The organism is Sinorhizobium meliloti (assembly GCF_017876815.1).
Classification (GTDB): Bacteria; Pseudomonadota; Alphaproteobacteria; order Rhizobiales; family Rhizobiaceae; genus Sinorhizobium; species Sinorhizobium meliloti.
Window position 1 is genome coordinate 168,102 of sequence record NZ_JAGIOS010000003.1, and the last position, 115,343, is coordinate 283,444.

Consider the following 115,343-nt stretch of genomic DNA (forward strand, 5'->3'; position numbering starts at 1 on the left):
AAGGCTTTTGTGACGTCGCCCGCGAATGGATCGGGACCGGGGAGGCCAGCACGGCGCAGCGTGCTCACCATGCGCCTCCGCTCCCGGATGTTGTCCTTGATCTCCTTGTGGGCCTTCACCCGCTCCGTGATCGCCTCGTCGGAGTGTGGCCCGACATAGCTTCGCTTGTCCTTGCCTTGAGGGGTAGGGAGATCGAAATACCAATAGTCACGATCTTTGACGGTCACGGTCACGAACTATCCCTCTAAGGGGAAGTCCGCCGCGAATTGCGCGTCGAGCGTCCGCTGCGTTAGCTCCGCGAACATCGCTCGGTAGCTGATGTCGATCTCTTTCATCATTAGCGTCTCCTTCGCGAGTGCGGCGGCCTCTCGGCGGCAAGTTCGGCCATCACCAGATCGAAGCGACGCTCCCTTCTACTGAACAAATCGTCTCAATCATTTCGCGCCCCTGTTATAAGTCTCTGCCAAAACCTTATAACGGTTTGGCTGTTGAGAAAAAACCTCGGGAGCCGAGATGCTGGGCGCTGTCCTCTGATCAGGATGGCGCAGGAGGGATCAAACCACCGTTCTTGCCGAATCACAGACTCCACCGGCCGCAGCAATCACAACGGAGAATGACTGGCTGTGCCGAAACCTCCGAGGCAGGAGAGTGTTCAGAACAGAAACGCCGACGGTCGACTCCAGACCTCCGTAGGATTGTTTCGAAGTGCTGAAAGCGCTTATCACCAGGCCTGCTGGACATCCGATACCCGCCAGAAAGGCCGTTTGATTTCGACGATTTGGCGGCGGGGATCGCCAGCCTTTGCTCTAGCGCGGATAAGCGCAATGAAGTCAGCTTTAACGGCGGGATTGGACAAGAAGTAGCTATGGCCAATGAAGCCGCCGCCTGGAAACTCGATGAAATCGACTAACTCACCCATCTGAGACCCTGCCCATCTGGACGCCGCCTCGCTCCTGTTTTCGGGAAGCCTCTCGACAGCGAGCTGCCCCAGCCGCAAGGCGCTACCGAAGAGCAGCGTTGATGCCCCCAGCGCTTTGTCCCTTGGAGACGAATAAACCGTGAGATGCAGAGAGCCTTGAGGCGGGACCGTGCTCGGCCTTGGTTTGTTGCCGAAGGCAAGGTCTGGATCCGATACCCACGCGAACATCTTGGAAGAAGCCACGTCGAGATCAATATCAGGCGCGAAAAACACCACGTTCGCGATCTTGTAGCGCTGCCACATTGAGGATTGGCTAACATATGCTTCAATGCTGAGTTGTTGGACCACACTCGCGAGCACATCGGTCCCGCGGCTATGCGCCAAGAGGTGAAGCCGCTCGAGCCCCTGAGTTTCGGCGATGATGCGAATGGCTTTCTTAAGATCCGCGACTGAAAACTCGCTCGACTCGCGGTCGATATTGTAGCCGAAGAAAAAGCCGCCGGAGCCTCCAGCAGGCCATGTCAGGACAATGCAGACAAACTGGTTCTGCAGCGACCTGCAAATCTCGCCTGTGGTGAGCGCGGCGGCGTCGAAGCTGTTGCCATAACCGTGAATGAAGACCACGACTTCTTTACGATCACTTGTTGAGAGCCGACGAGCGACTTCGGCCTGCAGCGATGCGGCGGCCTGGTCGTGGGCCGTGACCGCCTCCAGCGAGCGGCTTAGCCCGTTTGCGGTCGCCTCAACGCCGTAAGGTGTCGCCGGAAACCGGCCAGTCTCTGAAACCGCGCTGACACGTAACTCATTTTTGCTGGTGAGAGGTTTGCGTGTCGACGCGATCGACACCGACCCGAAGCTCAAGAATATGGCTCTTTCAGCACCATAGGACAACGCGGTGTCCGAAGCGGTTATGGGTGCGCGGTCGGTAATATAGAGGAGGTCGAATGTTCCGGAACTTGGGTGTGACCGAACGGTCTGAGTCCTGTGCGACGCTGCGGACTCAGTGTTGGGCAGCGTTGGAGGCTCCACGTGCTGCGTAGCACAACCAGCTAGGCAAAAAAGCAAGAGGAAGCCTACCGCCGCCCAAAAAAAGTTTAACAATCCGACCTGTTTAATATAGCTGGTGGACGTGCGGCCAAGACCAAGTAAAGCGACGGGATGGCTATTCACCAAATGGTTTCCCCCTCTGAGTTAGTCTTCCGTGATTAGCAGCATGCGTAAATCGCTCCGGCGGAGCACCGATGCTCGCAACGAATTTGACATAGCCTATGGGAGCCTACTTGGCATCCAAATTTGGATTAGGCGATCGCATCAGTGCACACCAAAGTCGATCTTAGAAGTGCGGTGCACATCCTGCTCGTGGCCGTTGCCAGGCAGGGCTGGCCGGCCCGTGGCCGGGGCGTCAGGGCTGGGCTAGTGGCCTGCCGCCGTGTGAATAGCGGTAGCGCGGGTAGTGCTCGTCGCCACTCCCGAGATGGTCCGGCGGATGATCGCGGGCATCATCGCCGGCTCGCGGGAGCCGGAGGCGATCGTGTGAGCGAGCGCCTTCTGCTCATCGCCCTCCTGGCCCTCGGTCCGTTCCGAGCCAGCCAGCGGCATACCGGTCGTCCTGCTCTGCTACGGCGTGGCCCCCAATCGGCCGCCGGCGCGGTCGAGGAGCACTTCATCCAACTCCGCTGTGCCGACGGTCTCTACGAAACGATCGACTGGGACAAAATGGGCGGCAAGGGTAAGTTCCTCGAATCTGCGGTCAATGACTGTGGTGTCGGCGCAATCGTCTGGTCCACGGCGATCGCCTATGACGGCGACAAGCTGAAGGAAGGGCCGGTCTCCTGGGCGGACTTCTGGAACGTCGAAAAATTTCCCGGCAAGCGCTCGCTGCGCAAGGGTCCGAAATATACGCTCGAGTTCGCGCTGCTTGCCGATGGCGTCTCTAAGGACGAACTCTACGACGTGCTCGGGACCGACGAAGGGGTCGAGCGCGCGTTCAAGAAGCTCGGCGAGCTGAAACCGCACATCGTTTGGTGGGAATCGGGCGCCCAACCGCTGCAGTTCCTCGCTTCCGGCGAAGTGGCGATGACGTCGGCCTACAACGGTCGCATCACCGGCATCAACCGCACGGAAGGCAAGAACTTCAAGGTGGTCTGGCCGGGCAGCATTTACGCCGTTGATAGCTGGGTGGTGCTCAAGGATGCGGAAAACAAGGACGCTGCACAGGACTTCATCGCCTTCGCGAGCCTGCCCGAGCATCAGGCGAAGCTGCCGGAATTCGTAGCTTACGGGCTGCCGAACAAGGAAGCCGCAGCGAGGGTTCCGCCAGAATTCGCCAAGGACCTGCCGACCGATCCGGTGAATATGAAAGAGGCGATCTCGCTCAACGTCGACTTCTGGATCGATAATGCCGAAACGCTGACTCAGCGCTTCAATGCCTGGCTGGCCCAGTAAGAACATCCGCGGTGAAGGGCGTACCCGATGGGACGCCCTTCTTGCTCGGGCGGATGCGTTCCATGCTCTTCCAGATGACGCATCCTTCGCCTCTAGCGATGGAGTCTTCCGTGGCCGAATTCATTCAATTTGACCGCATCACTAAGTTTTACGGCCCCCTATGTGTGGTTGAAAACCTCGTTCTCGGTATCGGGAAGGGCGAGTTCGTCAGCCTGCTCGGCCCCTCCGGCTCTGGCAAGACGACGCTCCTGATGATGCTGGCGGGTTTCGAGCAGCCGACCTCCGGCAAGATCCTGCTGGACGGGACGGCGATCAACGACGTTCCGACCCACAAGCGGGACATGGGCGTCGTCTTTCAGAGTTATGCCCTGTTCCCGCATATGTCGGTCGGCGAGAACGTCGCCTTCCCGTTGCAGATGCGCGGTTTGGGCAAAGCGGAGATTGCCGAGCGCGTGGCGCGGGCGCTGGACATGGTGCAACTGTCGGCCTTCGCGGACCGTCGGCCCTCACAACTCTCCGGTGGGCAGCAACAGCGGGTGGCGCTTTCCCGCGCCCTGGTCTTCGAGCCGCGCGTCGTGCTGATGGACGAGCCGCTCGGCGCGCTCGACAAGCAGTTGCGCGAGCAGATGCAGTTCGACATCCGCGACCTGCACCGCCGCCTTGGCCTGACAATCGTCTTCGTCACACATGACCAGTCGGAGGCGCTGACCATGTCGGACCGCGTCGCCGTCTTCAACAGGGGCAAGATCGAGCAGATCGGTACGCCGCGGCAGGTCTATGACGAACCGGCGACGCGCTTCGTCGCGGAATTCATCGGCGAGACCAATCTGGTCGAAGGTGTCGTCGAGACCGTGCAGGGGCAGGAGGCAATCGTGCGCCTCCCGTCCGGTGCGCACATCGTTTCAGCCGGTTCCGGCAGCTTGGCCTCGGGCCAGTCCGTTTTTCTCTCCATCCGGCCGGAGCGGGTCGACCTCAGCGAGACGCGCGGCGACGCTCGCAATTGCCTGGAAACGGAAGTGACCGATTCCGTTTACCAAGGTGACCACCTGCGCGTGCAGTTGCAAAACGCCGCCCATCCGCTGATCGCCAAGCTCGGTCGCCGGTCGCGCGAATTTCCGCCTGGCACCAAGGTCTATGCGGCCTTTTCTGCCAACGATTGCCGGGTCATCGCACCATGAGTGCAGTTTCGTCCCGGGCCGGGCGGTCGGTCGCCCTTCTTGCGCCGCTGCTTCTCTTCCTTATAGGTTTCTTCGTCTGGCCGCTGCTCAGTATGATGTCGCAGGCCGTGTCGGATCAGGCCGTGCTGCGCCTGCTTCCGCGCAGCGCCGTCGTGCTGACGGATTGGGACCGAAAGTCGCCGCCAACGGTGCCCATGCAGATGGCGCTGATGGAAGACTTGAAGGCCGTCGATGACGATCAGGCGCTCGGCGATATGGTCCGCCGCCTCAACAGCGCCCGTTCCGGCTTCCGCACGCTGATGTCAAAGACGACGCGAGCGCTCGACGACACGGCGAATCCGCCCTCCAACCTGGTCTCAATCGACAAACGTTGGGAGAAGCCGGAGTTCTGGCTGGCGATCGCCGACGCGCTCTCGCCGCTCACCGACCGGAACCTGCTCGCCGCCGTCGATCTTAGCCGCAATTCCACCGGCGATATCGAGCATTTGCCGGCCGACCAGTCGGTCAACCGCGTTATTCTCGTGCGCACCTTCTGGATTGCCGCGCTCGTCACCTTCGCCTGCGCCGGAATCGGCTTCCCCTATGCAATGATCGCGGCTTCGCTTACCGGCTGGAAGCGCGACCTGATGCTGGCCGCCGTGTTGCTGCCACTCTGGACCTCGCTTCTGGTGCGCACCGCCGCGTGGTTCATCCTGCTGCAAGAAAAAGGGCTGATCAACGACCTTCTGCAAACACTCGGGCTGATCAACGCGCCGCTGCCGCTGATCTTCAACCGTACAGGGGTCGTTATCGCTATGACGCATGTGCTGCTGCCTTTCATGGTGCTGCCGATCTATTCAGTCCTTATCACGATCCCGAAGAACTTGATGCCGGCGGCCGCCTCGCTCGGGGCTCCGCCATGGCGCGCGTTCCTGCGCGTGCTGCTGCCGTTGAGCCTGCGCGGCCTCGCCTCCGGCAGCCTGCTCGTCTTCATCTCGGCAGTAGGCTACTACATTACGCCAGCGCTGATCGGCGGGCCGGGCGATCAGATGATCAGCTCGATTATCGCCTTCTACGCCATGGGCTCTGCGAACTGGGGCATGGCCGGGGCGCTTGGCGTCGTGCTGCTTGTCGCGACGCTGCTGCTCTACAGTGTCTATGCGCGGCTCTCCACTGGCGAACCGGGGAGGCGCTAGGTCATGCCGATGAAACTTGCGAAGTTCGCTTTCGCCTCGCTGACGATCCTGTTTCTCGTTGCTCCGCTCATCGCCATCCTGCCGCTCGCCTTCACCTCGAGCGTCATCCTCACCTATCCGATCCCGTCCTGGTCACTGCGCTGGTTCGAGGAACTGTTCACGGCGGATGCCTGGCGACGGGCGATCTTCAACAGCCTGATCATCGGGACGGGCACGACGCTGCTCGCCACCGTTCTCGGCACCGCAGCCTCGCTAGGCCTGCGCAACCGCCTCATCTTCTTTCGAGGCTCGATGCGCACGCTCTTCCTACTGCCGATGGTGGTTCCTGCCGTCGTGCTCGGGGTCGGCATGCAGGTGCTCCTTGCAGGTTTCGGCCTGACGAACAGCTATGCCGGCGTGATCATCGCCCACACGGTGGTCGCCGTGCCCTTCGTCGTGGTGAGCGTAATCGGGGCGCTTGACGGCATCGACGAGCGCGTGGAACTCGCTGCACAAAGCCTGGGTGCTTCGCCCGCAACGGTCTTCCACCGCGTGACGCTGCCGCTCGCTCTGCCAGGCGTACTCTCCGGCGCGGTGTTGGCCTTCGCCACCTCGCTCGACGAAGTTGTGCTCACACTTTTCGTCGCCGGCCCCAACCAGCGCACTCTGGCCCGGCAGATGTTCTCTAGTATTCGCGAGAACATCAGCCCAGCGATTGCGGCAGCGGCCTTCCTCTTCATCGCCGCGACGATCTTCTTCGGCCTCGTTGTCGTGCTGTCGCGCTTCATGCTGGCGAAGCGGCGCTAGGATTGGCGCGGGCTTCGTGCGCAAGCGAACATAGGGGCGATCACACGGTTCCGTCGAGTTCCTGAGCGATTTCATCGAAGGATTGTCTCGGCATTCTTCTGGGCTGGACTCTTGACCGCTTGTCAGCCGCGATGGTTCGTGTCGCGATGGTCACGCGGCCGCCCACTTTACACCAACCTCTCGAGGACTTGTCGGTGCGATGTTCGTTGGCCTGGCTACACACAAGCTGTCGGAGGTGATGGTGGGCGGACGCCCCCGCCGATCGTGATGCAGGTGCCTGCGCCTGGTCGCCATTCGCCATAAACGCAGTCGTTAGAACCGCCGTCTTTGCCGCTGGATTTTGCGCGTGGTCTAGTGGAGCGAGTTAGATTGGGACGCTGTCAGGCCAACTCAAGCTGAGAGTCTTTCGCCGCTTGCGCGAGCAACGGTGCGGGAGCCTTCCTTTGCAGGTGGGAAGCGTTAAGTCGGCGCGCCACGATATCGTGGTTGAGCCACTGGATGGGGCCGGAGGGATCTGAGGACGCGCCAAAAATCAGCTGCCCGGTCGCCTCCACCACGAGAGCACTCAGGAGGTCGCTGATCATTGCCTTGCTGTCCCGATGCATCTGCGTGATCTCGCTGGACGTGCCGATGGTCAGATCGGCCTGCGCTTGGCTGTTCGCCATCGGCCACGCCGAAAAGTCGTAAAACGGGCGCATGACTTCGTTGGCCTGCATATCGGCGATTTTTTGGAACACATCCTTCATTGTGAAGCCGTCTGCCAAAAGCTCCTGACATGCCTGCCATTGGTCTTCTGCCCATTGGCCACCGTTCTCTTTCCGCAAGGCGAGTAGCAGCGGTATCAGCGGAAGTTCGATACCCGTGAATACGTCGGAGGAATTAGTCCGGATTTCGGGACAGTTATAGACGGTTGCCTTGACACCCGCGGCCCAGGCTTCTTGCGCGATGCATTCGAGGCGCATCTTGGCGTAACCCTGGGTGTAGTTGGTGTAGGTCTGCCAACGGTAGCTCCCGTCAATCAGGATTGCCGTTCCATGGTAACCGTAGGCGGTGTACCGGACCTGAGCACCAGATGCCTCTACGCGCTCACGGATCGCCGCGCTGAAGTCGATAAGATGTCGAAAGGTGATTGCGGTGACTTCGTCGAAATTCTGCAGGATGAGTTTGCCCATCTCGCTGTCGAGCAGCGCTTGCGAAGACATGTGGCGGGGACCACGTCCCTTGTAGATTCGATTGGCGACCGCCAGGAATACCTTCGCTTTCGGGATGCCGCCGGCCATTGTATGGGCGAAGAAGACATTGCGGCCCTCGGCAATCATGCCGTCGAGAACGGCCATGACCTGTGAAAGCGCATTGGTGAACCGTGAGGTGGCGATGTCCCGGCACTGCTCAATGTAGTCCCAGTCGAGTCTCTCAAGTTCCCAGCTCTCCAGCGTCATTGTTGCGAGGAGATCCGTCGGAGTGGGGCCTCCTGTCGGAGCGTCGAGATCGAACCCGGCCATAAGAGGTATGTTGATAATCCTGCCGCCCAGTCGTTCCTCGGCGGCAGAGAGTTCCTCGGCGTTCAAAGGCCGAAGTGCGTTGTTCTCGTCGCGCCGCCCGACCGTGATGCCCACGATCTCCATTCCAGCGCGCCGGGCTTCGTCGAGCAAGCCGGTCGCATATCCGCGACCGAATAGTTCACCGAAGAGGACGAAAACATCACCTTTACGAAAGACGCTGTTTTCGGCGATGCGGTTCAATGCGACCGGGTTTTCCATACAGTCAGCTCTTTGGTCCGTTGTAGTCGAGCGGTGGCTCAGACATCTATAATCACATGACCGCCCTGACGCGTTATGGGAAGTCATTTTAAGTGACGGTTCATTTCAAAGCGTGAAGTCCCCATAAGGACTTCTCGGCAGTGAGCAGAGAAATCACCCCGAGCTTGTCCCAATTTGAACCAAAGGAGATGCAGCCAGGAATGTTTCTGATCGGGCTGCGTCGACACCCCCCTGACCTTCCTCCGAAACTGCGGTTGGGCAGATCGAGCGTCCATTCCAGCGATAAGCTCAACGTCAAGACGGTGGAAAGCGTCGCAGGTCTGCTTTATCCGGTTCAGATCTTCAAGCGGGTACCGAGATCCGAACTGCCTTTCAGGTAACTTTTTGATTCCACTTTTGAGGTCCATAGAAGCCCAGCTTGCCAGTTTGCAAATAAAATGAGAATACGAGTCAACTTACTTGGCCTTGAGATGTGGATGGCGCCGAACGACAGTGCAATTTCCCTGCGAGCACCGACATCTGGCACCTTGAAGAGGAAGAACTGATCTACAAATGGGCTTCTGGCATTCCATGTCTTGGAAAACCGAAGGCATTCGGGTCACAGCGCCAGTCCAATGGCGCCAATACGATGGGATGGTCAGCGTCCTGTGGGAGGCGGAAAGTCAAGCCGGTGCCAGTGGCTATTATCTCGCCGACGATCCGCGCATCATGTTTTTCTTCAACGACGTCTCGTCGAGCGTTCGCATTTCGAACCAGGACAATGATCTAGCGAGGAATTCGCGCCCCATGGCGCGTGCCGTGTATGTTCCTGCTGGTGTCCCGTTGTGGACGGGCAGTCGGAAGACGCATAGCTTCAGCCACCTTAACCTGCACCTTCATAAGGATCGGGTGTTGCGGTTTCTGGCTCCATCGGTCGGGAACTCCGCAGCGCAAACGGCATTACGCTGTCCAGTGGAGCTCCAAAACGTGGCGGCAATCGATGCGTTGGCGAAGTTGTTGGCCGACGAAATAAAGAGCCCTACCAAGCATGCAGTCTATGCAGAGAGCCTTATAGGCAGCATCATCGCGGGGCTTCTGGATATTCCTACCGAGAGGGAGGAAAGGGCCGGCGGCAGGTTGACACAGGCACAGATAAACAAACTCGTCTCGCATATTGACGCGCTTGGTGATTATCGTATGTCTGTCGCCGATATGGCTGCCGTCGTTGGCCTGTCCGAAAGCTGGTTTGCAAGCGTTTTCAAGCAAACAATGGGCATCACACCCCTGCAATGGCAACTCGCGAAGCGAGTCGAGCTTACGAAAAAGCTGCTCGGCGAAAGCGACCTCCCAGTTGCCAGCATCGCCGCGCAGCTCGGCTTTGCCGATCAGGCACACCTGACGAAGGTCTTCCGCCGGATCGTTGGCGAAACTCCCGCGGCTTGGCGGCGGATGCGGCAATTCCGGCAATCGTAGAGATCCCACCGCGGCGAGTCGTGGGCGGGCTGACTTGCCTTACCAACTCTGGCGCAGGGTCGCGAGAATGCTGCGCCCGGGATTGTAGTAGACCGCCCCGGAGTCCTTGCTCGCGACGTGTTTCTCGTCGAACAAATTGTTGACGTTCAGCTGGAACGTCGTGTTTTCCTGAATCTTGTAGGTGAAGGCTGCGTCGAAGACGACTGCACTCTCCGACGATGTGGTGTTAGTGATGCTGGTGTAATAGGCGTCCGTGTAGCGAGCCCCGAGCCCGAACAACATGTCGCCCCGCGCGCCGTCGCCCTCCAACGTGTAAGTGCCCCACACCGAGGCCATATTCTTGGGAACACGCATCAGGCGGTTGCCATCATTTGCGCCGCCAGGTTCTTCGATCTTGGAATCGATGTAGCTGTAGGCGGCAATCACGCTGATATTGTTGGTTACTTCCGCCTTGGCTTCGAGTTCGAAACCACGATGTCTGACCTTTTCGACGGTTTGCGGCAGATAGGTGACCTGATCAAAAACGGTAATGTTGCCCTTCGTCAGGTCGTAGACGGACGCAGTGAACATGGCCGGAAAGGCATCCGGACGATATTTGATCCCGACTTCATACTGCTTACCCGTCGTAGGATCGCTACCTGCGGCAGGTGGCGCGGCCGACTCGGCGTAGCTGATGTAGGGCGCCAGTTCCTCGGTAACCTTGTAGCTCGCGCCGATCCGCGTCGTAAATTCCCTGTGGTTGCCAGCCCGCCTGGTGCCTGCAAGGAGATTTGTCTCGCTAAGATCAAGCCAATCATTGCGCAAGCCAAAGCTCACGGTGAGCTTATCGAAGAAGGTCAAGTCCTGCTGCAGATAAATGGCATTGGTCTGCTGGTCGTTGTTCGTGCTGGCATAAGGCGCCATCGCGCCCGGCCCGCCTGAATAGATCGGGTCTTCCCAATCGATTGAAGGCGCAGGCGCGTAAAAGTTGGCACTGTCCGACTCGTATTTGTTGTAGTCGGCACCGAAAAGTGTTCGACTTTCCACATTGTCGAGACTTGCTTCGTAAACCAGGTGCGCATCGATGACGAATTGTTCGGTCGATTTCTCGTTTCCGAAGAAATAGCGACCCGCCACGGTCGAGCCATCGGTTGGTGTGCTCCCGATATAGGCACTGCCGAACCCGTCGTTCAGGTTGCTGTAGCGGGCGTTGGAACTGAAACTCAAGCCGTTGCCGAAATCGTGGTCGAAAAGGACGCTGTAGCTATTGCGGTTCGTCTCGCTGAAGTAATAGTCCGGTTCCCCAAAAAACTGATCCCTGTCGAAATCAGTCCCGAGCGGGTGGCCACCGCTACCGGGAACTCCGTCCTTGTCGAGGTGGTCGAAGATAAATGTCAGACTCGTCGCGTCAGTGGGGCGCCACGTCACGCCGCCCATGACGAAGTTCTCGTCATCCTGAGAATAATTATATTCCGCATCCGAGCGCTGAAACTTGCCGGTCAAACGGTACGATAGGGTTTCGTCCGCTGTGAGGTTGTCACCGAAATCAAATCCCAGTTCCTTATGTGAAAACGAGCCGCCAGTGCCATAGACTTCACCGAAACGATCGCTCTTCGGTGTTTTCGTGACATAGTTTACCGATCCACCGGGTTCCGCCGCTCCAAAGCTTGAGGAGCTGGCGCCCTTCAACACCTCAATGCGCTCGAAAGCATAGGGCTCTTCCCTGACCCCTGCAAAGGTCCTGCCGATCGCCAAGCCGTCGCGATACGTATACGGAGTAAAGCCGCGAATATCGAAGTAGTCATAACGGTCGTCCGAACCATAAAAGTCGGTCACCACCCCTGCCGTGTATTGTACGACTTGCTCGATTGTGTCGGCGGCGCGTTCCTCGATTTCTTTGGAGGTGATGACGGAAACCGAGGCAGGGGCTATCAGGATATCGGTCGGCATCTTGCCGGCGCCGGTCGTTTCTGTGGCGATGATCGACTTTGAATCTTCATCCGTATTGAGAAAGCTTCCGCCGCCAGCGCCGTGCGCCACAATCGTCTCCAGCACCGTTGTGTCGCCTTCAGGGACTGCGTCCTGTGCAAACGAGAGAGCAGGCGTTAAAGCAAAAAATGCTGTGCAGCCCAACAGAAATGCATTTCGTGAACGAAGCGGCAATCTCGTTGGCCAGGGGCCGGTCTGATCGATGTCCATGTTCATGTTCCAATTGACGTAAGTGCTGAAAGCGGGCCTCAAACCCCTTTGAGGTCGCCGAACTGCATCGCGTCTGGCCGTCCGCTAAGCATGAAAGCTTCGCTCAACCGACCCCGGCTTGAAGTCGTTGTCCCACGAACCGCTATTAACTGGAGCCGTTTTGTCTAGTATTGTATGTTTCCCCGGTTTTGTACGATTCGCCGGAAATCTCCACGCACTTTCTGGATATCGGCTGCTTTGCCGTTGACGCCGTTTAATTAAGCTGAGAATGGGGGTCAACTTAAACGTTGAATGGAGTGTGGCGATGAGGCTGTTTCGTTTCGCCGTACTGGCAGTCATAGCCCTTCATTGGGCAGACCGGCACGGCACTGTGTTCGCTGCCGAGAGTACTTCGTATCCCATCACCATCAAGCATGCCTTCGGCAACACCATCATCGCAAAGAAGCCGGAGCGTGTTGCAACTGTCGCCTGGGCGAACCATGAAGTGCCGCTGGCTCTTGGCATCGTTCCGGTTGGAATGGCGCGCGCGAACTTCGGCGACGACGACGATGACGGCATTCTGCCATGGGTCGACGCACGGCTCGGTGAACTCAAGGCTGAAAAGCCGATGCTTTTCGACGAGGGCGATGGTATCGATTTCGAGGCGGTCGCCGCCACGCGACCGGACGTCATCCTTGCGGCCTATTCGGGCCTCAGCCAGGCCGACTATGACACGTTGAGTGATATTGCACCTGTCATCGCCTATCCGCAGGCTCCCTGGTCGACCGACTGGCGCGAGACGATCCGGTTGAACAGCGCCGGCCTCGGGATGGCCGCGGAAGGGGAAGGGCTTATAGCCAGCATCGAGGCTGAGATCGACCTTGCGCTTGATGGACATCCCGAACTCAAGGGCAAATCGGCGATGTTCATTACCCATCTCAGCTCATGGGACCTCAGCGTCGTCAATTTCTACACGACGAACGATACGCGCGTCAGGTTTTTCGGCGATCTCGGGCTTATGTCGCCGAAAAGCGTGGTGCAGGCGTCACAAGCCGGAAGGTTCTCAGGTTCCGTCAGCGCCGAGCAGATCGATGCTTTCGACGATGTCGATATTCTCGTTACTTACGGAGACGGGATGCTTTTCGACGCTTTGAAAGCCAACGCGCTGATGATGCATATGCCCGCCGTCGCTCGAGAATCAATTGTCATGCTAGGCAACAACGCGGTCGGTAATGCCGCAAATCCCACGCCACTGTCCATCAGATGGGTCCTGAAGGACTACGTGAAGCTGCTCAGCGAGGCAGCCAAGAAGTCGCAATGACCGCCGGGATTATCAAGACATCGGACGGGCGTTGGTCGCCCGTGTCCCGTTCCAACAGAATGCGAAGTCTTTGGCTTGCAGCGCTTTTCGCGCTCGTGATCGTCTTGCTTGCCGCCTCCGTTACGGTCGGCACGCGCAATGTCGGGTGGGACGATGTCGCCGCGGCAATGGGCGGTGCACAGAATAACATCGATCGCGCGTCGGTTGCTTTGCGCATTCCGCGGACCGTGTTGGCCCTGCTTGCCGGGGGCGCTCTCGGCTTGGCCGGAGCGATCATGCAAGGCGTGACACGCAATCCGCTTGCGGATCCCGGCATTCTCGGCGTCAACATGGGGGCATCTCTCGCGGTCGTCGTCGGCGTCGCCTGGTTCGGGATGTCGTCGTTATATGCGTACATCTGGGTGGCGATCCTGGGTGCCGGATGCGCCGCGATCTTCGTCTACGCCATAGGTTCGCTGGGCAGAGGCGGCGCGACCCCTCTGAAAATGGCGCTCGCAGGGGCGGCAACGTCGGTCGCATTTGCGTCCATGGTTATCGCCGTCGTGCTGCCGCGTGGCGATATTGCAGGCGGTATTCATTCCTGGCAGATCGGTGGTGTTGGCGGCGCGACTTACGAGCGGATCCTTCCCGTATTGCCGTTTCTGCTTGTAGGATTCGTGATCAGCCTGTTGTCGGCCAGAAAACTCAACTCTCTTGCACTCGGTGACGAGCTGGCGACCGGGCTCGGCGAAAGCGTCGCAACCGCGCGCGCCGTTGCTTCCCTCGGCGCCATCCTTCTCTGCGGTGCGACGACCGCCATATGCGGGCCGATCGGCTTTCTCGGGCTGGTCGTACCACATCTCTGCCGCCTCTTGGTTGGCGTGGACCATCGGTGGCTGCTGCCTTTTTCGACGCTCGCAGGCGCGTGTCTCCTGCTCGCGGCGGACGTTCTCGGGCGAATCGTCGCGCGCCCCGCAGAGATCGACGTAGGCATCGTCACCGCGATGATCGGTGCGCCATTCTTCATCTGGATCGTCCGGCGCCAGCGTGTGAGGGACCTGTGACAGCTCCCTCGTCCACTCTTGCTGTCGTGATCGCACACCGACGCAAAAGAGCGCGCAGGCACCATGCCATTATCGCAACGTTGCTGACCCTTGTCGCAGTGACCTTCGGCGTCACCTTGTCGATTGGGCAATCCATCACGCCGCCGAGCGATGTTCTGCGTGTACTCCTCGGTGAACCGGTTCCGGGCGCATCCTTCACGGTGGGGCAACTGAGATTGCCACGCGCCGTGCTGTCGATCCTGGCAGGCTTATGCTTTGGACTGGGCGGCGTGGCGTTTCAGGTCATGTTACGCAATCCGCTCGCCAGTCCCGATATCATCGGGATTACCTCCGGCGCTGGGGCGGCTGCCGTTTTCGCCATTGTAGTCCTGTCCATGACCGGTCCGATGGTTTCGGTTATCGCTGTTGTAGCGGGGCTTGGCGTGGCGCTGCTCGTCTATGCCCTTTCCTTCCGCAACGGGGTCGCCGGTACCAGGTTGATCCTTGTCGGTATCGGCGTTTCCGCGATGCTGCAGAGTGTTATCGCCTATATCCTTCAATCGGCGCCCGCCTGGAATTTGCAGGAAGCGATGCGTTGGCTTACTGGCAGCGTCAACGGCGCTCAGCTTGGCCAGGCGCTGCCGCTTCTGCTTGCCCTCATCTTCTTCGGGGGGCTACTGCTCGTTCGCGGTCGCGATCTCGAGACACTACGGCTGGGCGACGATACGGCGGCCGCTCTTGGAACGAGAGTCTCGAATACAAGGATGCTGGTGATTGTAGCGGCGGTCGGACTGATCGCATCGGCGACCGCGGCATCGGGACCGATCGCCTTCGTCGCTTTCCTGTCGGGACCTATCGCCGGCCGGATCGTACGAAACGATGGCTCGGTGCTGATCCCGTCTGCACTGACGGGCGCCGTTCTCGTGCTTGCCGCCGATTACGTCGGGCAGCACCTTCTGCCGAGCCGCTACCCTGTAGGCGTCGTAACCGGGGCGCTTGGCGCACCCTACCTGTTATACCTCATCGTTCGTATCAATCGGATCGGAGGGTCGTGATGACCGACCATCTGCTCGTCGCCAGCGGATTGACGGCCGGTTATGACAAAACCGAAATCCTGCATGCGCTCGACCTCACCATTCCCCCGCGCAAAATCACGGTGATCGTCGGCGCCAATGCCTGTGGCAAGTCCACGTTTCTCCGCACGCTCTCGCGGTTAATCGCGCCCAGCAAGGGGCAAGTTCTCCTCGACGGCAAATCCATCCACCGGACACCCTCGCGAGATCTCGCCCGGACGCTGGGTCTGTTGCCGCAATCGCCGATCGCGCCGGAAGGCATCACAGTGGTCGACCTCGTCAGCAGGGGACGGCATCCGCATCAAAGCCTGTTTTCCGGCTGGACGCGACGGGACGACGAGGCGGTCGACAGTGCGCTTAGGGCGACAAAGACATTCGACCTTGCCGATCGGCCGATCGACGAGCTCTCCGGCGGCCAGCGGCAGCGGGTCTGGATCGCCATGGCACTCGCCCAGCAAACCGACATCCTGCTGCTCGACGAGCCGACGAGCTTTCTCGACATCAACCATCAGATCGAGGTGCTCGATCTCCTGACCGATCTCAACAGCGCGCGTCGAACTACGGTCGTCATGGTGCTGCACGATCTCAACCTTGCTGCCCGCTACGCCGACCATCTCGTGGCGATTGCCGGTGGGCGCGTGCACATTTCGGGCACTCCGGAAGAGGTGCTCACCGAAGAGACCGTGCGGCATGTTTTCGGCCTTGATAGTCGCGTCATCAGCGATCCCACGTCGGGTCGGCCAATCATGCTACCGATCGGGCGACACCGGATGGCCGTCATCGACGACATGGGCGATGCACCACAAAAGGAGAGGAGCGCATGAACGCAGTTCATTCATTCAAGCTGTCCGGCGTAGCGGTCCCCGGTAGTGCCGCTGACATGCTCGACGAGATCTGCGAGCATTTTGTCGAACATGCCAAGGTCGAACGGAGAGACGACCTGGCGGTGCTGCAGAGCGAGCTAGGTGTCGCGCGCATCAGCATCGAAAACGGGCGCTTGTTGATCGAGCTCGACTGCCCGACGCGTGAAAAGCTGCACATGAGCCGCACGATCCTGGCGGAACATCTTTTCTATTTTGCCGAAGGCCAGCCTTTCGAATTGACCTGGTCGGAACCGACGTCCTTGTCGGTGCTCCCGAGCCTTCATGAGGTGACAGTCGTCTCGGCGCACGACGTCACTCCGCACATGCGTCGCGTGATCTTTTCCTGCGTCGACGTAACGCCCTTTGTGGGTAGCGACATGCATGTCCGACTGCTGGTGCCGCCGAAGGGCAAGCCGCCGGTCTGGCCCGGCTACCGGGAAGACGGCCGCATCGCCTGGCCGGAAGGCGAGAACGAGCTTCTGGTTCGTGTCTATACCATCCGCGCCGTCGATTTGGATCGGAGCGAGTTGTGCATCGATTTCTTGCAGCATCCCGCTCCTGGCGTACCGACTCCGGGTGCAGACTTTGCGCGCGATGCGCAGCCCGGAGACGTGGCCGCCCTGCTAGGGCCAGGCGCAGGCGGTCTGCCAGCGGAGCGATCCATTTTACTAATCGGCGACGAGAGCGCTCTACCAGCCATAGCACGTATCGCGGCCGAAGCTCCGGCTGAAACGCATATACGTGCCATCATCGAGGTTGAGGACAAGGCGGAAGAGCAACCACTTCTGACTGATGGCGTGCTCGACGTGCGTTGGTTGCACAGGGGGAGCTACCCGGGAGATGCTGCCGATATTCTCGTGTCCGAGGCGAAAGCAGCGATATCGGCCGTCGATGACGAGACGTTTGTTTGGGTTGCGTGCGAAAGAACAGACATACGAGCTATCAGGACCTTCCTCAAAGCTCGGCAACATGATCGCAGGAAGATGTATGTCGCTTGGTACTGGGAAAGAGACGTGAAAATCGCATGATGTATGACCAGAAAGGCGAACACCTGCGTCGTCGAGATTCCGAGCCACTTCGTCACTCATCTCGCTATCTCGACTTGTCCGATTGTATGATCGTCGACGGAACGATGGGCTCCAGCTTAGCCTTGCTTGGCTCAGTTCAAGCGGTTGAGTGAGCCAAATGAGATCACAGCATTTCAAAGAGCTATGGCGATCACTTTGTCGGTTTGGCGCAGATTTTGCTCATGATTCGTGGATAAGCTTCTGTTTGCGCCAAACTAAGAGAGTCTGTTGCGTGTATCACTAGCTCGTAGGAGTGTTTGAAATCAGTATGTCCTGCCGAACGGTGCCCTGAAGGCCTACCTTTAAGGCTTGGCTACCGAGAAGCGTGGCCGCGGAGACGTTTCCCGAATTGTTCTTTATACTTGGGTAGTCCGTACAGGGCCTCTCCAATGGGCGTTGCGCAGGGTGAAAGCCGCGGCTCAAATCGGCTATCCTCTGTACCAGAGAAGGCCGACCACGATGAAGGCCGCAAGAAATGCGGTTGCCAGCAATGCGAGCGTGACATGTGACGGTCTGATGCTAGCGAACTCCTTTACGGACGTTTTCAAGCCGGCGGCTCCCAGCGCAATTAGAAGTAACCAACGCGAAAGATCGTTGGCGACGTCGCCTGCTGCCGCCGGCAGAAATCCCATCGATTTGAGGGCCGCGAGGAATGCAAATCCCAGGACGAAACCGGGTATCACCTGGCCCAATTTTTGTGGCTTCTGACCGGCGCCTGCTCCCAACACTGTGACCATGATCAATACGGCAATTATCGTTGGCGCAAGCAGGCTTACGCGAACAATCTTGACGAGTGTCGCAATCTGACCAGTCTCCTCCGACATTGCGAAGCCGGCACCTACGACCTGAGCAACATCGTGGATCGTTCCACCGATGAACACGCCGGACTCTTTAGCGTCGAATTGCAGATGGGACGCGAGCACCGGATAGAGCACCATCGCTGATGTCGACAGGAGTGTTATTGCCACAATCGTCAAGGCGAGATCCCGGTCGCTGTTCTGTCGCGGAGGAAGAACGGCATTTAAAGCTACAGCCGCTGAAGCTCCGCAGATGGCGACGGCTCCTCCCGTTAGCAGTGACAGTCGCCAATCCATGCCGGCGAACTTACCGACAATAATGGCGAACAAGATTGTGCAAGCAAGCGCGGTAGTAACCAGGCAGAGCAGGCTAACGCCCAGGTCGCTCAATACCTCCAACGACACCCGTGCACCCAACAGTGCCACGCCGAAACGAAGCACAGCGCGGCTGGCAAAATGGATGCCTGGAACGGTCCTGGCACCGCTTTCCGACAAAAAGTTGAGAGACATGCCCAACAGAAGCGCCATCAAGGTCGCCGGAGCCCCATAGTGCTCGGAAAGAAATTGAGCCGAGATTGCGATCAACACTGCCACGGCAAGGCCGGGAAAATACGATACTACGCGTGTCCTTAAGTTCTGGGTTGGGCGAGGGATATCGCTCGTGGCGACTTGTTCAGTTCGATCGCTCACGGCTCAACCCTTAGCTCGGGCACTAACGGTGTCGTTCTCGCTGAAGGCCGGGAGTCTGAAATTGTGGCAGTCAGGCTCGACGCTGAACATTATTTTCTCCCGAGACGTGTGGGTCGGAACTCGAAGCGACCCCGAGATGACAACATTTCTTTGATGTGATAAACGCGCTCAAAAGCAGATATTAATCGCCATTTGCGATCGAAGATGAATCTGGACCTGATCGACACTTTCCTTGACCTACTCGAGACCGGCAATTTCAATCGAACTGCCGAGCGGCTGGAAACGACGCAGTCCACCATCAGCGGGCGCGTCAAGGCGCTCGAGCAAGCTGTCGGGGCGAAGCTTTTTCAGCGCGGGCGGGCCGGAGCGATCCCGACGCCGTCCGGGCTTCGATTTGAGCAGCATGCGCGGTCTCTGAAGGCTGGCTGGGCCCATGCCCGCCGGGATATTGGCGGGCTGGAGCGCTACGAAGGCTCGCTACGGGTCTCCGGACAGTTCAGCTTGTTGCGCACGCTCTTCCTGGACTGGATCGGCGAGCTGCACGCAACCAACAAGCGCGTCGCGCTGCACCTCGAGGCGGACTATTCGACGCAAATCATCTCTGATCTGGCCAATGGCGCAATCGACATTGGAGTCGTGTTCGCTCCGAAATTCCTTCCTGACCTCAGCATCGAGGAGATTGGTGCCCAGAGGCTGGTGATGGTATCCACCGAATTCGCGAACGTGGGCAATGTCACCGCCGACCGGTATATTCGCGCATCCTACACGGCTTACATTGAGCGTGCTCACGCCGAGCTCCTGCCCCATCTCGCCCATCCGGCTCTGACCGTGGGCTATGAGGAATTGGCCGTTGGCATTATGAAACGTTTCGGAGGCACAACCTACCTTCCGGAGCATGCCCTCGATTATCTCGCAAGTTCCGGTGTTTCGGCCAAAGTCGTTGAGGACGCTCCCGACATTCACCAGCCAGTTTATGTGGCGACGCAGAGGCGTCGCAAACACGATCCGTTAGTGCACCGTGCAATTCTTGCGCTGAAAAGCGTTGCAGATCGCCATTTTAAGATTTCGAAGGTGAAGGATGCCTGAGGGCCGGCCTCGGATCTTCAATCGATCCCACAGGCGTCCGTTCTCATGCGTCGATGGATACGGAGCCCATTGGGCGGCTGCAGCAGGCGAGGACAAATCCCTCTGACCTCTCGCACGCCGACAGTCCGCCAAGATCCTGCATGTCCACCATTCCCTGTGTCAATTTCACCTTGCAGCTTCCACAAACTCCCTGGTGACAGGAACTCTCAATCCAGATGCCAGAGTTCAGTGCTGCTTCCAAGATTGTTTCCCCTGGCGCGCAGGTTCCGTGTTTGCCAGAGAGTGAAAAGTATACCTCGTCACCTAACTTGTCCGGTTCTTCGATCGGAATCCTCTCGCCGAAGCTCTCCTCGTATACTGCCCGGATCGGCACCTCTGCCGCCATGGCGCGAGCGGCTTTCATAAAGCCCTCCGGTCCGCACATGAAAATCTCGCGTTGCGGAAGGTCCGGAACAAGCGACTGCATTAAAGAGGCACTTATCGTTCCCATCCTCCCACGGAAGCAAGTTTCTTCGCCGGTTTCGCCCACCACCATATGAACCTTGATGTTGGAAAAACGCCTGGCGATGAATTCGAGCTGATCTCGAAAAATAATGTCCTTCGGGGTACGTGCGAAATGGACGAACTCGACGTCGACCTGATCGACGACGTCGGTGATGTATTGCAGCATCGACATTACCGGTGTCACGCCCGAGCCGCCGGAGAGTAAAAGCGGCTTCCGGGAGGGAATGTCAAAATAGTTGAAGCGGCCGGCTATGTCGGCAATTTCGACGGACATACGGGGGCGCATGTGGTCGTTCAGCCAGTTAGACACCAGCCCGCCAGGCACGCGCTTGACGGTAATCTGGACGTTGTGAGGACGGGTGGGCGTTGAACAGATGGAATAGGCGCGGGGGCAGAGCTTACCTTCGATCTCGAATTTGAAGCTGATATATTGCCCGGGTTTGAAATCGAAGCTCCTGCTCTGGCTGTCTTCAAACACGAACGTTTTGCTATCATGCGTCTCGTCGATCACGGCTTTGCATACCAATGTTGCCGGACCTCCGCGGTAGCATGGTTGCTGGTTGGCTGCGGAAAGGGAGAAGGGAAAGCTTGCTTCCATAAGCATAAAGGGCACCTCTGACTCTGTGCCACAGTTATATCAAGCTCCGCAAAGTGGATTGAGCGGGGCAAAACCCTCTTTTCAATCGTAAAATGCGATCATTAGGGGGTTAATTGCGCCACAGGCCGGGCAAACGTGCCCCAGGCACTGACCGCGTCGACATCATAATGAAATACGACTGCCCGGAAAGAAGCGCCAGGTCGTCGGAACGCTCCCCCCGTGAGCTGTCGTGAGGTCTCACGGGATTTTTTGCAGCGTCTTGCCCACGAAAAGGCCGACAGCGAGAGCCAATCACGCGTCCCAGGAACGCTCCCGTAGTTCGATCGCAGTTTACGATCAATAACCCAAGTTTGTCGCCGTTTATCGATTGAGCAATTTGTTGTCCTATGTCGCTGCGTCATTCACGCGCATCGAGTTTCGACCCACTTGGGGAGGGAGAATATCTTGTTCATCGTCGATAGCGATTGCCATAACTACTGGTGCAGCGCGACCGTCCTGGAGCCGTACATGGACGGCTTCTTCAAGGACATGTTCGTTCGCGGCGAAAAGACTGGGCCACGCGGCGCATTTCCGCACGGCCATCGTCCCTGGTTTCATCCAGAAGGATTTTCGCGGCATGACGTCAACCCGGTCGAGGAAGACGACAATTACGCGATCATGAAGGAAAAACACCTCGATAAGTACAATATCGATGTGGCGATTCTAACCGGCGACGAGCCGATCGAAGCGTCTACTTTGGCAAACGCCCATTATGCCAATGCGCTCTGTAGGGCGTACAACGACTACATGATCGATTACTGGCTACCGAAGGACAGTCGGTTCTGGGGGTCGATCATTGTTGCCCCGCAGGACCCAAAACTGGCGGCCGAGGAAATCCGACGTCTCGGCTCGCATCCGCGAATTGTCCAGGTTCTGGTAAGCCATGGCGCCCAGCGGCCCTACGGCGACCCATTCTACCATCCCATTTACGAGGCTTGCGCCGAAATGGGGCTGCCGTTCGCCATGCACCTTGGTGGTCAGGGTGGTGTGAACTCGACGCCTATCGGAGCAGGACCGTCGACGTTCTTCTGGGAAACCCATGCGATACTTCCACAGTCCGCAATGACGCATATGGCTTCCCTGATCGCCCAAGGCGTCTTTGAGAAATGGCCAAGCCTCAAAGTCGTGATCATCGAGTGCGGGGTGGCATGGGTGCCCTCGGTGCTATGGAGACTGGACGCCAACTATAAGGCACTGCGCAAGGAGACACCCTGGTTGAAGCGGTTGCCCTCGGAGTATTTCAAAACGAACATTCGCATGTCGACCCAACCACTCGAGCAGCCGGAAAATGTTCAGCATCTTTGGGCAACCCTGGAGGCGATGGACGGGGAAAACACACTGCTGTTCGCGTCCGACTATCCGCATTGGGATTATGACGACGTCACGAAGCTGCACATTCCCCCTGCCTGGCGCGAGAAGGTACTCGGCCTGAACGCGCTCGACGTTTACCGGCGCATTCCCCGGCCGGCCGCGATCGCAGCAGAGTGAGGGGGCGGGCAATGGCTTCAAAACAGTTTGCATGCAAGGCTTCGGAGGTTCCTGCCGATGCTGCCAAGATCATCAAACTCGGCAATTTGTCGCTTGGTATCTTCAGGGTTGGGGACGGATATCACGCGCTTCTGAACGTGTGCCCCCACAAGGGAGCAGCGCTTTGCCAAGGACCCGTTTGCGGGACCACGAAACAGACGGACAAGGCGGAGTTTGTTTATGAGCGGGCAGGTGAGTTGGTCCGTTGTGCTTGGCACGGATGGGAATTCGATATCCGGACGGGCGAGTTCCTGGTCGATCCCCGTGTGAAAGCCCGCACATTCCCGGTTTCCGTCGAAAGCGAAGACATCTTCGTTCACGTTTAGCGAAAAAGAGGCGTCGCCTATGCAAAGTTACCAAATTCGCGAAATGGCGACGCCGCTCTGTCAGCCGGCCGCTTCACATTTTATCGACGGCACCTTTATTGAGGATCGCACCGGTCCTGAGATCCTCTCCGTCAATCCGGTGGATGGTGAGATCATCGCCAAATTGCACGGGGCGACTTCCTGCATCATCGAGAAGGCAATTGCCTCGGCGAAACGGGCGCAGAAAGAATGGGCTCGGAAAGAGCCGGCGGAGCGGGGTCGCGTCCTCAGTCGCGCCGCTGACATCATGCGGGCGCGAAACAGGGAACTGTCGGTTCTCGAAACGCGCGATACAGGCAAGCCAATTTCTGAAACACTGGTGGCGGACGCCGCTAGCGGTGCCGATTGCCTCGAGTATTTTGGCGCAATCGCGGCGACACTTTCGGGAGACAGCATCCAGTTCGGAGAAGATTGGGTCTACACACGGCGGGAGCCGCTTGGGGTCTGTCTCGGAATAGGGGCCTGGAACTACCCCATCCAGATTGCGGCCTGGAAGGCAGCCCCCGCGCTTGCTTGCGGGAATGCCATGATATTCAAGCCGTCGGAAGTGACCCCATTGTCAGCGCTCAAGCTCGCGGAAATTCTGACTGAAGCGGGGCTTCCTCCTGGCGTTTTCAATATTGTGCAAGGTGCCGGTGATGTTGGGGCTGAGCTCGCCACCCATCCGGCGATCGCCAAAGTCTCCCTCACCGGCTCGGTCAAGACTGGCGCGAGGGTCGCCTCGGCCGCCATGGCCGGCATCCGGCCAGTAACGATGGAGCTTGGTGGAAAGTCTGCGCTGATCGTCTTCGACGATGCAGATGTTGAGGCAGCCGTCAGCGGCGCAATTCTCGGGAATTTTTATTCGGCCGGCCAGATCTGCTCAAACGGTACGCGCGTTTTCCTGCAGCGCGGAATAAGGGAAGCGTTCCTTGCGCGCTTGCTGGCCCGGGTCGCGGCTTTGAAGATTGGTGATCCGATGCACGAGGAGACCGACATCGGGCCGCTAGTCAGCGCCGCCCATCGCAACCGGGTTGCCACATACGTCGCCCGCGCCGAGGTTGAGGGAGCATACCAGATGACGCCTCCGCGCAAGCTTCCACCAGGGGATGCCTGGCACGAGCCCGTAGTCTTCACGAATGTTACGGATTGGATGACGCTTGCTCGGGAAGAAGTGTTCGGTCCGGTCATGGCCGTCCTGGACTTCGATGACGAGCAAGATGTCGTCGCAAGAGCCAATGCAACGGACTTCGGATTGGCAGCAGGCATATTCACGAGAGACCTCGTTCGTGCCCATAGGTTGGCGGCTGAGCTCGAAGCCGGAACCGTGTGGATCAACGCTTACAACTTGACGCCAGCTGGCATGGCGTTCGGCGGAATCAAGAGATCAGGCATCGGGCGCGAAAACGGGCGTGTCGCGATCGACCACTATACCCAGCTCAAGTCTGTGTTCGTCAGCATGCAGACATAACACGAGAATTGACACGGTCGACGGCCCAGAACCTCAGCCAATCGGCCGTTTTCTCATACGCGAATAGGGGCCCGGCGTTCGAGCAGTCTCCCGAGGGGGAGGAAGGGTTCGTCAGGGTCCTATTACGGCCACAGCGGCAGCGGTCACGCTGTGAGGCCGAACGAGGAGAGGCCGCAGTTCAAGGGGAACCAGAATGTTTGGTAAATTGCTCGCACCTGCCTGTTTTGCAGTTGGCCTTACCAGCCTGACACAGGGTGCTTTCGCGGAGGAATGTGGCGACGTCGTTATCGCCAATATGAATTGGCAGTCGATCGATGTCCTGGCGAATATCGACAAGATCATTCTTGAAAACGGATATGGGTGTTCGGCGGAAATCACCATCGGTGACACCGTTTCGATCATGACGTCGATGATTGAAAAGGGAGAGCCGGACATAGCACCGGAAGCGTGGCTCAATGCTTTGCCTGAGATTGTCTCGAGAGGCATCGCCGAAGGGAAGCTGATATCGGCTGGCAACGCCCTGAGCGATGGCGGAATCCAGGGCTGGTATATCCCAAAGTACATTGCCGACGCTCACCCGGAGATCAAGACGGTTTCCGACGCGCTGAAGCACCCGGAACTCTTCCCGGCTCTAGAGGACAGTTCCAAGGGCGCAGTCGTCAACGGTCCATCAGGTTGGGGCGCATCGACTACAACCAGCCAGCTTTACAAGGCTTACGACGGGGACGCCAAAGGCTTTGTGCTGGTTGACCCAGGCTCGGCGGCGGGTCTGGACGGTTCAATCGTCAAGAACTACGAACGGAAGATCGGCTGGTTCGGCTACTACTGGTCACCCACTTCGTTGCTCGGCAAATACCCAATGGTCAAGCTTGATTTTGACGCGCCACACAACGCAGCGGAATGGAAACGTTGCAACACGGTGGTCGATTGCGAAGATCCGAAGGTAAACGATTGGCCGACCGATAAGGTGGAGACACTCGTCACTCGCGAGTTCAAAGAGCGTGCCGGTGCGGCGATGGATTACCTGAAGACGCGGCGCTGGGATAACGCAACGCTGAACAGCCTCTTAGCCTGGATGACCGACAACCAGGCGACGGGCGAAGATGCTGCAAGATACTTCCTGGAGAAGAACCCCGAGATTTGGACAAAGTGGCTTTCTCCCGAGATCGCGGAGAAGGCGAGATCGTCGCTCTGACTTGTAAAACCACGATCCGCCGGCGGTTGTCGGCGGATTACCCTTTTTGTCAGTCTCTAAACCCGCCGACCGCCACGACACCAAGCTGCAGCTTTACGACGATGAGGCGAGCTTTTGGTGATCTCGGCGCTCCGCCGAGATCATTTCACTTCCGACTTTTCCCTTAACGGCGTAACCTCGTTCGAATGTCACTCCGACAGGAATGAATTGATTAGTTCGGCCGCCTTTTCGGGCCGCTCCCAAAACATATTGTGACCAGCGCCTGGGAAGGTTTCAAACCGAGCTTTAGGAAACGCCGCCTTTAGTTTCGCTTGCTGCGGCGCGTTCATCAACTGGTCTTGATCCCCCCAGAAAATCATGACCGGCGCTTTGATCAAAGACGATATCTTCCCGAGATCACCTGTCGTCGTACCCCACAGGACACCCTTCCAAACGTGGATGGGCACGGCAGCGCTCTCTTCACGCTCAGGCTTGATGAACCTCTCGTCAACCGGGTTCGGGTTCCAGTACCAGTCCGTCATAAACTTGCCGTTTGGATCGATAGGCGGCTGGAGCGGCTTGATATTATCCCAAAGCCAAGTGCCAGGTCCGCCGCCCGTGTTGAGTGTCGAAGAGATCAAAACGACCTTTCTGACCTTCTCAGGGTGCTGCGCCGCCAGCATCTGAACGGCCAGCGATCCCAGCGAATGCCCGACCACGTCGGCCTGCTCAATCTTCATCGCCTCCAAAAAAAGGAACGCGTCGTTTGCGAAATCGAGATACGTGTAGCAGCACTCCGGGGCGCTCGATTTCCCATGGCCGCGAAGGTCGATGGCGTAAATATGATGGTTCTTCAGATACGGGGCGACCAATGACCAGCTTCGCGAATTATCAGTATAGCCGTGAATGAGCAGTAGGGGCTTCCCTTCGACGTTGCCCATTTCGGAGTATGCCAGCTTGATGCCGTTTGGCAGGTCTACGGTCTTCTTGGCCGCCGCCCATTCCGTTTGCGTCGGAACGGGAATTTCCGTCGCGAATCCAGGCCCGGCCGCGAACAGCAAACCGACTGCCAATGCCAATTTTAGGATGGTGGTTGTCATCGTTCTCCCTCATATTCTTACCCACTGGTCTGCATACTGACCAACTGGTCAACACTTGAACTCGGCGCTCGATTTGTCAATAACGATTCAGGAGCATGTGATGGCACTTACAAAAATCAGCGATATCCGGAGGCGGGAACTGCGGCGGGCCGCCGTGGAAGTCATGAAGCGTGAGGGCGCCGCCGGGACGACGTTGGAAAAAGTGGCTCAAGAAGCCGGAGCCTCGAAAGGTATTGTCCTCCACTATTTCCGAAACAAGCAGGAGCTGTTCGAAGAGGCGATGCGCGAGGCCAATGCGGGCCTGAGGGATGACGTCGTGAGACGGCTAAAGAAGGCCCGCTCGCCTATCGAACGCATCTGGGCAATCGTCGAAGCAAACCTTGGTGAAGACGTTTTCAAACCACCCCACGGGCACGCTTGGCTGTCGCTATGCGCTGAGGCTCCGCGAGAGCCGCAGCTGGCAAGATTGCAGAGTATTTTCCATGCGCGGATGCATTCGAACCTCATGTCGGGGTTTCGTTCATTGGTTCCACACTCGCAAGCCGAGCGACTATCCCTGTCAATGTCTGCTCTCATCGATGGCCTCTGGGTCCGGCTGGGCATCGGCGATCGGACTATGACATCGTCAACAGCTACTTCACTCGCCCGCGACCTCTTGACCAACGCTCTCCCGACTATTGCTATTCCGGACGTGACCAAGTGCGAGCAATGAAAATACCCCCGCTGAGAGGTTTCAGCAATCCGAGCATAACCGCCGCTCCGATATGCTGCCAATGAGCATCATCGCGGCTGTTGCTCCGATCGACCGAGAAGCGGATTGTGCTGCTGTCGACGGCGTCGAGCGCGCTGACGTCATCAAGTTCCAGGTGACAATTGATGCGAAGTAAAACGCTGACGATACTCGGCAGGGGTCAGCCCAATGATACGGGTGAAGATTTTCCGAAAGGAGCTCGGATCACTGTAGTGTACTTTCCAGGCGATGGCATCGACAGGATCGCGCGTAAACTGGAGTAGGTCGCGTGCCTTATTGATACGCAAACGCTGGACATACTCGCCGGCCGTATGACCGGTTGCCTTTTGGAATCGCCGCATGAAGGTTCGCGGTTCCAACCCTGCATGCTCTGCCAGCACGGCAAGGCCCATGTCCTTCCCGCCGGTGGCCTGAAGCCAGTGTTGAACCTTCAAGATCGCGTCGTCACCGTGATTGAGACGGGGAGAGAAGGCGCTGTAGTAGCTTTGTTCCCTGCCGGGCGGGTCGACGAGGAAGGCTCTTGCTGTTTCGACCATGATCGTCGGGCCGAGAAAACGCTCGATCAGTATCAGGCTGAGGTCGATCCATGCCATCACGCCGCCGGCGGTCAGGATGTCGCCGTCATCGATGATCAGACGGTCCGTGTTTACATTGATGTCGGGAAAACGCGAGACAAGGTGCTCCTCATAGCTCCAGTGGGTGGTCACGGTGCGTCCCGCAAGGAGTCCTGTCTCTCCCAACAAAAAGGCGCCTTTGCAGATTGAGCACAGGCCCGCGCCCTTCGAATGTTCAGAGCGAAGCCAGTCTGCATAGTACCTCGCCTCCCTCTCCGGTAGCGGATCGCCGAGGCCCGGAGGAATGACAATAACAGTCGGACGGTCACCTAGCGATACGGGATCGGACGAGAAAACCCGTTCAGGCGTGCGTTTACCGGTTGCTCGCGTCCAATGACTTACGCGAAGAGGATGACTGACGCCGTGCCGCTGGCGAGCGATGCCTGCGGCGGCGGTCAGAAGATCAGTCATGCCCAATACAGCCGCGGCTTGAGCGCCGTCGTAACGGAGGATTCCGATCTCCAATGTATCTTCCATGCTGTCCATACCGCCCCTGTATTTGTCAATTATGCCACTCATATGGTCGATCGCGATCTGTTAAATCAAGACATAGTCCTGGAAAGGATATCCTATGAGCAAGCGTGCGATCATCGTCGTTGACCTGCAGAACGACTACCTGGCAACAGGCAAATTTCCCTTGGTGGGCATTGACACAGCACTTGAAAACGCAGCACGCCTCGTCGACGCGGCTCGTCGGTCCGGCGATCTCGTCGTCAATATCCGCCACGAGAGCCCAGCCGGTGCACCATTCTTCGTGTCGGGCACGGAGGGAGCGGAGATAATTCCCAACATCGCTCCGCAGCATGGTGAAGCGGTTGTCACCAAACGATACCCCAATTCATTTCGCGAAACCGAGTTGGCCTCCCTGCTGTCTTCTGCCGGTGTCGATGAAGTGACAGTCATTGGCGCGATGAGCCACATGTGCATCGATGCGACCGCCAGAGCAGCCTCCGATCTCGGCTACAAGACGACGGTTGTTGAAGACGCCTGCGCTACGCGCGACCTCGAGTTCCGAGGCGAGGTCGTGCCCGCCGCGAAAGTCCACGCTGCATATATGTCCGCTCTGGCCTTCGGGTACGGACAGGTGGTTTCGACCCGTGACTATCTGGCAAAGTGATCAATGGTCGACAGCGGTTGAGGTATCCGCTCTCAGCTGATGCCATGCAGCTTGGGCCGGGCAGTAGACCGCGAAGCCTCCTTTGGCGTCATTTCGCACTCTGCCGGAGCCGACCCTTTGTGCTCGCCAGGGGAAACATCCGATATCGACGAGAGACGTCGTCGGGTCTGGCTTGCCTATCGGGCGAGCCGGTCTCGTCTGGCTTCTCCAGGTGCTCGGGCGAGCGGACTGCGACGCCGAGAGCTCGCTATAGCGAATTGCTTGTGTCCGTCGTTGCCTTCCGCAAGTGGTGCCTACGGTGGGACGCCGCTCGGGCGCATCTCGGCTACGCAGGATTGACACAAGCTCCGGGTGTCCTGAGAGTCGACCCGCGGGCTTTCTCAGTCAGTGACCGGGATCTTTTCGCATGGGGCGTGCCGAGGCCGAGTCCCGTCGCCGATGCGAATACCGACATTGACACGCCAAGGCGACGTCGGAGGTCCTTTTTGCCGCTTGGAGACAATGGTGTGGGCGGCATCGGTCGCCTTGGGAGCGAGCAATGCTGATCCCGCCGCTCGACATTTAAAGCTATTCGCGCGCGATCTTCTCGACGAAATAGCGCGGGATCTGGTCCCGTTCGCGTCGGCGGTAGAACTCCATGCAAAACCTCACAAAGGCCTTGAATCGGCGAGAAACGTGCCGGCGCCGCGAATAGATAAGGTTGATTGCCGTTTCGCGCGACCGCCATTCCGAAAGGACGGGCACCAAAAGCCCGCTCTGGCACTCCGTTTCGACAAAGAAGCCCGGAAGATAGGCGATGCCTTGTCCGGCGACGGCAAAATATTTGAGGGTCCAGTAGTCGTTCGCTGTCAGCGCGGCAGTAAGCAGGATTTCCGTCTCCGACCCGCCCGGTCGCGAAAGGTACCACGGCTGCAACCTCGTCGTGCTGCGAAAGATGAGACCCCGGTGCAGCGCCAGTTCGTCTTCGTTTGCCGGTTGATCGTGTTGTGCCAAATAATCAGGGCTGGCATAGAGGCCGTAGGAAGCCGTTGCCAGCCGGCGGCTGACGTAATCAACGTCGGATGGCTCGCCCCAATGGAAGATACCATCCAGCGCCATGTCGGAAACGTCGGTAAACGGCTGGCGGGCGGAGAGGAACACGACGTCGAGGATGACCTGCGGATAGGTCTTCTGGAAGGCGTAAAGCAATTCGGAGGTGACGGTCGTGCCGAACTCGCCCGTTGAGCCGACGCGCAGCGTCCCCGCCACCGCCTTATGCATTTCGGCCATTGCGGTGACCGCATCGTCGCAGCTCGCTCGGATCTTCCGAGCATGGCGCAGGAGTTCCGAGCCGGCATCGGTCAGGTGCAGCTGGTGGCCCTCGCGTACGAACAGCTCGACACCGAATTGGTCTTCCAGTTGGCGGATGCGATGGCTAAGGGTCGACTTCGGCAATCGATGAAGGCGCGACGCTGCCGAAATAGACCTTGCATCCGCTACCTTCACGAAACAGTCGATTACTGAAAGGTCCATTGGTCGTTTCCATTTCGTACAACATGTTGGACGACACGTTCGATAATAGGCCTGGTTCGGCCAGTTGTTCAAACGTAAACCAGCTGGAATACTCCTTTCTGACGAGGGAGGTCTGAATGTCCGACGTTCGAGAATTCATCCGAGCCGCTTCGGGCGGGGAGTCCAAGGCGACCGTGGCTGTTTGCGGCGGCCGGCTGGTCAATGTTGTTTCGGAGGAGATCTATCAGGCTGACGTCGCCATCTACCGCGATCGCATCATTGCGGTCGGTGATATCAGTGAATATATCGGGCCGCAGACGGAGATTATCGACGCGGCGGACAGATATCTCACTCCCGGCATGATCGACGGCCATCTTCACGTCGAATGCTCGAAACTGTCGCTGACGAGCTTTGCCAAGGCAGTTCTGCCACTTGGCACGACCTCGATCGTCTCCGGCCTCGACCAGATCATCGTCGTTGGTGGTCCGGACGCCGCGCGTGAATTCCTCGACGAGGTCAGGCAGACGCCGCTCAAAGTGTTTTGGGGTGCGCCGTGCAAGACGCCCTACACCATGCCGCGCTCCACCGTAGGCCACTATTTCAGCCCGAAGGACCACCGAGATACGCATCATTGGCCGGAATGCGTCGGGATATGGGAGACCGTGCGCGAATTCATCCAGGAGGAGGACGAGGACGTCCTGCAGGCCATAGAGATCGGTCAGGCGAACCGCCTGCCTGTGCTCGGTTGCTGCCCGATGACCCGCGGCGCGCGCCTCAACGGATACATGCAGTCGGGCGTGCGTGCCGATCACGAGAGCTACACCCCCGAGGAAATGCTGGAGAAGCTGCGCGCAGGCATGCACGTCGTCGTGCGTGAATCCTCCATCTCTCACTTTTTGTCCGACAATCTGCGCATCGTCACGGAGATGGGGGTGAAGGCGCTGCGCCGCATCAGCTTCTGCACGGACGATGTGGTAGCCAGCGACATTCTTTCCCGCGGACATCTCGACAACATGGTCCGCATGGCGATGGCCATGGGCATTTCGCCGATGGCCGCCATCCAGATGGCGACGATCAATGGAGCGGAAGCACTGCGCATCGACCACAAGGTCGGTTCGATCTCTCCCGGGCGCACGGCCGACATCCTGATCGTTAACGACCTGCGTGACTTCCGCATCGAGGCGGTCGTGGCAAACGGTACCGTGGCGGCCCGCGACGGGCGTATGGTAGTGAAACTGGTCCCGCCGCAGCGCAGCGCCGGCCTGCTGCGGTCGGTCAAGACTACGCCAGTGACGGCCGCAGACATCGCCGTGCCCTTCACCGGCACGACGCCGTTCGCCGAGGTGCTCGCGATCGCGGTGACGCCGGAGAAGGTTTTCGTGCGCACCCGCCGGGACGTGAGGCTGCCGGTGGTCGACGGAAAGATCCTCGCCGACGCGAGCCAAAACGTACAATACGTGACGGTCGTCGAGCGCTATGGCAAGACGCTGAACCGCCCCGTCGCCTTCGTGTCGGGCTTCAATCTGAAATCCGGCGCCATCGCCAGTTCCACGGCCCCGGACGACAACAACATCATTTGCATCGGTGCCGATCCCCAGGACATGGCGATCGCTATCAACCATCTCGTCGCCAATAATGGCGGTCAGGTCGTTGTCGATAAGGGCGAGGTCGTCGAATTCCTGCACTTGCCGATCGGCGGCATCGTGTCTGACATCGATCCCGCGGAGATGGCGGCGTTCGAATTGCGCCTGGACGAGGCGGCGCGCAGGCTCGGTTGCGATCTGCCCTGGCCGTTCATGTACATGTTCGTGCTGCAGATCACCGCCATCCCCGATTATGCCATGACCGATCTCGGGGTCGTCGATTGCGTCAATCTGCGGATCATTTCGCCGCTGGCCCCGGATGGGCCTGCCAAGGCGAACACGCTTGCGGCGGAGTAGGAGATCCGTCAAGCGACTCGATGATGTTCAAAATGGGGAGGAACACTATGAACTATCAGTCGAAAGTCGCGGGAGATCCCGCCAGCCCGGAGAAACCCGGGCCCGGCGGCGCCATAGACCGCCTATTTGAGGTCACCCGCAGCGGATCGACGATCCGCACGGAAATCATCGCCGCCCTGACGACGTTCCTGGCGGCGTCCTATGTCATCGTGGTCAATCCCGCAATTCTCCAGAATGCGGGCATTCCGTTTTCCGGAGGGGTCACGGCCACGGTCCTGGTCAGCTTCATCGGCAGCTGCGCCATGGGGCTTTACGCGCGCAGTCCCATTCTCGTCGCGCCCGGCATGGGCATCAACGCCCTGTTTGCCTACACGATGGTGATGGGGGCGAAAGTGCCGCTGGAGATCGCTCTCGGCTGCGTGTTCTGGGCCGGCGTTCTCTTCACTATCCTCGCCATACTCAACCTGCGCACGGCTGTCATCGAGGCGGTCCCGAAGGACCTGCGCTACGGAATTGCTTGCGGCATCGGTCTGTTCATTGCACTGATTGGCCTGGAGAATGCCAAGTTCATCGTCGCCAGCCCAGATACGATCGTCGCCCTGACCCAGTTCACGCCGGTCACGCTCACCTTCATCGCCGGCTTCATCATCACGGCTGCCCTGGTAGTGCGCCGCATACCAGGCGCAATGATGACTGGCATGATCATCACCACCGTGCTTGCGATACCGATCGGTCGCCTGTGGGGAGACGGCAGCGCCTTTGCGGGTGGGACGCCGGATGTCCAGACGCTCGTCAACTGGAGCGGCCTGTTTGCCGCGCCCGATTTCAGTTTCGTCGGCAGGATCGATCTTCTTGGTGCCCTTCAGGTCGCCTATGCACCGTTCATCTTCGTCTTCCTCTTCACCAACTTCGTGGAGGCGCTGTCGACTTTCTTGGGGCTCGCGGAAGCGGCCAACCTGAAGGACGAGAGTGGGATGCCACGCAACATCAAGGAATCGATGCATGTCGACGCCGTCGCGGCGCTGATATCCGCCCCGCTCGGCACTAGCCCGGCAACGGTCTACCTGGAATCGGGCGCCGGCATCGCGCAGGGTGGGCGGACTGGCCTCGTCGCCTTTATTGCGGGGCTCCTATTCCTGCCGTTCCTGTTCCTCTCGCCGCTCCTTTCGCTGGTGCCGACGATTGCCACGGCGCCCGTCCTCATCCTCACGGGCCTCTTCATGTCGGCGCCGATGGGGCAGATCAACTGGGCGGACATGGAAGACGCCATCCCGGCCTTTCTCGCAATCGTGCTCATTCCGCTGACGTTTTCGATAACTCTCGGCCTGTCGCTTGCCATCATCGCCTTCGTTATGATGAAGCTTGCTCTCGGAAAGGTTTCCGAGGTCAAGCCCGTCATGTGGTTCGTCGCCGTGCTTGCCGCGATGCTGGTGATGCAGGTTCAATGATCTCATCCGGTGGTGTCGCGTAGCGGCGCCGCCGGTTCGTATCGGTGCTTGGATTAGGAAGGATCGGCAGAAATGCTGCAGCCATGGTCTGAAATCGCACCACGCCTCGTAGATGTCGCTATGGGGCGGAAGCCAGCGGATTTGGTCGTCCGCAACGGCAGGTGGGTGAACGTCTATTCCGGGGAAATCGTGCCGGGCGCCGATATCGCGATCGTCGGGGGCCGCTTCGCTTATGTCGGTCCCGACGCCGGCCACACAATCGGGGAGGGGACCAAGATCGTCGATGCGGCCGGCCGCTACCTCGTCCCCGGTCTCTGCGACGGGCACATGCATGTCGAAAGCGGGCTGGTAACGGTGACCGAGTTCGCCCGCGCCGTCATTCCGCACGGCACGACGACCATGTTCGTGGACCCTCACGAGATCGCCAACGTGCTCGGCATCGCCGGCGTGAAGCTGATGAACGACGAGGCGCAGACCCTGCCCGTCAACATCTTCGTGCAGGTTCCGAGCTGCGTCCCCAGCGCGCCGGGGCTAGAGAATGCCGGCGCGACGCTGAGCGCCGCGGACGTGCGCGAAGCCCTTGCCTGGCCCAACATTATCGGGCTCGGCGAGATGATGAACTTCCCCGGGGTTGCTGCGAACGATTCCAAGATGGTTGCCGAAATCGCCGCAACGCGGGCCGCAGGCCTGACGGTCGGCGGTCACTATGCCTCCCCGGACCTGGGCCGCGCCTTCCATGCCTATGCCGCCGGCGGCCCGGCAGACGACCACGAGGGAACCACCGTCGAAGACGCGATCGCGCGCGTTCGGCAGGGCATGCGGTCCATGCTTCGTCTCGGCTCGGCCTGGTTCGACGTGGCCGCACAGGTCAAGGCTATTACCGAACGGGGCATCGATCCACGCAATTTCGTGCTCTGCACGGATGACAGCCACTCCGGCACACTGGTCAGCGATGGCCACATGAACCGCGTGGTGCGCCACGCCATCTCCCAGGGCCTGAAGCCGATCACCGCGATCCAGATGGCGACACTCAACACCGCGCAGCACTTTGGCCTGGAGCGGGATCTGGGCTCGATTGCCCCGGGACGCCGCGCCGATCTCATCGTGACCTCCGATCTGACCGCCTTGCCGATAGAGATGGTGTTCGTCCGCGGTCGGCTTTTGGCGGAGAAGGGCGTGCTGGTTGCCGACATTCCCGCCTACGACTATCCAGCGAGCGCCAAAAACACGGTGAAACTCGGCAAGAGGCTTGCCCCAACCGACTTTGACATTTCTGCGGCCGGATCGTCGGAAGTCGAGGTGCGGGTGATCGGCGTCATCGAAAACCAGGCCCCCACCAAAGCCTTACAGCGCCGACTGCCGGTAGAATGCGGCGTAGTGCAGATGGATCGCGCCAGCGACGTGTGCCAGATCGCGCTGGTGGAGCGCCATCGGGCGACCGGCGGCGTGATCAACGCCTTCGTCTCCGGCTTCGGTTACGACACCCATTGCGCCATGGCCTCAACGGTCGCCCATGACAGCCACCATATGATCGTCGTTGGCACGAATAAGGCTGACATGGCGCAGGCCGCGAACCGACTGCAGGAGGTGGGCGGCGGTATTGTGCTCATTGCCGGCGGGCGTGAACTCGCTCTCGTCGAACTGCCAGTCGCCGGGCTCATGTCGGACCAGCGCGCGGAAATCGTGGCGGAAAAGGCAAGTCGTCTCGTGGAAGCCATGCGTGCCTGCGGCTGCAAACTTAATAATGCCTACATGCAGCATTCTCTGCTGGCGTTGGTGGTGATTCCGGAACTACGTATCTCCGACGTCGGCCTAATCGATGTCACCCGTTTCGAGACGACCGAGGTGATCGTTCGTTAGTGCGCTACCTCCCATTCGGCGTAGGGTGGTCATTCTCCAGGAACTCTTGTTCCAGAGACCGTTGTTATAAAGGTATGCGCGGAGGAGGGGCGTGAGCGCTGAATGACCGGCTAGTTCGCTGTACGGGCTAAGCAGGCGGTAGCAGCGAATGATCCCTTTGGGTCGAGGCACAGTCGTTGCTGCTCACGCTAGGAAGGCAGTGGTTGATGCGCAAAGGTAGCAGGCCAGGATCCCGGCCCCACGCGCGTGCGACATCCCGGATAAGATAGCGGTGGAAAGCCTCGGCCGATATTTGCTCCCGCTCTTGGAACAAAGCAGAGCACGAAAGTTGGCACTGGGGGAGGACCCCGCATGGCGGACCATCAATGAGCGTTCGGCCGTTGGGAGCCGACAGTAGCGCACCGATGCGGCCGATGGAGTTGTGTGCGTCGTGGGGAATGCCCTCCTTTGGGAGCGGATTGCTGCTGAATGCGATCAAGTCGGCTTCCGACCAGAAGAGCGCGTGTCTCATGCCCTGAGGTTGAGCCGCCTCCAGCGCATCAAATTAGACGGACTGAAAGGCGCAGCACTGCCACAGGCCCGGAGCGACGGCGAACATACTCTCGTGTACGTCGCGCCAGTAGGCCTCGCACACTTCCGGCGGGATATCGGCGCGCCACCAGCAAGACGCCGTCAACGCGAGTTCGGCAGCGTTCTCACGTTTGGCCTGTCCATCACAGCAAGCGATTGTCTGGTCTCGATCACAGCTCTGCACCCCCTTCGGCTCGATTTTTCGGAGCTGTGAGAAAACGAACAGGGGCGCAAAATGTTGCGCAGCGTCAAACGCCATCTGCTGCGCCGGAAAGCAGACGTTGCTCGCCGTGTTCAGGACGCTGCTGTTCCGAGGGCTGTGGCCAGTACGTCGGCCAGGTCGCGCCCGGCGCTGCCGGACTCATCAAGGCGCGGATTGTAGATGGTGATCTCGATGCCGACTGCCTTGCCACTCGCCAAGGCAACCCGAAGCGCGGTCCCTAGCTCGTCCCACGACAACCCGCCCGGCATGCGGAAATCGACAGCCGGCATGATGGCGTCGTCGAGGCAATCGGCGTCGAGATGGATGAAGAAGCCGTCCAGTTCCTCTCGCGTCAGGTGGTCAACCGCTTCGCGCGCGGCGGCCTCAATGCCCACTGCGCGCACGGCGGGAAGATCAATCGCCTTGAGCTCGTTAGGGAGCGGCTGGCTTCCGTACTCCTCCTGATCCTTATGATCGCGATATGCGAACGCGACAGCGTCTTCGGGACGGACCAGAGGACCGCGACCTTCAATGTCGGTCAGATGTGACGGGCCGTAGCCGGTAACGAGGGCAAGGTCCATGGAGGCGCCCTCACCATTAGGCTCCGCCTCGGGCTGGAAGAAATCGGCGTTGCCGTCGATGAAGAGCAGGCCGTAGCGGCCGCGTCGGCGAAACGCGAGCATCGAGCCCAGCACGATCGTGCAATCGCCGCCCAGTACCACCGGAAATTCGCCCGCGGTAAGCACCGCTTCCACCGCGTCGGCGAGCTTGGGCGACCAAGCCGCAATTGCCCTCGCATTCAGGATGCCGGTCTCGGGATCTGGCGTAGGCTCCTTCGGAGGCACCGCCAGCCGCTCGGCGTGGCGCGCATGGATGCGCTCCGCAAGACCGAGATGCAGGAGTTGGTCGGGCAGGCGCTCCACTCCGTGGGTCGCCAGTCCCAACGTGGAAGGGGCTTCGAGAATTGCATAAGGAAGGGTCGGCATGAGCGCCTCCGTGAGCGACTACTTTGCGGAGTAGATCGCTGCCTCGATTTTGTAACTATCTGTATCGCGGACGAACGCCCCATAATAGTTGGCATCGTAGTTCGGCCGCAGCCCCAGAGCGCCATCGTCGCTGCCACTATATCTTAATGCTTGCGTAAAATTGATTGACTATCGAACGGTCCTCGACGGCAAAGGCGACATGAGTGCCATTGCCCACGGTCGGTGGTTTTCTATCAATCGGAACCTGAACGCTGAAAGTGAAACGTGCCGCTTCCATAGCCTAGTCCACCTCGTCCTCTGCCATCGGCACAAGGCCGACGATGGGCAAAAACGGCATCGTAGAAGCGCTTCGAACGCCCAACATCATTCGTCCCTACCGAGACATGGTGGATCACAACTACCTGCGCTCCAGCTTTGTCCCTAACGGCAGCTTCTGGTCATTGTTTCCTCAAAGCCGACTGTCGTTTGTTCACCACAAGATACAGCCTTGCTTTCATGTTGAACGGTAATTTATGTTGTGTTCAACACACGGAGGCTAGCATGCGTGCCCAAATCCGTTCCGCTGCAGAAAACGAGGCAAAGGTTGCCTTGACCCGCAACAAACTGGTGCTTGATCAAGCGCGGGCCGTTGGCCTTCTCGGCACCGCGAAAAATACACGTTTGTCAGGGCGTGTACCATCGGAGTTGATCGAAGCCGCGAAGAAGCGAGCCCACGTCACTTCCGACACCGAACTGTTGGAACTGGCACTGGCGCGGCTGGCACTGGAGGATGACTTTGGCGCCCGCCTCGTCGGCCGGAAAGGCAGCATTCCAGCGGACGTCGACCTTGGGCTTTGATCTCCTCGAGACCCTCCATCACTGAAGCCTCAAAAACGCCTAGAGCGGGATGCATTTAGGCGGAATCGGAAAGGGGATTCCTTTTTCTGCGCAAATCAGATTCACCATTCAGGCCGGTGAAGGAGGCCGGCCTTTATGGCGAGACCTTTTTCGAATGATCTTCGGGAACGCGTTGTCGATGCGGTGACGGGCGAGGGCCTATCGTGCCGGGCAGCGGCCAAGCGCTTCGGCATCGGCATCAGCACCGCGATCGATTGGGTGCGGCGGTTTCGCGAGACGGGCAGCGCCGCACCCGGCCAGATGGGTGGGCACAAGCCCCGCAAGCTTTCCGGTCCGCACCGGGCTTGGCTGCTTTGCCGCTGCCGCGAGCGCGACTTCACGCTGCACGGACTTGTCGCCGAGTTGAGCGAGCGCGGCCTGAAGGTGGATTATCGCGCCGTCTGGACCTTCGTGCACGAAGAGGGGTTGAGTTATAAAAAAAGACGCTGGTCGCCAGCGAACGGGAGCGGCCCGACGTCGCCCGCCACCGGGCACGATGGCTGAAGCACTGCCCCGGAATTGATCCCGCCCGCCTCGTTTTCATCGATGAGACCTGGACGAAGACGAACATGGCGCCGCTGCGGGGCTGGGCGCCTCGCGGCGAACGACTGGTGGGCTACGCCCCCTTCGGCCATTGGAACACCATGACCTTTGTCGCCGCACTCAGGGCCGACCGCGTCAGCGCTCCCTTTATCCTCGATGGCCCGATCAATGGCGAACGCTTCCGCATCTATGTCCAGCAAGTTCTGGTGCCGGAACTCAAAGCCGGCGACATCGTCATCCTGGACAATCTCGGCTCCCATAAGGGTCAGGAGATCCGCGCCGCCATCCGTAAGGCCGGCGCCCGCCTGTTCTTTCTGCCGAAATATTCCCCCGATCTCAATCCGATCGAAAAGCTCTTCGCCAAAATCAAGCACTGGTTGCGTGAGGCACAGGCCAGATCACGCGACGCAATCCATGACGAACTGCGCCACATTCTCCAAGCCGTCACCCCACAGGAATGCGCAGCCTACTTCAAAGAGGCGGGATATGAACGGGCTTAAATACATACCGCTCTAGGAACGCTTGAACGCCGCGCCGATGATGATTTGCCCTGGGTAGAAGACGAGCCAACCATTGGTGGTCCAGGTTCCTGGACACCGTCGTCTATCTGGATGTGCAGCAGGGGCGATCGCCGGCAGAGATAGATGCACTTGTGACCTATCGGCTATGCCATCATTCGGCTGTGTGTCTCTCCGAGCTGACCCATGATTTGGCCGCCTGGATCCGAAACATGTTTCAACGAAGTCGGTCCTGGAAACAATTCAGGCGACGGTAGGCGACATACCGGAGCACAGACTTCATGCCCCGGACGCAGCTATCTGGGGGCAAGCCGGCGTCCTCGCTGGCTTGCTCTTTCGGTTGACCAACTTGCCAAGGGGTGAGGGTCACGAGCGTCGGTTTGTAAACGATGCTCTGATTTTCCTGCAGGCGCGGCAATTGGGTGCGAGTGTGCTTACCGGAAACATCCGGGATTTCGACTATTTTTCCCAGATCATTCCGACGGGGCGCGTCATTCTGTACCGATCTCCTGCAGCGCCACGATGATGAAGTAAGTAGTAGTTAGCGCACCTACTTCAACGCCCGGCTCTTTCCCAGCCCCATCGCGCGTGCGAGTTTCGAGCGCTGCAGGGCATAGTTGCGAGCTGTCATCGGGTATTCGGATGGAAGCTTCCATTTTTCGCGATACTGGTCCGGCGTCATACCGTATTTTGTCGTCAAATGCCGCTTGAGAGACTTGAATTTCTTGCCGTCCTCCAAGCAGACGATGAAGTCGTCGGTCACCGACTTCTTGATGGGGACCGCGGGGCGTTGTTCTTCGACTGCTGGCGGGGTCTCCCCTGGTCCAGAAGTTTCGTTCAGGGAGCCGTAGGTTTGCTGGATAAGATAAGGGAGTTCGTCGGGGGCAATGACATTGCGGCTCAAATAGGCCGATACGATGCGGCTGGTGAGCTCAAGTCTTCGTCCGTTTGAGCGCGTTTCCGTCAATGATCTTCTCCGCAGCCTGTTACCAATGAAATCGAGCGATGCAGAGTGCAGATATTTCGGTCGGAACGAAGGCACTATGAGCCGCGAGTCGCTATATATCTCTGCTTGTCATCCCTACGAGGGTTCCATGGCTGAAAACCACACGCACTGGCTTCGGAAAGAGAATACGGATCAGACGAAGGCGAGCTTTCCGGAACTCTTTTTCGATCTCGTTTTTGTATTTGCCCTGATTCAGCTTTCCGAGAGCCTTTCGGATGATTTCAGTCTTGGCATCGCCGCCGAAGCAGTGCTTTTCATCTTCGCGCTTTGGTGGGTATGGATTCATACGACGTGGGTCATGGATCTTCTGGATACCGAGATCGAACCGGTCCGCCTGCTGCTCTTCACTCTCATGTTCTTCGGCATCGTGATGGCGATTGCGCTGCCCGAGGCCTTCAAAGGCATGGGCCTTCTCTTTGCCGTCGCCTATTCAGCGATGCAGGTCAGTCGGTCGCTGTTCGCACTCTATGCATTCCGAAGAGGCGACCCGGCCTCGTTCATGACCTTTTTCCGGATCACCGCCTGGCTTACGATTTCAAGCACCTTCTGGATTACGGGAGGCCTGTCGGAACCGCATCTGCGCGTCGTCCTGTGGATCGTGGCGCTCGTTGTGGAATATACAGGTCCGACGGTCCGCTACTGGGTGCCACTTATCGGGGCTTCGCCGCGGGAAACCCTTGACATCGACGGGGAACATCTTGCGGAACGCAGCGCTCTTTTTGTCATCATCGCACTTGGCGAGACCATCCTGACAATTGGCAAACACACGTTCAGCAACCTCGAGACTGAGGGCACGCCCTGGGTCCTCTGTTTTTCCTTTCTCACCACGGTTCTCATGTGGTGGATCTATTTTCACGACGGCCAGCAACGGGCCGCTGACAAGGCAGAAGACACGTCCAAACCGCAAACCACCGCGCAGTATCTCTTCACCTATGGCCACCTTCCGATCGTTGGCGGCATCATCTTCACGGCGGTCGGAGAAGATTTCAGCCTGGCGCACCCTTACCAACTGGGAAAGTACAATTTCGCGCTGGCTCAGCTCGGCGGGCCGATCCTGTTCCTGGCTGGGACAATGTGGATGAAAAGGGTGTCATCGCGCGTCCTGCCCTATTCGCATGTCTTTGGCATCAGCCTGCTCACAGCTAGTTTCACGCTTGTGCCCTTCGTCGCCAACTTCGCTATCCAGGCGCTGACAGGTGTTATACTGCTCGTGGTCGCCGTCTGGGAGTATGTCGCGTTGAAGCATCTGCGGCGCAGCGCCGCTTGATTGCCACGGCTTCGTTTCTGCTGCGCCCTAGAAATATGCCACACCTTCCTCTTCATGCAGAAGGTGTAGCCGGACGCTTAGGGCATCCTCCACAGCTCCTCCGTTCTATCGCTACTGCTTGGGCAGTTGGTGCCGGTCCCACGCACCGTCCTCAAGGCCCCGGTCTTCAATGAGCTTCCCGACCGGCAGGAGGTCGCGCAGCGCCCAGTGCCTGCGCTATCCCGTCGTGCCGGCCCCAAAGCGGGTAAGCCCCTTCAACGACACCCCCGCCGGCGAGTTTTGGGGTCGCGGAAATCCCAGACGGCTTCCCCAAGGTTTCAGGGCGCCGCTGCAGGTAGGGCAGCTTTGTTGACTCCGTCTTCCGCTGGGCCGAAAACAGACTTCCGCTTCCAGAAGGAGATCATCTGATGGCTGAAGAGAATAGTATGTTCCTCAATGACAGGTTTGTCGTGGCGGACGCCACGGAAAGACACCGACGATGCAAAAGCATACTGCTGTCGAACTTTTCCGCCGGATTGCAAACTGAGTGAGTAGCAATACCTCAACCGGATCGCAGTCCGGCTTGCTCAAAGTGGGGACACTATGAAAACACCGTGGAAATTCCTTGCCCGATTGGCGTCGCGGCAACCATCGGGGAAAACGCAAGAGAGCTCGGCCGGGAATGACACCGGTTCCAAGACTCTCGAGCATACGTCCGCACTTCCACCCAGTCCGACGGTGGCTGCCAGCCCGCTTGCTCGAAATGAGGACGTCTCGGTTGATCAAGGGCCAATCGCATCGGATAAGCCGGCAGGCCATAACGGTGTCGCACAGGCGTTAGAACCGCCAATCCATGCGGATGAGGCTCAAACAACTGCGCGTGACGAAGCCGACCAATCGGGCGCCGAAGCGAATTCGCTGGCTCCGAAAAGCACGGCAAGCACAAAGTCGCAACGCAAACCGCGGATCAAGCGTCGAGAACGTGGGAAGAGAGCCAACGCCCGCGTGGATGCTCAAAGCGCTGTCGTCCAAAAGCATTATCAAAACCTGCAACAATCGTCTTCACGTGACTTGTTTTTCCATGAATTGGCGACACTCGACGAAGAAATCAAAATGCTGCGGACCCAACTCGCTCAAAAGCTTCATCTGCAGAACGTTCAGCTGAAGAAAATGCTGGAGCGATTCGAACTTTCGTGAACTCGGCGGCACTCCTATAAGCGCGCCTGCGTCATCTTCGCTTGGCGGGAAGCCCTCGCCGCCATTCAATTGAATGGGTGCGAAAGCCTGTTGAGCAGACACCCATCAAATAGGCTCATTGCGTATTCGTCGACGCGTGCTGCGCCTCAGGACAGCCCAGCGACAATACTCAAGCCCAGGTCGTCGCGAATCCCTGATTGATATGCATTGATCAGTTTTGCGGCGAGTGCTTCAGCTTCTTCTGACTTGCGTGGCAAAGCTCGCCTTTGCAGTTCGTCCAGGAAGGCCTTTCCGATTATCTCCAACTCGTCAGGCCCAATTGGATCGAAACTCGAGGTTTGAGCTGATTTCATCATTCCCCTCCCTCCGCCGCCGGCTGAGACGGAAGACCCTTCGGCCTCTGCGTTTCAGCCTGAACTGAACGGGTGCAGCTTCGCATTAGATCTATCGAAATTGAGCCGTCCTTACGGCCTGACGGTCCGTATCGATCCACTGCAGTGCCCCAAGGGCCGAGCCAAATAGCAGAGCAGGCACAGCCAGGGCTCCCATGAACCTCAGCATTTGGAGCCGGCGTGTTCGCTTTCCATCCCAATCGTAAGCCATTTGCACGCCCCGTCGTATAAAGCACGCCGAGATAGAACCAGAGAACGACTTTTTCGTCGAGTCTATTTTCAAGTATTACTTTTAGAGGAATTTCCTCTGCGGGTTTTATATTGCACATCCAAGGGCGTCGATAGAAAATGAGAAGTAAAGGTGTCCAAGAAGGCATGGTGATCGCGCTTGGCCGTGACGGAGGGCATCACACTGCGATAAGCCTTCGCGCTCGCGCCGACCCTGCGCCAACATGTAGAGGGCCCCGATCGTCGAATTAGGGATAGTGGTCAGCGCCGTCTATTTCCGGTGAGGGCCGGAAGCTTTCACCGGTAGATCGTCAGGCTCTAGGTGTGAGCCAGGCATCAGCGATCCGTAAAGCAGGACTCTGATGGTTGTGTTGACTCTGTGGAGCACTCAGCCGAAAACAGGCGATGATTAAAGGAGGAAATTGCTGATGGCTGACGAGAGTAATACAGGACCAGTTGCTGCGGCCGTAGCGGCGGACGCTGAAGTGAAAGTACCAACGGCTAAGAAGCTGAGGTCGCCACGGCCTCAGAAGGCGGCTGCCGAACCAGCTCAACCAAAGGCGCCGGCCGCTAAACCCAGGAGGTATAGCGAACAAGAGAGAAACGACAAGCTTAAGCTGATCGAGACGCAAGTCAGCGAAGGAAACACCCTCAAGAACGCTATCCAGAGTGCCGGCATATCAGAGCAAACCTACTATCATTGGAAAGGTGCCGCGAAGCCTGTCGGAAAAAAGGACGCGAAGAGCACCAAGCCCCTACCGGCCGGCGATGAGTTCGCAGATCTTGTCAAGTTGGAAGAGGAAAACCAGAAACTCCGCAAACGACTGGCGGAGAAGCTGCGCACGGAAAACGCCGAACTGCGCAAGAGGCTCGGTCTGGATTAACCAGGACCGGGGATGCGCGGGGCGACAGGTTCTTCGTCGTCCTCCGTGTTACGCCAGAGGCTCATATGCCTCCGCATTTCGCATTGTCGCGACAAGCGAGCCTGCTGTTCCCATCGTCGCCGGGTGAAAGACACGCGAGCTGCGGGGTTGGTTTAGCAGGGAGTTGAAGCGGGCGAGGAACGGCTGTATTGGTGCGCCAGCAGGAATGCAACGGCGCCAATCGGCGTTCATTTTTCACGTATGCTTGGGATCGAAAGTAGATGAAGACGCCACAACGGAGGTTTGTTGTCGAATTCAAGTCGGGGCGACGACAGCCAAAAGCCCAGACGAACTCAATCTGGGGAAACACAGATCTTAAGGCTTTGGCCCGCGAAGTGGAGGAGACCACGCCGCATCTGTTCAATTCAAGTGAAGCGGCTGGAACACTAAACTCGGATGAAACTGCGCCGGCTTATCCGATCGATGCAGAGCCTGCCAATCCACGCGCCGACGATGTCGACGTTGCATTAGCAGCGATGCCATTTGCCAACGGCGCAGAGGTCGAAATCTCGAAGCACCATGGGGCCGATCATCCGCCCGAAACGGTCGTGCAAGAAGAGGAGAGCCAACCGGCGTCGCAGGCACGAACGACATCAACCAGCACCTCTCGAAAGCGCGCCAAGCGCGCGTACGCCCAGACGATTGCGCACAATTCCGAGGTTGGGAAGGGGGATCCAAAGCCTGTCGACGAGCGGATCTCACTCGACGAGCTCGCCGTCCTGGAGGCAGACAACAAGCGCCTCAGGAGGTTGCTGGCTAAACAGCTTCATGCACAAAACTTGCAACTCAAGAAGATGCTTGCGCGGTTTGACGTCGAATAGTGAGGTCGCGCCACTGGCGTAAGAAAACCGGTCGGGCGCGAGTTCCGCGGCTAGCCCCGCGCGCCGGGTGCGCTACCTCGACGTCACCTGCCGGGTTTTCGCGCGTTTGCACTGCTGAAGGTGTCGGGTCTGACAACCCGAGATTGCCATGTCAGGCGGAACGTTGAAGTTGGCACTTGGAATGCAGCGGCGATGCGCCTGAGCCTGGCGGAGGGTCCCCGAGCGACGGGGATAATTAAGACGCCATTGATTGTGGGAGCCCGACCGGCTTCCGACGGTGCCTATCGCGCCAGAATAGATAACGGCATGACGATGTTCACCGACAGACCGACCGGTCGCCAGTCATAGCTTAAGGTGCCGCCGAACTGGTGGGTGACGGTGGCCTCCACCAATGTGCTGCCGAAGCCCTTGGAAGCCGGCGGGATAGATATTTGGGTACCCCGGTCCTCACTCCATGTGATGCTAAGATCGTCGCCGTCGATCTGCCAAAGAACGTCCACCCTTCCATTTTCGCTGCATAGTGCCCCGTATTTGGCGGCATTAGTCGCGAGTTCATGGAAGACCAGCGCGAGTCCGTTCACCGATTGCTCACCGCATAGAACCGACGGCCCGCGGAGTGAGAGCCTTCTCCTGCCGCCTGTTGCCGGAGGCTCGTGCGGTTCGGTGACGATGCTCAACAGCTCGGCAAGGTTGGAGGCCGCCCCCTGAACGTCGCTAAAAGATGGTCTCACCAAAGAATGGGCAGCGGCGAGCGCATGCAACCTGCCGGACAATAGTGCGACTAAATCATCCTTGTTGTCCGTGCTGCGGGCGCTGATGCGGATCATGCCGTCGACGATAGTGAAAAGGTTTTTGAGCCGATGGCTCATCTCCCTGGTAAGCAGTTCCTGCTGTTCAAGTGCCTGCTGGAGTTCCTGTTCGGATCGGACCATCTTCAGTGCTATGCCGATGAACCCCGCGAGCTCCTGCATCGTGGCCCCGTGGCCGCAGTGGAAATGTCCAATTCTGTCGGCGACAATCCACAGTGTCCCGAGTGGTTCCGTTCGTCCGATGTACAGGGGAACGAGCAGAACCTCCGGCAGCGACAAGCCCGGTGGTATCCAATCATAGACGCGTTCTGGATGAATGGTCAGTGTCGTTGCGCTTCGCTCTAGCGTGATACCACATGGCGAGAAATCGCGGGGCGTAGTAGCCCCGTTGAACGGCGACAGAATCCCCTTTAGATGATGCCAACGGAACACTGGAGACGGCTCTGTCTGTTCGAGCAGACTGATACCGGCCGAAATTCCGCCTGTCAGTTCCATGGCGAGTTCCACGAACCTTGGGAGCATTTCCCCAGGCGCGTCGTGCATGCGTCTGGCGAGCTGGAGAAGCGCGGCCTTCTCCCGCGCCGCATCGCCCTGTGGCACTGGCCTCTGACTCAGATCGACCGCGTAGACCGTCGAAACGTCGGGTTTGGACACCTTCGCAGCTTCCATCTTCTCGCTTCCCTCTCGGCGCGCTCTGAACGACTGCAGGCTTCATCTGTATCGTAACTCTAAGCCGGTGGCAAAACACGTGACACGGGTACAGACGAGCGAGCGTGATCTACCGTGAAGGTCGGTGAGTTGCCGCCGAATGGCCGCCGGGCGCGCTCGACGGCCTGTTTGACTGATTCATACACACACCCAAGCGGTGCGCAACCTTGCCCCGCGGCTGGAGCAGACCGCACTCCTTCAATCCTCAAAGAGAATGCGAATATCGCGTCGCACGCGTCGCCGATCGGCGTCCGAAAATGCCGCATGAATGAGTTTCGCAGCCTCAGCTTTGCCGAGCGGCTCAGCAAGCAACCTGGAAACAGCACCGGCTACCGGATACAAATGGAAGATCGCATCTCCGTTGGCCCGTGCGAGGAAGAGCTTACCGTCGAGGCCTTCAACCTTGATATCGCTCGCGGCTTCAGGCCAGCGCGCCGACCCGCCGGGAAATTGTTTCGGCCGTACCTGCTTGGTCCGATCAAAATGGCCGGCGGAGCCGAGGGGTCGCTTTTTGCCCAGCTTTCCCACATGAGTTCGGCAGAAAGAAAGACGATGCTTGTCGCTGGCGCCGCCGCCGCGATGACCGCCATCTTCGGTCGGAATCGGGTACGACCTAATTACCGATCTTCTCGCAAGCAACATGACATGGGTCGCGATAAAGACCGTCCTTATCGTCAAGGCAGGAATCTGGCTGGTTGCCTTGTCGTCCGGCACGTTCGGGGGCGTCCTGGCACCTCTCCTTATAGTCGGGGGAGCGTTCGGAGCGCTATTCGGCCGGGTTCTTCCGGGTGAGGGGACTTTGGGCGCTTCTCGGCATGGCGTCGATGATGGGCGGTACCATGCGGGCGCCGCTGACGGTCACCTTTTCGCGGTCGAGCTGACCGTCGATGTCTGCTTGCTCGTCCCCCTCTTTGCCGCTACGGTTGCCTCCTATGGGATCACTGTCCTGCTGCTGATGATCGATCCTAACCGAAAAGATCGCGCGCCGCGGACGGCGCGTCATCCGCGAATATGCCCGCATGCGGCAATACGCACTCTGGCGATAGGCGCGGAGACCGTCGGGTGGCCTCTGTCCCACTACGGTGAACGATCACTGCTTACTGCGCCGCGTCAGGGGCATTCTTCTGCGGAAGCTTATATTCGATCCCCCGAGGATAACTACAGCCTCGATACCCCTAGCTTTCCCGGCCGGGACCAAATGAACTTCACTGTTACTCCATAGAGGGGTGAACCGCTGCAGGTCGGTAGCCGAACAAGTTCCGCTTCAAGTACCGGTGGAATGGAAAACCCACGATGAAGCACGGCCGGCATAAGTCCTCGGTATCCGTGGCATGGTGTCAGACACTGCGCTTCGCATAAAGCGCGGCGAGCGCCGTCGTCATATAAAAGGCCGTACCAGCGGCCATGCGACCAATGCGTACGCGACGACGCTGAGGATGTTCCCCAATATTCGGCCAACGAGTTCGTATGGATCTCGCTGATGGGCGGTCATCTGGTCTCTCCAAAACAGTTGTCATTTGCCGTGGTAGCATACAGCCGTTTGCCGGTCACCAAGATCTCATAGTTTGTCACTGCTTCCAGAACACCGGTGTTAGGATGACAAGCACGGTCAGCACTTCAAGTCGCCCCATCATCATCATGAGCGAAAGCAGATAAAGTTCCGGGTCCTCGAGGGTCGAGAAATTGCCCGCGGGGCCGACAAGAGTGCCAAGGCCGGGGCCGACGTTCGAGAGGCAGGTAATGACTGCTGATACCGCGGTGAGGAAGTCGTAGCCCAACGCCGCCATCGTCAGGCTACCGAAGATCCAAAGGAGGATATAGGTAACGAAGAACAGGAGGATCGCCCGCAAAGTGTCGGCGTCCAACGAGTTCCGACCGTAGCGGACAGGGTAGACTGCCGCCGGATAGATGAGTTTGCGTAAGCCAGAGTGGATGGCGTTGAAGAGAACGATGAAGCGGTAGGCCTTTATGCCACCGGCGGTGGAGCCGGAACACCCACCCATGAAGGTCGCGATGAATGCAGCCATCACGACGAAAGGTCCCCAAAGCTGGTAGTCCTCGCTCATGTAACCCGCAGTCGACAGAATCGAGCTGAAGTTGAAGAATGCGTGAGCCAGCGCGATGTGAAATTCGACGCCATTCGTCAGGCGGTGATAGATCGCGACCGAGAAAGCGAAGACCGTCAGATAGGCAAGAAAAACGAAGATCTGAGGATCACGCAATGCGTCGAGCCGACCACGTGCAACGAAGACGATGAGGATCGAAAAGGGCAGACTGCACAATGTCATGAAAAACGTTGCGGTCCACAGGAGCGGAATGCTGCCGAAATACGCGAACGATGCATCGTGGGTTGAGAAGCCACCGGTGGCGACCGTCGACATGGCGTGATTGATCGCATCGAACCGGTTCATGCCGGTCAGGTTGTACCCGATGGCACAAAGGAGCGTGATGCCGACATAGACCGTGAAAAACGCCCGGCTGAACGTGGCGAGGCGGGCAAAGGGCTTCTCGTTTGTGTCGGAGGATTCCATCTTGAAGAAGGACATTCCCCCGACCCGCAGGTACGGGATGATGAACAGGCCCAGGACGACGATTCCAACGCCTCCGAGCCAGCAGATGAGGGACCGCCAAATCAGAATGCCGGGCGGGGCATCGTCCAGTCCGACGATCACCGTCGATCCGGTCGTGGTAATCGCCGACACAGACTCGAAAAGCGCCTGCGCGAAGTCGAGATCGAGGGATGACATCCACAGCGGCAAGGCGCCGATCAACGCGAAAGCCGACCAGAGAACGTTGACGAGTAGAAAACCGAACTTCTTGGAAAACGGAGGCGGCCCGCCACGGGTCGCCATGAAAGTCGTGGCGGAAAGGCCACTGGTGACGAAGGCGGCCGCCGCGAAGACCTGCCAATCGTAATGGCCATAATAGAGGTCCAGCATCGCAGGAATCAGCATCGCGGCCGACAGATAGAGGCCGAGAATTGCCGCAATGTGCATGGCGTGCCGGAAAAGTGAAGCATTCAATCTAGTGTCATCCCAAAGATGGTGATGGTGACCAGTTTTCCTAGCGAGAATTCGACCAGCGGATGACCAAAGTCAAATGGACTCCCGTTTCCATTCGCCATTACACAGAACTTATAGCGCCTAAGCCAGGATCTCAGAACTCAGGAGCCCGGTCGAGACCGGTAGCCCCGCGCTCGCTTCTGGCGAGTCAAGAATAGAAAGAGGCCAACAGCTTGACGGTCATCCTCAAACAAATCGGTGCGGCCTTTGCGGCCTGTGCGATGCGGCCCATCAAAAGCCGCTTTCGGCCACGGGAACCTCGAATCGTTGAAGCAATTCAGAGCTCAGGCTCGATATCCGGCAAAGACCAGTTGTTGTCGAAAAACCCTTCGGTTGGCCCGTACCGGCGGAAATATGCAAACCATCCTCGCCCAGGCAATGTCTTGACCCAGTTTAGGTGGCTCGCGGGCGGCTCAGGCCCAAAATGCGCGGCTTCGGCTACTCCACCCTTTGTGAGGTGAAATTCGACCGCTGCCAATTGTCTTTCGCGAAGTGGGCTCGCGTTCAGTTGCCCGGCGGACCCTCCAGCGCCCTGTTGACAGCGCCGATCAATAAGTCGGCCGGGAACGGCTTGTGAAGATACGCGACGCAGCCCGCCTTAAGCGCTTCCCGTTCGAGGGCCTCGTCCTCTACCGCGGTGATGAAGATGATCGAGAGGTTCGTGCCAGTGTCCCTCAGACGGTGCCACAGCGCGATGCCCGACATGCCGCCTAAGTGGATATCGAGCACAACACAGCCAATCTGGCTTACATCGGCACTGTTGAGAAAGGCTTCGGCCGACGAGTGTCCTTCAGCCACAAATCCATTTACCTTCAAAAGGCGCTCGACGCTCCTGCGCATGCTCGGATCGTCATCGACGACAGCCACTATGCGCGCTGGGCTTTCCAATTGACGCCTTTCTGGAGCCGATGGACAAAGCATGACCAGCCCCGTTCGTGACGATCGTATGACCAATATTGAGCCCTGGCTATTGCCCTTTGGTGAAGCGGGCTGCCCATGTAGCTACCGTTGCAGTTGATCCGCCGCTGAATCAACCAGACCAAGTCTCTCGGCGATCGACACAGTCTCCGCCAGCGACCGCGTACCAAGCTTCTCCATGAGGTTGTGACGGTGTGCCTTGACCGTTCGTTCGGATGTGCCGAGCGCTTGGGCGATCTGCTTATTGAGTTTACCGCGGACAATCAGGCCAAATACTTCGAACTCACGGGGCGTCAGGTTCGCCAGACGCCGCCGGAGTGCATGTTTACGATCCTGCTCTAAGCGCCGTAGCGCGTAGCGGCGCAACGCACGCCCGATGGTTTCCAACAGCACCTCCTTGGGGGTTGGCTTTTCCAAGAAATCTTCGGCACCAGCCTTCATCGCTTGGACGGTTGCCCTGATGTCGCCTCGTCCCGTCAGAAAGACGATCGGCAGCAGCGGCGCTTTCTCGGCGAGCCGGTCCTGCAGTTCCAGTCCGCTGAGACCGGGTAGACCAAGATCCAGCAGAACGCAGCCAGGCTCGCCGTCAGCGAATTGTGCGAGAAACTGATCGCCTGATTCATAGAGGGCCACGCGAAAACCGGAGGCCGCAAGCAACCGCCCGACCGCGGTGCGGAACGATTGGTCATCATCTACGATATGAACGATCGGCTCCAAATCATTCACCCATTTCGTGCGAGTGGCAGCACAACACGAAAGACCGCTCCGCCTCCAGGACGGTTGGCGGCCGAGATCTTGCGTAGGTCTCGACGATCGCACGCGCGATGGAAAGGCCGAGTCCTGTCCCGGTTGGCTTGGTGGTATAGAACGGCTCGAAAACACTGGCGAGTCGCTCGTCGGGGATGCCGCGGCCCGTATCGGAAATCGACAGCTCCACCTTGGATTCTGCCGTCAACCTCGTCTCGAGCAGGAGTCTCTTTTCGGTCGTTATCACCTCGAGCATTGCGTCCATGGCATTTGTCGCGAGATTGAGAATGACCTGCTGAACATGGACCCTGTCGGCCCGGACCGGCAGCTCGCGTGATGTCTGGCTGGAACTGACAACTACGCTCCTCCGCTCTGCCTCGCCACGCAGAATCCTGATCGCGCTCGTCGTCACGTCATTGAGATCGAACTCCTGCCAGTCGATCTCGCTTCGTTTCTTGAGCAGACCCCTGATGCGGGAGATGACGTCGTGGGCGCGCTGATCGTCGTCTTGAATATCCACCAGGATCTGTCCGATCAGTTCGAGGTCAGGCCTCTCCGACCGAAGAATGACCGCTGCCGCCTCGGCATTGCTGCGAATTGCACCAAGGGGCTGGTTGAGTTCATGCGCGATGGATGCCGAGAGCGCGCCCGCGGTCGCGGACTGGTTGAGATGAACGACTTCGAGGAGACGATGGCGGGATTCGGTCTCCGCCGCCTGACGGCGGCGGCGTTCGATGAGCAGTCCGGCAATAACGGTGCCCTGGAACGTGATGACGGCAAGGGCGAAAACTGCGGCGAGCCAGTATTGTTCCCAGAAAGTCGGTTCTTTGAACATCTGGATTGCGCCTGCAGGAAGATTTCTCTCCGACAGCCCCCAACGTTCGAGCTGTCTCGCATCGGCCACATAGGTTTGCGGAGACTCGAGATTGGAAATCGGTTTACCGGCAACGGCTTCAAGCGCGAGGTCAGCAACGGTCTTGCCCAGCGACTCGAACGTGACCACGCTGCCCCCGACAACACCGTAATCGATGTAAGTGAGGTACGGACCGTAGATCGGCGCGCCGGCAGTCTCCGCAATTTGTTTGACCGCTTCACGAGGCATGAAATTGCGGCCGTCGCGATCCTTTAAGATCGTCAGTGCCAGGATGATGCTGTCACGGGGAACCTCGGCGGCCACCTTGGTGAACTCTTCGATCGTCAGGTCCTCCAGGTAGGTCGTTTCGTAATCCTTGGAAAAAGCCGCAAGATCGGCCCGCGCTCTAGAGAGCCAAGAACGATCGAATTCGGATGATCCTCCGATTATGAAAAGATGGCGCGCCTCCGGCTGGAGTCCGCGGGCCATTTCCGCAGTCTTGACTATGTCAAACTCGCTGAAGGCTCCGACCACATCGTTGGGAAGGTCCATTTCTTCGGCGGTGGAGCTGCTGAAGCCGGCGACAATTATCTTTGCACTCGCGGCGAGCTCTCGGCGATTGGCCGAGATGAACCGCGCTGATACTTCGCCAAGTGCAATCACGACGTCGGGGCGGCGATCCGCATATTTGGCCGAAAGATATCTGGCCATGCGACCGATGTGCTCGGCTTCGGGAAACCTTGAAAGGTCGAGAAACTCGGAGAAGAGATCAATTCTAGCTTTGGTGGCCTGGAGCAGCCGTGTCCTAATGGCCTCGCCCGCGGCAGTTGTCGCGGCTAATCGTTCGTCATACGGGTAAAGGATTAACACCCGGGGGACATGGTCCCCGGTCTTCACGGCTGCAACTGGCGCGGCAGCAGAGGTTCCGAGAATAACACAGCAAGGAACCGCGTATCGCCCGAGCTGGCGCGATCGCGTCGTCCAATGGCGCTCCAAGCTCATTGCCTTGCCCCCGAGAAGGTCATCGACAAATAGCAAAGCCGCAGCGTCCTTACAACCGCCACTGCGTCGATCACAATCTGAAATAGTTGCCCCAAGGTACAATATCGCAGCAGCTCGCCGTGCGGTAGAGTGCTTTCCATGAGTGTCGTCCGCAACCCGCGGCGGACACTCTGGTCGGATGCCGTTCCCGATCGAAGGCGTCCGGATTTTCAAGTTACTCCAGTTGTTTCGATTGATTCCAATTTGAATACGCGACCGGCGACGCTCGTTTAAATTCCGCCGTGCGCCTGGGTGAATCACCGTTCGGCCGGAGATCTCAACGGAGGACTCGTAATGAATCGCAGGCTCATGCGCAGCGTTGGAGCATTCGTTGCTTCAACCGTTCTATGGTGTACCGCATCCAGCCCTCAGGCTCAGGAAGCGCGACCAAAGCCCAACATTCTCTTCATTGTGTCCGACGACACCGGTTATGGAGATCTCGGGCCTTACGGCGGCGGCGAAGGTCGTGGGATGCCGACCCCGAACATCGACAGGTTGGCGGACGAAGGCATGACCTTCTTTTCCTTCTACGCACAGCCGAGCTGCACGCCGGGCCGCGCCGCGATGCAGACCGGGCGCATTCCGAACCGCAGCGGCATGACGACGGTCGCCTTCCAGGGCCAAGGCGGTGGGTTGCCGGCAGCCGAATGGACGCTCGCTTCCGTCTTGAAGCGCGGTGGGTACCAGACTTATTTCACCGGCAAGTGGCACCTCGGCGAAGCAGATTACGCGTTGCCGAATGCCCAGGGCTATGACGAAATGAAATACGTCGGCCTCTATCATCTCAATGCCTACACCTATGCCGATCCGACCTGGTTTCCCGATATGGACGCGGAAACACGGGCCCTGTTCCAGAAAGTGACGAAAGGCTCACTTTCCGGCAAGGCTGGCGGCGAGGTGACGGAAGACTTCAAAATCAACGGGCAATACGTCGATACACCTGTGATCGACGGGAAGCCGGGCGTTGTCGGCATCCCGTTCTTCGATGGGTATGTCGAAAAAGCGGCGATAGAATTCCTGGATGCCGCCGCCAAGAAACCGGATCAGCCATTCTTCATCAACGTCAACTTCATGAAGGTGCATCAGCCCAATCTTCCGGCTCCCGAATTCCAGCACAAGTCCCTGTCTAAGTCCAAATATGCCGACTCCGTCGTGGAGCTCGATACACGCATCGGCAGGATCCTGGACAAGCTGCGTGAAACCGGCATGGACAAGAACACCCTGGTTTTCTACACGACCGACAACGGCGCCTGGCAGGACGTCTACCCGGACGCCGGATACACGCCATTCCGTGGCACCAAGGGCACCGTACGCGAAGGCGGCAACCGGGTCCCTGCGATTGCGTTCTGGCCTGGCAAAATCCAGCCGGGCTCGAGGAGTCATGATGTCGTCGGCGGTCTCGACCTGATGGCGACATTCGCTTCGGCCGCCGGCGTGCCCCTACCTGACAGGGATCGCGAGGACAAGCCGATCATTTTCGACAGCTACGACATGACGCCGGTTCTGCTCGGAACAGGCGAGTCGGCCCGGAAGAACTGGTTCTACTTCACAGAGAACGAGCTGACACCCGGAGCTGCGCGCGTCGGTCATTATAAGGCTGTTTTCAACCTGCGTGGTGACAATGGACAGGCGACCGGTGGCCTCGCCGTCGACACGAACCTGGGCTGGAAGGGTGCTCAATCCTACGTGGCAATTGTGCCGCAGGTGTTCGATCTGTGGCAGGATCCGCAGGAGCGCTACGACGTCTTCATGAACAATTATACCGAGCACACCTGGTCTCTGGTCTCCATCTCCGCGGCGATCAAAGACCTCATGAAAACATACGTCGAGTACCCGCCGCGCAAGCTGCAGAGCATGGGGTACGACGGTCCGATCGAACTGTCCAAATATCAGATGTTGCAGTCGGTTCGGGAGCAATTCGAGAAGGAGGGTGTCCGCCTCGCAATGCCGACCGGCAACTAAGCGTGCGGCGGCCCGGATCAGGCCCGGGCCGCCGTGTTCCGGGACGGACCTGACCTTCGCACAGACCTTTGGAGGACGCCCAATGTTCGCAGTTCATGATTTCCTGAAATCCGCCCAACGTGGCGCGGTGGCGGTTGCCGCTGCACTTCTCCTTGTCACTTCAGCAAAGGCGCAGAGCGATCCGTTGCCTTCGTGGAATGACACCGCCCCGAAAGCGGCCATCGTGGCCTTCGTCGAGAAGGTGACCACCGAGAACTCGCCCGACTTCGTTCCGGAGCCGGAGCGCATAGCCGTCTTCGACAATGACGGCACGTTGTGGGTCGAGCATCCAATGTACACCCAGCTCGCCTTCGCGCTCGACCGCGTGAAGGCTGAGGCTGCGGCCCATCCGGAATGGAAGAACAAACAGCCGTTCAAGGCGGTACTCGAGGGCGACATGAAGGCGCTCGCGGCAGCGGGCGAAAAGGGTCTCGTAGAACTCATCATGGAGACCCATGCGGATATGACCCACGATGAGTTCCAGAAGGTCGTCTCCGAATGGATCGCCACCGCGCGTGATCCGAAATTCAACAAACTCTATACCGAGCTCGTCTACCAGCCGATGCTTGAATTGCTTGCCTATCTTCGCGCCAATGGCTTCAAGACCTTCATCGTATCGGGTGGCGGCATCGAGTTTGTGCGGCCCTGGGCCGAACAGGTCTACGGCGTTCCGCCCGAACAGGTCGTAGGCTCCTCGATCAAGACGCAGTTCGAGATGCGTGACGGGCTGCCCACCCTGTTCCGCCTGCCACAGGTCAACTTCATCGACGACAAGGCAGGCAAACCTGTTGGGATCAACGCGCATATTGGCCGCCGACCGATCGCCGCTTTCGGCAATTCCGACGGCGATCTGGAAATGCTGCAATGGACGACCATGACCGGTGGGAGCGTCCGTTTCGGGATGATAATTCATCACACCGACGCAGACCGCGAATACGCGTACGACCGCAAGAGCGAATTCGGCCGCCTCGACAAGGCGCTTGATGCGGCGGCGATAAACAATTGGACAGTGGTCGACATGAAGGCGGACTGGAAAGAGATCTTTCTGGAGAAATAAGACTGCGCATCCGCCGGTTCCGCGCCTTCCACGAGAGGAGTCCTGGTGAAAGTAGTTTGGATGAAGCCGCCGCGGGTTTCGGGCAGGTCTCTGGCCCAAATCTTGGGTCGTGCGTTCTGGCTCAGCGCGCGCGATCTGCCAGGATGGTGGATGCGAGCCGTTCGATCGTGCGTGTGCAACAGCCGAGCGGCAGTTCTTTGGACAGTGGTATTCTGTTCCCTCGCTGCGCTGACAGGAAGTGTGGCTGCTTCCGAAAACTCCAAAACCTCCATGGCCGACCCGCTGATCGCAGTTCATGACGGTTTCGTGGACGAGAAAACCTGCTCATCGTGCCACGCCGATCAGGCTGCCGCCTTCGCCAAGTCGCATCACGCAAAGGCGATGACTGTCGCCGACGACAAGTCGGTGCTGGGCAACTTCAACAATATCCAGTTCGATCGCGATGGCGTTGCCGCATCGTTTTTCCGCCGGGACGATCGCTTCTTTGTCCGCACCGAAGGGCCAGACGGCAAGCAGGCGGACTACGAAGTTAAATATACGTTCGCCTATGAGCCTCTCCAGCAGTATCTAGTCGATCTCGGCGGCGGCAGGTTGCAGGCTCTAGACATTGCCTGGGACACACAAAAGCGGGAATGGTTCTGGCTTGGTGAAGGCAGTGCGGCAAAACCCGGCTCAACCTTTCACTGGACGGGTTCATTCTATCGTTGGAACCGCACCTGCATCGACTGTCATTCCACCGATCCGCGGACCAATTTCGAGCCGCAGTCGAACGAATATAATTCGTCTTATGTGGCCACCAGCATTGGCTGCCAGTCCTGCCATGGGGGCGGTGCGAAGCATGTCGAATGGGTGAGAGCCAAAGCGGCAAATGCTTCAACGGCGGCGGCAGATCCCGGCCTCGCAAAGGTCGACACGAACACCTGCTTCGCCTGTCATGCCCGCCGCACTAGGCTGGTCGATCGGTATCAACCGGGGGGACACTTTCTCGATCAGTTTTCCCCTGCATTGCTTCGCAGCGACCTCTATTTTCCGGACGGGCAGATCCTGGACGAGGTTTTCGAATACGGTTCCTTCCAGCAAAGCAAGATGGCAATGGCAGGCGTCACCTGTTTCGACTGCCACCGACCGCACGAGGGTACCGTCAAGGCCGAGGGCAATGGATTATGCACGCAGTGCCACGCCGAGACTGCCCCGGAACGTTTTGCAGGCAACGATCCGAGCGGCGCGTTCGACACCCATGCACACACGCATCATCCCCAAGGCTCACCTGGCGCTCTTTGCGCCAATTGTCACATGCCGGAACGGACCTACATGAAGGTCGATCCCCGACGCGATCATTCCTTTGTCACTCCTCGCCCTGACCTTTCCGCACTCTACGGAACGCCGAATGCCTGCATCTCGTGCCATACGGGCCAAACGAATGCCTGGGCGTCCGAGCACCTGGACAGGTGGTATGGCAAGGCCTGGCGTGAACGCCCGACGATTGCGCATGCATTCGCGCGAGCCGCGCAGAACGATGTTGCCGCGATTGAGAATCTGCGCAGATTTGTGACCGATCGGGAACAGCCGGGCATCGTCAGGGGCAGCGCGATCGGTGAAATGACAAGGCTCGATGGAGCAGCCACCGCCGCGGACGTCAGAGTGGCAGCGGGCGATCCCGATCCGATCGTCAGGTTGGGCGCGGCGGAGGCGGCTGCCAATTTGTCAGCTGACCGGCGATTGGACGCGATCGGCTTCCTGCTTGCGGACGAGACCCGAGCTGTCCGAGTGGCCGCCGCCAGGGTTCTTGGCGCCACGCCGTCACTGGACCTTCTCGGCGCTCAACGCGGCGCTTTCGACGCCGCACTCGACGATTTGGGTGCCTATGCAGAGGCTAACGCGGACGTCGCCGAGACGCAGAGCACCTACGGATCCATACTCTTCGGCCAAGGGCGCACGGACGAGGCGGAAAAGGCTCTCCGCCAAGCGATCGTTCTTGATCCCACGCTTTCTGGTGCGCACATCAATCTTGCCGAGTTCTATCGCGCCACCGGTGACAGTGAGAAATCCGAGCAGGCTTACGCCGAGGCGATAGCCGCGAATCCGGATCGGGCCGATCTTCGCTACGGACACGGCTTGTCGCTCGTTCGCCTAAAGGCCTTGCCGGACGCAATTGAGGAACTCACGGCGGCCATGCGATTGGATCCTGGCAACTCCCATTACAGGACGACGGCAGCGATCGCGCTTGATTCCATGGGCCGAACGGATGATGCCTTCGCTCTGTTCGGCCCGACCATCGCAGGGGGTGCAACTGAGGCCAACCTGCTCGGCACTGCCATTCAGCTCGGGCTTAAACTTGGCCGCTATGCCGAGACGCTTAAGTTTGCGGAGGCGCTCGCTCGTCTTCAGCCGAACGATCCACAGCTCGAAGAACTTGTCGGGCAATTACAGGATGCTGTTCAACATGGCAGATAAATACTTCCGTTTTGTGGCTCCTTTGGGTTGCTGGAACGAAGGTTTTATTATGATCGGCGTTTATGCACCCATTCTGCCGTTGCTGTTGCGCGTCATTACTGCCGCTACGCGAAGCGCGCTGGAAGAACATGAGTCGCGACTGGGTGATCGACAAAGTTCACTATCAACGTCGCCTACGATTCCGATGTCGCCAAAGTGAAGAAAGTGGTGAAGGGTGTTGGGGCCACGCTGCTTGAGCACTCGCACCGCTGATCATCGAAACGGTGAAGATGAGGGGCGTGGAGCAGTTCGGTGACTACGGCATCATGCTGGGCTTCGCCATGACCACTAGGCCCGGTCATCAGACCCAGGTTCGGCGCCGTGCGAAGGCTCTGATCAAGGACGCGTTCAAGAAACATGGCATTCACTTCGCTTCGCCGACAGCCCAGGTTGCGGGGAACGAGGCGCAATCGTCAATGGCGGCTGCAGCCACAACTCGCGGTACGATTGCCAAGAAGAACGCCGCCTTGGCTGCGCAAGAGGGAGGTGAGGCAGCGGCCGAGTAGTCTGCTATATACGGTAAGCGTGGCTTGACGGCCGCCTCCCGTCCCTGTCCTAGAGTGGGATATTGGTCTACCAAGGCTAAGTGGGCACTATCGCGGCATCTGGTGTCGGGGAATGAGCGAGACGGCGAGCGAGGTTGCCCCATCTTTCGGCGATCTGGCGTCCAAGATCCTTGCACTACGAAAGAGACCAGTCTGAAACGCTTCTTGACGTCTGCGCCGTATAAGCTACAACTTGTCCTTGCGGCGTGACCACCTCTCCTCCTGAAGCGGGATGATCGTCATGTGTCAAAAAACCCCTGGATCGCGGCAGTTGGCGCGTTGCAATGCTGTAGTGCATGCGGTCACTCGCGCCGAAGCGTTGTTCCTTCTTGCGCGCCCCGTTTTCACTTTGCTTCGCTCAGGCAGAGAAATGCTTGCGGCGGCTCTCGTTCTCGGACTTTGCGCCACGGCCAGCGCCGACGACGTGCTTTTCGAGAACGTCCGCATCTTTGACGGAAAAGGTGCGGTTCTTTCGGCGCCGTCGAATGTTCTGGTCAAGGGCAATGTGATTGCGGCGATTTCGACAAGCCCAATCGAGGGGGAAGGCGCTGAGCGAATTGCCGGCGACGGGCGAACCCTGATGCCGGGCCTGATCGATGCGCACTGGCATGCCATGTTGGCCGCGTCCAGCCCGGCGGAAGCAATGGGCGACGTCAGCTTCGCAAGCATCCTGGCCGGCGAGGAGGCGACGGATACCCTGATGCGCGGGTTCACTACTGTCCGCGACTTGGGGGGACCGGCGTTCGGCCTCAAGCGAGCGATCGACCAAGGCATCATCCCTGGACCGCGCATCTATGCATCCGGTGCCATGATCACAGTCACCAGCGGGCATGGCGATTTCCGCCAGCTCACCGACTTGCCGCGGAGAACCGGCGGTCTGCTCACCCCCATGGAGACGGTCGGGGGTGCGATGGTCGTCGACAGCCCGGACGAGGTGCGGTTGCGCGTCCGCGAACAGTTCATGCAGGGAGCCGTTCTGATCAAGCTAACGGCGGGCGGCGGGGTGTCCTCACCCTTCAGCCCGCTCGATGTCACCACCTTCACCGAGCCCGAACTGCGGGCCGCCGTTGAAATTGCCGAGAATTGGGGCACCTACGTTGCCGCGCATGCCTTCACCTCTGATGCGATACGGAAAGCCATCGCGGCTGGTGTGAAGTGCATCGAACACGGCTTCCTCATGGATGAGGCCACCGCCAGGCTGATCGCTGAAAATGACATTTGGCTGAGCTTGCAGCCGCTTCCCGAATTGATGAGGACAGGCCTCCGGGACGGTTCGGTCGAGCGCGCCAAGGCAGATGAGGTATGGCCGGGCATCGGCAGAACATACGAACTAGCAAAGAGGTACAAGATCAAGACCGCGTGGGGCACGGACGTCCTGTTCTCCCGCGCGCTGGCGAAGCAGCAGGGAGCAATACTGGCTTCGCTCGTGCGTTGGTACACGCCTGCCGAAGCGCTCGTCATGGCGACAGCGACCAATGCCGAACTGCTGGCGCTTTCGGGCCAACGCAACCCCTATCCGGGAAAGCTGGGCGTCATCGAAGAAGACGCTCTCGCGGACCTCCTCCTCGTCGAAGGCAATCCGCTGGAGAATATCGACCTGGTGGCCGATCCTGCCAACAGCTTCAAAATCATCATGAAGGACGGCGTGATCTACAAAAACACACTCACCCCGTGAGGAACGACTGCCTGATGCCCCACCGAAGATTGCTGTCGTCGCATGCTACTGATGAACTGCGGAGATCCTCTGAGAGGTAGGTGCATGCCCGCCGCAAGAATCAAGATAATTTACATTACCCAAATTCTGATCGCGACTCTGCTCCTCCTCGCGATGCTCTCGATGGCAAGTTCGATATTCGCCCCCGTAGCTTTTGCGCTGTTTATCATCGCGCTTGTGTGGCCGACGCAGTGCCGCTTGCAGGCTATGCTCCCTCGCTACTTGGCGCTCATCATCAGCTTCCTCTTGGTCGTTCTCGCCATCGTCGCATTCGGCGGGCTCATAGCGTGGGCATTCGGGCACGTCGGCCGGTGGATCATCGCGGATGCTGCGCGTTTTCAGCAGCTCTACGACCAGGTTCGCCTCTGGCTCGAGGAACACGGCGTAGCGGTTGGCGTGCTTTGGTCGGAGAACTTCGGCGTTGGCTGGGTCTTGCATACCGTGCAGGCCGTCAGCGGCCGGCTTAACAGCACCTTCAGTTTCTGGCTGATCGCGCTCGTCTATGTCCTGCTCGGGTTGATGGAGATGGATGATTTCGGGCGCAGGATCGAGGCATTGCGAAACCGGACGGCAAGTGCACTGCTTCTTCGTGGCAGCCAACAAACCGCCATGAAGATTCGGCGCTACATGATGATCAGGACGGTGATGAGTGTCGTCACAGGTCTTCTGGTTTGGATTTTCACCCGCGCTGTCGGGCTGTCTCTCGCCGAGGAGTGGGGCTTCATTGCGTTCGCTCTCAACTACATCCCCTTTCTTGGGCCACTTCTGGCCACCTTGTTCCCGACGCTCTTTGCTCTTATTCAGTTCGGGACTGTGGAGACCGTCTTGATTGTCTTTACGGGCTTGAACCTCATTCAGTTCGTTGTGAGCAGTTACATCGAGCCACGAGCCTCAGGCAGCGCGCTGTCAATGTCTCCTGTCATGGTCCTGTTTTCCGTTTTTTTATGGGGCTACCTCTGGGGGATATTCGGCGCCTTCATCGGCGTGCCGATAACGATCGCGTTGCTGACTTTCTGCAACCAGCATCCGTCCAGCAAGTGGCTTTCGGAATTGTTCGGTCTGGAGATGGCAGCCGATCAGGTCGCTTCGACGCCCAGCGGATAATGCGGTGGTCATCGTCGGCCATCGCGGCTATGTGGGTCAAGCGCTCACGACGGCGCCGACTCAGTCCCGGAAGTCAGGCGGGTGGCCATGCCGGATTGTTTCCACCTTTGTCCGGCCGGGAAAAAAAGCGAATCTCAGCCAAGCCAGGCCATGCGCCAGGAAATCGACCCCCAGCAAGAGCGCAAGGAGCCAAAGACCCATCTTCGGGAACTCGGCCAGTACGACAAGTCCCGCTGCGGCGCCGAAGGCTCCCGACAGCATCATGGGCCATCCTGCCTCACGCCAGTGGCTAACACTAAGCAAGATTCTCACGACCCCTGAGAGGATGAACAGCAGGCCGATCGTGTAGGTTTGCAAGAGCTCTTGTGTACGCACCGAGCGGGCCACAATGTTCGTGAGCACCTCCATCAAGCTCGAGCCGGCGACGTCGGTGAGCATCAAGCCCAGGGCGATATATAAAGATCCGAGCAGCGTTTGCCATGACAGGCCACCCCACCGTCTGGCCCAGAAGGCATATACGATTTCGAATACGCCCACCAAGATGGCAGCGGTTCCGACGAAGACGGGAGTAACGACTGATGCAAACGCCACATCCGTCAGGACGACCAGCCCCGCCAGAAGCATGACGCCGCCAAGCACCACCCGAACCGAAGGCGGGGGGGCGCTCGGGTCGCCACCTGCATTGACCGGCATGGTGTCGTAAGATGCCATGGCTTCCTCGTCACTCCGGCTGCTCGTTGCGCTACTATGCTCCGAGAAGCGGCGCGCTCGTCGGCAACAATCTCCAACGGTGCCGACGCATCGATCCGCGGGCGAACAGACCGTCTCTATGGGCCTTGCGCCTGCAGCCCGGCGGCAAATCGCACTATCGCCGCTCATTTCGGCGAAGGACGTGGCCCACGATGAAAGCTATGCCGATGAGCAGAAGGATTACTCCTGCCAATCCGATTCCAAACGAGCCATATCGGTAGCCGGACGCCGCGACGAGGAAACCAATAATGATACTCCCGAAGCCGATTAGCTTCATTTTCATCAGGTTGAAGTTTTCGCCGTATCCTGCCATGTGAACATCCAATTTCTGCGCGTCCGGTTCGGTTGTCACCAGCGCGAACGGCGTCTAAGCGACGCTCGCTTTCTGCAAGGCCTCCCGCAGTAGTTGCTCCTTGCTTTCATCCAGAGAGGTTCTCAGTATGGTGCCGCCAAACGGCGATATATCCTTCAGAACCTTGTCCTCAGTCATCTCCTTCACCAGCACAAACAGCGCCGCATTGCCGGGCTGAAGGCCCCTGGCCAGTTCCTTCATGAAGTCGTCGTTGATGCCCACATCGCTCAGCGCGCCGCCGATCGCTCCGGACGCCGCACCTACGGCCACCCCGATCAGCGGGTTGAGAAACAGCACACCGACGAGCAATCCCCAGAAGCTTCCTGAAGCGGCACCTGCCGCAGTTAGGTTCATCAGTTGATTCAACTTGATCTTGCCCGCGTCAGTCTTTGTCGCGATCACGGCGTCGCCCAACGTGAGCAAGTATTCTTTCTGCAGCTCAATCAGGCGCTTTCGGACTTCTTCGGCTTTGTCTTCACTGGGATAAATAATGGCAATCAGGCTGGACATGACTAACTCCCATTTACTTGAGTTGCGAAGTTCTCGATGCGTCACGGTGATGACGAGTTTCCGGTTGGCGCAACCTGGCGCGCACCCTGAAAGCCCAAATATGACGATCCCGCGCAGGCACTCACCGCCTTCCGGCATGAGGTTGCGGCGAGCGCCAGGCGGTCGGCTTTACCGGCACCTTGCGATGATGATTGTGCCGTCCGGCTGTCTGTATCTGCAGTTGCCACGGTTGTAAGACGGGGTTGTTGCAGTCCCGACCGCGGCCCCGACCAGAGCTCCGCCAGCCGCACCGGCGACGGTGCTCGTTGTGTTCCCTCCAATCAACTGGCCCGCCACCGCGCCTGTTCCGGCGCCTATCAGAGCTCCGCCCAGGCCGCGTTGGTTCTGTTCGGTGGCGCACCCACCGGCAATCGCGGCCACAGCGGCAAGCGTGAGAGGGAGTATTGTTCTTCGTGCCATGGCATTTCTCCTTTGTGAGAGCGGCCACTCTCTGCAAGATCGGGCTTAGAGATCAGGCGATTTAGGGCAGGGCTACAGTCGCTCTGGGCCAGAAACTGCCGATCTTGGTCAATAGTCCACAGCATCACGAATAATTGGGCAGGTCATGCAATGGCCACCGCCGCGTCCGCGACCGAGTTCGCCGCCCGTGATGGTGATCACTTCAACGCCCGCTTTGCGTAGAAGCGTATTGGTGTAGGTGTTTCGGTCGTAGGCCAGCACCACGCCGGGAGACAGGCAGACGAGATTTGCGCCGCTATCCCATTGCGTGCGTTCGCGCACATAGGCGTTCCCGCCGGTCTCGACCACGCGCATTTCCTTGAGGCCCAGGGCGTCCCGCACAGTTTCGACAAACGAGCCACGTTCCTTGTGGAGCTCGAGGGAGCCCGGCTTCTCACCGGGTCTGTAGGAGAATGCCTCGATTTCGTTGACAATGTCGGGGTAGATAAGCACGCAGTCGCGGTCGGCGAATGTGAACACCGTGTCTAGGTGCATGGCCGCACGTAATTTTGGCATCGCGGCGACGATCACGCGCTGCGCAGCGCCTTTTTCGAACAGGGTTGCGGCAAGCTGGCCGATCGCTTGCCGCGACGTTCGCTCACTCATGCCGATCAACACGTTGCCTTTGCCGATCGGCATGACGTCGCCGCCCTCAAGTGTGGCGAGCCCCCAGTCCATGGTCGGGTCGCCCCACCAGACATTGACCTTGCCGGCGAAATCCGGGTGGAACTTGTAGATGGCGGTGGCGAGGATGGTCTCCTCGTGGCGCGCCGGCCAATAAAGCGGGTTGAGCGTCACCCCGCCGTAAATCCAGCAGGTGGTATCACGCGTATAGAGCGTGTTGGGCAGCGGCGGCAGGAGATACTCTGCGGCCCCAGCAGCGTCCCGGATCAGTTCCAACATTTCGCCGCCGTGAGCCTCGGGAAATTCATGGGTCGATAGTCCGCCTATCAGGGTCTCCGCAAGCTCACGGTCGGGCAGCCCGTCGAGGTAGCTGCGGATCTCGTCTACGAGCTCAAGCCCGACCTGATTAGGCACGACCTGGTTATCGAGAATCCACTTCCTCGCATCAGGAATTGCCACGGTCTGGGCTAGCAGGTTGTGCATCTCGACAACCTCGACGCCGCGGTCGCGCATCTTGGTCATGAAGTCGAAATGATCGCGCCGGGCGTTGTCGACCCAGAGGACGTCGTCAAACAGGAGGGCGTCACAATTGCTCGGCGTGAGCCGTTGATGAGCACGCCCCGGCGCGCAGACCATGACCTTGCGTAACTGGCCAACCTCGGAATGTACACCCAAAGTGTGCTGGGTCGAGCTTTCAGAGGACATGGCACATCTCCTTTTTCAGATCGTCAGGTAGCCGGTGGACAAGCCGATGATCGCCGCGATGCAGCCGATGGCTGCAGTCGCGAAAATCAGCCAGTCGATGGATGTGTTGAAAACCCGCTTGCCCCGCTCGCGCCTGGCCCAGAAATAGAGGATCGTGCCAGGGGCATACAGAAGAGCCGACAGCAGGACGAACTTGATGCCGCCCGCGACAATCATGAAAAATGTGTAGGCGGCGGCGATGCTGGCAATGATCAGGTCGCGGGTGCGTTCACGCGGCCGGACCTCGTAAGTCTCGGCGCGTTGAGCCAGCATGAACCCGAAGGCAGCCACGAACATGTAGGGAATCAGCGACATTGCGCTCGTCAAGTTCAGCATCAGCGCGAACGCGTCCTGCGACCAGTAGGTGCTAATGACGAACAGTTGGACGACGATGTTTGTAAGCCATAGCGCGGCTGCGGGCACCTTGTTTTGATTCTCAGTGCCGAAAAGCCGGGGCATGTCGTCCGTGCGCGCGGCCACGTAGAGCACTTCCGCGCACACCAACGACCAGGCGAGATAGGCACCAAGCACCGAGACGATCACCCCGATGCTGATGAAAACCGCACCCCAGGGGCCGACGACGGCAGCAAGCACTCCGGCCATCGAAGGCTGGCTCATGGCGGCGATCTCGGGGCGCGTCAGGGCCGCATAGGGCAGCAGCGTGACCAGAACCATCAGCGCACTGACGCCTATGAAGCCCATGATCGTGGCCGTTCCGATATCGGAGCGCGCCTGCGCATAGCGCGAATAGTTGCTCGCGCCTTCGATGCCGATGAAGACGAAGACCGTCGCCAGCATTGTCGCCTGGATTTGTTGGAGGAGGGTTGCCTGCGGCATCCCCTCGCCACCCCAGAAGTTGAGCCGGAACAGGTCGAGCTTGAAGAAGAAGAACAGGATGATGATGAAGGCAATAATCGGGATGACCTTCGCGACGGTCACGACGGTGTTGACAAAGGCGGCCTGCTGAATGCCTCTCAAGATCATGAAGTGGAAGAGCCAGATGCCGACCGAAGCGACGAGAATAGCGACGACAGTATTGCCGTCGCCGAAGACTGGAAAAAAATTGCCAAGCGTCGACTTGATCAGCACCCAATATGACACGTTGCCGATGCAACTGCCGATCCAGTAGCCGAAGGCGGATAGGAAGCCTGGATAGTCGCCAAACCCTTCTTTGGCATAGGCGAAAACGCCGGCGTCAAGATCGGGTTTGCGCTCCGCCAGCGATTGGAAGACGCGCGCCAGCATGTACATGCCGCCCCCTGCAATGCACCAGGCGATGATTGCGCCAAACGGCCCTGTTGCGACGCCGAATGTCCGCGGGAGCGAGAAGATGCCTGCGCCGACCATGGAACCGACGACCATGCCAGTCAGAGCAAACAGGGAAAGCTTCTGCGCCATCGCTTTACTCCCGGATTCGCCAATGAAAGCGGCGTCTGCGGAGGTGCGGACGCGCGAACAACTCTGTAGATCGCTTGTTCAGCCAGGTGAAATTACGGATATCTCAAGCCGGCGTGGTATTTTGAAGCTGCTATCTGCTTCTGGCGCCACTTCTGTAGCATACTTGGATTAATCACAATGTTAACGTGTAATACTCAAATTGCAAGAGCGAATCGATTTGCTGACGAAAAGCCTGACGCAAACACGTGTCAGCTACAGCGCCGCGCGTGTCTTTCATAAGGGTAAGGGACACTTAACGTTTTGCATTACTGCATTTTTTCTCAAGTCGGCGCCGATTCAAGGAACATGCGGGAAGGCCAGCGGAGTGTCTATGAGCTGACGGATCGGCGAGGCCTAGATCGCCCCGATCTGTGAAATCTATATAGTGATGGAGCCGGTCACGAGACCGTAGATGCCGACTAGGCATCCGACCACTACAGCTATGAAGACGAGCCATTCCCGAGGGCTGAAGAGCGGCTTCTTCTGTTCGCGTCTTGCATAGAGGAACAGGGCCGTTCCAAGCGCGTAGAGAATGGCGGAAAGCAGGAGGAACTTCAGGCCGCCGGCATAAATCATAAAGGCCGTGTAGACCGTGCCGGCGCCTGCCAAGATCTGATCGCGGAACCGTTCCTTCGGTCTGATGTTGTAGGTCTCCCCGCGCTTGGCGACAAGAAATCCATAGGCTGCCACTAGCAGGTATGGAATCAGCACCATTGCACTCGTCAGGTTTACCATCAAGCGAAACGCATCTTCCGAGAACAGGGTGCTAATGAGGAAGAGCTGGATCACTCCATTGCTCAGCCAAAGAGCCGCAGCCGGAACGCTGTTGCTGTTCTCCCTGGCGAGTACGCTCGGCATGTCTCCGTTTTTGGCGGCGCAGAAGAGCACTTCGACGCAGATCAGCGACCATGCCAGATACGCTCCGAGCACGGAAACGATCAAACCGGCACTGACAAAGACGGAGCCCCACGGCCCGACGATGGATTCCAGAACGGAAGCCATCGAGGGTTGCCGCATGCCCGCGATTTCGGGTCGCTCTAGGGCCCCGTAGGGTAGCAGCGTTACCAACACCATCAGTCCCAGCACGACTACGAAGCCCAGTGTGGTGGCCACGCCCACATCGGAACGTTTGCGCGCGTAGCGCGAATAGACGCTCGCGCCCTCTACGCCGATGAACACAAAAACGGTGACCAGCATGGTGGCACGTATCTGCTCGAAAAGGCTCGCCTCGGGCGTGTCCGCGCCGCCCCAAAAATTGCTGCGAAAGAGATCGGTCTCGAACGCGCCGAGCAGGATGACTATGAAGATCAGGATGGGCACGATCTTTGCCACGGTGACGACGGTGTTGATGGCCGCTGCCTCTTTGATCCCTCGCAAGATCATGAAGTGGAAGCCCCACAGCGCGACCGAGGAGACAAGCACAGCGGCGATCGTGTTGCCGTCTCCGAAGATCGGGAAGAAGGCCCCGAGGGTGGCCTTGATCAACACCCAGTACGACACATCGGCAATACAGCCGACCAGCCAATAGCCGAGAACCGAAAGGAAGCCGGCATAGTCGCCGAAGCCGGCGCTCGCATACGCGTAGACGCCTGCATCGAGATCCGACTTGCGTTCCGCGAGCACCCTGAACACGTGAGCCAGAGTGAAGATGCCTGCCCCTGCGATGCACCAGGCCACGATAGCACCGAACGGACCAGTCGCATCGCCGAAGGTGCGGGGCAGCGAAAATATGCCCGCTCCCACCATGGAGCCGACGACGAGCGCGGCCAGCGACGTGAGCGAAAGTTTCTGAGCAGTGCTGGTCACGCGGCCTCCGATTGCGCACGGTTGCCTGATTGAACGAAAAGCACGTACCGATGAGCCGCCCCTAGGTGGGAGGGCCGAAAGGTTGTACCTTTTGCTTCAAAACTTCAAGCTGTAAAATCCCAGGGGACCAGACCAGAGCTAGTTGTGTTAATTTGCGTGTCGCCAGCGCCCCCAGAACTGTGGGGAACGGTTTCCACCGGCTTGAAGAGCCGTCGAGCTGCCGCTGTCGGGGAGAGCGTTTGAACGGGAAGCGCCCCTCCAAATGAGAGTGCCCCGGACCCGCTGCAGAAAGGCAGCAAGGCCAATGATCTCGTTTTTCTTGGGCATCCGCTACATCATGATCCTCGCGTCCATCGGGGTCCTGGGCGGTGCGCTGCTGATGTTTCTTGAAGGCGCGCTTCTTTTGCGCAACGCCTTCACCTTCGTCAGAACAGAGCCGGAGCTTTCGGTGACCGCTGCCGTCTTGCGTGCGACGGACAAGTTTCTTTTCGGCATCGTACTCACCATTTTCGGCTATGCGATCACGTTCGGTTTCGTCATCGACGTCTCGGACGAGGTCCGTAAGAGGGTGCCGCGATGGATGATCCTCAACACCGTCGCGGAAATGAAGATCCTCTTCATCGAGGTGATCATCCTTTATCTCGTCGTTCATTTCGCGACCGTCGTGGCAGAGACTGAGGGGATGCTGGACTGGAACGGTCTCGTGCTGCCGGGAGCGGCACTTCTCCTGGCTGCGGCGATGAAGCTTGTTGCCAGTTCGACGCATGATTTGGGTCCGAAATAGAAGCAACGCCCCCGAAAGCGGGTTCGTGCCAGTTGGCGCGCGGCTCATTTTTCTTGAATCACGCTGGCTTTGCGCGTAAAGCTTGCTATTCTTAAGGTCATACACTTCTAGCGTTGCAGCGTCCGCCGGGCATCCGTGAACGTGCCTACCTAACGTAAGGTGCTCCCAGGTAACCGATTGAGGCCAATACTAGATGAAGCGATCGTGCTTCCGGCGTGCCACAGGTCTCGACAGGCGCCCCCAGGGCTCTTCTTTTATCGCAAGGCACAACAGGCTGCCTGATAGCTTGCCTCTCCAAAGGAGGCTTGGATCGGAAACTCGAAGCGGGGTCTTCGATGTTCAAAACGGCATTTCGATCTGTGGATTTCGTTCTAGAGCGGTATGTATTTAAGCCCGTTCATATCCCGCCTCTTTGAAGTAGGCTGCGCATTCCTGTGGGGTGACGGCTTGGAGAATGTGGCGCAGTTCGTCATGGATTGCGTCGCGTGATCTGGCCTGTGCCTCACGCAACCAGTGCTTGATTTTGGCGAAGAGCTTTTCGATCGGATTGAGATCGGGGGAATATTTCGGCAGAAAGAACAGGCGGGCGCCGGCCTTACGGATGGCGGCGCGGATCTCCTGACCCTTATGGGAGCCGAGATTGTCCAGGATGACGATGTCGCCGGCTTTGAGTTCCGGCACCAGAACTTGCTGGACATAGATGCGGAAGCGTTCGCCATTGATCGGGCCATCGAGGATAAAGGGAGCGCTGACGCGGTCGGCCCTGAGTGCGGCGACAAAGGTCATGGTGTTCCAATGGCCGAAGGGGGCGTAGCCCACCAGTCGTTCGCCGCGAGGCGCCCAGCCCCGCAGCGGCGCCATGTTCGTCTTCGTCCAGGTCTCATCGATGAAAACGAGGCGGGCGGGATCAATTCCGGGGCAGTGCTTCAGCCATCGTGCCCGGTGGCGGGCGACGTCGGGCCGCTCCCGTTCGCTGGCGACCAGCGTCTTTTTTTATAACTCAACCCCTCTTCGTGCACGAAGGTCCAGACGGCGCGATAATCCACCTTCAGGCCGCGCTCGCTCAACTCGGCGACAAGTCCGTGCAGCGTGAAGTCGCGCTCGCGGCAGCGGCAAAGCAGCCAAGCCCGGTGCGGACCGGAAAGCTTGCGGGGCTTGTGCCCACCCATCTGGCCGGGTGCGGCGCTGCCCGTCTCGCGAAACCGCCGCACCCAATCGATCGCGGTGCTGATGCCGATGCCGAAGCGCTTGGCCGCTGCCCGGCACGATAGGCCCTCGCCCGTCACCGCATCGACAACGCGTTCCCGAAGATCATTCGAAAAAGGTCTCGCCATAAAGGCCGGCCTCCTTCACCGGCCTGAATGGTGAATCTGATTTGCGCAGAAAAAGGAATCCCCTTTCCGATTCCGCCTAAATGCATCCCGCTCTAGGGGTAAGCGGTCTCCTGCTCTGCTCGACCGGAGACGGTGTCGCCCAGACCGGGCCGGTCGTCGGCGTGATGACCGTTCAACTCGAGGATGTATCTCCGGCCCATGAATTCGTTGGCCGGGTCGAAGCACTCAACGCCGTGGATATCCGAGCCAGAGTAGAAGGTTTCCTGGAGAGGCGGCTTTTCGCCGAGGGCCAGAACGTCGAGAAAGGTCAAGATCTCTTCACCCTTGAGCAAACGACTTACGAGCTTGCGCTCAAGGATGCACAAGCGACGCTGCTCAGCGCCCAGACCAATTTCGACAATGCCGAACGCCAGTTCCAGCGAAACCAGACGCTAAGCCAGCGCACAGTCTCGCAGGCTGTGCTCGAGGAGAGCCAGGCGGCGCGCGACACTGCCCGGGCAAACGTCCTGTCGGCACAGACAAGGGTCAATCAGGCCGAGCTCAATCTCGGCTACACCCACATCAAGGCTCCGATCGGCGGTCGGATCGGCCGCGCTGCCTATTCTGTGGGGAGTCTTGTCAGCCCGTCGTCGGAGCCGCTGGCCCGAGTGGTTCAGACGGATCCCATCCGCGTGGTCTTCTCGGTCAGCGATCGCACCATCCTCGACCTTCGCACGATCGCCGGAGGGGCAGGCAAGGACGAACTGGCAAAAGGCTATCTCCTCAAGCTGCGCCTGTCGAATGGTGAGCCTTACCAGCAGTCAGGGAAGCTCGAATTCTTCGGAAACGAGATCGACGTGCAGACCGGCACGCTTCCGATCCGAGCTCTATTCGCCAATCCGCAATCGCTCCTCATGCCGGGGCAGTTCGTCACGGTGATTGTCGAGCCGGCGGAGCGGGAGGAACGTCCGGTGGTGCCGGTCGGGTCCGTGGAGCAGGACCGCGAGGGCCGCTTCGTGCTCGTCGTCGACGGCGAGAGCCGTGCCACCGTGCGACGCATTCGCGTTTCCGTGCAGGTCGGGCAGAATTGGGTGGTCGAGGAGGGCCTGCAGGGCGGTGAGAAACTGATCGTCGAGGGCCTCCAACGCGTCTCCCCTGGAGCAGTCGTCGAGGCGCAGAGCGTATCGGCCGGCGACGCCGCAACGGATACTACCGCACCGGCGCCAGGATCGTCGAGCCAATGAACCTGTCGGCGTACTTTATCGACCGCCCGCGACTTGCCACCGTTATCGCCGTCGTGATGGCGATCGCCGGTGCGCTCGCACTCTTCCAGATTCCGATTGCGCAGTTCCCGCAGATCACGCCGCCCGAGGTGCAGGTCACCGCCAGTTATCCAGGGGCCAATGCGAGCGTCTTGGAGGAGAGCGTCGGAGCCCCGATCGAGAACCAGGTTAACGGTGTCGAGGACATGCTTTACATGTCGTCCTCAAGCACCAACAACGGGACCTACTCGTTGACTGTGACCTTCGCCGTCGGTACCGATCCGGCACTGGCGCAAGTTAACGTGCAGAACCGTGTCGCGCTCGCGACGCCCCGGCTTCCCGCTTCCGTGACCCAGACGGGGGTCTCAGTGAGAGCGCGCTCGTCCAGCATGTTGATGGGCGTTGCGATCTATTCCCCCGAGGGAACGCGCGACGAGATTTTCATCAGCAACTATGCCGCCAACAATATCCGTGATGCGATCGCCCGCGTGTCAGGCGTCGGGGAGGCCGGTATCTTTGGTCCGTCCTACAGCATGCGTATCTGGATGAACCCGGACCGAATGCAGGCCTTAGGCCTGACTGCCGCGGATCTGACGAGCGCCATCCAGGCCCAGAATGCGCAGGCCTCGGCCGGCCAATTGGGGTCTCCGCCTGCAACATCGGGCCAACAGTTGCAGCTCACAATCATGGCCCAGGGGCGTCTCGCGACCGAGGAGGACTTTTCGAATATCATCGTTCGCACCAATACGGAAGGTGCCTTAGTCCGCCTCCGCGATGTCGCGCGCGTGGAACTCGGCGCGCAATCCTACGACACGGCGTCAACTTTCAACGGTCAACCGAGCGCGACGGTCGTCGTTTACCAGAGCGCCGACGCCAATGCGCTTGCCGTGTCGCGGGCAGTGCTCTCCGAACTCGATCGGCTTTCGCGGCAGTTTCCCGAGGACGTGGCCTATGCGATCGTCTTCGACACAACAGCCTTCATCACCGAAACGATCAAGGAGATCGCTATCACGCTTGCGATCACCTTTGCGCTGGTGGTCGCCGTCACTTACTTCTTCTTGCAAGACTGGCGGGCGACGGTCATACCGACACTGACGATCCCGGTGTCCCTGATTGGCGGGTTTGCCGTCCTTTATCTGCTAGACTACTCGGCCAATACCATTACGCTCTTCGCCGTCATCCTCGCCATCAGCCTAGTCGTCGACGACGCGATCATCGTCGTCGAGAACGTAAAGCGCTTGATGGCCGAAGAGCGACTGAATGTGCACGACGCGACCCGCCGTACGATGAGCCAAGTCACGGGTCCGATCGTGGCGACCACTCTGGTCCTTGCAGCCCTCTTCGTGCCGATCGCATTCGTGGCCGGGATTACCGGGCAGCTCTACCGTCAATTCGCCGTGACGATCCTGATCACGATTACCTTCTCGACCATCAATGCACTGACGCTCAGCCCGGCCCTGTGTGTCCTCATGCTCAGGCCACCGCGCGAGCAGCGGTCCCGAATTTTTGGGACATTCAACCGGGGCCTCGACTTCTCGCGCAACTGGTACCTCGCGATGCTCGACCGCATGTCCCGGCGGCTCTGGATTGCTTCTGTAATTCTTCTGGCGATCCTTGGCGGGGTCTATGGATTGTTCCGCGCGCTTCCGACCGGATTCGTGCCGAGCGAGGATCAGGGATACCTTTTTATCAATGTGCAATTGCCCAATGCCGCTTCGCTCGAGCGGACACAGCAGGCGCTGGATACCGTTTCCAGGATCTTGCAACGGACACCAGGGGTTGCGAATTCTGTCGGCATTGCCGGTAATAGCATGGTGGGCGGCGGCGGCTCGAACGCCGGAATGGTGATCACAGCGCTGAAACCCTGGGGCGAACGCAGGAGCGCTGAGGAAAGCATCGACGCGATCATGAATCGTCTCCGCGCCGAGTTTGGCCGGATACCCACCGCCTCCGTCGTGCCGTTCAACCCACCGGCCATACCGGGTCTTGGTACGACCGGCGGCTTCGACCTCAGGCTTCAGGCGCGCAGCGGCCAGAGCCAGCAGGAAATTGCCGAAGTCATGCGCGGCCTGATCGTCAAGGCTAACCAGACACCAGGACTTGCCAGCGTCTTCAGCACCTTCTCGGCCGACGTCCCACAGGTCTTTCTCAATGTCGACCGCCGCCGGGCCGAGCTCTTCGGGGTTTCAACCGCGACGATCTTCAACGCCATGCAATCCCACCTCGGCTCGTCCTATGTCGATGATTTCAACATCTTCTCGCGCGTGTACCAGGTGCGGATCCAGGATGAGCCACAGTTCCGCAGCCGCATCGAGGACATTCAGCGCCTGCGGGTGCGCAGCCGGAACGGAGAGCTCGTGCCGCTCCAATCACTGCTTTCCATCTCCACCAGTTACGGGCCGACTGCGATCAATCGCTACAACCTGTTCCCTTCGGCCTCGATCAACGGCCAGGCCGCGACGGGAACGAGTACCGGCCAGGCCCTCGCCACCATGGCGTCGCTCGCGGAGCAAAATCTCCCCGAAGGCTTCGGATTCGAGTGGACGGGACTGGCGCTGCAGGAAGAGCAGGCCGGAAACCAGACCGCCCTCATTCTCCTCATGGGCCTCATCTTCACCTATCTCTTTCTCGTCGGGCAATACGAAAGCTGGAGTGTTCCACTCGCTGTGATGCTGTCGGTCGCTGTCGCCGTGCTCGGCGCTCTCGTGGGTCTGATGCTCGCCTCGATCGACATCAACATATACGCCCAAATCGGTCTGGTTCTACTGATCGGACTCGCCGCGAAGAACGCGATCCTCATCGTCGAGTTCGCCAAGGAACGGCGCGATAAAGGGATGGCGACACCTGAAGCCGCAGCGGCGGGGACAGCCCAACGTTTTCGCCCCGTACTCATGACCGCAATGGCATCCATCCTCGGCGTCATCCCCCTCGTGATCGCCACCGGGGCAGGGGCCGGCAGCCGCCGCGCCATTGGCATGACCGTGTTCGGCGGACTGCTCGTCGGTACCGTCGTCGGGCTTCTCTTGATCCCCGTGTTCTATGTGCTGGTTCAGACCGTACGGGAGCAGGCCAAGGAACGATTTTTCCGCACCCGCGCAGGACGCAAGGCGTAACCCAGCAGGTGCAATCGACCCGACGCCCAGCGGGAGCATTGCCTACAGCTTGCTCCGCTGGATCGAGGAGGGCGATCGATCGCAGGGAAGTTCGTTCCGTGGTTTCCGTTCTGTGCTCAAGAAGTCGCATAATGTATCGAGCGGAACCTTCGCCGCTGACGAGATCGAAGAAGTCCTTGCCTTGTCGGCTACGGCCATTTGTTCTGACCTGTAATGGTACCACCACCTAAAGGCGTTCACTCCCAAGCGGGTCGACGCCAGCTGCATCTGAGGCAATATCTTTGAATGGATGTTTCCGAAGGCCAGAATGGGCCGAAGCGAATCCGGACAGCTGAGCCGGCAGCAACCGGTATCGCTCCCACGCCGTCCGGGTTAGGATGCGTAGCTGAGAACGGGCGCGGGCGCCTCGTCGGACCACCTACGTCAGGAGGTTAGTGTGAAATCGCCAACAGTGAAAGTTATGGCCGCCGCCGAGGAAGATCTGGCAGTCGAAACGGTCATGCTGGCGTTTGCAGCGGATCCTATGGCGCGATGGACCTGGCCGCATGCCCACCAGTACCTTGCGGCCATGCCGCGAATGATCCGGGCGTTCGGGAGCAGCGCATTCTCTAACGGAAGCGCCTTTTGCACTGACGACTACGCCGGGACGGCGCTGTGGCTATCGCCCGGAGTGCATTCCGACGAGGAAGGGCTTGGTGCGGTGCTCGAGAGCACGGTTGCGCGCTCTCTTGCCCCCGAAACCGCGGCCATATTCGAGCAGATGGCCGCGTACCACCCGACCGAACTACATTGGTACCTGCCCCTGATCGGCGTCGACCCGGCGCATCAAGGCAAAGGTCACGGCGACGCCTTGATGGCGTACGCACTCGCGCGGTGCGATCGCGATCACGCGCCAGCCTATTTGGAGTCCTCGAACCCGCGCAACATTCCGTTTTACCGACGCTACGGCTTCGAACCGCTCGGCGCGATCCAGTTCGGTTCGTCCCCGACGCTCGTGCCGATGCTACGTCGGACGCGTTGAGCTTCAGTTCGATCAGATTGATTGTGGCATACGGGCGCCGAGCGCGCGGCACAGCCGCGAAACGAAGATGGAGCGGACCGGCGAGAACGTTTGGCGGCGGGCGCCTAGTTCGGGGTATAGGGATGTCCGCTTCTAGAAGTCGGACGATTTAGCTATTACGACCGGCGGGGGGCGCAAAGCGGCCACCATGACTCTGCCCTTTAGACTCTGCATGGTAGAAGAAAGCCGTTCTTCACCAGTCCTGTGCACGGCTTATCGCGAGGATGTTGGCGTTCTGTGCTAGTACGATCGCACAACGTATCCTCGGGAACGAACAAGGGGCTTAGAGGGACAGGAACAGGAAACGTCATCTTCGTCGAGGCGAAGACGCGAACGCTTGTGAGTTTGCGTCTATCTCTACAGCGGGGAAATTGCGTGTTTGCCGATTTCTGGATCAGATTGGGTTCAGATCGAGGCTCCGGCTGATCATTGTGCTGCCGCAACAGGTGTCACGAGCGAGCGGTCGAGCGATAGCCTCGCCGCACCCCCCGGCAATCACGCCATCGCCGCCCAGGTCAGCTGGATCGAGGTTCCGGTTTCGCCGCTCCAGGTGACACGCTTATAGGACCATGGTCCGATAATGAAAAAGGCAAAGGTCCTACACCCATTGCGGGAGCTCACTGCCGAAGCACATACTCACTGCCCGAGGACACGGCGGCGATTCATCACTCAACAGATCTTTCGGAGCTTCCCACTATGTCAGCTAGCAAACGATGGAGAGATCGAGCAGCCACGTTCGTTTGGCGCATGGCAACAAGCCCCTTCTCGATCGGCGTCTACATCGCAATCGCAATATGGATCTCGTTTCTTGTGAACGCAGAAACAGGTATTCCGGCTTATCTGCTGATGGCTGCCCAGTTTTTGCTCGTAATATTTGTCGACCTCCCAAAAAGGGTCGCACAGTACAGAGACCGGCGATATGGCCGGCCAGCACGTTCGCCGAACTCTCGCACAGTGGCTCGCGTCAAGCAGCACCGGTAGCCGCCCCGGGGTCTTCACCGTGCGCGACGTCTCTTGCCTGCAGCCGTTCGGCTTCTATCCTTCCTTGATGTTGAGGGAGAAAAGCATGGCAGATGGTCAGAAGAAGAGAGTCAAGACAAAGATCCGATATCTACTGATGTGCAAACATTCAAAACCAGCGGAAATGCCGCGGCGCAGAAGCGAAAGGATGCCCAAGAAGCACTCCGACGAGCAAATCCTGCTCAGGCGAGGGCCCATCGCCACCGTTCCACCAATTCGAAAATGGTCTATTCCCCACGAGCCGGGGGTACGGTCAGGTTGGTTCCGCAAAACTCGCCGGCAACCTCGATCCGCAAAGCCATTATGCGATCTGGGCGATCCAGGAGCTCAGTTTCGAGCCCCTTGAGAAATCAAGTGCTGGCTCAGCTCGACCGGAGAATGTCTGCGAGCCCCTCCTGCTTGGTCGCTGCGAGGCCTCCGTCGAGCCCCGACAGGACATCCTCCAGGTGACTTTTCATCAGCTCGGCGGATTGAACGGCGTTGCCCTCTGCAATCGCCTCGACCAGAGCCGCATGAGCATGGCTTTCGCAGGTCGTTTCGCGCTTCTTCCAGTAAAGCGCGACCACGAGGGAAGAGCTGGAGACGAGTTCGCGAACGAAATTCGTTAGCACCGTATGATTGGCAATCTCGGCGATTTCTATATGGAATTGCGCGGATGCTGCAATAGCGTCGCTTGTGCCGCCGGAGGCGACGGCCTCGTGCTCTGCCTGCATGTGCGTGCGCAGCTTCGCGATGTCCGACTTCTTTGCGACCCCTGCGGCGATCGCCGCAATCTTGGGTTCAATCAATAGCCGTGCTTCAAAGACCTCTCGTGCCTCCTGTTTCGTCGGGCTCGAAATGAAGGTGCCACGATTTGGCTGGAGTTGCGCGAGCCGATCGTGTGTCAGCGCCTGTAGCGCCGATCGAATAACCGTCCGGCTGACATCATAGATCGACGCCAATTCGTCCTCAGGCAATTTCGTCCCGGGTGCCAGCCGATGACTGACGATCGCATCGCGCAGCGCGACATAGATCGGCCACCAACTGGTCTGCTTCTCCGTAAATCGGTCGTCTTTAAACATGGGGTGTCTCGAACACGCTAAACCCGCGATTTATTACCCTAGTCCTTTTTTGTCTAGCCGGTGTAGGCAACTCCAAGAAAAGTACAACCAACATTTGTTGCGAGTGCTCGGTCTGGCAGTCGAAGCGCCGCTTTCAAATGGGCGCTTCGGTACGCCGTAGCGTCAAGGCTGTTCGACCGTTTCATCAAGTTTCTGGCCATCAGCCGCCGAGGCGATACGGATTGTTGATCCACCCTTCGCCTCGTGTACCGGCCCGCCGTAGCCGGCAGCGTTGTCGTGGTGAGCGAACTCGTCCGGCTTGGTCAACACAAACTGATTGTCGGCTACGATGTAGTTGTTGGCATGTAGGCGGGCAATTGGCTGGTAGACGTCGGGAAGGACATAGCGTCCACTTGCGTCGAGGCATTCATCGCGGACATACATCTGTAAGACTTCGCCAATGACGATCGAGCGCCGTCCGTAATTGAGGATCTGCGACACGCGGCATTCCATGGCACAGGGTGATTCCTGGATACGCGGCGGTGCGACCTTGACGGAAGACACGCTCGTCAGCCCGGAAACCTGGATTTCATCGACGTCACTGGGGAAGTTGATGCCGGTGATGATCATCTCCTTGGCAATCGCCATATCCACCATGTGAACGACGAATTCGCCCGACCGACGGATATTCGCGACCGTGTCCTTCGAGTTGCCGTCGGGGCGGGTTTGCATGCCAAGGATCAACAGTGGCGGATCGTGCGAGAACACGTTGAAGAAACTCATAGGCGCTGCGTTTTTGCAGCCCTGTTCGTCAATGGTGGTGACAAGTGCGATCGGTCGCGGTCCGACAAAGGCGCAAAGCAGGCGGTAGCGGTCTTTTTCTGGCAGTTCGGCAAAATCGAATTCCATGATTAGCTACCTATCGCTGTTGCGAGCGCCGAGGGCTCATCATTGTTGCGCAGCTTGAGACTGGCCGGGGCGTATTCCGCCAGCTTACCGGCGTAGGCTTTCGGTAACGGATAGGCCAGGTCCCCGACCTTCGACGTGCGCAAGCCCATACCCACAATCCCCTCGGCGAACTTCACCGCGGCGGCAACGCCGTCGATGACGGGCACCCCCAGCCGGTGCTGTAAGCGCTCCACGAGGTTCGACATGCCGGCGCAACCGAATACGATCGCTTGTGCGCGATCCTCAATGAGTGCCTTCTCACATTCCGCCAATATCGCAGCATCCGCTGTTGAATTAGGCTTTTCAAGTTCGAGTACGGGTACATCTGTGGCTCGCACGCTCCGGCAGTGGTTCTGCATGCCATAGCTGCGGACGAGGCGCTCGGAGATGATCCGAGTACGCTCAAGAGTCGTGATGATCAAAAAACTGGTCGCCACGAATGTCGCCGCATGCATGGCGGATTCGGCGACGCCGAGGACAGGTGAGGCGGTGATTTCGCGTGCGGCGAGCAGGCCGGGATCGCCGAAGCAGCCGATGATGTAGGCGTCCGCTGGCTTGCCTCGAGCGATCTCATCGATCACGCCCAAGATGCTTAAAGCCTCATCGTAGTGGCCTTCGATCGAGGCGGCGCCGGAGCGGGACGTTGCCAGGACAATGTCGCTTCCAGCAGCAGCAACCGTCCGAGCGGTGTCACCCATGAGCTCCGTCATGGCTGAGGTAGTATTCGGATTTATCAGTTTGATCAGCATTCGGTCCCTCCCTCGTTGTAGATAAATTATGGATCTTGTTCAAAGCGAATGAGCATCAGGTCCCCAGGGTTCGCGCGTTCAGCGCTGCCCATCCTCCTCCCGATGTCCCGCGAGTCGATGGATTGTAAGCAGAAATGCCAACAATCTAAAATACGATGTTGACGAAGGATTGTATACATGAGAAAGTCCAGTTGTCTATACAAAACCGGTGTGGAGGCCGAATGTATCGACGGCGCGAGGAGCGCCAAACCGGAGGAGAAAACTCATGTCAGTGAAGAGACGTACGTTCCTGCAAGGAACGGCCGGCGCTATCGGCTTGGCCATGGCCCAGGGCGCTTTGTCGAAAATCGTCTACGCGCAAGGAGCCGCGGGAACCCTGCGTGTCGCCATCGCAAAACCTGCCGGCAACCTCGATCCCCAAAGCCATTATGCGATCTGGGCGATCCAGGATCTGATGTTCGAGCCGCTTGTGAAGTACGGCAAGGGCGGTCAGATCGAACCTTGCCTGGCGACCGACTGGAAGATCGAAGACGGTGGCAAGACGCTGCACCTGACGTTGCGCGAGGGCGTCAAGTTTCAGGATGGCACCAAGTTCGACGCTGCAGCCTGCAAGTGGAATCTCGAGCGCTGGATGGGCATCGACCAGTTCAGCTGGATGAACTGCTCCAAGCACTTCCAGTCGCTCGAAGTAGTCGACGACTATCATATCACCGTGCATTTCAAGGAGCCGGTCCTCGCGCTAATGCAGGAACTCTCCTACACGCGACCGACGCGCTTCCTGAGCCCCAAATCGGTTGACGCCGATGGCAAGTTCAAAGAGCCGGTTGGAACGGGACCCTGGGTTCAGATCAGCGCGGACGATACCCAGAGCGTCTTCGAGCACTACGACGGTTACTGGGGCGACAAGCCGACCTATGAACGCCTCGAGGCCAAGGTCATCCCCGATGCACGCTCGCGGGTCGCGGCGCTGCGCGCTGGCGAAATCGACTTGGTCGGCGGCTTCTGGATCGCGCCCCTGACCCCGGAAGAGGGCAAGCAACTCGAGGCGGCCGGTTTCAACGTCGTCGTCGATCCCGGCAACGTCACGCTGGTGATGGCGTTCAATCCGGACCGTGCCGAGCCTCTCAAGGATCCGCAGGTGCGCAAAGCCGTCAGCATCGGCATCGATCGCGCGGCTATCTCCAAGGTGCTCTACCATGGCTACGCGAAGCCCGCCGGCAACATGTTCTCGGCGGCATTGCCCTATGCCGGAAAGCAATTCGATGCACCCGTCCGTGATGCTGCGGCCGCCTCGGCGCTGCTCGAAAAAGCTGGTTGGACGGGTAGTCCCATCCGATCCAAGGACGGTAAGCCGCTGACGCTCGAATTGGTCGTCAGCCCCGACGCCGTGCCGGGATCGCGCGTGATTGCCGAAGTCATCCAGTCCGAGATGAAGGAGATCGGCATCGACCTGGTGATCCGCTCGGTCGACCATGCCTCCAAGCACACTGACATGCTCGAACAGAAGTACGACCTAGGCTTCTTCCTGACCTACGGCGCACCTTACGATCCGTTCGGCTCGCTCGTGGCACTGTGCCTATCGACCTTCAAAAACGACGTCGAGGGAAAGCTGGTGACCGATCCGGTCAATCTGGACCCACTGATCAATGCTGCGACGGCCGCGACCGGAGACCAGATTCAGCCGACGATTCAGAAAGTCTACGACTGGCTGCGGGACAACGACGCTATCGCGCCGCTGGTCTACGTCCCGAGCATCTGGGCGCATTCCAAACGGGTCCAAGGGTTCACGAGCCCCGTTACAGAATACGACATGCCCTACGAAAACATCGTTTTGGCAGAGTAGGGAGGAGAGAGTTGTGTTCCACTTCATCAGCAAGCGGCTGAAGCACTCCCTGGTCTTGCTTTTCCTGGCGTCGCTTGTGTGTTTCACCCTCGTCGTATCGGCTCCCGGAAACGTGGCCGTTCTGATCGCCGAACTTCGAGGAGCTGTCGCAACACCGGGGTATGTCGAGCAGGTTGCCGAAGAGATAGGACTGAACAAGCCGCTGCTGATGCGCTATGTGGATTGGCTCGGCGACGCGGTCCGCGGTAATTTCGGCATCTCCTACAGAACCGGCCAGGACGTAAGTGCGGATCTTGCCGCCCGCATGTCCGTCACGGGGATATTGATTGCGGGCGGGGCTGTAATTGCGACCCTGCTCAGCCTGGCGCTCGGATTCTTGGGTGCCCTGTGGCCATACAGAGTGCCAGACCGCGTATCGCGCGGTCTGGCACTGCTCGGCGCATCGACACCGACATTCTTCGTTGGCGCGTTGATGATCTATGGCTTCTCCGTCCATTTCCAACTGTTGCCATCGTTCGGATTCAATGGCCCGCAAAGCTGGATCCTGCCATGGCTCACGGTAAGCGTTCTGCCGGCTGCAGTCTTAAGCCGGGTCGTGAGAGTCGGGCTGGAAGAGACGATGGCGAGCCCCTTTGTGCTAACGGCAAAGAGCAAGGGGCTTGGCCGCACCGCGATACTGTTCCGCGATGCGCTGCCGAACATAACGCCCATCTTCATCAACGCGCTTGGCACGCAGGTGGGCCTGATGACTGCCACGGCGATTATCGTGGAACCGCTCTTCGCCTGGCAGGGCTTGGGCGATTACTTCCTCGCCGGCGTGCGCTTCCGCGACTTCATGGTTGTGCAGGCATGCCTGCTGATCTTTCTCACCTTCTTCATCCTCGTGAACCTGATTGTCGATCTCGCTGTGCTTTTAACCGATCCCCGCATCAGGCGCCAATGGAGCTGATCATGAAGATACTGAAGTCTTTCTCGGCCAGGTTGAACAAGATGCCCAGAGCGGCCTTGATCACCATCGGCCTGTTCGTCGCCCTCGGCACTTTTGCTCCATGGCTCGCTCCCCAGGACCCCAGCGCTCAAAACCTGCTGGAAGCCGGAGTTGGACCAAATGGAGCCCACTGGCTCGGCACGGACCATCTGGGGCGCGACACCTTCAGCCGGCTGATTATCGCGGCGAACACGTCCTTGGTGAGCGTCGGATCGGTCCTCGCAATTGCTATGACTATTGGCATCGCGATGGGCACGATAGCCGGCTACCACAGAGGCTGGGTCGACGACGTCCTGATGCGTGTCGTTGACGTGGGCCTGTCGATACCGAGTCTGATCATCGCGCTTGCGGTGATCGGCATTGTCGGCCCGGGATACTGGACGATGGTTATGGCGCTGGCACTCGCCTGGTGGCCGATGAGCGGTCGTATCAGCCGTGCCGTCGCCGTCAGTATCATGAGCAAGCCTCATATAGAGGCGCTACGCGTACTGGGCGCCAGCCCCTGGCGCATTTATTTCAATCATCTCCTTCCCGGCACGATCGGCGCCGTCATGGTCTATGCAACCGCAGACGCGGGCGTGGCAGCGCTTGCAGTCGCAACGCTGAGCTTCCTGGGGCTGGGGATCCAACCGCCCACGCCAGAGTGGGGCCAAATGCTGGTCGACGCGTTGCCCTATCTCGAATCCGATCCGCGGCAGGTTATCCTGCCGGGGCTGGCGCTCACCGCGGCGGTCATAGGCTTCAATACGCTGGGAGAATCGATCGCGCTCAATCGCATCCCAAAGCCACTCACGCGGCGCATGCTCGCTGCGCGGCGAATTGAGGTAGCCGGATGGGCAAAGGAGAGCATTGATGCAAAATGAACCATTGTTGTCCGTCAGCAATCTGACGGTCGATCTCCTGACCGCCAAATCGGCAGTGCGCCCGGTCGACGGGGTCAGCTACTCAGTCCGCCAAGGCGAGTGTCTCGCGATCGTGGGTGAAAGTGGCAGCGGCAAGACAGTGATGAACTTCGCTCCGCTTGGCCTGATGCCATCGGGTGTGGCGACGCAACTGTCCGGGTCCGTGCGTTTCCAAGGGCAGGAGTTGATTGATCTACCAGAACGCGAAATTCGCAAATACCGCGGAAAGTCCATCGGCTTCATCTTCCAGGATCCGATGAGTGCACTCAATCCCGTACGGCGCATCGGACGACAGATCGCGGAAATGGCGGAGCTGCACTTGAACATGAGTCCTCGGGCGGCGGAGGAAAGGGCGCTAGACCTCGTCAAGCTCGTCGGTATATCCGATCCTGCCGCACGGCTGAGCCAGTTCCCCCATGAGCTTTCGGGTGGCTTAAGGCAGCGCATCGTTATCGCCATTGCGCTTGCGGGAGAGCCGAAGCTCCTCGTCGCTGACGAACCGACGACTGCCCTCGACGTCACGGTTCAGGCACAGATCCTGCGTTTGCTGAAGGATCTCCAGCATCGTCTCAACATGGCCATGGTGCTGATCACCCACGACATGGGCGTGGTTGCAGGGGCAGCGGACAATGTCCTGGTCATGTACGCAGCACGCGGTGCAGAACGTGGCCCTGTCGACAAGGTGTTGGTCAATCCGCGCCACCCCTACACCAAGGGACTAATCAATGCGATTCCTCGGCGGGAAGACCCAGTCGGTTCCGAGTTTCGAGGTCTGCCCGGTGTACCACCAACGCTCGGGGCGCCAATCAATGGCTGCGCTTTCGCTCCGCGCTGCGAATTCGCGGTCGCTGAATGCACGCGCAGCCGGCCACCAATGACAGCAACCGCAGACAGCAGCGTTTTCGTGGCCTGCCCAATCGTCAACCAAGGAAAGGCCGCGGCATGACACACGCGCCTGTTTTAAAAGTCGAAAACTTGCAGACGCGCTTCAAGAGCGTCCAGCGGGGTAAATATGTCCATGCCGTTGACGATGTCTCCATCGAGCTCTATCCGGGCGAGATCGTCGGTTTGGTCGGCGAATCGGGTTGCGGAAAGTCGACGCTCGGGCGAACCATCGTTGGGCTCGAGAAGGCGACCAGCGGACGGGTGTTGCTAGACGGGGTAGACCTCAGCTCTCTCTCGGGTGCCGCACTGCGCCGCAGTCGCCGAGCCCTGCAATACGTGTTTCAGGATCCATACTCCTCCCTGAACGATCGCCAAACCGTCGGCGAGACTATCGACGAGGCACTGCTCATCGATGGAACATATTCGCTGGACGAGAGGAGTCGGCGGACGAAAGAGCTGCTGGATCAGGTGGGACTGGCGAATGCTGTCAAGGATCGGCACACCCGTGAGCTTTCCGGCGGCCAGCGGCAGCGTGTTGCCATTGCGAGATCGCTTGCGGTGAACCCTCGGGTGCTGATCTGCGACGAGCCGGTAAGCGCCCTCGATCTATCCATCCGAGCGCAGGTGATGAACCTCTTCCTGCGCTTGCAGAAAGATCTCGGTGTCGCCTGCCTGTTTATCGCCCATGACCTTGCGTTGGTGCGGCAAGCGGCTTCACGCGTCTACGTCATGTATCTCGGTAAGATTGTCGAGCACGGGCCGTCTCAGCAACTTTACGACCGTCCTAGTCATCCTTACACGCAGATGCTGCTGGCGTCCGTTCCTGAGGTCGACCCACGCGTCGAGAAGCTCCGCAGCGGACCTTTGTTGATGGGAGAAATACCAAGTCCAATCAATCCGCCGTCCGGCTGCAGGTTCAGGACCCGCTGTCCGCTTGCGGTGGACGAATGCGCCGGGAAGGCACCGCCTTCACATCGGCTCTCACCTGACCATAACGCTGCCTGCGTGTTTGCGCCCGAGCTTTATGGGGGCAAGCGTTCTGCCCTTGTTCAGCAGTCTGCATTGGCCGCATCAGTGTAGAGATAAGTCTTCGTTGGCCTGCTGGGGGCGACTTGCCTTCTATAGACGAGCTGAAAATTCATTTCTGGTGCAGTCAGTAATGGCGACGTGCCTACCAATTTCCCCTGCGGGAGTGAGCTTCTTCCCGCCAACTAGCCCGGTGTCCAGACACCGGGCATTTTCTTGAGCGAGATGGTTCATCACCGGCGAATGGCTATTGCTGCTGTTGAGCAGTTTCGAAGATCGGATAATGTATCCGTTGGCGAAAGCTTCGATAAGAACGGCTGGCGTTTCGAAGTCGTTGACCTCAATGGCAGGCGGATAGACAAGAGACTGGTCAGACCTGAACAATCAGATCGTACTGATAAAACCCAAGCTGCATAGCTAAGTTGTCGGGCCCCCGGTTGGTCCTTGAGGATTTGGAGGCCTTGCTGCCGACGTGTAGCCCCTCGTGCCTCCTTCAACGGATCGAGCCAGCCGGGTTAACCCTCGCAAGAAGTCGCATGCATACTGGTCAGGACTGCACCACTTCTGTTTGCCGAGTTCTCCGATCTCGACAGCGGCCCTGGTTCGTGGGGCCAGCACCATGTGAACCGGCGATTTACGAATGGATTCGATTACCTGCATTGCGTCCGCCAGATCCGAAACGACAGGCACACCATGTACCAGACTGCTGATATCCATCTCACTTTCGCTGTCTAGAGCGTCATAGAAGTCCTTCACGAACAGCACGCTGCGGCCAGTCCTGGCGGGCGCTCTCTTCGCCGCCTCGTTTCGAGCATGGCCGTTGCCATCGGCGGTGCGTTGAAGATCGTCTACGATCTGCTGTGGCTGATGCAGTTTCCGGCGGTTGAGGCCGCTGGAGGAATGCTGACGCGAGCCGCTGCTGCTAACCCTTTTTCAACGGATGAAAATCTCACGCATTGCGATGACTACTAAGATCAGACCTGTGAAGGCTTCGACAAACTTTGATATTTTGACCAGGAGGGCGTGCCGGGTCGCCAGCAGTTTCTCCATTCGCGTCCGGAAGAAGACGGTCACCAGTGCAACGCTCGAGAGGGTGATTGCCACACCCGTCATCATGACGAGCGCGAACATGATCCCGGCCCCGGGTACGCCGCGTGATATTGCGAAGGTCATGACGAACAGCGTCAAGGGACAGGGGATCAGACCGGCCATGAAGCCGACGGCAACACCTTCTCCTTCGCCGTGGACATGAGGCGGCCGGAAGCAGACGCTCCATAACATCCAGGCTCCGATGAGGCCGAGCAGACCCCGGCTCACGTCCTCGAGCAGCGGCGCCGACCCGGCGCTTCCAAGCATAAGCGATACGAGCGGCAGCGAGAACAGGGCTATGACCACGGCCATCGTCACATGCGTGGCGGACAGTGCCAAGGAGACCACCAGCCCGCGCCGCATGCCGGCCGACGCACCGGTCAGGTAGGTGGCAAGCACAGCCTTGCTGTGGCCGGGCGTCATCGCATGCACAGCGCCGAAGATGATCCCCATCGGCAGGAAGGTCAGGAAGTCCGTCCAGCCACCGCCATTCGCGATGGTTTTGATATGCTCGGCTAAGGCGAGATAGATGTCCCGCTGGATGTCTACGATCGCCTGTGGCAAACTTTTACGCCCAGTTCAGAGAAACGGCCGCCACGGCCAGGTAGCGTGTCACCTTGGCGACCGCCACCAACAAGACAAAATGCGTTAGTGGCTCTTTCATGACGCTGCCGCCACAGTCAATGGATCGCCGATGATCGCCATCCAGCTGAGGAGTAGCGACCATTTTCCATAACGATGGATACCAGTGCTGCGCGCTGCTCTAAGTCCAGCATCGCTCACCGGAAACCAGCGTTTTTGCCGGAATCGCTCCCTATCGCGGTCGATCAGCCAATTCACGACCGAGCGAGGACGTTGCCGAGGCTCGCGATGGCGAGGGGCAGCCAAGGCGTGTAGCCGGCAGCGAGCAGGACCGCCAGCTTCGGACTGCATCAGCAGGATCGTGGCGGCGGCCAGTGCGATCAGGAACAGCCCGGCATCGACGGCGAGTTCGCTCATTGCTCGGTCGGCCAATCCGGATGATGGCTGTCGATCACGAAGAGATGGATGTGTCTGTGTCCGTTGCCGACCCGCGTTGCACCGACGAGATGCGGGTGGTCCACGGGAAGGGCGTCGTGGACATGCTCGATTTCCTCGGGATCGTGCACCGGCCAAATTCGCGTGGCGATCAAGATGGCGGTGGCGGCAATCACCCCAAGCATGGCAAAAGTCGTCGACAGACCGACCTTGGCTCCAAGCCATCCGGCCAGCGGATAGGTGATCAACCAGCAGGCATGCGACAGAGCGAACTGCGCGGCGAAGAGCGCGGGTCTGTCTTCTGGATGCGCCGAACGGCGCAGCAGGCGGCCGGATGGCGTCTGCGTAAGCGAATAGCCGACGCCGATTGCCAGCCACAGCGGCAGCAGCAGAGCGAATCTCGGTACGAACACGCCGATGAACAGCCCTGCAACGAGAACGGCGGCCCCCGCCAGCATGGCAGTGCGGTCTGGCATGTTGTCGAGCAGTCGCGGCAGCAGCAGGGCGGCAATCATTGAGCCGACGCCGAACGCCGCAAGCGCCACGGCCGTGTCACGTTGAGCGAGGCCGAATTCTGCCTGCACCAGCACGACGGTGTTGACGATGACCATCGACCCTGCCGCCGAGACCGCGAGATTGAGGGCTAGCAGGCCGCGCAGGCGTGGCGTGGCGAGATAGATGCGCAGGCCACGTGTCGTCCGATCATAGATGCCGCGGCGTTCCGACGCCTTGGGGCTCGGCAGCACGACCGAGACAACCAAGGCCGCCGATGCGAGGAAGCCGACTACTGTTCCGGCGAAAAGGCTGTGGAAGCTGACCACGGTCAGAAGCGCGGCCGCCAGCATCGGACTTGCGACGCTTTCGAGATCATAGGCAAGCCGCGAAAGCGACAAGGCGCGCGTATATTCCTTTTCGTCCGGCAGGACCTCTGGAATGGTAGCCTGGAAAGTCGGCGTGAAGGCGGCGGATGCCGATTGCAGTACGAAAATTAGCACGTAAACCTGCCAAACCTCGGTCACGAAGGGCAGGAATACTGCGACGGCTGCCCGTACGAGATCGAGGCAAACGAGCATCGAACGACGGGGAAGTTGCTCGGCGAACGCGGCGGCCACAGGTGCAACGCCGACATAGGCGATCATCTTGATTGCGAGAGCCGTGCCCAGCACCGCCCCGGCGTCCGCCCCCGCGAGGTCAAAGGCCAGGAGCCCGAGCGCAACGGTAGCGAGACCTGTGCCAACAAGTGCGATCACCTGTGCCAGAAACAGGCGGCGATAGGTGCGGTTGGCAAGGACCTGCAGCATGTCGGGAGCGCCTCAGAGATATTTGGTGATCGACTTGAACTCATCTATCGATTGGCGTCGGTCGCGGGGGAGAGCGCCGATTGTTTCTTCGAGGCAATGGTCGAGGTGGTCCTGGATGAGTGTCCGTTTCGCTTGAGCGATCGCCTTTTCAACAGCATGGAGCTGCTGGGCGATGTCAAGGCACGGCCTCCCCGACGCGATCATCGCAATGACGCTTTTCAGATGCCCTTCGGCCCGCTTCAGCCGCTTGACGATCTCGGGATGGCTTTCGTGTTTGTGCTCGGTCATATTGGCTCTCCTATCCCCCTGGTAAGGATAAATCAATAGAGCGATTTTTGTTCGACTTTATGAACACGGTTATCAGTGCACCTATGATGCTCTGAAGGCGCCAAAGACTGCCGACTCTTTTCACCACCTTCGCGGCGGGCATCGCTATGCTCTTCTACGCGTACTGCGCACCTGCCACGCACTCGCCGCTACAGCATTCGGCTCAGACCAAGATGGTCGCGGTGGACAGTCATTCCCATGAGCACGGCGACCACTCGCACGATGATCTCGATTTCCTCGGCAACACGAGCACGGCTCCCGACCACCACCATGCCGACCATACCCACGAAAAGACCGAGCTGGTGGCGGCGGGCGCGTTTGCAACTCCGCTGCCCGTCGACCCGAAGTTTCCCCCGGCGACCGCTAGACTAGCCTGAGGGAAGGACCGGCCTATAGCATTGAGCGCCCGCCACGCACCCCAATGTCGAGCTGATCATCGCCACCTTGGCGGCTGTTCAACACTTTCAAGGAAACTCATTATGAAACAACCGCCTCTCGTGGGCGGCAGCCGTGCCATTGCGCCCGGTTCGCTTCGGCCAGCTGAACGTCCACGATTTGGCAATCGGAAACGGTATGGAGATGTCGATGCCCTCAGGCACCTCTCTAATCATACTTAAAGGGGTACTTTGGTGTTGACCGCAAAAGGAGCCCGTCGAGCGAACTCCTCTCTAAAAAACAATCACATCCTTGAGCGTCTTCAATACTTCTGATGGGTCACCGGGTATAGCCCCCTAGACCTCTCTGGTCCAATCACTTTAGTTATTCGTACTTTGCAAAGACCCGGCCGCCATGACTATAGGGCCGACAGTGGGCCTGGGGGCGGACAGACCGTTCTCAATTAGGTTGAGTGAAAAAGACAGAGGCAGCCCCGTATCCACTCGCTCAACCTCGCTGGCATAATAATTCTCGGCTATCATTGCACTATTCGCCGTGGCTTGGCTCGTAGTTGGAGGAGTAAGCCGGCGGCACCATTCCTTGCGGCCGCTTTGAGATCGCATGGCTCGCCGCCAGCCAGTTTCGAAAGGGGCAGACCGCGGGTGGCGTACAAAAATTGCTGAAACTAACGAAGAGCCGCCAAGCGAGATATCGTGCCATACTGGACCGGATCACGTTCGTCGGGCTTCTACTTGTTGTGCTCTAGTTTCTCAAGCATTCACGCCATATTCATCAATACAAAAAGTCACCCAAGGAATCCCAATCGATCTGTAAAAGTTGAGGATGAGTGCACCATGATTCAGAAAATTCTTATTTTATATCGAGACAAATCTTTGCGTTCTGAGGGAGATTCATGTTGAGGCGCCGCGACGTTGAATTTTTTTCAAAAATATTCGGTAATCGATTAACAAATATATTTCGTCGATGATCGATAGTATTTGTTTACTTTATTGGCTTTTGAGCGCACTGTAAAAATCTGGATTGCTATTGGCTCCTGGTCTGAGCGAGGGCCCGCAACGATCCCGATAGTCAACCTGATTAGAGGGAATGAAATCATGACACTCGATCAAATTCTTGAACGGACAAAGCCCTATGCGATTGGTTTAGTCGTTGGGCTTATCGCTGCGCCGATCATCGGTTTCAATGCCGGATGGATTACCACGACCAACGCCAGCACCCTGGCGGCAGAGACGGCCAGAGTGGATGCACTTTCGGGAATCTGCTCAACTGCGGCAGGGCGAATGGCTACTGCCAGCAGCACCGACCTCGCGGCGCTCAAGGGCTACGACAACCGTGCGAAGCGCGACGAACTCGTAGCAGTCATTATGGCGGATATCCAAGTTCCAGCGGACGTCCTGGGCAAGGTCAGCACGAGTTGCAGTCGATCACTATCCTGAAGCACGGTTGCCGCCGCGCTTTGGACATCTCAATCAGACAGAAATCAGGAGACCGCAATGAAAAGCTTCATTCCCGCCCGCTTTTATACCTATGATTTCTCGCGGCTGTTCGTAGCACTTGCGTTTACTCTGGCGATTGCAGTGATTGTCTATGCGTCCCTATTCGGAAGCATCCTGTAGTCGTCTGCGAATATCGGCCGTATAATCTGGAAAGCATCCTGGGAAGGACATGCGGGATGCGGCGGCGCAGCGTTAGCTGCTCCAGGTGGGCAAGGGCCGGTCTAGACCGGCGAGAAGGTCTAAATTTGAGCCACCGATTCAGCTGCGCGGTGTCAGAGCTCTGGGTCGCAGTTTACTTCGGCGGACCGGGGCGGGCGGTGGGAGTTTTCGGCGGTATTGGGCGAAGAGCGGGACTGTTCCCGTCCTGTGTTGAAAAGACCGCATCATATATCGACGGGGCCTCAGGACCTGTTTGCGGTGATCAGGTGACCGGCGCTGCTGACAGCTTGCGATCGAATGTCGCCAGCTGACCGACACTCCTTCGCATGCGTACGCAGATGGGTGTCAGTTACCTGCCCGGACGTTAGAGATTTCGTGGGAGCGGCATTGCCTGACCCGACAACGCTCACATCTTCCGGCCAACAACTATGACCGGGGAGCGACCGCAATTTGCCGACGATCCGGGTGACGCCTTTTTCGGTTATGGGGGCAGGCGGCCCACGCGGTCTGATCTACCGCCGCGAACCATTCGTGCGCGTTATCATAGCGTATATGGCTCGGATCGATCAGGGCAGAACATTGACGTTGAGCAGAAAGTCACGGCCGTTCGTCACGCAAGGCGCTGACGATCTCGAGCGTCACGGGGGGTGCGTCCGACCGACGCGACAGGAGAGGAATTTTATCACGCTCGCCGCGGCCGCGCGGCCGGCTCCGTGAACGCTCTCGCCAGTTCGGAAATGACCTCGCCGATACGCTGCTGTTGCTGGGTTGCCATTGCCCTCGCGGCGATCCGGACATCGTCTTCGATCGAAAGGGTCGTTCTCATGTCTGCCTCATCGCGCATCAATCATCACGCATCATGTGAGCAAGAGGTCGGGCATCTAAGGCTGATACCGAAGAAAGACAGAGTCATTGAGCCAATCTGTTCATCGCCGGACGGCTTGAAATTATCGAAATCACATTCTCAAATCTGTGCGCCACCTATTGGTCGCAGGTTCGAATCTGCTCAAGAGCGAGGCCATTGGTCTAAAGGCGCGCTTTGTGAGCGAGTCACTCAGCCGCGCGTCGCGAGAACTCACGCGCTAGTTCCAAGAACGCTCTGATTCCGGCCGATAGATTTCGGCGCCCAGGATAGTACAAGCAAAGCCCGGGATACGGCGGCGTCCAGTCTTCGAGGACACGGACGAGACGCCCCGCCTTGATGTCCGGGAGAACTTCCTGTTCCATGGTGTAGCCCACGCCGGTACTTTCAAGCACCGCAGTCCTCACGATGCTGGCCTCATCGAGTGTGATTGGCCCCCGCACATCGATTTGCAACGTTTCGCCGTCTTTTTCAAACCGCCATCGAAACAGGGAGCCGTCAGGCAGCCGAACGCGAATGCACCTGTGATTGAGAAGATCCGGAGGAACGATGGGCTTGCCATGTTGCTCGAAGTACTTAGGAGAACCAACAACGGCGTGTCGCTGAGGCCGGCCGAGCGACAAGGCGATCATGTCGCTGGGAACGAGACCTGCAACCCTGACGCCCAAATCGAACCCGTCCTTGACGATATCGACCATCTTTCCTTCAGTGACGATATCGACATTCATGTCGGGATAGCGGCGCAGAAACTGAAGCACGAGTGGTGAGATGATGGCGCGCGCCGCGAAGGGCGCCGCGTTGATCCGTATTGTTCCTGAAGGTGTTTCGCGTTGCGAGCGCACTGAATCCAGAGCGGCATAGAGATCCTGGAGTGAAGGCGCGACCTGCTGCACAAAGAGTCTGCCTGCATCTGTCAGCGATACGCTGCGCGTAGTGCGGTTAAACAATCGCACGCCCAGCGCTGCCTCAAGCCTGCTTATTGTGTGGCTCAGCGCGGTCGTGGACATGCCGAGATCGATGGCCGCGGCGCGAAATGTCCCGCGCCGGGCAATAGCGATAACGGCTTCAAGTTCCTTCAGGTTGGCTTGTTCCATTGTCCCGATCTGTTCAATGCCGCATGCCAGTTTGTCCCACTTATTCATGCAATGGTCGAGGGCTAATTTGTGGGTCGGTTCATGAGGAGAAACACGATGGATCTGCCCGATATTGTGAACATGTACTTCGACGCCGACAGCTGCAACGACACGGATGCGCTGTCGGAAACCTTTGCGCCCGACGCCGTCGTCGAAGACGAAGGCGCTCGCCATCAAGGCGTCGTCGCAATCCTCAGATGGTGGGTGGCTGCGAAGAAGGCGGCTTCGTACGTTGCTGAACCTTTGGAATCCACGGTCGACGGCGACAAAGCACTCGTCCGAGCCAAGGTGAGCGGCCGATTTCCCGGCAGCCCGGTGACCCTCACCTACTCCTTCACCATCAAAGATGGCAGGATCGCCAGGCTGGAGATCCAGTGATGATCGAATTTCTCAACCTCAGAGGCAAACGAGCCCTCATTACGGCTGGAACCAAGGGTGCCGGCGCTGCGACCGTCAGTCTGTTTCTGGAACTCGGCGCGCAGGTGCTGACGACAGCGCGGGCGCGTCCAGAAGGCCTCCCGGAAGAGCTGTTCGTCGAAGCGGACCTGACCACTAAGGAAGGATGTGCAATCGTCGCCGAGGCCACGCGTCAACGCCTCGGCGGAGTCGACGTCATCGTCCATATGCTGGGCGGCTCGTCAGCCGCCGGGGGCGGCTTTTCGGCGCTATCGGATGATGACTGGTACAAGGAGCTGTCGCTCAACCTCTTCGCGGCTGTTCGATTGGACCGGCAACTGGTTCCGGACATGGTTGCCCGAGGAAGCGGCGTCGTCGTGCATGTCACATCCATCCAGAGAGTACTGCCGCTTCCGGAATCGACGACAGCCTATGCCGCAGCAAAGGCTGCGCTTTCGACCTATAGCAAGGCGATGTCAAAGGAAGTTTCGCCCAAGGGTGTCCGGGTCGTCCGGGTGTCGCCGGGCTGGATCGAAACGGAAGCCTCGGTTCGCCTCGCCGAGCGCTTGGCGAAGCAGGCCGGAACGGACCTTGAGGGCGGCAAAAAGATCATCATGGACGGACTGGGCGGCATTCCGCTGGGTCGTCCGGCAAAACCGGAAGAGGTCGCAAACTTGATCGCATTCCTCGCCTCGGATCGCGCCGCTTCGATCACCGGTGCCGAATACACGATTGATGGGGGGACGGTGCCCACAGCGTAGGCGCCGACATGCACCTGCAAATCAGGCGGGCGCCTCCCACCCGCCGATTTGGGAACAAGTCGCTTTGCGGAGATAACGCACGTCGCGGTTCAGAACGGCTAACTCCGTCGGCGTCTGGGTCGAGGCCTGCAAGCACGTCCTTATCCTGCAAACCCGCCCTCGTCCAAAAACCGCTGTTCCTCCTCCGTCATCATCCGCCCAAGAATGACGTTGCGGTGCGGGAATCGCCCGAAGCGGTGAATGATGTCGTGGTGGCGCTTTGCGTTGGACAGGCTCGGCTCTCCCAGGCGTCCGGCGAGCTCGACGGATCGCTCCTGATCGGCGAGCTTTTCAGAATGGCCGAAAGGGAGATAGAAAAAGAGCTGCAGATCGGGCGGTCCTTTGAGATCGTTACCAGCGTCGACCGCGGCCCGCGCAACGCCAAGCGCCAGGGGGTCGGTGTCGTACATACGCGGCGTGCCGCGAAAGGCATTGCGCGGGAATTGATCGAGGAGAATTAGCAGCGCCAGCGCCTTTTGCGGGGAAGCGGTCCACTTAAAAAGCTCGCCGCGCCTCGCCGCTTCGTAGGCAGTGAGGAAGCGATCGCGAAAGGCGCGGTCGAACTCGGCGTCCTTGGCAAACCAACGCGTCAGCCCGGCCTCGCGCCAGAAATCGATGACTGCCGCCGCCTCAGCCGGCGCCGCAAGTGCTTCGCGCAATCGCCTGTTGAAGACCGGATCCGCCGCCGCGGGGCTTTGCGCCTGGGTCGCCGGTAGGCTGCGCAGCGCGAGGGATTCGATGTACCAGGTGAAATCGCTCATATCTTTCCTCCGTAGCGTTTTCGGTGGAGACCGCGTGGCCTCGCCTGTAGCAGAGAGAACTACGCAGTTGTTCATACTGAATAAAGTGATATAACTTCATCATTATGCTGAATGAAATCGATCTATCACGTGCCGATCTCAATCTCCTGGTGCTCTACGAAATGGTGCTGGAGGAGAGGAATGTCGGTCGCGCGGCCGAGCGGCTGAACCTCTCCGCCTCCGCCGTCAGCCACGGTCTTGGCCGCCTCCGGAGGTTGCTCAACGACCCGCTCTTCCTCAAGACGCCGAAGGGCGTCGTCCCAACCGAGCGCGCCAGGGCGCTGGCGGCGCCGATCGCCGATATCCTAGCGCGGGTGAGAAGCGTCATTTCGACCGCCGAGCCTTTCGATCCGGCACACACCCGCCGTCGCTTCACCATCGGTACGGCCGATGGCTTCTCGGTGTTCCTGCCGCCGCTGCTTGACGAAATCGCCCGCAAGGCGCCGGGCATCGATATCGTCGTGCGCCACATGCAGATGGAGTCGGCTCTTTCCGATCTCGATGAGCGGTTGATCGATGTCGCGGTCGCGCCCTTTTACGAGCTGCCGGCCCGCTTCGCCGCGCAAAGGCTCTACGAAGAGGAATTCGTGGTGGCGGCTCGGATTGGCCATCCGTTCCTCAAAAACCCGACGCTCGAAAACTATTGCCGCATGCAGCACCTGCTCGTCGCCCCCAGAGGCGATCCCCGGGGCCTCGTTGATCAGCTGCTCGAGAGCCGCAACCTTGCCCGCCGGGTCGCGCTAGCGGTGCCGAATTTCATGCTGGCGCTTGATCTCATCGTGAAAACAGAACTGGTCTCCGTACTGCCGAAACGCTTCATCGAGATGCATGCGGAGCGCTTCGCCGTTGCCACCGCAAGGCTGCCGTTCGATCTTGCCATCAGCTCTATCCAGGCGGTTACGCCAAAGGCGGCGCTGATGGATGCCGGTCTCGCCTGGCTTCTCCAGGTGCTCGGGCGAGCGGACTGCGACGCCGAAAGCTCGCTATAGCGAATTGTTCGTGTCTGTCGTTGCATTCCGCAAGTGGGCTATGGCGGAAGCCCGCTCGGGCGCATCCGGTGACGTCAACTTGACGAGGAGCTTATTCCAGGGTTGGAGCTTTTTGCTTCGAGCTTGATGAAGGTAAGACTGGTTGGTGCTGACAGCTGCGCGTATCGCCCGAACCCCATACTCTCGCTGGCGACGCAATCTCGGCCCTTGGATGGCTCGGTGGAGTTCTGCGCCGCTCGGCAACGCAATGGTAGCCAGGGAGCCTCGGAACCCGGGTGCAAGCGGCCGAGTCATGTCGACCATGGATCCGCAAGTTCCGAAAGCTCCTGCGGCTCTACCCGCGTCTGCCCGAGGCGGCTGACCAAGGGGTCCTGCGCCAAATTGGCTTTGGCTTGAGGACTTAAAGTCGTCGCACTGGAATTACCTGCTCTGGCCTTTTAAGCGCTGTCGGATCACTCACCAGAGGTCCTTCCTCTATGATTTTCTAATTCGGCCGAAAGGCAGGTGCCCATTTCGCTACTCTTGAACTGCCGGCACACTATGCATCACGAAATTAGTTGCTGGCTTTTCGCCCATCGCGTGATCGCATCTCGGGATGTAGGGGCGGGTCCGAAGAAGTGCTCTTGCTTCGAAATGTTCGAAACATAGACGCCCTTCTTGAAGAACAGCAACATCTGGATCAGATCGTAGCCAAGCTCGGAAAACGGCTTTACCGGGTGTACGAGCAAGCGGAGAACCAGCCAGGGCACAACCCGGACCTTAAGAGATTTCTTCGCAATTTCGGAGACGAGATCGGCAATCTCTTGCTGGCTCTTGGGGCCATCGCGCCAGCCGACATCGATCGTTTGGTTGTTGATCTCACTGCCAGGAAACGTCGCGGCTTTGGCGAGATATGACGCCAGATCATCTGTGAGAACATAGGACCATCTCGTAGTCTTATCGCCCATCGCCAGGAACCGGCCTGCTTGGGCACCCTTCGCAATAAAGTCCGTACTCTGATCGAGAAATGTGGGCGCGCGGACAAATACGTACGGCACCCCGGAGGCCTGGATCAGATCCTCGGCCACTTTCTTGGCGTGGAAATGCGGGACTGGTGACGCGGCCTCGCAGCTAACGATGCTGAGAAAGACAAATCGGCCAACGTTGGCTCTTGCTGCCGCCTCGATTAGATTCCTGTTGCCCTGGAAATCCGTGTCGAGGCTTCCCTTCATGTAACTGTTAGCCGAGGTGACGACGACGTCCACACCCTGCAAAGCACGATCCAACGACCCTGGATCCATCATGTCGCCGCGCACCCATTCGACGTCGGCGCTCTCATTTGAGGGGGCGCCCTTACGCGACATCGCAACGACGGCAACGCTCGCATCATGCGCCAGGTTGCGGAGAATTTTGGTTCCGAGGAAGCCTGTTGCGCCGACGACCAGAACTTTCTTTTTCGCCGCGGCGCTTGAATTTGCGGTGTCGGCAAGCACCTCGTTATCCGAGGGATGCGGTGATTGGGTCAATTTAAAATCTCCGGTCATGAACTGGTATCGGTTCGGGCGCTCAGGACAGGGTAATCGATGTAACCCTTTGCAGCCCCACCGTAGAAGGTTTTGGGATCTGACTCGTTCATCGCCGCATCAGCCTTCAGTCGCGCGACGAAGTCCGGATTGGCGAGAACCATCTGACCAAAGGGTTCGAGATCGGCCAGTCCGGAGGCCACGTCTGCGCCGATCTGGCCGCGCGGACGACCCGGCCGGTTGAGGATCAGCGGCTGGCGCCAGAGCTTGCGGATATCGGCAAGCAACGGCTCGTTACTCTGGTGCAAGATGTGCACATAGGCGAGCCCGAGCTTGTCGAGTTCGGCGACGAGATAGCGGTAGAGGTCCGGCCCCTCGGCGCCTTCGTCGATCCCCCACAACGCCGTGCCGGGGGACAGTCGGATTGCGGTTCTGTCCGCACCGACCTCCTCGGCGATCGCCGTGGCCACCTCAATGGCGAAGCGGGCGCGGTTCTCGATGGAACCGCCATATTCGTCCGTGCGCGTGTTGGCACTCGGCGCGAAGAATTGCTGGACGAGGTAGGCGTTTGCGCCGTGAATCTCGATACCGTCGGCGCCGGCCTCGATCGCCGAGCGGGCCGCGTGGCTGAATTCGGCGACGGTCCGGCGCACTTCTTCGGTCGTCAGCGCGCGCGGCGTGGGAATGTCCTGCATCCCTGTCGCGGTGAACATGCCCGCTCCCGGCGCGATCGCGGACGGTGCGACACCCTGGCGATGATGCGGCGTGTTGTCGGGATGCGACATACGCCCGGCGTGCATCAGCTGAATGAAGATGTGGCCGCCTTTGTCGTGCACAGCGGACGTGATCTTCCGCCAGCCGGCGATGTGAGCAGGCGTGTAGATGCCCGGTGTGGTGAGATAGCCCTGGCCGTCATCCGAGGGCTGGGTGCCTTCAGTGACGATCAGGCCGAGGCGGGCGCGCTGGACATAATATTCGGTAGCCAGCTCTCCTGGCGTACCATCGAAGGCGGCGCGGCTGCGGGTCATGGGTGCCATGACCAACCGGTTGGGAAGCATGTAGCGGCCGACGCGGACAGAGGTGAACATGGGATTCATCGGGATCTCCATTTGCTAGAGCCCTTGTCCACTATTCCAATTTAAGGATAAATCCGGCAAAGTTGAAATCAGTTTTCCATCTATGGCGCAGTCACATGAGACATTTGAACGACATGGCACTATTCGTGGAGGTCGCCAGAGCCAGAAGCTTTCGGAAGGCTGCGGAGGCTCTCGGAATGCCAAACTCCACCCTGTCGCGACGTGTCAGCGAATTGGAGAAGGCGATCGGTTTGAGGCTCCTTCACCGCACGACACGCAAGATAGAGCTCACCGAGGCCGGTCAGCTCTATTATGAACGAAGCAAGCGGATCGTCGACGAGGCTCGGCTCGCGCACGAACAGCTCGGCGCGATGCTTAACCAGCCCAGCGGTGTCCTCCGGGTTTCGCTCCCGGTCGATCTCGCTACCTTTTACCTTACGCCGATCATCGGCGAGTTCGCACGGCACTATCCCGGCATCACGTTCGAATTTGATCTGACCCCGCGCCGGGTCGATCTGGTCGCCGAGCCATTCGATGTGGCGATCCGCATAGGCAAACTCGAAGATTCCGGTCTGATCACTCGCCTGATCGGGCGGCATTCGCGTCACCTCTATGCTTCTCCTGGCTACATCGAGGCGTCCGGCGAGCCCGCCACACCGGCGGAACTGGCTGAACATGAATGCATCGGCATGCTGCGAAGCCCGATCTGGAGTTTGCACCAGGGGATAAACAAGGTCGATGTCGCCGTTCGCGGCCGCTTCACGCTCAACAGCGTCGGGATGATCCGTGCCCTGGCCGTCAACCACCAGGGTATCGCCCTGCTCCCCGAGAAGATCGTTGCTGAGGACGTGGCATTCGGCCGTCTCCGACGCATTCTGCCCGAGTGGCAGGGCTCGGCGGTCAGCATTTTCGCCGTCACCGAAACACGCCTCATTCCGGCCAAGACCCAGCGTTTCATCGAATTCCTGTCCTCAAGGTTAATGGAAGCTTGAACATGCTGGAGGCTCTTATGCACGCGGGATCGGCAACGGCGCCGTCGGAACCACCAACACCTACAACCAATTGCTGCAATATCAGCGGAGCCGATGCTCCATTTTGGCGACGTCGGCCCGCGGCCGGTGCGATGCGCCTACAATCGGCAGCAGTTAGGAGTAGAACGCCGTCCGCCGTCTGGCTGGTCATCGCCATTGGTCAGAACTGACTTCTCAGAACGACCGCCTCGGGGAGACAAGCCTGTCCAAGGCGCGGGAATAACTGAAGGTCCTACAAGGCTACTCGGACGTGAGGCGGGATTCGCTATCGCTAGGGGTGGTGGTGTCAGGTGCATTGATATTGCTCAAGATATGTTCCGAGATGCTCCGAGCAATCTCCTTCTCGCCCATTATGATCAGATTTGCGCCCAATCTCTTTAAGTACTCGACCTCGGCATCGGAATGGGCGCGAGCGATAATCTCTAACTTCGGATTGGTGGCGCGGGCGTGTTCGATGAAATTGCCACTCTCGAATGGATTCGGAATAGCGCTGATCAACCACTTAGCCGAGTTAACGTTGGCGGCCTCGAGTAGCCCTGGCTGAGCGGCGTTCCCTGAAATGACGTCAACGCCGCCGGCGCGTAGTTGATCAGCAACCACTTGCCGTTCCTCGACGATCAGGTATGGCTGCCCTGCGTTCTGCAATGTCTCGGCGACCAAGCGTCCCACGCGTCCATAGCCGACAAGGATTGCATGGTCAGTAAGGCTGGTAGTTGTCAGTTTGGGTGTGATGTCGATCCGGCCTTCTTCTTCCGTCCTGACTGGCGCCCGATTTTCGAGCCGTGGCATCAGCCGATCCAATCCGGCAAATAAAAGCGGATTGATGAGGATCGAAAGGATCGCTCCGGCAAGTACCAGGTCACGTCCCGTCTCTGGAAGGAGATTAAGTTCAACACCTAACCCCGCAAGGATAAAGGAGAACTCGCCTATTTGTGCCAGGCTCAGGCCGAGTGTCACGGCTATGGGCAAAGAATAGCCGAACATGACCGCGATGGCGGATGCGGCTGCAGCATTGCCAATTACGATGATCAGGAATGTTGCAGCGACGAGCAGCGGTTGCTCAACCAAAATCATGGGGTTGAACAACATGCCTACGGAGACAAAGAAGAGCACGGCAAATGCGTCGCGCAACGGAAGCGTCTCCTGAGCGGCCCTTTGGCTCAACTGCGATTCGGCGAGAATCATTCCCGCAAAAAAGGCGCCGAGAGCGAATGAGACCCCGAAGAGTTCCGCGGCCCCGAAAGCCACTCCGAGGGCAATCGCGAGCACGGCTAAACGGAAAAGTTCTCGCGAGCCCGTATGAGCTACGTAGTGAAGAATCGCGGGAATGACACGCCGGCCGACGATTGCCATGAGCGCAAAGAAGGCGGCGAGCTTGGCCAACGTAAGTCCGAGCGCACCCGAAATCGTATGCGGCTCAAAAAATGTTAGCATTCCGCTGTTTTCTGGTTCCGCCCGGTTCGCAGTACCGCCGAGGACATCGGCGAAGGCTGGCAACAATACGAGCGCGAGGATCATGGCGACGTCCTCGACGACGAGCCATCCGACGGCAATACGCCCTCCATCGGTTTCCAGTTGTCGCTTCTCCTGCAAAGCTCGGAGAACCACAACCGTGCTCGCCACTGACAGGGCCAATCCAAACACGAGGCCAGCTCCGATCGGCCATCCGATCGCCTGCGTGACGATGAATCCAAGCGATGTCACCAGAGCCATTTGACCGAAGGCCCCGGGAACCGCGATCGTCCGTACCGAAAGTAGATCGTGCAAGGAGAAATGTAAGCCTATGCCAAACATCAACAGGATTACACCGAGCTCGGCGAGTTGGCGCGCCAGCGCTTGGTCTGCAACAAAGCCGGGCGTGAACGGACCAATCAAGACACCTGCCAAGAGATAACCGACTAGCGGCGACAGGCGAAGTCGGTTCGCCAGCGTGCCGAGAATGAAGGCAAGCCCAAGGCCGGCAACAAGGGTAGCGATAAGTGGCGTGTGGGGCATTTCTCCCGATCCGGTCGGATTTCATTCAGAGGCCAAGTGCTGCACGAACCTAGAAATAGTGGACTACCACGTGGATGTCTCGATACCTTTCGCCACAAATATAGGATGCTGGCGTCGAGCGTCGTTGTATGACAATTTCTCGGGTGTGTGGGTCTCGCACAGAAGCCATGCTGACCAATGGACAGGAGATCGCCATGACTTCCATACTGAAGAGCACCGGCGCAGTTGCTTTGCTCCTACTGTACACCCTCACCGCCAATGCCACTTCGCTCATGATTTCGCCATCCTCCATCGAGCGTGTTGCACCGGATCGAGCAGCGGTTTTCCACCTCAGAAACCAGATGGACCGGCCGATTAGCATAAAGGTGCGGGTCTTCCGTTGGAGCCAAAAAGGCGGGGTAGAGAAACTGGAGCCGACTGGCGACGTGGTCGCAAGCCCGATATCAGCGCAGCTGTCGCCGAACGGCAACCGCGCCGTCCGCGTGGTCCGCGTCAGCAAGGAACCGCTACGCTCTGAGGAGGGCTACCGAGTGGTGATCGATGAGGCTGATCCAACACGGAACACGCCCGAGGCCGAAAGCCTTTCAGCCCGACACGTTCTGCCAGTCCTTTTCCGTCCGCCGGACGTCCTTGGGCCGGAGATTGAATTGAGTCTAACGCGCTCCGATGGCTGGCTTATGCTCGTGGTCGAAAATAAGGGGGCGAGCAGGCTGAGACTGTCCGATGTGACGCTGGCGCAGGGCAGTGCAGTCATTGCCCGCCGAGAAGGGTTTGTCGGTTATGTGCTGCCAGGCCTGACGCGGCACTGGCGAGTTGGCAGAGAAGACAGTTATTCTGGTGGCATTGTTACTGTTTCAGCGAATAGCAGCGGCGGCGCGATCGGCGAACAGCTTGTGGTGAGCGGTCGCTAGGGCTCTCGCATAGGTTCCTCCCCGGACATTCGAAATACGCCGGTGTCCCACTGTTGACAGGACTTGCGCGTTGAACGATCCGGATCAACGCCGCACACTTCGCATGATCTTCGCCGGCCGAGTCAAAATTTCGGCCTCATCAAACTGTGAGGCTTTCTGCGTTAGCTACGACCGGATCGCCGGCCTCTGACATTGCGGCTGTTTCTTCACGGACAATGAATTGGCGCCAACCGGTCACACCACCCTGCCGCTCTACTGAGCGCTCATAGAGTGCACTCTCCATCCCGGCCGGAATGCCCGCAGGATTGCCATAGGCTTGCGCCCAGGCTGATATGATCTCATCGGTGGCAGCAGCAGCGCCGACCTTGTAGTAACGACACTTGAGGCGTGCGGCTGCGACAGGGCTCTACCAGGCCAGAGTACATAAAGTATGATGAATCATTGGGCCCCTAATTTCTTATTGCTTCTGCAAGACTACTGGGTAAGATCCTTTCTGCAGCGGCACATCTTTCCTGAATTGCCCTTAGAACTTTCTGTATTGGCGAGGGGGAAGAAATATTGCGGTGTCGATGCTTGATGTTGCATGAGAATACAGTTTGAACATTGATTGAGCCCGGATCGCAAAGGTCCGGGCTTCTTTCGACTTCAAAGATTATTGTAAAACTGGGGAGACAAGCCGTTGCGAGACGAGCAAGGCTAGCCTTTTCAAGGTCAACCCTCAAACGCAGCCGTGCTCCTAAGACTGCGAGCCATGCCAAGGCGAACTTCATCCAACAAATTGACGCCGGCAGGCAGAACCGCATCTGTATGATCGTGAGACTGCAACATGGCTCGACCTCTTCGAACTGACCTCTAGCAAGCGTCCCCGTACAGTTTGCCGTCAGCGAAATCATGCGCCTCAGGTGGTTCGCGAGCAAGAGGTTTGCTCCCTGCTACGGAGGTCACGACAAGTTCAATATGGTGGAGGGGCTTTCTCGGAGATTCCCAGCCGCCGGGTACTTGGAGGCGTTGTTTCAGGCGATGTTCACGCGGGCCTCCGCAGCATACCGCAGGATGTTCTCGATCTGTGATCAAAGGGTCGCGTCGCACCGCACCATGGTAGTTGTGCACCGCTCAGCCCGCCCTATTGATCGTCGTCACCTCGTGCGTGCGCTGCCCTCATACCTGAACATCATCGGCTTCGGGCGCGCCATGTAACCCGTCTCCACCCAATGCGACGCCAGATCGGTGTGAGCCGGTCCTGCCATCAGCGCACACCGGCATCGGGTGCCAATCCATGTTCGACGAACAGCAGCTTGCCACCAGATTTGAGTACGCGCCGCATTTCTGCAATCGCCGCGACCGCCCGGGATCGTGCGCAAGGTCCAGGCGATCACGACTGTGTCGACGCTCTGATCGTCGAGAAAGATGGATACTGCCGTCCCCTCGATGAAGCTGACGGGCATTCCCGGATCCGGCACTCGACGCGCCATCGCTAGACGCTTTGGGGCCGATTCAAGTGGGAGAACTTCCCGCACAGGCGGGCGGTAAAAGGGCAGGTTAAGGCCCGAACCGATTTCGGCCTCAACGACTCGTCCTCCGCCACGCCGATCAGTTGCTCTCGATAGGGTCGTCATGGCGCATCGAAAGATCACAGAGCTTCGGCAAGATGATATCGGTGTAGATGCCCATGTGGTGTCGCCGTGCTCACAACGACGCGCCCCGAACGTGCTCGGCCATTTATGATAGTTGATTTTAAGAGATAGCGTTTGTAGGGGCTGCGCCCTTCTGTAGAGTTCGGTCCGGAACATTCGCGAACGGCTGTGGTTATCGAAATCACATGCAATCGCAGGACGCCGCGTGGATGGTCAACTTGCCGGGAAATCGCGGAAGCTGCTGGGTGGCCACCGCCGACCGAACGGGCTATCCGCAACTCGACAGTTCGGTACATGCCGAAACCGTTGTCGTCGGAGGCGGGATCGTCGGGCTCACCACAGCGCTGCGCCTCCTTGAGGCGGGACGTTCAGTGATCCTTGTCGAAGCGCTTGAGATTGGTCAACAGGTGACCGGCCGCTCGACAGCAAAGATCACCACGCAGCACGCGCTGATCTACCGCCATCTGGTCGACACTTGCGGTCTGCCCACGGCGCGCAACTATACCGAGGCGAATTCGGCAGGAGTCGAACTGATCAAGGACTGGATCCGGGAATATGGGATCGCCTGCGATCTGGAATGCAAGAATGCATACTCCTACGCCACGAACTCGAAAGGACGCGAAGAGATCGAGGCCGAGGCAGAGGCTGCACGGCAAGTCGGGCTGCAGGCGGAGGTACTCGACCGCGCACCGCTTCCCTTCGAGACGGTCGGCGCGCTTTGTTTTGCCGACCAGGCGCAATTCAATCCGGCCAAATACCTTGTCGGATTGGCGCATACCGTTGCGAACCGGGGTGGCCGCCTCTTCGAACACAGCCGCGCGATCCTGATAGGCGAGGCGAGCCGGTGGCGCGTCGTTACCGCTTACGGGACAGTTCACGCGGAAAACATGGTTGTTGCGACGAACATGACCGTCAAGAGCCCGGTAGGGATGGCAAACCGAACGCAGCCGCGGTGTCATACCGCAATGGCCTTCCGCGTTGATGATCCGCTCGTCGTTGATGGTATGTTCATCGGTATTGATGATCCCATGCACTCGTTACGAACCGGCCGGGATGACAGAGGTCCTCTGCTTGTCGTGCTAGGCCCCAAGTTCAACACCGGTCAGGATGGGAACGTCGCGGCACGATTCGTCGACCTGGAAGAGTGGGCGCGAAAGAACCTGCCCGTCGGCGATGTTGCCTGGCGTTGGTGCAATGAGGACTACGACACGGCGGATCGAGTGCCTTTTGTCGGCGAACCCGATCCCGACAACGCTCCGGGCTTCCACATCGCCACTGGCTTCAATGCCTGGGGCATCAGCAATGGGACCGCAGCTGGCATGATGATCGCGGACACGATCCAAGGCCGGTCCAGTCCATGGCAGAGGCTTTACAATCCGACCCGGACCTACCCCAAGGATTATCACCAGAACGGCGAAAGCCAGTCAATCGTCGGACGTGCCGACGACATCCCGCCGGGCGAAGGCGGAGTGATCCTCAGGGGTGACGACAAGATCGCGGTGTGTCGGGATATCGAAGGATCCCTCCACGCCGTGTCCGCAACCTGCACGCACAAGGGCTGCACGGTGACGTGGAACAACGCCGATGGGACTTGGGATTGCCCCTGCCACGGCTCGATCTTCGCATCGGACGGGTCGGTCATTCATGGTCCGGCGCGCAAGCCGCTTGCCCCCGTGAAGCTATGAAGCAGCCGCAAAGAGCAGGTGAACGCATTCGAACGACGTCATGCGGTCCTTTTTGCTTGGGGGCGTGCGGCCTAGAGACTTCTGGAGTATGCTGAAGAACCTTGCACTCCGAGTAGACGGAGAAGGAGCCATGGACATCGGTGCCTGGCTGCGCGATCAAGGGCTGGGACAGTACGAAGGAACGTTCCGCCAAAACGACATCGATCCTGAAGTACTCAGGCACCTTACGGCCGAGGATCTGATTGGGGTCGGCGTCGCTTCAGTAGGGCACCGTCGTAAACTGCTTGCCGCCATCGCCGCACTGCGTGAGGTCGCTGAACAACCGAGCGGCGCAGCTGGGTTTGGCGCGACACCTGTAATCAACCCGGAGGCGGAGCGTCGTCAGCTCACGGTAATGTTCGTCGACCTTGTCGAATCGACCAGGCTTTCCTCACGACTCGATCCAGAGGAGATGGGCGAACTGCTGCGGGGCTATCAGCGTGCGGTGGCGGGTGCGATCGCGCGATTCGAAGGACACGTTGCCAAGTACATGGGCGATGGCGTGCTCGCTTACTTTGGCTATCCGCGCGCTCACGAGGATGAGGCCGAGCGAGCGGTGCGAGCGGGGCTCGCGGCCATCGACGCAGTGCGGAAGCTGCAACCACCGCATGGGGAGACGCTGGAAGCTCGCGTCGGCATCGCGACCGGCTTGGTTGTTGTCGGCGAACTGATTGGCGAAGGTGCAGCGCGTGAGGAGACGGTAATCGGCGAAACACCCAATTTAGCGGCACGACTACAAAGTGTCGCCGAGCCGGGAGCTGTGGTGGTAGCATCCGCTACCCGGCAGCTGATAGGCGGTCTGTTCGATCTCGCCGAACTCGGCTTCCACCCGTTGAAGGGTTTTGCTGCTTCGATACCTGCTTGGCGAGTGCTCGGTGAAAGCTCTGCGGAAAGCCGCTTCGAGGCGTTCCACGGGGCGAGCCTGACCCCGCTCGTCGGTCGCGAGCACGACATAGGCCTCCTGCTGAAGCGCTGGGAGGCAGTCAAAAAGGGAAAAGGCCGCGTGGTGCTGTTAGCGGGCGAGCCCGGCATCGGCAAGTCGCGTCTTGTTCGTGCCTTGCGCCGGCGTCTGGAAGGCGTGCCGCATACGACCGTAAGTCACTACTGCTCGCCATATCATCAGACCAGCCCGCTTTATCCGGTTATCCGCCTTCTGGAGCGGGCAGCTGGTTTCGCCGCGGAGGATCCCCCCGAAGTGAAACTGAGCAAGCTCGAAGCGCTGCTCACGCAATCCATCGAAGAGGTCGCGGACGCGGCTCCGCTGCTCGCGGCGTTGCTGTCGGTGCCAGCGGACGATCGCTATCAGCCATTGGAGTTGAGCCCGCACCGGCAGAAGAAGCGAATGCTGGAGGTACTCGTCGACCAGCTCATCGGGCTCGCGGCACGTCAGCCCATTCTGGCAGTATACGAGGACGTGCATTGGGCTGATCCGACATCGCTTGAGTTGCTGGATCTTGTTGTTGACCGCGTGCAAGACTCGCCGGTGCTGGTGCTCATCACATTCCGCACCGAGTTTCTCCCACCGTGGACGCGCTATCCCCATGTCACCGTTTTGACCCTTAGTCGTTTGAGCCGTCGGCAAGGCGCAGAGATGGTCGACCGGCTGACCGGCCGCAGGGCTCTGCCTACCGAAGTGCTTGATCAGATCGTCGCAAAGACGGACGGCGTTCCGCTCTTCGTGGAGGAACTGACGCGCGCGATATTGGAGACCAGCTTGCTTAAAGCCGAGGGCGATCACTACGCTCTCGCGAGGCCGCTGTCGGCAATCTCTATTCCAGCTACGCTTCACGAGTCGTTATTGGCCCGGCTCGATCGACTTGCGCCCGCCAGGGAGGTGATGCAGGTGGCGGCCGCAATCGGTCGAGAATTCTCGCATGAGTTGCTCGTGACCGCCGCGCCGTTGCAGGCCAGCGAGGTAGAGGAAGCACTGGAGGACCTCATTGCCTCGGGTTTGGTGTTCCGCCACGGGACTCCCCCGCAACTGACCTATAGCTTCAAGCACGCGCTCGTACGCGACGCCGCCTACGCCACCCTTGTGCGCACGAAACGACAACGGTTGCACGCGGCGATTGCCACAGCGATCGAGCAACGCTTCCCCGAAATGGTGCAGACGCAGCCGGAACTTTTGGCCCAGCACTATGCGGAGGCGGGCCGGCTAGAACCCGCGGTCAATTATTGGCTCAGAGCCGGGCAAGCAGAGATTGCGCGATCCGCAACGACCGAAGCGATTAGCCATCTGACAAGAGGGCTGGAGCTGCTTGAAGGGCTGCCTGATGATGCTGCGCGATTGAGAAAGGAACTCGAATTGCAAGTCGCTCTCAGCGTCGCCCTCATGACTGCCAAGGGTTGGGCAGCGCCCGAGGTTGGCCGGGCAAATGCGCGAGCGCGCAATTTATGCGAGCGGCTGGGGGACAAAAGCAGGCTCTTCCCTGTCCTTTATGGGGACTGGGTCTTCCACGTCGTGCGCGCTGAGCTGGAGGCGGGGAGGAAGGCGGGAGAGGAACTGCTCCGGCGCGCGCAGGAAGAACGGGAGGTGTCCGCTGAAATCGTCGGCAAGCGCATCGCCGGAACCGGTGCGTTCCTTCGCGGCGAGATCGCTAATGCCCGTGAATATCTGGAACGGTCGCTCGCACTCTATGACCCGCAGCAACACCGCGCCCTCGCGTTCCTGTTCGCCCAGGACCCTCGGGTGGCGGGGCTGTCGGTCCTCTCCTTGACCCTCTTCGCTCTTGGGTATCCCGAGCAGGCCCAGGCGAGAAGTAACGAGGCATTGGCGGACGCAAGGGAACTTTCTCACAGCAACACGCTCGGTTTCGCCCTGCTCTACGGCTGCATCCTGTCGCAGCTTCGCGGTGATTGGCGAGAAGCCCGAGACCGGGCAGATTCACTAATCACGCTCGCAAGAGCGCAGGGTTCTCCGCATTTCCTCGGTGCCGGTAAAATTGTGCAAGGTTGGACGTTAGGACAGACGGGTGAGTTACCGGCGGCCAGCACGAAGGTGCAAGAAGGCTTAGCGTCATGGCAGATGACTGGAGCGAGATTCCTGGTTCCATACTTTTTGAGCTTGCTCGCGCGCGTCGAGACCCAGAGCGCAGGAGCAAAGCGAGCCTTGGATTTGCTGACCGACGCGCTGCAGCGAGCGCGCGAAACGGGCGAGCGGTGGTTCGAGGCGGAATTGCATCGGCTGACGGGCGAGCTGATGCTGCAGCTGCCCGCGTTTGATCGTGCCGAGGGGGAAGCACGGCTCCAGCACGCGGTCGAACTAGCGCGAGGGCAAGGCGCTGACTTGTGGGAGTTGCGCGCAGCGACAAGCCTAGCCCGACTAAGGATCGGGCAGAACCGGTTCGGCGACGTTCATCACCTGCTTGCGCCACTCTGCGGCAAGTTTGCGGAGGGTTTCGCGACAACGGATCTGCAATCTGCCCAACGGCTGCTTCGTGAGGCAGCCGGTTTCGATGGCGCGATCAAGTCATCCGACTAGTCAGCCGAGCTGCATTATGCTGCAGCGGGTCGTGCGAGCGGAGCGGAGGCACGACATGCCTTTTAAAGTAGGCCGAGCGACGCCATAAATACGTGGCGCCTGCGTAGTTCCGCTCCGGTTATGGACGCCGCTGCACGGGCCAAAATTGCCGGATCGGCATGACGGAGGAGCAGTTTCGATCCAAGGTCGGCGGCGGCGGTCCGGTAGAGCAGAGGTTGTCGAAGCACGCCTGTCGCGCAAAAAGAGAGATGGTGATCAGAAGTCGGCCGAGGCGGCCATTGCCGTCCGGGAAAGGATGAATGGTTTAACTGGACATGGATCAGGCCGGCCTTGAGCTACGGCGGAATGCTCGGCGTTTCTTCATGAATGAATCTTGCCCAGTGACGAAGGCACGTCACGACTCGTTTGGCGTCGGTCGGTACGAACGTAGCGTTTCCCGTCCGTGTGCCGCCGATCCAATTCTATGAGTTGGCCTTTCAACGTAAGGAGACAGTTTTGATCAGACAACTCGCTGACATATATCGTGGCTACTTGGATTGTCTCAATCGGCAAGCCTGGGACGAGCTTGGCCACTTCGTTGACAACGAAATCCAGCACAACGGTCGGCTGCTAAGGATATCGGGCTACCGGGAAATGCTGGTGAAGGACTTCGAAGACATTCCAAATTTGCAGTTCAATATTCAACTGCTTGTATGCGAGCCGCCGCGCCTTGCCGCCCGCCTCTCATTCAATTGCTCCCCTAAAGGCGAGTTCTTGGGCCTGAGCGTCAATGGACAGCAAGTGTCCTTTACAGAGAACGTTTTTTACGAATTCGTAGGATCGAAGATCGTTTCGGTATGGTCGGTCATCGACAAGTCGGCAATCGAGGCCCAACTCTCATAGTAGGGAGAGTTGGTCAACGACGGCCTTAAGGCCGAAACGAATACGTCATCGTTGACCGGTAGCAGCAGGTCGTATGCTGCCTCCGGCGACGATCAGGGACGACTTGTCGATGGCAGTCGGCGCCCAGTTCCTCAAAGAGATGCGTCGGACCGAGGTTCAATCACGATCGACTACCACCGCACCATCCTGAATCAATATGAGCTGAAGAGGACGCCGGAAGACTCGAGATTGCTGTACGCTCGCTGGCAAATCCGGTCGAGCCGAAGGCCACTCGAGAGTTCTATCCTACCGGTTTTTCGTGAACGCGTCCGAGCGGACAGCGCGCGGCGTCATCAACTACAAGGGTCCTGACGCTTGGATCGTTCATCACGATATCTCGATGAGTTTGCCCGACCGCGCTGCATGCGGTAGCGACGTTGACGGAAGTCATCTGGCCCACTGACATCGGAAATCCAGGCCTGGATTGAAAGCTCGTCGCTGCGCCAGTGCGATGAACGCCTTGGGGCGGAACATTCAGGCATCTCGGCTGGCAACCGGTACCTCACAACGCCATTTTCTGACGCTTAGGCCTGGATGCTGTCCAGACCAGTTGCTGACATACATAACGGAACGGAACATACATTGCGTCAGCGAATCTTGGATCTCGAGCTCCAGGCGCTCCTCACGGCACTTTTCGGGTGCTGACAAAAGGCATACCGTCAGTACAAGAGTTACCGGCCCCATAATTATACCCTCCTGCGCTCGAATTAAGCACACGCGGATAGCGTCGATGACCGTATTGATGAACTAGGAATCCATTCACGTCATGTGCGCTTTCCCTTTGGTGCACGAGCTGTTTCTGCAGATTTCCGTTCTAGGCTCTCATTTATGACAGTTACTGAAAATCCCCGCAGTTCCTAAGGGAACAAGTTTGGCGATTTCCCGGAGATCTCGATCGGGGGCACTTCGTCCCGTTTCCCTTCTTGTCCCATGAAACTGTCAACGAGCCCAACCGGTTTGCAGGGTGATAACGCCCCAAGTGAGCGTTTGCCCTTGCGAAAGATTCTGAATGCACCGACGTCTTCGCGGCACGTCGATGCTTGATGAGGAGCTGGTCCTTCATCAAAGAGAACGCATGCGCGGTGTAAGGAATGGTTAGCGAAAGCGGGTTCAGTCGATCCATTCTGACCGGCAGAGCCTTGGGGCTGCCGGCCGCTGGAAACCTCTTTCCTGGTTCAGGTCTGCTTTCCTAACTCAGATGTGCCAGTCTGCGTCGAGCGAATAGGCCTTGACATAGTCGACCTTCATTTCAGCGCCGCCCATGAGCCCGTCGGTTGGCCGGCCTGCCATCCCGCCAATCGCAAGATTGACAAGCATGTACATCGGATCGTGCATGTCCGAGGGGGTGTCGGCGCGTGCGATCGCGGCATCGTCGAAGTACCAGACGATCTCCTCTTCCGTCCAAAGCACACCATATTTGTGAAAGCCACTTGTATCGGTGACCCTGGCTGCGCTTGCGATGCTGGTCTGAGAACCGGTCTCATTGGAATGCACGGTGGCGATGACGGTATTCGGATCCTGGCCGTGCATCTCGACCACATCCAGTTCCGGGGGCCAGGTGCCGTCGCCCGGCAGCAGCCAAAATGCTGGCCACGCCCCCTGATCATCCGGCATGTCGGCGCGCATCTCGAAATAGCCGTAAGTCTGAGCAAATGACGAGTAGGTCGTCAGCATGCCGGAGGTATAATCATACCCGTTGGTTTCGGCTTGGATCGCCTGTGAAGCCGGCTTGGCGGTGATCGTGAGAACGCCGTCCGTCACGGAAAATGGATTGGCCGAGGCGGTCGGCTGATAGTTCGGATTGACGTACCATTGCAGCTCGTCATTACCGGTGAGGGTTGCCCCCTTTTCGGGTGCCCACCAGTACTTCGGGTCCCAGACACCGCTGGTACCATCGCTGAGCTGCAGAGTGTTGAAGTCATCGGAGAAGGTCTGCGTCAGAACGGATCGGTCCAGCGCCAGGCTGAACTGGTTCGCATGCAGCTGATCGGCGCTCGTATTTGCAAAGACGAGATACTCGCCATCGGCGAGACTGAGCTTGAGATCCAAGCCTTCCTGGGCAACGTTGGCAAGAATGTGGTCGAACGACGTAAAACCATAACCTTCGAGCCTCACCACATCGTCGGAGCCGAAGTCGCTGATCAGGTCGCTACCGTTGCCCATTTTGAAAGCGAAGGTGTCTGCACCACCCGCCCCGGTGAGGACGTCGTTGCCAGCGCCACCATTGATCGTCTGGCTGCCAGAGCCGCCGCTGATGATGTTGCTGGCACTATTGCCGAAGCCAAACCCTTCGACGCCGGTGACCGTCAGGTTCTCGAAATTCTCCGGCAGGGAGTAGCTCATCCAGGTGTTGATCGTATCGACGCCCGCACTGGGCGCCTCAGAGGCTCGGTTGACCCCCGAATAAAGATAGTAGATGTCGTCGCCTGAGTCCCCAGTCATAGTGACATCGACGGAACTGTCAGCCCACATCGAATCGTTGCCGGCCGTTCCGTAGAGCAGCGGTCCGGACCCGCTGGCGGAAAACCATGCCGTAGAACTACCGCCATAGGACAGCGGCTCGCCTAGGGCATTCGTGACAGTTCTGCTCATCGAGAAGTCTCCTGTTTAGTGGTTTGACCCCCGCCCCGCAGGGCCACCCCTAGCATCCCGTAGTGTGACTTGTCGCACACACCTCCCGCCTTAACCGAGCAAGATGGCCGAGCAAGATGGAGGTGAGGTGAGCTATGGCCCACACCCGCGACTGGTGCGCCGTGCCGTAGCTGACAGGTACGACTACGCTGCAAGCACCCATGGCTCCCTCGTACGGGGTCCAACATCAACAATCTGTAAAGCAGATGTTTGATAGTCGTGTTGACTCTGTGGTGCACTCAGCAGAAAACAAAATCATAACTAAGGAGGGTATTGCTGATGGCTGACGAGAGTAACACCGGGTCAATTGCTGCGGCTGTAGCGCCACACGCCGACGTGAAAGCACCAGCGGCTAAGAAGAAGAGGTCGCCACGGCGCCAGAAGGCGGTTGCCGAACCAAGGCGAGCTGTATCGGAGACGCCGGCCGCCAAACCGAGGCGATATAGCGAACAACAGAGAAAAGAGAAGCTTAAGCTGATAGAGACGCAAGTCACCGAAGGCAAAGTTACGCTCAAAGACGCTATTAAGAGCGCCGGCATTTCCGAGCAAACCTACTATCAGTGGAAGCGGACCGTAAAGCCGGTTGAGCAAAAGGCCGAGAAACGTCTTCCCACCGGCGAGGAGCTGGCGGATCTCGTTCGACTCGAAGAAGAAAACCAGAGGCTCCGCAAGCTTCTGGCGGAGAAGTTGCGAGCGGAAAATGCCGACCTGCGCAAGAGGCTTGGGCTGGATTAGTCACGACCGGGATGCGCAGGCTGGACGGTCGCTTCGGCGTCCTACTGCGTGACGCCAAAAGCTCGAGTTTGCTTCCAATTTCTAATTGGGCCGGCAAAATGATGCGCTGCTGGTTCCCCGCCGTCACCTCGCGAAAGGCTCGCTAGCTGCGAGTGGGCACGTAAAGCACAGATCCGCCTCGCGCGTGGAGGAGCTGCAGTGCGGGGAGGGGCTGTATTGGTGCGGTCATCAGGCGCGGCGCGCCCGACCGGCGTTGTCCTTTTCACTTTGCTTGGGACCGACAGGTTATGAACGCCACAACGGAGATTCGCTGGGGAATCAATGTCGGTGCGACGACAGCCAAAAGTCCCAAAACTCAATCTGGGGAGACACGGACCTGAGGACTCTGGAGCGCGACGTGAAGGAGAAGGCGTCGCATCTGTTATGCCCTTCTCAGCTGAAATCGCACCGGCACTCCGACAAATTCAGATTCTTTTAGCGAAGATGCGGGCGATGTCGACATTGCACGAGCAGTGATTCTGACCGCCGGCGGAGCAGAGCTCGATGTGCCGAGGCAGCAGGAGCGCCCGCCAGGACCTTAGGCTCGAACAAGATCTAGGGGCACTCCTCGAAAGCGAGCAAGCGGCTCAGGAGGCTGTTGGCGGGACAGCTTCATGCACAACTTGCTTTTCAAGAAGAAGCTCTCGCGGTTTGATGTGCCATTGCGGGATTGCGCCTCATTCTGGGACAATCGCCGGACTAACGCCTCGGTAGCCTCCGCTGGTGATCGAATAGCGAAAAAGGGGACGTCTGAGGTGGAGTTCGAGTAGAAGGTGTGGCGCCTGATTCGAGCGTTTCCGGCAACCCAGGCGGACTGCGAATATCGCCCGATGCATGCTACCGCTCGGGCCCGGGCGAGCGTATTATCGGGGCTGCGATTTCACGAGGATGGATGATTTGGATTTACACGCCTTC

General features: G+C 59.0%; 92 protein-coding genes and 10 pseudogenes (3 of these 102 running past the window's edge). 57 read left to right on the forward strand and 45 right to left on the reverse strand.

The features are described 5' to 3' along the window. Positions 1-13, forward strand: the end of a protein-coding gene (locus JOH52_RS27345) for an SDR family NAD(P)-dependent oxidoreductase (protein WP_013845641.1). The gene continues 326 nt to the left of window position 1, outside the view; only the last 13 of its 339 coding nucleotides appear in the window; its start codon lies beyond the left edge, outside the window; its stop codon occupies positions 11-13. Here JOH52_RS27345 and JOH52_RS27350 read toward each other — a convergent pair. Both JOH52_RS27350 and JOH52_RS27355 read right to left on the reverse strand, forming a co-directional pair. Beyond that, positions 1-338, reverse strand: a pseudogene (locus JOH52_RS27350) (nucleotidyltransferase family protein); its annotated part reaches 4 nt to the left of the window's first position; the annotation flags it as partial. The gene JOH52_RS27345 and the pseudogene JOH52_RS27350 overlap by 17 nt on opposite strands. Positions 339-721: 383 nt before the next feature. Next, on the reverse strand, positions 722-2,092 hold the full coding sequence (locus tag JOH52_RS27355; RefSeq protein WP_017265792.1) for an alpha/beta hydrolase: 1,371 nt from the start codon (positions 2,090-2,092) through the stop codon (positions 722-724). Positions 2,093-2,590: 498 nt separating this feature from the next. Between JOH52_RS27355 and JOH52_RS27360 the strand changes: the two are divergent. The 4 genes and pseudogenes from JOH52_RS27360 to JOH52_RS27375 all read left to right on the forward strand — a co-directional run. Beyond that, a pseudogene (locus JOH52_RS27360) lies at positions 2,591-3,364 on the forward strand (ABC transporter substrate-binding protein); the annotation flags it as partial. A 62-nt stretch (positions 3,365-3,426) separates the two neighbouring features. Further along, positions 3,427-4,542, forward strand: coding sequence for an ABC transporter ATP-binding protein (locus JOH52_RS27365; RefSeq protein WP_017265790.1), 1,116 nt, complete (start codon positions 3,427-3,429; stop codon positions 4,540-4,542). Next, positions 4,539-5,717, forward strand: coding sequence for an ABC transporter permease (locus tag JOH52_RS27370; protein ID WP_014531400.1), 1,179 nt, complete (start codon positions 4,539-4,541; stop codon positions 5,715-5,717). The genes JOH52_RS27365 and JOH52_RS27370 overlap by 4 nt, the downstream gene beginning before the upstream one ends. A 3-nt stretch (positions 5,718-5,720) precedes the next feature. Next, positions 5,721-6,503, forward strand: coding sequence for an ABC transporter permease (locus JOH52_RS27375; protein WP_015242094.1), 783 nt, complete (start codon positions 5,721-5,723; stop codon positions 6,501-6,503). 380 nt (positions 6,504-6,883) lie between these two features. On the opposite strand, the gene JOH52_RS27380 is transcribed toward JOH52_RS27375, so the two are convergent. Next, the gene (locus tag JOH52_RS27380) at positions 6,884-8,263 is read right to left on the reverse strand and encodes an enoyl ACP reductase FabMG family protein (RefSeq protein WP_017265788.1); all 1,380 of its coding nucleotides are present in this window, start codon (positions 8,261-8,263) and stop codon (positions 6,884-6,886) included. A 552-nt stretch (positions 8,264-8,815) separates the two neighbouring features. Between JOH52_RS27380 and JOH52_RS27385 the strand changes: the two genes are divergently transcribed. Beyond that, a complete protein-coding gene (locus JOH52_RS27385; protein WP_014531404.1) occupies positions 8,816-9,715 on the forward strand; it encodes a helix-turn-helix domain-containing protein in 900 nt (299 codons plus the stop codon). Between the two features lie 39 nt (positions 9,716-9,754). Here the strand turns inward: JOH52_RS27385 and JOH52_RS27390 are convergent, their stop codons facing one another. Beyond that, complete coding sequence (locus JOH52_RS27390; RefSeq protein ID WP_017265787.1) at positions 9,755-11,893, reverse strand: TonB-dependent siderophore receptor; 2,139 nt, start codon at positions 11,891-11,893, stop codon at positions 9,755-9,757. A gap of 304 nt (positions 11,894-12,197) precedes the next feature. On the opposite strand from JOH52_RS27390, the gene JOH52_RS27395 reads away from it, so the two are divergent. Genes JOH52_RS27395 through JOH52_RS27415 form a run of 5 tightly spaced genes read left to right on the forward strand, consistent with a single transcriptional unit; the run spans position 12,198 to position 17,179 of the window. Then, entirely contained in the window at positions 12,198-13,193 is a 996-nt protein-coding gene (locus JOH52_RS27395; protein WP_013845622.1) for an iron-siderophore ABC transporter substrate-binding protein, read from the forward strand. After that, complete coding sequence (locus tag JOH52_RS27400) at positions 13,190-14,236, forward strand: FecCD family ABC transporter permease (RefSeq protein ID WP_014531406.1); 1,047 nt, start codon at positions 13,190-13,192, stop codon at positions 14,234-14,236. The genes JOH52_RS27395 and JOH52_RS27400 overlap by 4 nt, the downstream gene beginning before the upstream one ends. Then, entirely contained in the window at positions 14,233-15,270 is a 1,038-nt protein-coding gene (locus JOH52_RS27405; RefSeq protein WP_010967922.1) for a FecCD family ABC transporter permease, read from the forward strand. Before JOH52_RS27400 ends, JOH52_RS27405 begins: the two co-directional genes overlap by 4 nt. Then, positions 15,270-16,112 carry an ABC transporter ATP-binding protein gene (locus tag JOH52_RS27410; protein WP_014531407.1) on the forward strand — a complete coding sequence of 281 codons (843 nt, stop codon included), beginning with the start codon at positions 15,270-15,272 and terminating at the stop codon, positions 16,110-16,112. Before JOH52_RS27405 ends, JOH52_RS27410 begins: the two co-directional genes overlap by 1 nt. Next, on the forward strand, positions 16,109-17,179 hold the full coding sequence (locus tag JOH52_RS27415; protein ID WP_017265786.1) for a DUF2218 domain-containing protein: 1,071 nt from the start codon (positions 16,109-16,111) through the stop codon (positions 17,177-17,179). The genes JOH52_RS27410 and JOH52_RS27415 overlap by 4 nt, the downstream gene beginning before the upstream one ends. Before the next feature lie 467 nt (positions 17,180-17,646). On the opposite strand, the gene JOH52_RS27420 is transcribed toward JOH52_RS27415, so the two are convergent. Then, a complete protein-coding gene (locus JOH52_RS27420) occupies positions 17,647-18,705 on the reverse strand; it encodes a YeiH family protein (protein ID WP_014531408.1) in 1,059 nt (352 codons plus the stop codon). Between the two features lie 204 nt (positions 18,706-18,909). Between JOH52_RS27420 and JOH52_RS27425 the strand changes: the two genes are divergently transcribed. Beyond that, positions 18,910-19,791, forward strand: coding sequence for a LysR family transcriptional regulator (locus tag JOH52_RS27425; protein ID WP_010967918.1), 882 nt, complete (start codon positions 18,910-18,912; stop codon positions 19,789-19,791). A 43-nt stretch (positions 19,792-19,834) separates the two neighbouring features. Here the strand turns inward: JOH52_RS27425 and JOH52_RS27430 are convergent, their stop codons facing one another. Continuing rightward, a complete protein-coding gene (locus JOH52_RS27430) occupies positions 19,835-20,899 on the reverse strand; it encodes an FAD-binding oxidoreductase (protein ID WP_014531409.1) in 1,065 nt (354 codons plus the stop codon). 438 nt (positions 20,900-21,337) lie between these two features. On the opposite strand from JOH52_RS27430, the gene JOH52_RS27435 reads away from it, so the two are divergent. The 4 genes from JOH52_RS27435 (at position 21,338) to JOH52_RS27450 (ending at position 25,469) form a co-directional block, all read left to right on the forward strand. After that, positions 21,338-22,420, forward strand: a complete 1,083-nt coding sequence (locus JOH52_RS27435; RefSeq protein WP_010967916.1) for an amidohydrolase family protein — start codon at positions 21,338-21,340, stop codon at positions 22,418-22,420. 11 nt (positions 22,421-22,431) lie between these two features. Beyond that, positions 22,432-22,785 carry a Rieske (2Fe-2S) protein gene (locus JOH52_RS27440; RefSeq protein ID WP_010967915.1) on the forward strand — a complete coding sequence of 118 codons (354 nt, stop codon included), beginning with the start codon at positions 22,432-22,434 and terminating at the stop codon, positions 22,783-22,785. Positions 22,786-22,804: 19 nt separating this feature from the next. Continuing rightward, positions 22,805-24,274, forward strand: a complete 1,470-nt coding sequence (gene betB / locus JOH52_RS27445; RefSeq protein ID WP_014531410.1) for a betaine-aldehyde dehydrogenase — start codon at positions 22,805-22,807, stop codon at positions 24,272-24,274. Between the two features lie 193 nt (positions 24,275-24,467). Next, the gene (locus JOH52_RS27450; protein ID WP_014531411.1) at positions 24,468-25,469 is read left to right on the forward strand and encodes an ABC transporter substrate-binding protein; all 1,002 of its coding nucleotides are present in this window, start codon (positions 24,468-24,470) and stop codon (positions 25,467-25,469) included. Positions 25,470-25,657: 188 nt separating this feature from the next. Here JOH52_RS27450 and JOH52_RS27455 read toward each other — a convergent pair whose 3' ends face one another. After that, positions 25,658-26,548 (reverse strand): alpha/beta fold hydrolase, encoded by an 891-nt coding sequence (locus JOH52_RS27455; protein ID WP_010967912.1) that lies wholly within the window; start codon positions 26,546-26,548, stop codon positions 25,658-25,660. Between the two features lie 100 nt (positions 26,549-26,648). Between JOH52_RS27455 and betI the strand changes: the two genes are divergently transcribed. Then, positions 26,649-27,260 (forward strand): choline-binding transcriptional repressor BetI, encoded by a 612-nt coding sequence (betI, locus tag JOH52_RS27460; RefSeq protein WP_010967911.1) that lies wholly within the window; start codon positions 26,649-26,651, stop codon positions 27,258-27,260. 143 nt (positions 27,261-27,403) lie between these two features. Here the strand turns inward: betI and JOH52_RS27465 are convergent, their stop codons facing one another. Further along, entirely contained in the window at positions 27,404-28,432 is a 1,029-nt protein-coding gene (locus JOH52_RS27465) for a GlxA family transcriptional regulator (protein WP_017265782.1), read from the reverse strand. 52 nt (positions 28,433-28,484) lie between these two features. Here JOH52_RS27465 and JOH52_RS27470 point away from each other — a divergent pair, with 52 nt between their 5' ends. Then, positions 28,485-29,030, forward strand: a complete 546-nt coding sequence (locus JOH52_RS27470; RefSeq protein ID WP_013845613.1) for a cysteine hydrolase family protein — start codon at positions 28,485-28,487, stop codon at positions 29,028-29,030. 567 nt (positions 29,031-29,597) lie between these two features. On the opposite strand, the gene JOH52_RS27475 is transcribed toward JOH52_RS27470, so the two are convergent. After that, a complete protein-coding gene (locus JOH52_RS27475; protein ID WP_014531414.1) occupies positions 29,598-30,542 on the reverse strand; it encodes a LysR family transcriptional regulator in 945 nt (314 codons plus the stop codon). A 116-nt stretch (positions 30,543-30,658) separates the two neighbouring features. On the opposite strand from JOH52_RS27475, the gene JOH52_RS27480 reads away from it, so the two are divergent. From JOH52_RS27480 to ade, 3 genes are all read left to right on the forward strand, one after another. Then, positions 30,659-32,461, forward strand: a complete 1,803-nt coding sequence (locus JOH52_RS27480; RefSeq protein ID WP_010967907.1) for an adenine deaminase — start codon at positions 30,659-30,661, stop codon at positions 32,459-32,461. A 47-nt stretch (positions 32,462-32,508) separates the two neighbouring features. Then, positions 32,509-33,909 carry an NCS2 family permease gene (locus JOH52_RS27485; protein WP_010967906.1) on the forward strand — a complete coding sequence of 467 codons (1,401 nt, stop codon included), beginning with the start codon at positions 32,509-32,511 and terminating at the stop codon, positions 33,907-33,909. A gap of 72 nt (positions 33,910-33,981) precedes the next feature. Next, a complete protein-coding gene (gene ade, locus JOH52_RS27490; protein WP_014531415.1) occupies positions 33,982-35,769 on the forward strand; it encodes an adenine deaminase in 1,788 nt (595 codons plus the stop codon). Between the two features lie 864 nt (positions 35,770-36,633). Here the strand turns inward: ade and JOH52_RS27495 are convergent. Continuing rightward, the gene (locus JOH52_RS27495) at positions 36,634-37,527 is read right to left on the reverse strand and encodes an arginase family protein (RefSeq protein ID WP_014528864.1); all 894 of its coding nucleotides are present in this window, start codon (positions 37,525-37,527) and stop codon (positions 36,634-36,636) included. 540 nt (positions 37,528-38,067) lie between these two features. Between JOH52_RS27495 and JOH52_RS27500 the strand changes: the two genes are divergently transcribed. The 3 genes and pseudogenes from JOH52_RS27500 (at position 38,068) to JOH52_RS35390 (ending at position 39,990) form a co-directional block, all read left to right on the forward strand. Beyond that, entirely contained in the window at positions 38,068-38,364 is a 297-nt protein-coding gene (locus JOH52_RS27500; protein WP_014528863.1) for a hypothetical protein, read from the forward strand. 135 nt (positions 38,365-38,499) lie between these two features. Continuing rightward, positions 38,500-39,446, forward strand: a protein-coding gene (locus JOH52_RS27505) for an IS630-like element ISRm2011-2 family transposase (RefSeq protein WP_011970797.1) whose coding sequence is annotated in 2 segments (ribosomal slippage) — positions 38,500-38,839 and positions 38,839-39,446 — 948 coding nt in all. Because the reading frame shifts where the segments join, the coding sequence is not laid out codon by codon here. Next, positions 39,447-39,990, forward strand: a pseudogene (locus JOH52_RS35390) (type II toxin-antitoxin system VapC family toxin). 24 nt (positions 39,991-40,014) lie between these two features. On the opposite strand, the gene JOH52_RS27510 reads toward JOH52_RS35390, so the two are convergent. Further along, positions 40,015-40,431, reverse strand: a complete 417-nt coding sequence (locus JOH52_RS27510; protein ID WP_010967902.1) for a Ros/MucR family transcriptional regulator — start codon at positions 40,429-40,431, stop codon at positions 40,015-40,017. A 127-nt stretch (positions 40,432-40,558) separates the two neighbouring features. Between JOH52_RS27510 and JOH52_RS27515 the strand changes: the two genes are divergently transcribed. Next, the gene (locus JOH52_RS27515) at positions 40,559-41,737 is read left to right on the forward strand and encodes a low temperature requirement protein A (RefSeq protein WP_017265780.1); all 1,179 of its coding nucleotides are present in this window, start codon (positions 40,559-40,561) and stop codon (positions 41,735-41,737) included. 582 nt (positions 41,738-42,319) lie between these two features. Next, positions 42,320-42,913 (forward strand): hypothetical protein, encoded by a 594-nt coding sequence (locus tag JOH52_RS27520; RefSeq protein ID WP_010967900.1) that lies wholly within the window; start codon positions 42,320-42,322, stop codon positions 42,911-42,913. A gap of 146 nt (positions 42,914-43,059) precedes the next feature. Here the strand turns inward: JOH52_RS27520 and JOH52_RS27525 are convergent, their stop codons facing one another. Then, positions 43,060-43,269 carry a hypothetical protein gene (locus tag JOH52_RS27525; RefSeq protein WP_014531420.1) on the reverse strand — a complete coding sequence of 70 codons (210 nt, stop codon included), beginning with the start codon at positions 43,267-43,269 and terminating at the stop codon, positions 43,060-43,062. Between the two features lie 692 nt (positions 43,270-43,961). Between JOH52_RS27525 and JOH52_RS27530 the strand changes: the two genes are divergently transcribed. After that, complete coding sequence (locus JOH52_RS27530; RefSeq protein ID WP_010967898.1) at positions 43,962-44,417, forward strand: transposase; 456 nt, start codon at positions 43,962-43,964, stop codon at positions 44,415-44,417. A gap of 260 nt (positions 44,418-44,677) precedes the next feature. Then, complete coding sequence (locus tag JOH52_RS27535; protein ID WP_010967897.1) at positions 44,678-45,277, forward strand: hypothetical protein; 600 nt, start codon at positions 44,678-44,680, stop codon at positions 45,275-45,277. Between the two features lie 281 nt (positions 45,278-45,558). On the opposite strand, the gene JOH52_RS27540 is transcribed toward JOH52_RS27535, so the two are convergent. After that, positions 45,559-46,755 (reverse strand): sensor histidine kinase, encoded by a 1,197-nt coding sequence (locus tag JOH52_RS27540; protein ID WP_010967896.1) that lies wholly within the window; start codon positions 46,753-46,755, stop codon positions 45,559-45,561. A gap of 237 nt (positions 46,756-46,992) precedes the next feature. Next, positions 46,993-47,508, reverse strand: a complete 516-nt coding sequence (locus JOH52_RS36570; RefSeq protein WP_017266590.1) for a hypothetical protein — start codon at positions 47,506-47,508, stop codon at positions 46,993-46,995. Between JOH52_RS36570 and JOH52_RS36575 the strand changes: the two are divergent. Continuing rightward, positions 47,435-47,674: pseudogene (locus JOH52_RS36575) on the forward strand (chloride channel protein); the annotation flags it as partial. The gene JOH52_RS36570 and the pseudogene JOH52_RS36575 sit on opposite strands and share 74 nt — an antisense overlap. Here JOH52_RS36575 and JOH52_RS36580 read toward each other — a convergent pair. The 5 genes and pseudogenes from JOH52_RS36580 to JOH52_RS27565 form a co-directional block, all read right to left on the reverse strand. Then, positions 47,561-47,797, reverse strand: coding sequence for a hypothetical protein (locus JOH52_RS36580; protein ID WP_017266589.1), 237 nt, complete (start codon positions 47,795-47,797; stop codon positions 47,561-47,563). The pseudogene JOH52_RS36575 and the gene JOH52_RS36580 overlap by 114 nt on opposite strands. A gap of 565 nt (positions 47,798-48,362) precedes the next feature. After that, the gene (locus JOH52_RS27550) at positions 48,363-49,817 is read right to left on the reverse strand and encodes a TrkH family potassium uptake protein (RefSeq protein ID WP_010967894.1); all 1,455 of its coding nucleotides are present in this window, start codon (positions 49,815-49,817) and stop codon (positions 48,363-48,365) included. Between the two features lie 543 nt (positions 49,818-50,360). Further along, entirely contained in the window at positions 50,361-50,777 is a 417-nt protein-coding gene (locus JOH52_RS27555; RefSeq protein WP_010967893.1) for a response regulator transcription factor, read from the reverse strand. Between the two features lie 81 nt (positions 50,778-50,858). Then, the gene (locus tag JOH52_RS27560; RefSeq protein WP_010967892.1) at positions 50,859-51,500 is read right to left on the reverse strand and encodes a response regulator transcription factor; all 642 of its coding nucleotides are present in this window, start codon (positions 51,498-51,500) and stop codon (positions 50,859-50,861) included. Continuing rightward, positions 51,497-53,271, reverse strand: a pseudogene (locus JOH52_RS27565) (sensor histidine kinase). Before JOH52_RS27565 ends, JOH52_RS27560 begins: the two are co-directional and overlap by 4 nt. Before the next feature lie 438 nt (positions 53,272-53,709). Between JOH52_RS27565 and JOH52_RS27570 the strand changes: the two are divergent. The 6 genes and pseudogenes from JOH52_RS27570 (at position 53,710) to JOH52_RS27600 (ending at position 62,329) form a co-directional block, all read left to right on the forward strand. After that, complete coding sequence (locus JOH52_RS27570) at positions 53,710-55,377, forward strand: arylsulfatase (protein ID WP_010967890.1); 1,668 nt, start codon at positions 53,710-53,712, stop codon at positions 55,375-55,377. A gap of 82 nt (positions 55,378-55,459) precedes the next feature. Beyond that, positions 55,460-56,473, forward strand: a complete 1,014-nt coding sequence (locus tag JOH52_RS27575) for an HAD family hydrolase (protein WP_014531429.1) — start codon at positions 55,460-55,462, stop codon at positions 56,471-56,473. A 60-nt stretch (positions 56,474-56,533) separates the two neighbouring features. Beyond that, on the forward strand, positions 56,534-58,927 hold the full coding sequence (locus JOH52_RS27580) for a tetratricopeptide repeat protein (RefSeq protein ID WP_014531430.1): 2,394 nt from the start codon (positions 56,534-56,536) through the stop codon (positions 58,925-58,927). Positions 58,928-59,049: 122 nt separating this feature from the next. Beyond that, a pseudogene (locus JOH52_RS27590) lies at positions 59,050-59,472 on the forward strand (mechanosensitive ion channel family protein); the annotation flags it as partial. A 409-nt stretch (positions 59,473-59,881) separates the two neighbouring features. After that, complete coding sequence (locus tag JOH52_RS27595; RefSeq protein ID WP_013845598.1) at positions 59,882-61,186, forward strand: metal-dependent hydrolase family protein; 1,305 nt, start codon at positions 59,882-59,884, stop codon at positions 61,184-61,186. Positions 61,187-61,270: 84 nt separating this feature from the next. After that, positions 61,271-62,329: an AI-2E family transporter gene (locus JOH52_RS27600; protein WP_010967885.1), complete on the forward strand. Its 1,059-nt coding sequence runs from the start codon at positions 61,271-61,273 to the stop codon at positions 62,327-62,329. 60 nt (positions 62,330-62,389) lie between these two features. Here the strand turns inward: JOH52_RS27600 and JOH52_RS27605 are convergent, their stop codons facing one another. The 7 genes from JOH52_RS27605 to JOH52_RS27635 form a co-directional block, all read right to left on the reverse strand. Continuing rightward, on the reverse strand, positions 62,390-63,040 hold the full coding sequence (locus JOH52_RS27605) for an HdeD family acid-resistance protein (protein WP_017266587.1): 651 nt from the start codon (positions 63,038-63,040) through the stop codon (positions 62,390-62,392). A 154-nt stretch (positions 63,041-63,194) separates the two neighbouring features. Continuing rightward, entirely contained in the window at positions 63,195-63,392 is a 198-nt protein-coding gene (locus tag JOH52_RS27610; protein ID WP_003530423.1) for a hypothetical protein, read from the reverse strand. A 54-nt stretch (positions 63,393-63,446) separates the two neighbouring features. Next, entirely contained in the window at positions 63,447-63,941 is a 495-nt protein-coding gene (locus JOH52_RS27615) for a DUF1269 domain-containing protein (protein ID WP_014531434.1), read from the reverse strand. A gap of 168 nt (positions 63,942-64,109) precedes the next feature. Beyond that, complete coding sequence (locus tag JOH52_RS27620) at positions 64,110-64,400, reverse strand: glycine zipper 2TM domain-containing protein (protein WP_003530427.1); 291 nt, start codon at positions 64,398-64,400, stop codon at positions 64,110-64,112. 108 nt (positions 64,401-64,508) lie between these two features. Continuing rightward, complete coding sequence (gene arcA / locus JOH52_RS27625) at positions 64,509-65,768, reverse strand: arginine deiminase (RefSeq protein WP_014531435.1); 1,260 nt, start codon at positions 65,766-65,768, stop codon at positions 64,509-64,511. Between the two features lie 15 nt (positions 65,769-65,783). Then, positions 65,784-67,205 carry a basic amino acid/polyamine antiporter gene (locus JOH52_RS27630; RefSeq protein ID WP_014531436.1) on the reverse strand — a complete coding sequence of 474 codons (1,422 nt, stop codon included), beginning with the start codon at positions 67,203-67,205 and terminating at the stop codon, positions 65,784-65,786. A gap of 417 nt (positions 67,206-67,622) precedes the next feature. Next, entirely contained in the window at positions 67,623-69,050 is a 1,428-nt protein-coding gene (locus JOH52_RS27635) for a basic amino acid/polyamine antiporter (protein WP_014531437.1), read from the reverse strand. Positions 69,051-69,354: 304 nt separating this feature from the next. Between JOH52_RS27635 and JOH52_RS27640 the strand changes: the two genes are divergently transcribed. Continuing rightward, the gene (locus JOH52_RS27640; RefSeq protein WP_003530434.1) at positions 69,355-69,834 is read left to right on the forward strand and encodes a YqhA family protein; all 480 of its coding nucleotides are present in this window, start codon (positions 69,355-69,357) and stop codon (positions 69,832-69,834) included. A 387-nt stretch (positions 69,835-70,221) separates the two neighbouring features. Here JOH52_RS27640 and JOH52_RS27645 read toward each other — a convergent pair. After that, positions 70,222-71,168 (reverse strand): IS630-like element ISRm2011-2 family transposase gene (locus JOH52_RS27645; RefSeq protein ID WP_011970797.1). Its coding sequence is split into 2 segments (ribosomal slippage): positions 70,222-70,829 and positions 70,829-71,168, totalling 948 coding nucleotides; the frame shifts between segments, so codons are not numbered across the junction. 80 nt (positions 71,169-71,248) lie between these two features. Here JOH52_RS27645 and JOH52_RS27650 point away from each other — a divergent pair. The 3 genes from JOH52_RS27650 (at position 71,249) to JOH52_RS27660 (ending at position 76,543) form a co-directional block, all read left to right on the forward strand. Continuing rightward, positions 71,249-72,391: an efflux RND transporter periplasmic adaptor subunit gene (locus tag JOH52_RS27650; protein ID WP_153530180.1), complete on the forward strand. Its 1,143-nt coding sequence runs from the start codon at positions 71,249-71,251 to the stop codon at positions 72,389-72,391. Further along, positions 72,388-75,522 carry an efflux RND transporter permease subunit gene (locus JOH52_RS27655; protein ID WP_014531440.1) on the forward strand — a complete coding sequence of 1,045 codons (3,135 nt, stop codon included), beginning with the start codon at positions 72,388-72,390 and terminating at the stop codon, positions 75,520-75,522. The genes JOH52_RS27650 and JOH52_RS27655 overlap by 4 nt, the downstream gene beginning before the upstream one ends. 436 nt (positions 75,523-75,958) lie before the next feature. Further along, positions 75,959-76,543 (forward strand): GNAT family N-acetyltransferase, encoded by a 585-nt coding sequence (locus JOH52_RS27660; RefSeq protein ID WP_013845591.1) that lies wholly within the window; start codon positions 75,959-75,961, stop codon positions 76,541-76,543. A 1,421-nt stretch (positions 76,544-77,964) separates the two neighbouring features. Here JOH52_RS27660 and JOH52_RS27665 read toward each other — a convergent pair. From JOH52_RS27665 to JOH52_RS27675, 3 genes are all read right to left on the reverse strand, one after another. Continuing rightward, positions 77,965-78,663 (reverse strand): GntR family transcriptional regulator, encoded by a 699-nt coding sequence (locus tag JOH52_RS27665; RefSeq protein WP_014531443.1) that lies wholly within the window; start codon positions 78,661-78,663, stop codon positions 77,965-77,967. A 162-nt stretch (positions 78,664-78,825) separates the two neighbouring features. Beyond that, positions 78,826-79,551 carry a flavin reductase family protein gene (locus tag JOH52_RS27670; protein WP_013845589.1) on the reverse strand — a complete coding sequence of 242 codons (726 nt, stop codon included), beginning with the start codon at positions 79,549-79,551 and terminating at the stop codon, positions 78,826-78,828. Positions 79,552-79,553: 2 nt separating this feature from the next. Then, the gene (locus tag JOH52_RS27675) at positions 79,554-80,339 is read right to left on the reverse strand and encodes an aspartate/glutamate racemase family protein (RefSeq protein WP_013845588.1); all 786 of its coding nucleotides are present in this window, start codon (positions 80,337-80,339) and stop codon (positions 79,554-79,556) included. A gap of 265 nt (positions 80,340-80,604) precedes the next feature. Here JOH52_RS27675 and JOH52_RS27680 point away from each other — a divergent pair, with 265 nt between their 5' ends. Genes JOH52_RS27680 through JOH52_RS27700 form a run of 5 tightly spaced genes read left to right on the forward strand, consistent with a single transcriptional unit; the run spans position 80,605 to position 86,037 of the window. Continuing rightward, positions 80,605-82,182 carry a nickel ABC transporter substrate-binding protein gene (locus tag JOH52_RS27680; RefSeq protein ID WP_013845587.1) on the forward strand — a complete coding sequence of 526 codons (1,578 nt, stop codon included), beginning with the start codon at positions 80,605-80,607 and terminating at the stop codon, positions 82,180-82,182. A gap of 13 nt (positions 82,183-82,195) precedes the next feature. Continuing rightward, entirely contained in the window at positions 82,196-83,131 is a 936-nt protein-coding gene (locus JOH52_RS27685) for an ABC transporter permease (protein ID WP_013845586.1), read from the forward strand. After that, positions 83,122-84,033 (forward strand): ABC transporter permease, encoded by a 912-nt coding sequence (locus tag JOH52_RS27690; RefSeq protein WP_017266586.1) that lies wholly within the window; start codon positions 83,122-83,124, stop codon positions 84,031-84,033. The genes JOH52_RS27685 and JOH52_RS27690 overlap by 10 nt, the downstream gene beginning before the upstream one ends. Next, on the forward strand, positions 84,023-85,018 hold the full coding sequence (locus tag JOH52_RS27695) for an ABC transporter ATP-binding protein (protein WP_014528738.1): 996 nt from the start codon (positions 84,023-84,025) through the stop codon (positions 85,016-85,018). The genes JOH52_RS27690 and JOH52_RS27695 overlap by 11 nt, the downstream gene beginning before the upstream one ends. Further along, positions 85,015-86,037, forward strand: a complete 1,023-nt coding sequence (locus JOH52_RS27700; RefSeq protein WP_010967865.1) for an ABC transporter ATP-binding protein — start codon at positions 85,015-85,017, stop codon at positions 86,035-86,037. Before JOH52_RS27695 ends, JOH52_RS27700 begins: the two co-directional genes overlap by 4 nt. Before the next feature lie 879 nt (positions 86,038-86,916). Here the strand turns inward: JOH52_RS27700 and JOH52_RS27705 are convergent. The 4 genes and pseudogenes from JOH52_RS27705 to JOH52_RS27720 form a co-directional block, all read right to left on the reverse strand. Continuing rightward, complete coding sequence (locus tag JOH52_RS27705) at positions 86,917-87,636, reverse strand: nickel/cobalt transporter (protein WP_010967863.1); 720 nt, start codon at positions 87,634-87,636, stop codon at positions 86,917-86,919. A gap of 4 nt (positions 87,637-87,640) precedes the next feature. Further along, positions 87,641-88,071, reverse strand: a pseudogene (locus tag JOH52_RS27710) (YqaA family protein). Then, the gene (locus JOH52_RS27715; RefSeq protein ID WP_013845582.1) at positions 88,068-89,390 is read right to left on the reverse strand and encodes an MFS transporter; all 1,323 of its coding nucleotides are present in this window, start codon (positions 89,388-89,390) and stop codon (positions 88,068-88,070) included. Before JOH52_RS27715 ends, JOH52_RS27710 begins: the two are co-directional and overlap by 4 nt. 12 nt (positions 89,391-89,402) lie before the next feature. Continuing rightward, positions 89,403-89,678, reverse strand: coding sequence for a metal-sensing transcriptional repressor (locus JOH52_RS27720; RefSeq protein WP_010967860.1), 276 nt, complete (start codon positions 89,676-89,678; stop codon positions 89,403-89,405). A gap of 146 nt (positions 89,679-89,824) precedes the next feature. On the opposite strand from JOH52_RS27720, the gene JOH52_RS27725 reads away from it, so the two are divergent. The 3 genes from JOH52_RS27725 to JOH52_RS36000 all read left to right on the forward strand — a co-directional run bounded on the left by JOH52_RS27725 (position 89,825) and on the right by JOH52_RS36000 (position 91,729). After that, on the forward strand, positions 89,825-90,094 hold the full coding sequence (locus JOH52_RS27725; RefSeq protein WP_014531448.1) for a hypothetical protein: 270 nt from the start codon (positions 89,825-89,827) through the stop codon (positions 90,092-90,094). 1,113 nt (positions 90,095-91,207) lie between these two features. Next, entirely contained in the window at positions 91,208-91,549 is a 342-nt protein-coding gene (locus JOH52_RS27730; protein ID WP_013845580.1) for a hypothetical protein, read from the forward strand. Between the two features lie 57 nt (positions 91,550-91,606). Further along, entirely contained in the window at positions 91,607-91,729 is a 123-nt protein-coding gene (locus JOH52_RS36000) for a hypothetical protein (RefSeq protein ID WP_003528336.1), read from the forward strand. Between the two features lie 301 nt (positions 91,730-92,030). On the opposite strand, the pseudogene JOH52_RS35395 reads toward JOH52_RS36000, so the two are convergent. The 3 genes and pseudogenes from JOH52_RS35395 to JOH52_RS27740 all read right to left on the reverse strand — a co-directional run bounded on the left by JOH52_RS35395 (position 92,031) and on the right by JOH52_RS27740 (position 93,772). Beyond that, positions 92,031-92,338 (reverse strand): annotated as a pseudogene (locus tag JOH52_RS35395) (PIN domain-containing protein). Between the two features lie 112 nt (positions 92,339-92,450). Continuing rightward, positions 92,451-92,594 (reverse strand): hypothetical protein, encoded by a 144-nt coding sequence (locus JOH52_RS35400; protein WP_013845579.1) that lies wholly within the window; start codon positions 92,592-92,594, stop codon positions 92,451-92,453. Positions 92,595-92,818: 224 nt separating this feature from the next. Continuing rightward, positions 92,819-93,772, reverse strand: coding sequence for a LysR family transcriptional regulator (locus JOH52_RS27740; RefSeq protein ID WP_010967856.1), 954 nt, complete (start codon positions 93,770-93,772; stop codon positions 92,819-92,821). Positions 93,773-93,820: 48 nt separating this feature from the next. Between JOH52_RS27740 and JOH52_RS27745 the strand changes: the two genes are divergently transcribed. Then, positions 93,821-94,141, forward strand: a complete 321-nt coding sequence (locus JOH52_RS27745; protein WP_010967855.1) for a nuclear transport factor 2 family protein — start codon at positions 93,821-93,823, stop codon at positions 94,139-94,141. Next, positions 94,141-94,920, forward strand: a complete 780-nt coding sequence (locus JOH52_RS27750; RefSeq protein WP_013845578.1) for an SDR family oxidoreductase — start codon at positions 94,141-94,143, stop codon at positions 94,918-94,920. The genes JOH52_RS27745 and JOH52_RS27750 overlap by 1 nt, the downstream gene beginning before the upstream one ends. Positions 94,921-95,060: 140 nt before the next feature. On the opposite strand, the gene JOH52_RS27755 is transcribed toward JOH52_RS27750, so the two are convergent. Further along, on the reverse strand, positions 95,061-95,720 hold the full coding sequence (locus JOH52_RS27755) for a DUF924 family protein (RefSeq protein WP_014531451.1): 660 nt from the start codon (positions 95,718-95,720) through the stop codon (positions 95,061-95,063). A 104-nt stretch (positions 95,721-95,824) separates the two neighbouring features. Here JOH52_RS27755 and JOH52_RS27760 point away from each other — a divergent pair, with 104 nt between their 5' ends. Continuing rightward, on the forward strand, positions 95,825-96,748 hold the full coding sequence (locus JOH52_RS27760) for a LysR family transcriptional regulator (RefSeq protein ID WP_013845576.1): 924 nt from the start codon (positions 95,825-95,827) through the stop codon (positions 96,746-96,748). Between the two features lie 545 nt (positions 96,749-97,293). Here the strand turns inward: JOH52_RS27760 and JOH52_RS27765 are convergent. Together JOH52_RS27765 and JOH52_RS27770 are read right to left on the reverse strand one after the other, a co-directional pair. Beyond that, positions 97,294-98,271 carry an SDR family oxidoreductase gene (locus JOH52_RS27765; RefSeq protein WP_010967841.1) on the reverse strand — a complete coding sequence of 326 codons (978 nt, stop codon included), beginning with the start codon at positions 98,269-98,271 and terminating at the stop codon, positions 97,294-97,296. Then, a complete protein-coding gene (locus tag JOH52_RS27770; protein WP_017272383.1) occupies positions 98,268-99,359 on the reverse strand; it encodes an alkene reductase in 1,092 nt (363 codons plus the stop codon). The genes JOH52_RS27765 and JOH52_RS27770 overlap by 4 nt, the downstream gene beginning before the upstream one ends. An 83-nt stretch (positions 99,360-99,442) precedes the next feature. On the opposite strand from JOH52_RS27770, the gene JOH52_RS27775 reads away from it, so the two are divergent. Beyond that, complete coding sequence (locus JOH52_RS27775; protein WP_013845574.1) at positions 99,443-100,318, forward strand: LysR family transcriptional regulator; 876 nt, start codon at positions 99,443-99,445, stop codon at positions 100,316-100,318. A gap of 279 nt (positions 100,319-100,597) precedes the next feature. Here the strand turns inward: JOH52_RS27775 and JOH52_RS27780 are convergent, their stop codons facing one another. After that, the gene (locus tag JOH52_RS27780) at positions 100,598-102,352 is read right to left on the reverse strand and encodes a cation:proton antiporter domain-containing protein (RefSeq protein ID WP_010967838.1); all 1,755 of its coding nucleotides are present in this window, start codon (positions 102,350-102,352) and stop codon (positions 100,598-100,600) included. Positions 102,353-102,546: 194 nt separating this feature from the next. Between JOH52_RS27780 and JOH52_RS27785 the strand changes: the two genes are divergently transcribed. Next, the gene (locus JOH52_RS27785; protein WP_013845572.1) at positions 102,547-103,263 is read left to right on the forward strand and encodes a fimbrial biogenesis chaperone; all 717 of its coding nucleotides are present in this window, start codon (positions 102,547-102,549) and stop codon (positions 103,261-103,263) included. A gap of 1,136 nt (positions 103,264-104,399) precedes the next feature. On the opposite strand, the pseudogene JOH52_RS36260 reads toward JOH52_RS27785, so the two are convergent. Then, positions 104,400-104,934, reverse strand: a pseudogene (locus JOH52_RS36260) (class I SAM-dependent methyltransferase). Between the two features lie 148 nt (positions 104,935-105,082). On the opposite strand from JOH52_RS36260, the gene JOH52_RS27795 reads away from it, so the two are divergent. Beyond that, a complete protein-coding gene (locus tag JOH52_RS27795; protein ID WP_017266584.1) occupies positions 105,083-106,582 on the forward strand; it encodes an FAD-dependent oxidoreductase in 1,500 nt (499 codons plus the stop codon). A 130-nt stretch (positions 106,583-106,712) separates the two neighbouring features. Continuing rightward, positions 106,713-110,102: an AAA family ATPase gene (locus JOH52_RS27800; RefSeq protein WP_014531456.1), complete on the forward strand. Its 3,390-nt coding sequence runs from the start codon at positions 106,713-106,715 to the stop codon at positions 110,100-110,102. Between the two features lie 203 nt (positions 110,103-110,305). On the opposite strand, the pseudogene JOH52_RS36265 reads toward JOH52_RS27800, so the two are convergent. After that, positions 110,306-110,563: pseudogene (locus tag JOH52_RS36265) on the reverse strand (Fic family protein); the annotation flags it as partial. Between JOH52_RS36265 and JOH52_RS27810 the strand changes: the two are divergent. Continuing rightward, positions 110,508-110,984 (forward strand): ester cyclase, encoded by a 477-nt coding sequence (locus tag JOH52_RS27810; RefSeq protein WP_017266583.1) that lies wholly within the window; start codon positions 110,508-110,510, stop codon positions 110,982-110,984. The pseudogene JOH52_RS36265 and the gene JOH52_RS27810 sit on opposite strands and share 56 nt — an antisense overlap. 513 nt (positions 110,985-111,497) lie before the next feature. On the opposite strand, the gene JOH52_RS35420 is transcribed toward JOH52_RS27810, so the two are convergent. Beyond that, positions 111,498-111,707: a hypothetical protein gene (locus JOH52_RS35420; protein WP_013845569.1), complete on the reverse strand. Its 210-nt coding sequence runs from the start codon at positions 111,705-111,707 to the stop codon at positions 111,498-111,500. A gap of 510 nt (positions 111,708-112,217) precedes the next feature. Next, a complete protein-coding gene (eglC, locus tag JOH52_RS27815; protein WP_017266582.1) occupies positions 112,218-113,615 on the reverse strand; it encodes an endo-1,3-1,4-beta-glycanase EglC in 1,398 nt (465 codons plus the stop codon). Positions 113,616-113,933: 318 nt separating this feature from the next. On the opposite strand from eglC, the gene JOH52_RS27820 reads away from it, so the two are divergent. Continuing rightward, a complete protein-coding gene (locus tag JOH52_RS27820) occupies positions 113,934-114,389 on the forward strand; it encodes a transposase (RefSeq protein ID WP_013845567.1) in 456 nt (151 codons plus the stop codon). A gap of 927 nt (positions 114,390-115,316) precedes the next feature. Beyond that, positions 115,317-115,343, forward strand: the 5' portion of a protein-coding gene (locus JOH52_RS27825; protein WP_017266580.1) for a hypothetical protein. The gene runs 276 nt beyond the window's last position; 27 of the gene's 303 nt are visible here — the first part of the coding sequence; the start codon lies at positions 115,317-115,319; the stop codon falls past the right edge of the window.

Coding starts and splice junctions, on each gene's coding strand:
- JOH52_RS27365 (WP_017265790.1), top strand. CDS start 3,427: ATGCTCTTCCAGATGACGCATCCTTCGCCTCTAGCGATGGAGTCTTCC.
- JOH52_RS27370 (WP_014531400.1), top strand. CDS start 4,539: ATGAGTGCAGTTTCGTCCCGGGCCGGGCGGTCGGTCGCCCTTCTTGCG.
- JOH52_RS27375 (WP_015242094.1), top strand. CDS start 5,721: ATGCCGATGAAACTTGCGAAGTTCGCTTTCGCCTCGCTGACGATCCTG.
- JOH52_RS27380 (WP_017265788.1), bottom strand. CDS start 8,263: ATGGAAAACCCGGTCGCATTGAACCGCATCGCCGAAAACAGCGTCTTT.
- JOH52_RS27385 (WP_014531404.1), top strand. CDS start 8,816: ATGGGCTTCTGGCATTCCATGTCTTGGAAAACCGAAGGCATTCGGGTC.
- JOH52_RS27390 (WP_017265787.1), bottom strand. CDS start 11,893: ATGGACATCGATCAGACCGGCCCCTGGCCAACGAGATTGCCGCTTCGT.
- JOH52_RS27395 (WP_013845622.1), top strand. CDS start 12,198: ATGAGGCTGTTTCGTTTCGCCGTACTGGCAGTCATAGCCCTTCATTGG.
- JOH52_RS27400 (WP_014531406.1), top strand. CDS start 13,190: ATGACCGCCGGGATTATCAAGACATCGGACGGGCGTTGGTCGCCCGTG.
- JOH52_RS27410 (WP_014531407.1), top strand. CDS start 15,270: ATGACCGACCATCTGCTCGTCGCCAGCGGATTGACGGCCGGTTATGAC.
- JOH52_RS27415 (WP_017265786.1), top strand. CDS start 16,109: ATGAACGCAGTTCATTCATTCAAGCTGTCCGGCGTAGCGGTCCCCGGT.
- JOH52_RS27425 (WP_010967918.1), top strand. CDS start 18,910: ATGAATCTGGACCTGATCGACACTTTCCTTGACCTACTCGAGACCGGC.
- JOH52_RS27430 (WP_014531409.1), bottom strand. CDS start 20,899: ATGCTTATGGAAGCAAGCTTTCCCTTCTCCCTTTCCGCAGCCAACCAG.
- JOH52_RS27440 (WP_010967915.1), top strand. CDS start 22,432: ATGGCTTCAAAACAGTTTGCATGCAAGGCTTCGGAGGTTCCTGCCGAT.
- betB (WP_014531410.1), top strand. CDS start 22,805: ATGCAAAGTTACCAAATTCGCGAAATGGCGACGCCGCTCTGTCAGCCG.
- JOH52_RS27450 (WP_014531411.1), top strand. CDS start 24,468: ATGTTTGGTAAATTGCTCGCACCTGCCTGTTTTGCAGTTGGCCTTACC.
- JOH52_RS27455 (WP_010967912.1), bottom strand. CDS start 26,548: ATGACAACCACCATCCTAAAATTGGCATTGGCAGTCGGTTTGCTGTTC.
- betI (WP_010967911.1), top strand. CDS start 26,649: ATGGCACTTACAAAAATCAGCGATATCCGGAGGCGGGAACTGCGGCGG.
- JOH52_RS27465 (WP_017265782.1), bottom strand. CDS start 28,432: ATGAGTGGCATAATTGACAAATACAGGGGCGGTATGGACAGCATGGAA.
- JOH52_RS27470 (WP_013845613.1), top strand. CDS start 28,485: ATGAGCAAGCGTGCGATCATCGTCGTTGACCTGCAGAACGACTACCTG.
- JOH52_RS27475 (WP_014531414.1), bottom strand. CDS start 30,542: ATGGACCTTTCAGTAATCGACTGTTTCGTGAAGGTAGCGGATGCAAGG.
- JOH52_RS27480 (WP_010967907.1), top strand. CDS start 30,659: ATGTCCGACGTTCGAGAATTCATCCGAGCCGCTTCGGGCGGGGAGTCC.
- JOH52_RS27485 (WP_010967906.1), top strand. CDS start 32,509: ATGAACTATCAGTCGAAAGTCGCGGGAGATCCCGCCAGCCCGGAGAAA.
- ade (WP_014531415.1), top strand. CDS start 33,982: ATGCTGCAGCCATGGTCTGAAATCGCACCACGCCTCGTAGATGTCGCT.
- JOH52_RS27495 (WP_014528864.1), bottom strand. CDS start 37,527: ATGCCGACCCTTCCTTATGCAATTCTCGAAGCCCCTTCCACGTTGGGA.
- JOH52_RS27500 (WP_014528863.1), top strand. CDS start 38,068: ATGCGTGCCCAAATCCGTTCCGCTGCAGAAAACGAGGCAAAGGTTGCC.
- JOH52_RS27515 (WP_017265780.1), top strand. CDS start 40,559: ATGGCTGAAAACCACACGCACTGGCTTCGGAAAGAGAATACGGATCAG.
- JOH52_RS27520 (WP_010967900.1), top strand. CDS start 42,320: ATGAAAACACCGTGGAAATTCCTTGCCCGATTGGCGTCGCGGCAACCA.
- JOH52_RS27525 (WP_014531420.1), bottom strand. CDS start 43,269: ATGATGAAATCAGCTCAAACCTCGAGTTTCGATCCAATTGGGCCTGAC.
- JOH52_RS27530 (WP_010967898.1), top strand. CDS start 43,962: ATGGCTGACGAGAGTAATACAGGACCAGTTGCTGCGGCCGTAGCGGCG.
- JOH52_RS27535 (WP_010967897.1), top strand. CDS start 44,678: ATGAAGACGCCACAACGGAGGTTTGTTGTCGAATTCAAGTCGGGGCGA.
- JOH52_RS27540 (WP_010967896.1), bottom strand. CDS start 46,755: ATGGAAGCTGCGAAGGTGTCCAAACCCGACGTTTCGACGGTCTACGCG.
- JOH52_RS36580 (WP_017266589.1), bottom strand. CDS start 47,797: ATGACGCGCCGTCCGCGGCGCGCGATCTTTTCGGTTAGGATCGATCAT.
- JOH52_RS27555 (WP_010967893.1), bottom strand. CDS start 50,777: ATGCTTTGTCCATCGGCTCCAGAAAGGCGTCAATTGGAAAGCCCAGCG.
- JOH52_RS27570 (WP_010967890.1), top strand. CDS start 53,710: ATGAATCGCAGGCTCATGCGCAGCGTTGGAGCATTCGTTGCTTCAACC.
- JOH52_RS27575 (WP_014531429.1), top strand. CDS start 55,460: ATGTTCGCAGTTCATGATTTCCTGAAATCCGCCCAACGTGGCGCGGTG.
- JOH52_RS27580 (WP_014531430.1), top strand. CDS start 56,534: ATGAAGCCGCCGCGGGTTTCGGGCAGGTCTCTGGCCCAAATCTTGGGT.
- JOH52_RS27595 (WP_013845598.1), top strand. CDS start 59,882: ATGCTTGCGGCGGCTCTCGTTCTCGGACTTTGCGCCACGGCCAGCGCC.
- JOH52_RS27600 (WP_010967885.1), top strand. CDS start 61,271: ATGCCCGCCGCAAGAATCAAGATAATTTACATTACCCAAATTCTGATC.
- JOH52_RS27605 (WP_017266587.1), bottom strand. CDS start 63,040: ATGGCATCTTACGACACCATGCCGGTCAATGCAGGTGGCGACCCGAGC.
- JOH52_RS27610 (WP_003530423.1), bottom strand. CDS start 63,392: ATGGCAGGATACGGCGAAAACTTCAACCTGATGAAAATGAAGCTAATC.
- JOH52_RS27615 (WP_014531434.1), bottom strand. CDS start 63,941: ATGTCCAGCCTGATTGCCATTATTTATCCCAGTGAAGACAAAGCCGAA.
- JOH52_RS27620 (WP_003530427.1), bottom strand. CDS start 64,400: ATGGCACGAAGAACAATACTCCCTCTCACGCTTGCCGCTGTGGCCGCG.
- arcA (WP_014531435.1), bottom strand. CDS start 65,768: ATGTCCTCTGAAAGCTCGACCCAGCACACTTTGGGTGTACATTCCGAG.
- JOH52_RS27630 (WP_014531436.1), bottom strand. CDS start 67,205: ATGGCGCAGAAGCTTTCCCTGTTTGCTCTGACTGGCATGGTCGTCGGT.
- JOH52_RS27640 (WP_003530434.1), top strand. CDS start 69,355: ATGATCTCGTTTTTCTTGGGCATCCGCTACATCATGATCCTCGCGTCC.
- JOH52_RS27650 (WP_153530180.1), top strand. CDS start 71,249: ATGCATCCCGCTCTAGGGGTAAGCGGTCTCCTGCTCTGCTCGACCGGA.
- JOH52_RS27655 (WP_014531440.1), top strand. CDS start 72,388: ATGAACCTGTCGGCGTACTTTATCGACCGCCCGCGACTTGCCACCGTT.
- JOH52_RS27665 (WP_014531443.1), bottom strand. CDS start 78,663: ATGTTTAAAGACGACCGATTTACGGAGAAGCAGACCAGTTGGTGGCCG.
- JOH52_RS27670 (WP_013845589.1), bottom strand. CDS start 79,551: ATGGAATTCGATTTTGCCGAACTGCCAGAAAAAGACCGCTACCGCCTG.
- JOH52_RS27675 (WP_013845588.1), bottom strand. CDS start 80,339: ATGCTGATCAAACTGATAAATCCGAATACTACCTCAGCCATGACGGAG.
- JOH52_RS27680 (WP_013845587.1), top strand. CDS start 80,605: ATGTCAGTGAAGAGACGTACGTTCCTGCAAGGAACGGCCGGCGCTATC.
- JOH52_RS27690 (WP_017266586.1), top strand. CDS start 83,122: ATGGAGCTGATCATGAAGATACTGAAGTCTTTCTCGGCCAGGTTGAAC.
- JOH52_RS27695 (WP_014528738.1), top strand. CDS start 84,023: ATGCAAAATGAACCATTGTTGTCCGTCAGCAATCTGACGGTCGATCTC.
- JOH52_RS27700 (WP_010967865.1), top strand. CDS start 85,015: ATGACACACGCGCCTGTTTTAAAAGTCGAAAACTTGCAGACGCGCTTC.
- JOH52_RS27715 (WP_013845582.1), bottom strand. CDS start 89,390: ATGCTGCAGGTCCTTGCCAACCGCACCTATCGCCGCCTGTTTCTGGCA.
- JOH52_RS27720 (WP_010967860.1), bottom strand. CDS start 89,678: ATGACCGAGCACAAACACGAAAGCCATCCCGAGATCGTCAAGCGGCTG.
- JOH52_RS27725 (WP_014531448.1), top strand. CDS start 89,825: ATGCTCTTCTACGCGTACTGCGCACCTGCCACGCACTCGCCGCTACAG.
- JOH52_RS27730 (WP_013845580.1), top strand. CDS start 91,208: ATGACACTCGATCAAATTCTTGAACGGACAAAGCCCTATGCGATTGGT.
- JOH52_RS36000 (WP_003528336.1), top strand. CDS start 91,607: ATGAAAAGCTTCATTCCCGCCCGCTTTTATACCTATGATTTCTCGCGG.
- JOH52_RS35400 (WP_013845579.1), bottom strand. CDS start 92,594: ATGAGAACGACCCTTTCGATCGAAGACGATGTCCGGATCGCCGCGAGG.
- JOH52_RS27740 (WP_010967856.1), bottom strand. CDS start 93,772: ATGAATAAGTGGGACAAACTGGCATGCGGCATTGAACAGATCGGGACA.
- JOH52_RS27745 (WP_010967855.1), top strand. CDS start 93,821: ATGGATCTGCCCGATATTGTGAACATGTACTTCGACGCCGACAGCTGC.
- JOH52_RS27750 (WP_013845578.1), top strand. CDS start 94,141: ATGATCGAATTTCTCAACCTCAGAGGCAAACGAGCCCTCATTACGGCT.
- JOH52_RS27755 (WP_014531451.1), bottom strand. CDS start 95,720: ATGAGCGATTTCACCTGGTACATCGAATCCCTCGCGCTGCGCAGCCTA.
- JOH52_RS27760 (WP_013845576.1), top strand. CDS start 95,825: ATGCTGAATGAAATCGATCTATCACGTGCCGATCTCAATCTCCTGGTG.
- JOH52_RS27765 (WP_010967841.1), bottom strand. CDS start 98,271: ATGACCGGAGATTTTAAATTGACCCAATCACCGCATCCCTCGGATAAC.
- JOH52_RS27770 (WP_017272383.1), bottom strand. CDS start 99,359: ATGGAGATCCCGATGAATCCCATGTTCACCTCTGTCCGCGTCGGCCGC.
- JOH52_RS27775 (WP_013845574.1), top strand. CDS start 99,443: ATGAGACATTTGAACGACATGGCACTATTCGTGGAGGTCGCCAGAGCC.
- JOH52_RS27780 (WP_010967838.1), bottom strand. CDS start 102,352: ATGCCCCACACGCCACTTATCGCTACCCTTGTTGCCGGCCTTGGGCTT.
- JOH52_RS27785 (WP_013845572.1), top strand. CDS start 102,547: ATGACTTCCATACTGAAGAGCACCGGCGCAGTTGCTTTGCTCCTACTG.
- JOH52_RS27795 (WP_017266584.1), top strand. CDS start 105,083: ATGCAATCGCAGGACGCCGCGTGGATGGTCAACTTGCCGGGAAATCGC.
- JOH52_RS27800 (WP_014531456.1), top strand. CDS start 106,713: ATGGACATCGGTGCCTGGCTGCGCGATCAAGGGCTGGGACAGTACGAA.
- JOH52_RS35420 (WP_013845569.1), bottom strand. CDS start 111,707: ATGGGGCCGGTAACTCTTGTACTGACGGTATGCCTTTTGTCAGCACCC.
- eglC (WP_017266582.1), bottom strand. CDS start 113,615: ATGAGCAGAACTGTCACGAATGCCCTAGGCGAGCCGCTGTCCTATGGC.
- JOH52_RS27820 (WP_013845567.1), top strand. CDS start 113,934: ATGGCTGACGAGAGTAACACCGGGTCAATTGCTGCGGCTGTAGCGCCA.